This is a genomic window from Pseudochelatococcus sp. (assembly GCF_050946405.1).
Lineage (GTDB): Bacteria > Pseudomonadota > Alphaproteobacteria > Rhizobiales > Beijerinckiaceae > Pseudochelatococcus.
Window position 1 is genome coordinate 1 of sequence record NZ_JBMNUS010000005.1, and the last position, 115343, is coordinate 115343.

Below are 115343 nucleotides of genomic sequence, written 5' to 3' on the forward strand. Positions count from 1 at the left end.
TTGTCGTCATATGCGCCAGTGGCTGCGGTCACGTCGACGGATACCGTGTCTGTCGCGACGATCCCGTCGAGGCTGACCCCGATGGCGGCGAAGTCTGTGACGTCTGTGCCTCCGTCATAGACCTTGGCGGTGCTGCCGGTGAGGGATGCGGTTATCGTCTTCGGCCTGATGGTGCCGTCATAGGTGGTGTATGCGCCGCTGTCGGCGAGGATGTAATTGCCGACCGCGGTGTCGGTCAAATTCAGCTCGTATTTCCAGTTGACCTGTTTGTTGCCGGTTCCGGCATCCTTGTCCTCAAAGGTGGCTGTGCCGTATTCCAGCGTTACTTTACTCGCGTCTCCGGCAAGGATGTTTTGCGGCGTGGCATGGGTGGCGATCGTGGCGTCCGTCCCCCCATCGTAGTCCTTGGCCTGGACGGTACCGCCGGCGATGGTGATCGCTCTTTGGCCGATCACGACGTCCGCCGTGTAGATATAGCGGTAGCCGGCGCGCTGATAGGGTGCTTTGGAAGAATCGTCGTCGCCGTTGGCGCCCGCCAGTTCCACCGTGTAGGAGCCGGCGTTCAGGCCCGCGATGTCGATGCTGACGTCGTCTCCGAAGTCTGTATCATATCCGTTGTAGCTCGCGTCGCCGGAGATGTGTTTGTCTTTGCCGTAAGTCACGACGCCGGGAGCGACGCCGTTTTGCCAGCTTGCCGAAGTATCGCCGTAGATCGCGTCGGCCACATCGTCCGCATGGACGCGGATTACCTTGGCGAGCGCGTAAAGCTCCGGCGCGAAGCCGTCGCCGGGCGGGGCCCAGACCTCCTTGAAGTCCCATGCCGTCGCCATTTTCATGAAGGTGGCGGTGTTCCTGAACTCATCCATCGTCAGGCCGGTGCCGGCGGGTGAACTACTGTTCTGATCCTTGTTCCAGTAGCTTTGCGTGACGGTGCCGCCGCTTGATCCTACGAGGGCGCCTAAGTTATTGGCGGAGTTTCCTGTTACCTTGCCTGTGGCGTAGGAATAGAAAATCTTACCCTGGTTATTGCCCACGAGCCCGCCGACCCGGTAACCGATACTGCTGACGTTGCCGGTAGCATAGGTGTTTCTGATTGTGCCGTTGTTCCGGTTAAATCCCACGAGCCCGCCGACCTCATTGCCAGCGCTTGAGGAGACATTGCCAGTGGCATAGGCATTCTCGATTCTGGCGTTAGCGCCGTCGTTCTCGCCAACAAGTCCGCCTATGTTATTGCGCCCCGATACGGTCGCTGTGGAGTAGACATTCTCGATAATGCCCGTATTCTCGCCCGCAAGCCCGCCAGTGTAAAAACTATTCGACGTCGAAGATCCGTTTTGAATGACGCCCGTAACATAGGTATTTTTGATCTCGCCTGCGTTTTGGCCCGCGAGTCCGCCCATGTGGTTGACGCCTTGAGTAGCCGTGACAACGCGGACGTCAACGTTCGTGAGCCCGACGTTCCAGACCTTGCCGGTTGTGCCGATGGCGCCGAACAGGCCCCGTTCAGCGCTGTCGCTCCTGATTGTCAGCTTGTCGATGATGTTGCCCTGCCCGTCGAACGTGCCGGTGAACGGATTGGCGCTGCTTCCGATCGGCGCGAAGCCGTAGCTGGAGCCGGTGAATCTCGCTTCCGTCTTCCACATGGAGGCGTCATTGGCGAGGTCGGCGGCAAGGTCGATGTCGGCGGCGAGGGTGTAGCTCGCCGAAAGGTCCATCGCCATGAGCTGGAGCTGGTGGCTGTTGCGGATGGTGGGGGACCATTCCGAGCGCAGGAACGGGCGGGTCTCCCCGTCCAATATGTACCAGGTGGTGTCGAAGTTGAAGTTGCCGTACGTATTCTTCAGGAAGGCATTGGCGGCCGTGGTGATGCCGGTCAGGTTCGTCGTGGTCACGGTGCCGCTGGTGGTTCCGACCGCGCTCGTCGGCTGCGTCCCGGTCGTCCTGTCCCAATAGCTGTTCGTGAGGCTGCTCTGGCGGAGGTATCCCACGAGGCCGCCGACGCTGCCGCTGCCCGTCACCTCCCCGGTAACATAGGTGTTCGTGATGGTGATGGTGCCACCACCACCGGGGGAGGTGTTGTCAATCTCCGCCACGAGGCCGCCGACGTAGCTGCCGCTGCCCGACACCTTCCCGGTCGCGTAGGCGTTTGTGATGGAAATGGCACCGGTGGAGGTAGTCTGTGATCCCACGAGGCCGCCGACCCTGCTGCCCTCCGACACGTCGCCGGTGGCATAGACGTTCGTGACGGCGATGGTGCCTTGGGAGGCCCGATTAAACCCCACGAGGCCGCCGATGTAGGTTTTGTCGCCGCTTCCTGTCACCTTCCCGGTTGCATATGCGTTCGTGATGGAGATGCCGCCGCTGTCGGAAGTCTCATTACGCCCCACGAAGCCGCCGATGTAGTTGTTGCTGCCGGTGGTGGCGATGCCATTCTCTGTCACCTCCCCGGTTGCATATGCGTTCGTGATGGAGATGCTGCCCGTGGCGGTGGCCCGATTAAACCCTATGAGGCCGCCAACGTAGAGGCTGGTGCCGTTGGCGGAGCCGCTGGCGCTCCCCTCTACCTTCCCGGTTGCATATGCGTTCGTGATGGAGATGCCGCCCGTGGCGGTGTTATTATATCCCACGAGGCTGCCGATGTAGGAGGTGCCGCTGGAGGTGCGGCTCCCCTTCACCGATCCGCCCACCAACCCGATGTCGCGGATAACCGCGCCGCTATCCGTGGCGCCGAACAGGCCGACATAGTTGGATGTTGAGTCGATGGTGAGATTTGAGATGGTGTGACCGAGACCGGCGAAGGTGCCGGCGAAGGGGGAAGAGCCCGTGCCGACCAACGCCGCGCTATAGGTCGGACCCGCCGCGTCGAGGTCCACCGCCAGAGCGTAGCGGCTGGTGGCGTTGTCGGGAATGGCGTCCAGCGCCGACATGGAGCGGATCAGCGTGTAGTCGGCGCCGTTCACGGAGAAGGTGGAACTCGCGCCCGACAGGGTGACGGGGGCGTTGACGCTGTAGTCCTTGCCCGCGCCATGAACCAGCGCCAATCCGGCGCTGGCGCCCGTTGCCGTAATGGGCGCGTTGATCAGGATGTTGCCGGCGGCGTTGAGGGTGAGTTTGTTGTCGGACCAGCCGATGGCCGCCGCCACCGTGATGTTGCCGTCCTGGCTGCCGCCGGAGCCCGTGGAGACGATGACATCCGCGCCCGCCAGCAGGCCCGTCAGCGCATCGACATTCAGCACGCTGTCGGTACCGGCGGCCGTGGTGCCGGAGATGGTGCCGGCGGCGCTCGAGATGGTGAGGTTATACGGATCGAGCAGCAGGGTGCCCGCGCCCGTCTCGCCCAGCAGGTTGGCCGTGCCGGTGAAGCCGAGCACCGCCTTGCCCGACACCTCCGCGTCGCCGCCGCGCCCGAAGGTGCTCTGCGCGTTCACATGGCCGGCGAAATCCGTCCGTTCGTCCGACCACAGCACGATGCGCCCCGCATCCGCATGCCCGTCCGCGCGCACCTCGGCGCCCTCGGCTACCGTCAGCGTCTGCGCCGTCGCGACCTGTTCCGCCACGTAGTTGTTGGCTGCGTCCTTGCCGCCCTGATAATCGCCGCCCACCAGCGCCACGCCGCCGCGTGCGCCGGAAACGTCGATCAGCGCGCCGTTGTCGAGCGCGATCTCCCGCCCGCTGACGATCGCCGAGCCGCCGTCGCCGGCCTCGGCCAGCGCCGCCGGGCGCGCGGGCGGCAGCGGTATGTTTTTCAAGCCGCTCGCGTCCAGCGTTGCCGCCACCGTCACGCGCTTGCCGGAAACGCGGATCGCGCCGCCGCCATCGGCCTTGCGCGCCGTCACCTTCTGCCGCACTTCCACGTTGCCGCCATCGCCCGCCGTCAGGAACACCCGGCCGCCGCGCTTCGCCGTGCCCGTGGCCGAAATCGTGCCGTTGCGGTTGCCCGCCAGCGCATAGACGTTGCCGCCGTTGGCGCGCAATTCCACCTCGGCGGCCTTCATCACGCCGGTGTTCTTCGCCTCCGTATCCGCGCCGCCCACCTTCACCGTGAAGCGGCCGCCGGCGTGTGCGCGGTCCTGCACCAGCACCTCGCGCCCGGCGACGAGCGCCGCCGTGCCCTGCGGCGCCTCGATGGTGCCGCTGTTTTCCACCTTGCGCGCCACCAGCGCCACATCGCCGCCCAGCGAGCCGATGCGGCCCGCGTTCACCACCGTGGCATCGCTGTCGCCCTTCAGCGTATACGACTTGCCGCGCGCCGCCTTGTGGAACTCGTCATCCGCGATATCGAGCGTGGAGCCGACGAAGGAACCGCCGGTCTCGATGCGCCCCGTCGGCCCCACCGCGATGCCGGCCTTGTTGACCAGATAGACGGAGCCGGTGGCCGTGAGCGAGCCGTCGATGCGTGAGGGCACGTTGCCGCGCACCCTGTTGAGCGTCGCCCCGCCGCCGTTGTCGAAATGCACGCCCGCGTCGCGCCCGATGGAAAAATCCTGCCACGAGATGACCGCCGCGCCCGAGCCCTGCCGCACGGTGAGCCCGTTGCCGCCCGCCGTGATCGACGCCTGGCCGCTCAGAACCGCGCCGCCGGAAGGCAGCGCGCCTGCCGCCGGCGGATCGGCCCGGGCGACGCGCGTCCCGGACGCAAGCATCAGGGCGACGCCGGCAACGCCGGCCAGAAGCAGATGGGTGCGGCGAGTCACGATCATGGTGCGCAATTCCGTATCCTGAATGAACAATATGAAATGAACCGAATGCCAAAATATAAAATAATGCCATTCAATCATATTATGCGGGGTCAATGCGATAGATTTATGAAGCTCATTTGATTTGCGATAATATAATATTTACATAAGATTGTTTAATATTTTTGCATTAATTATTAATATATGCTTATATATTAAGCATATATTTCTTGATCGAGCGAAAAATATGCATGCGATATGTGGCTGGATGACCGGAATTCAGCGTCTTTTCCGTCGGCGTTTCGGCGCCGCCATGGGAAGGGGATGCAAAGGCGCGGGGTTTTGCGTATGGTGCGCCGGTCGTTTCAAACGGGCGACGTCCAGACCCTGTCCATGGTCACTGACAGCCTCTAGAGTCTCGTAGGAACTTCGCAAGACGGGAGAAAGCCGGATATGCTCCGCGCCATCGCTTCACGCTTCAGCGCCAGCGCCGCGGCCAGGGTTGCCGCGGGCGCCTCGCTCGCCCTCATCGCGTTCGCCGCCCCCGCGGCCGCGCAGCAGAAGACCGTGCATGTCTATAACTGGTCGGACTATGTCGACCCTGAGACCCTCGATGCCTTCACGAAGGAAACCGGCATCAAGGTCGTCTACGACACCTATGACAACAACGAGATCGTCGAGACCAAGCTGCTCACCGGCAAGTCCGGCTACGATATCGTCGTGCCATCCGGGCCGTTCCTGCAACGGCTCATCAAGGCCGGCGTGTTCCAGAAGATCGAGCCGGAAAAGATCCCCAACGCCAGGAACCTCTGGCCGGAAATCAGCGAGCGCCTCGCCGTCTTCGATCCCGGCAACGAGCATGCCATCAATTACATGTGGGGCACCACGGGAATCGGCGTGAACGTCGCCAAGGTGCGCGAGCGCCTGGGCGCGGATGCCGTGCTCAACACGTGGGATCTGGTGCTGAAGCCGGAAGTCGCCGAAAAGCTCAAGGACTGCGGCATCTACTTCCTCGATTCCCCCGAGGATCTGCTCCCCGGCGTGCTGAACTATCTGGGGCTCGATCCCGATTCCAAGGACTCGAAGGACCTTCAGAAGGCCGCCGACGCCCTCCTGGCGGTGCGGCCCTTCATCCAGAAGTTCCATTCGTCGGAATACATCAACGCTCTCGCCAACGGCGACATCTGCGTCGCTGTCGGCTATTCGGGCGATTTGTTGCAATCCGCAACCCGCGCGGCGGAAGCGGGCAACGGTGTCGAGATCGAATACAGGGTGCCGCGCGAGGGCGCGCTCATGTGGTTCGACAGCTTCGCCATTCCCGCCGACGCGCCGCACCCCGAGGAAGCGCGCGCCTTCATCGACTTCATGAACCGGCCGGAAATCGCGGCGAAGAACGCCGGTTTCGTTTCCTACGCCAGCGGCAATCTCGCCGCCCGCCCGCTGGTCGTCCCCGAAGTGCGCGACAATCCGGGCATCTATCCCGACGACCAGACGATGAAGCGCCTGTTCACCAACACCGCCTACGACGACCGCACCCAGCGCACCGTCACGCGGCTGTGGACGCGCATCAAGACGGGGCGGTAAGCGCATTCCGCGATACAAGTCTTCCGGCGGTTGAAATGCCGCCGGAAGCGGCCGATTGTTACAGCCTATGGAAAATACGAATTTATATTGCAATCGGCTCTTTGGAGCGGGAAAATGAGGTGGCGCTCATCTCGTATAGCGCCTAAAGTGCTTCCGTTTCGAACAGAGGCGCTTCAGCATTGGCATTTGGCTGAAAAAGTCTTGCTTTTCAACGCTCGATCGCCGCATGGGCTTGGGAGCTTTGCGCTTTTTGATTCCGTCAGAATGCGGCAAGCTCCTGCATGGAAGCCCTGTTCGCTTGCATCGGGTGTGAGCAGGGGACCGATGGGATAAGTGAATGCTTGGTCAGAGTTCGTCAGGGCGTTGGTATGTGGCTGCGACTCAGGTGGGGCGGGAAGACTCGGCCGAAAGCAATTTGCGACGACAGGGATTTCCCGTCTGGTTCCCGCGGCAGAAAAAAACCGTGAAGCACGCACGGCGCCGGATCGAGAAGATCATTTCGTTTTTCCCCGGCTATATGTTCGTGTTTCTGGATCTCGAGCGCGACCGCTGGCGCTCCGTGAACAGCACCATCGGCGTTCGCGCCCTCGTGATGCAGGGCGGTTTTCCCAGCCCTTGCCCGACCGGGCTGGTCGAGAACTTCCAGAAGCTGACCGATGCCGACGGCATCATGGATGTGGACGGTTTTCTGGTCGAGGGCAGCAGCGTGCGGATCACGTCCGGCCCCTTCGCCGATGTCGTCTGCACGCTGGTGTGTCTCGATCGCGCCGACCGGGCGCGCGTGCTGCTGAAGCTGCTTCACGGTGACGTCATCGTGACGATGAGCAAATCGCTTCTCGCGCCGGCGGCGGGCTGACGCCGGCTTCGCCGGCGCAATCATGGCCGGCGCAATCATGGCCGGTGCAACCATGGCCGGCGCAATCATGCCGTTCGGCAGGCGTCCGTCTGTTCGCGGCGGCTCGCCCATTCGCTCAAAATCAAAAAATTAAAGGCTCTCCGCGTTTTGTTGAAACGCGGAGAGCCTCCAGAAAAGGATGCTACTCCACCGTAACCGATTTCGCGAGGTTTCTCGGCTGGTCCACGTCCTTGCCCATCAAATGGGCGGTGTGGTAGGCGAGCAACTGGACGGGGAGAGAGTACAGCAGCGGCGCGATCGTCTGGTGCGTATCGGGCACGACGATCGCCGTCTCGCCGGAAAGGCCGCTTTCCGCCGCCGCCCGCGCATCGCCGATCAGGATGATGCGGCCGCCGCGCGCGGCGACTTCCTGCACGTTGGAGACCGTCTTCTCGAAAACCTTGTCGCGCGGCGCCAGCACGATCACGGGCATCGATTCATCGATCAGCGCGATCGGGCCGTGCTTCAGCTCTCCCGCGGCATAGCCCTCCGCATGGATGTAGGACAGTTCCTTGAGCTTCAACGCCCCCTCCAGCGCCAGCGGATAGGACAGGCCGCGCCCGAGATAGAGAACGTCGCGCGCCTTCACGAGGTCGCGCGCCACCCGTTCCGCCTGCGCCTCGTTCGCCAGCACCTGCGTCATCTGGGAGGGCACGCGGCTCAGCGCGTCGACCAGTTCCTGCTCCTGCGCCGCGGAGAGGACGCCGCGCGCGCGGCCGGCGTGGATCGCAAGCGCCAGCAGCACCGTCAACTGGCAGGTGAACGCCTTCGTCGAGGCGACGCCGATTTCGGGACCGGCCAGCGTCGGCGCCACCACGCCGCTCTCACGGGCGATGGTGGAGGTCGTCACGTTCACGACCGCGAGCGCCGGCCAGCCGCTTTCCTTCGCATAGCGCAGGGATGCGAGCGTGTCGGCCGTTTCGCCGGATTGCGAAATGAACAGCGCGAGCCCGCGCCCCGACAGCGGCGGTTCGCGATAGCGGAACTCGGACGCGACGTCGATCTCGACCGGCAGGCGGGCAAGCTGCTCGAACCAGTATTTCGCCACCAGCCCGGCATAATAGGCGGTGCCGCAGGCCGAGATCGCCAGCCGGTCAATGGACGTGAAATCCACGTTCACGCTTTCGGGAAGTTGCACGGTGCCCGAGGCGAGATCGACGTAATGGGCGAGGGTGCGGCCCACCACTTCCGGTTGCTCGTGAATTTCCTTCGCCATGAAATGGCTGTAATTGCCCCTGTCGGCCAGCAGCGTGCCCGGCGGGATGAGGCTGAAAGGGCGTTGCACTTCCCTGTCGCCGGCATCGCGGATGGACACCGTTTTGCGCGACAGCACCACCCGGTCGCCATCCTCCAGATAGATGATGCGGTCGGTGAAGGGCGACAGCGCCAGCGCATCGGAGCCGAGGAAGTTCTCGTCCCGGCCCAGCCCGACGGCAAGCGGCGCACCTTGCCGCGCGCCGATGAGCAGATCGTCCTCGCCCGTGAACAGAAAAGCCAGCGCGAACGCTCCCCTGAGGCGCGGCAGCGTCTCGCTCACCGCCTCGACCGGCGACAGACCGCGCGCCAGCGCCCGGTCCACGAGCAGCGCAACCACTTCCGTGTCCGTCTGCGTGCGGAAGGTGACGCCCTCCGCGGCCAGGGCGTCGCGCAGCTCGCGGAAATTCTCGATGATGCCGTTGTGCACCACCGCCACCCGCTCCGTCGCATGGGGATGGGCGTTATCCTCCGTCGGACGGCCATGCGTCGCCCAGCGCGTGTGGCCGATGCCCACGCGGCCCTGAAGGGGGTGATCGCTCAGCCGCGCCTCGAGATTGCGCAGCTTGCCTTCCGCGCGCACGCGAGTCAGCACGCCGTCCTCAAGGGTGGCGATGCCCGCGGAATCGTATCCCCTGTATTCCAGCCGCTTCAGCGCGTCGACGAGGTTTTCCGCCACCGCAGACTGTCCGAGAATGGCGATAATGCCGCACATGTGCACTTCCCATGGTTGCAGGTGAATAAGAATATGAATCGCTGGACATGTTTAGCCGAAATGGAACGCCCGGCCCAAATCACGTTAGATGACCGTTTATGACCGGTTCTTCGCCCTGGAGGCATGCAAGGCGCGCACCCGCGCCGCCCAGCCTTCCTTGTTCACCTGCTGCGCGCGCCCGAGCGCCAGCGCATCGTCCGGCACCTCCCGCGTCACCACGGAGCCGGAGCCGGTATAGGCGCGGTCGCCGATCGTCACCGGCGCAACCAGCGAGGAGTTGGAGCCGATGAACGCATCTTCGCCGATTCGGGTGAGGTGCTTGGCGAAGCCGTCGTAATTGCAGGTGATGGTGCCCGCGCCGATGTTGGTGCCCGCGCCGATCTCGGCATCGCCCAGATAGGAGAGATGGCCGGCTTTCACACCCGCGCCGAGTTTCGCGTTCTTGATCTCGACGAAATTGCCGACATGCGCGCCCGTGCCCACATCCGCGCCGGGCCGCAGCCGCACGAAGGGGCCGACATCGGCGCCAGCCCGCACGACGGCGCCCGCCAGATGCGAAAAGGCATGCACCACCGCGCCTTCCTCCACCGTGACGCCGGGGCCGAAAACCACATGCGGTTCCACGACCACATCGCGCCCCAGCACCGTGTCGAAGGAGAAGAATACCGTCTCCGGCGCGATCAGCGTGACGCCGGACCGCAGCGCCGCAAGGCGCAGGCGTTTCTGGATCACGGCTTCGGCCGCCGCAAGCTGCGCGCGGTCGTTGATGCCTTGCAGTTCTTCCTCGCCGGCGATCAGCGCCGTGGTGCGCAGGCCGGCCGCGCGGGCATGGGCCACCACGTCTGTGAGGTAATATTCGCCCTTGGCGTTGTCGTTGTCGACCCGCTCAAGCAGGGAAAGCGCGTGCGCGCCGGCAATCGCCATGATGCCGCCGTTGCACAGACGGATGGCGCGTTCGTCCTCGGTTGCGTCCTTGTGCTCGCGGATGGCCGCAAGCTCGCCATCCTCCAGCAGCAGGCGGCCGTATCCCGTCGGATCGTTCGCCTCGAAGCCCAGCACCGCTACCGCGGCCCCTTCCGCCAGCGCGGCCCGCAGGCGGTCGAACGTCTGCGGCTGCACCAGCGGCGTATCGCCGAACGCGATGATCACGTCGTCGGTCTCCGCCTCCAGCGCCGGGCGGGCGGCCAGCACGGCATGGGCCGTGCCCAGGCGCTCGGATTGCACGTGGACGGAGGCGCCGGGAGCGGCGCGGTGTACTTCGGCAGCCACGTCCTGGCGGTCCGGCCCGACAACGACGGCTATCGAATCGACCTCCGCCGCGCCGATGGCGTCGAGGACATGGGAGACGATCGCACGGCTGGCGATCTTATGCAGGATCTTGGGGAGCCGCGACAGCATGCGCGTGCCTTCGCCCGCCGCCAGCACCACGGCCAATGCGCGCCGGTGACCGGAAACGGACGGCGAAGCGCCGCCGGAGGAAGGAGAGTCGTATTGAGCTGACATTGACCAACCCGATGGTTCAGTATCCATTTGACGTGTCGGCGTGAATCGGCCTCGCGAGAAGCCCGCCGGACGGCTTTGATCATACCTGCTTCAGCTTCCGGCGCCGAGAGGCGGGTGCATCGTGAATGGCAGGGCAGCATTGAATCCCGCGTTACACCCCGATGCTGGTAGAGCATTTCCTCATCAGTTGCATCATTTTTCTCCGGATGCCGGCTTCTTGGGGATTTTTACAGATACAGAAATGAATTTTTCATTTTCAGCCATGAGCTGATTAAATAACTCTGGGCGCATTCCGTGGCAGTCTGATGAATGCGTCGGCGCCTTTCTCATTTCCCTCTTCCTCCCGCATGCCGCGGCTCCACGCCTTCCCTGTTGTCCGGCGGTGAAGGGGGGAGTGGAACGCTCCAAGGGGCGCTGTTCATCCAGTGATATCCATACTGTTCGTTTCGACGTCTACCCGTTCGATGATCGATTGACCTGCGATCGCGCTCCCGGCCCGGCCGACGAGGACCGGATGCATGGGGTGATTTCGCATCGATATCGGGTATCAAAAATGTCTCATCACACTGGAAATGAATCTGATTTTGAATTCGAATATCGTTCGTTTGATCATATTGTCACAATATAGGGTATAAGAAAATCAACGACTTGATTCCGTGGTTGAGATGATCGCGGGCTTATTTTATAAGCTTCCGCCTTGTCGTCCGTTCTTTATGTGGAACGGTTGCAGAGAGCCGCACCAGCGCGCTTCAGGGCTGCACCCTGGAGTGCGGTAGCGTTGGCTTGCTTCCCGATGACGCGGCGGGTGGCGGATGCCCCGGCCCAGGCTCTCCCAGAGTGAGTTCCCCATCTGCGCAGGTGGGCGGCGTGCACGGCTGATGCCGTGCTTGTAGCGCGATCCACTGTTCAAGAAACTGCAAGTGTCGAAAGGGCGTCCCATGTACAATCAGATCGGTTACCTAGGCGGTCTGGGTCGACCGCAAGCGCTGTCCCAGCTTCAGTTGCCCGGCGGCTTGCTGTTCGCGATCGGCATTCCGTTTCTGGTCCGCATCATGGTTGCGCCCGAGGTATTTTTCTCGATCAATCATCAGGTGACGGTTTCCGCCGGCATCATTGCGCATCTGGCGGGCTATTTCATTTACAGGCGCCTCGGCACCTTTCCGGGCGTGGCGGCGGCAGGCGTGATCCTGCCGACATTCCTGTTGACTTATGGCATTGTTTTTGTCGCTATTTTTCTGTTCCGTTGGGATTATAGCCGGTTTCAGGCAATGGGCTCGTTCCTGATGTCCGTGACCTGGTATTTCGGTTTGAACCTTTTGCGCGCCAGCAGAAGCAATGCCTACAGGCTTGCCATCATTCCCGGCGGGAACGTCGGGCAGCTTCGGCGCATCAAGGGGGTGAGCTGGCATATGCTGCCGTCGCCCGAAGCGGCGATCGGGCATGTCCACGGTGTCGTCGCGGATCTGCGCACGGAATTTACCGATGCGTGGGAGCGCTTTATCACCAATTGCGCGCTTTCCGGCACGCCGGTCTACCATGTCAAGCAGATCACGGAATCCTTGACCGGCCGCGTGGAGATCGAGCATCTTTCGGAAAATATGCTCGGGTCGCTGACGCCGAATACGACCTATACGCTGTTCAAGTTCATACTGGACTGGATCGTCGCCCTGATCGTCGCCATCGTCCTGCTGCCGTTCTTTTTGCTGGTTGCCGTCGCGATAAGGCTGGACTCACCCGGCCCGGCCCTGTTCCGGCAGAAACGCGTCGGGCATAGGGGAGAGGTGTTCACCGTTTACAAGTTTCGTACCATGCGCCCCGTGGAGCAAACGAAGGACGGCGGGAGCGCGCGCGAGCAGGCGATGACCCGCGACGGCGACAAGCGCATCACGAAGCTGGGGCATTTCCTGCGCAAGTCCCGCATCGACGAGCTGCCGCAGATCATCAACATTCTGCGCGGCGAAATGAGCTGGATCGGCCCCCGTCCCGAGGCGGAAGTGCTGTCGCGGTGGTATGAGAAGGAGTTGCCGTTCTATCTCTACAGGCACATCGTGCGGCCGGGGATCACGGGATGGGCGCAGATCAACCAGGGCCATGTGACGGCTGTCGAGGATGTCCATGAAAAGCTTCACTATGATTTTTACTATATCAAGCATTTTTCTCCCTGGCTGGACATCATGATCACCCTTGGCACGATCAAGACCATGTTGACGGGGTTCGGCGCGCGGTAGGTCATCCATCCGCCGGGCGGACTCATCGCAGCGATCAGAATTGGCTCAAAATCAGGGACTTGAAGGCTCTCCGATCAGATGGAACCATCTGATCGGAGAGCCTTCAGCGATATGGACGCATCGCAAGTGCCGAGGTGCTTCCCGTCAGGAACCGTCCTTGCCGCCATAGCCGTGAGGGTTCCGGCTCTGCCAGCGCCACGCATCGGCGCACATGGTATCGATGTCGCGCAAAGCCTTCCAGCCAAGCAACCGGTTGGCGTGTGACGGGTCGGCGTAACATGCGGCGATATCACCCGGCCGACGGGGGGCGAACCGGAGGGGAATGCGCCTGCCGCTCGCTCGTTCGAACGCCTGCACGATCTCAAGGACACTGAATCCGTTTCCGGTGCCGAGATTGGTCGTCACGAAACCGCCCTGCGCGGTCAGGTGAGTGAGCGCCGCGATGTGCCCTTCCGCCAGATCGACGACATGAATATAGTCGCGCACCCCTGTGCCGTCCGGGGTCGGATAGTCGTTGCCGAAGACGCTCAGTTCCTGCCTTCTGCCGACAGCCACCTGCGCCACGTAGGGCAACAGATTGCCGGGTATGCCGCTCGGATCCTCGCCGATCAGACCGCTTTCATGCGCGCCTATCGGGTTGAAGTATCGCAAAAGAGCAAAACGCCAGTCCGGGTCGGACCCGGCCAGATCCGCCAGAATGTCTTCCACGACCATTTTCGTGCGACCGTAAGGGTTCGTGGGCTGGCGCGGGAAATCCTCATGGATCGGTACCGTGGCCGGATCACCATAGACCGTTGCGGACGACGAGAAGACCAGCGTGCGCACGTTGCCCTGGCGCATGGCTGCGAGCAGGGTGAGAGTGCCGGTCACGTTGACATCGTAATAATGCAGCGGCTGTTCAACCGATTCACCGACCGCCTTCAGGCCGGCAAGATGGATGACCGCATCGAAAGACGTGTCCGTGAAGACCCTCTCAAGCTGATGTGCATCCCGGATGTCGGCATGGATGAAGGCGGGCCGGGAGCCCGTAAGCCGCTCGAGTCTGTCGAGCACCGCTGCGTTCGAGTTGCTGAGATTATCGTATATGACCGGTCGGAAGCCGGCGCGCACCAGAGCCTCACACGTATGGGCCCCGATGAAACCTGCGCCGCCCGTAACCAGGATGTTTGATGCGTCTGACATGTCCCAAGCTTCTCCTGATAAGGACACACCGCAAGATATCAAGCGGTTGTCAATCGTTACTGTTCATTTCTAACTCGTTGATAGAATCGTTCAGTGTATAAAACACCAGTATACGCTTCAGTCAAAGTGTTAACGTCATGGCTTCCGGTTAGCAAGTCATGCCTTCGATGAACCGATATGTATGCCTGCCTCCCGATTCGCGCGCCGCCCCTACGCGGGAATTGTGCCGCCCCCGGCTCCGTTTCCGGCGTTGGTCATCGTTATCTGCGCCGGCAGGTGGTGTTGCTTTCTCGCCGCCACAGGTGGCTGATTTACCACGACGATCGCCAAACAATCGGAGACAAATTACCGATTTTGTTAGTTTAATTGTAATGTCATGAAATCAAGTGTACTCAGGGGCAGATGGCGCATGTGTCTTGCTTTTAGTGATGCCGTATTCTAGATGGCGTGCTCCTGCACTTCCACCTCCCCGTGCGGCGGTTGTGGAATCGATCATGAAGCCGACTTCAGGCGTTCACCCTGGAGTGCGGTAGCTATGGGATGTATGCCATCGTTATTTGAAATAAGTTACGATATATTTTAAAATATAACCGAGTTATCTATTTTCGCTAAAGGGCGATATATCACGATGTTTCGGGTTCCGATTCTGCTCTCGATACCTTGCAAGGCAAAGCGTTGCACGCAGCAGCAAATGGGTTGGATTGGAACTTCGTATCCGGCGCGCTCAAAGGTGGTGCATGCCTCATTGTCGGGCCGAAAGCGGCCGCAGCGAGGTTGGCGGCTCTCGGTGGGTGAAATTTTTCCGGCCCGGCGGACTTCCGAAGCGCTTGTGAGTCCGGCGTATTCCGAAATTGCAGAAGCAATGGCGATAATGCCGTCGCTATCTGTCACAGAAACATGTAAAAATGCGGCACAGGAAGGCGTTGTAAGGCCATGCCAGCGAGCTTGATTTCGACAAAGAAAGCGGACGTTGCCGGCACGTCGCTGTGGAAAGTGCTTGTCGGACTTTATCGGCAGCTCTCGCCGGCTATGCGGCGCTCTTTCCCCGTCCTTCTGGCGGTGATGCTGCTTGGTGCGGTTGCCGAGGTTGTGACGATCGGCGCGTTGCTGCCCTTCCTCGCCGCGATCGCCGATTCCGAGAACTCCCCGGTGCTTTCCTTCATCGCGCCGGCGCTGACGTTTCTGGGCGCGGACGATCAGGCGAAAGCGATTTATGTCCTGACCGCGCTGTTCGCTTTGGCGGCAATTGTCGCCGCAGCGCTGCGGCTGTTGCTCCTTTGGATGAGCCAGAACTTCCTGAACGGCATTTCTTACGAACTTTCCATTCGCCTGTACACCAACGCCCTTTACGAGTCCTACGCCTATCACATTCGGCGAAACTCAAGCGATACAATCGCAGCGATCAACAAGGTCGAAATCGTTACCGGCTACGTTATCGGCCCATTGATGCAGGCCACGATCGCCTTTGTCCTGGCCAGTTTCATCATCGTCGGTCTGGTTGCCATCGATGCGACCGTCGCGTTGGTTGCCGGAGTCGGCTTCTCGGCCATCTATCTTCTGGCCACGGCCTTGACCCGCTCTCGTCTCAAGCGCAACAGCGCCGTCGTTTCCCGCGCTCATGATCGGCGTGTAAAAACCATGCAGGAAGGTCTGGGCGGGATCCGCGACGTCCTGCTGGATCAATCTCAACCTGTGTTTCTCGAGACTTATGAGCGTGTCGAAGCAGGTTATCGTACCGCCAGGGCCAGGACGAGCTTTCTGGGGGGCGCTCCCCGCTTCATCGTCGAGGCGGTCGGCATGATCGTGATCGCACTCGTCGCCGTGACGATCAGCCAGCGCCCCGGCGGGCTCATGGGGGCGATACCTGTCCTGGGCGCTCTGGCGTTGGGCGCGCAGAGACTGTTGCCGCTCATTCAACAAATATATAGCGGCTGGGCGCAGGTGATGGGTCATCAGCAGGTTCTGTTCGACGTCGCGGCGATGTTGAGCCGACCGGCGCCCGAGAGAATCATCGCCGACATGTCGCTGCCTTTCGAAAATCAAATCCGCCTCAATAACGTTGGTTTTGCATATTCCGAAGGCCGCACGCCGGCTTTGAATGGTGTCAGTCTCGAAATTCCCAGGGGCGCGCGGGTGGGGATCGTCGGCAAGACCGGCAGCGGCAAGTCGACATTGATGGATCTGGTTATCGGCCTTCTCGAGCCGACCCAGGGAGATATCTTTATCGACGGGGTAAAGCTGACGTCCGACAATCGCGCCGCATGGCAAAAAAACATCGCCCACGTACCTCAGGCGATCTACCTTTCGGATGCCAGCATTGCGGAAAATATCGCATTCGGCGTCCGGCCGGACGAAATCGATCGCGAGCGGGTGCGCCGTGCCGCCGAGCAGGCGGAACTGGGACAGGTGATCGCGGCGCTGCCGCAGGGATACGACACTTACGTGGGCGAGCGCGGCATCCAGCTTTCGGGTGGCCAACGCCAGCGTATCGGCATCGCGCGGGCCCTCTACAAGCAGGCGAGCGTGTTGGTCTTCGATGAGGCAACCAGCGCTCTGGATAATGAAACTGAAAGCGCGGTCATGGCTGCCGTCGAGCGGCTGGACAGAAATCTCACCATCCTCCTGATCGCTCACCGGATATCGACACTGGATGGCTGCGATATGATCGTGCGACTGGAAGGCGGGCGGATGGTTCATGCGTCATCGCCGCTTGAAGCAACAACCTCATCCTGACCAGAATAGCGGGCCCGAGTAGAGTATTTCCCATTATCGCGGCTAAGGGCTTGTCCTGTCAGGTGTAGACTGGATTTTATCCAAGTTAGGTATTGGAGTTTTCTCGGTTTGGTTGAAGCGAAAAGCTGAAAACTCCTGATCCTGCGCGGCATTTGAGTGTATATTCAGGATTATGTAATACGATATGGGAATGCGTTGTTTATTTAAATAATTTCAAACATAAAATATATTATAGGCCGAATATACTCAATGACAGCGGAGAAGTAAAATGTCTCTTAAGTTAAATGCCAGTGATGCAAATCTGAAACATCCTCGTATATATGTTGTTTCTCTACGGCGAGCGGTGGAGCGTCGAAAAGAAATAGCGCGGCAGCTTGAAGCGTATGATCGTTGTTTTGAGTTCGTTGATGCTGTTGATGCAAAGGAAGTAGGCTTGGAGACACTTCAAGCACAGGTTGATGAAGTTGCGGTGTTGCGCAACATGGGCAGGATGTTGAGTGGACCTGAAATAGGATGCGCGCTGTCACACAGAAAAGTCTATCAGGCAATTGTTGATGAGGGGCTTGTGGGAGGCATTATACTTGAGGATGATGCAATTATTCAGCCAATATTCGCAGATTTGCTTTCATATTTCCATGAAAAAGGTCGGCATCTAAGTGAAGTGCCGGGTATCTACAACCTATACGCCATGTCGGCGTCCTATATGCGTGATGTGCCCTTGAGAAAACGGTTTCCGATATGGGCAACTGAAACCTTGTGTTTTTATGAGAGGGTAAATCTTTTTTCGTCGGAAGTTTGTGGGACTGTCGGTTACTATATTACGTATGCGGCTGCAAAAAGTTTGCTGGCTGTTCCCCGTATAGAAGCCGCAGCTGATGGGTGGTCGGCTTGGCTTCGGAGATCGGATGGAAAAATATACGTTTCCTCTCCCGCAGTTATCATTCATCCGCCTGACGAGACTGAAAGCTATATCCAGGAAACGAGAGAAATAATGGCGGCTCGGCTGCCTTCCGGAAGTGGGACAGAACGTAAAAAATGGCTTGCAAAAGCCATCAGGCTATCCAGAAAACATATAAGAAGAAGAATTATATTTCCGATAATTGAAATGGTGTAGAGAATTTATGATAATTTTTAATTGCTTAAATCAATAAGGAGTGATTAAATGTCCACTGATGTGACTGGGAATCGTTCTTCTTTGATTGACGTTTGTTCTAATGAGGGGGTGGGGAGAAAAATAAAAGTTGCGATAGTCGTATCTCACCCCATTCAGCATTTTGTTCACTTCTATCGTGCGTTGGCTGCTCGAAATGAGCTGAGCATAAAGGTGTTTTTCTGCTCGCGTATTGGCGTAGATGAATATTTTGACAAGAACATGGGCGTTGTCATTCGCTGGGCGGGCGACATGACGGGCGGTTTCGATCACGAGTTTCTGCCGGAGGCGAGCGGGATTAAAAATACCCGTTTCCGTTCAATCAATAATCCTAGTATCGGGGCCGCGCTGCGCGCTTTCGAGCCTGATGTTGTCATGATCTATGGCTTTGCCCAGGCTACTCCTCTGCGTGCCCTCGCGTGGTGTCGTGTCAACGGAATTCCCGTTCTCATGACGACTGATAGCAATTTCGTGACAAAGCGCCCTTTTCACAAACGTTTGCTGCGACAAACGATGTTGCGGCTTCTTTTGAGCCAGGTTTCCGGCTTTTTGACGGTTGGCGACCAGAATGAGGATGCGTTGGAGGAACTTGGTGTCCCTCGTACAAAAATGTACCGCACTCCTTTTACGATCGATGAGCAGCGTTACCGCAGGGCTAGAGCGGAAAGGGCCGAACTCCGCGTACAGATCAGAGAGCGATATGGAATTGCGAGAGAGGCGTTTCTAGGAATTGCGGTCGGCAAGCTCATCCCGCGCAAGCGAACGCAGGATGCTGTTATGGCGTTCGCGGAAGTTGCAAAAACGGACGGCGACGTGAATGCCCATCTCCTGGTTTGTGGCAACGGCCCTGATGCCGAACAGATTGAAGCGCATGTCAAGACGGGAGCTCCGGTCACGATGGCGGGATTCGTAAATATCGATGAATTGCCAAACCATTTTGCCGCGGCTGATGTCCTTGTGCATCCTTCCGGCCAGGATCCCCATCCATTGATCTGCTCCGAGGCGGCATGCATCGGGCTTCCCATGATCTTGAGCGATCGTGTCGGGACGATAGGTCCAACGGACATTTCACGCAGGGATGAGAATGCGCTCGTATATCCGTGCGGGGATGTAAAAATTCTTGCTGACCGAATTTTCGACTTGGCTGTCGATCGGCATGCGCTGGAGGAAATGTCAGCGGCATCGCTACGCATTTATGAGGAATGCAGCCTCGCGGTGAGCGTGGATGGATTTCTGCGTGCCGTAAACGGCGTTGCATCGAAAGTTGCATGTCAATGAAACGGGCCCCGGTCATGGTCTTTGCTGGCGAGTTCTGGGCGGGTTCATCCGGCTGCGGGCTCGCCGAAGGCTTCCGTCAGGCCGGATGGGCCGTGCGTGAAGTAGATCTCAAGCACTACAGAATACCCCCCGTTGGAGGGCGGGCGCTGAGCATCGTGTCGCGTCTGGCCCACAGGATGACGCGCGAAGCCTATCTGCGCAAGGTGTTGGAGGAATGTCGCACGCTGAAGCCCGACATTTTTCTGACTATAAAGGGCATGGGCATGACGGCTGAGCTTTTGCGCCGGATCAAGGAGACGGGTGCCCGCACTGTCATGTATTATCCAGATTATCATTTTGATTATGCTGGTGTTTCCATTGATAGTTTCGGCGAGTACGATTTGTTCGTGACGACGAAGACATTCCAGCGCCAATATCTCGAGGGCCTGATCGGCGGCGAGAGAGTGGCGTATGTGCCGCACGGTTATGTCCCTGCCGTTCATCGCCCCATCTTTGATGAAGTCGCGGAAGACGGGTTTCGCGTCGATGTGCTCTATCCCGGCAACCATTCGGCTTATAAGCAGAAATGGCTGGAAAGCACGCTGGCCGGTATGCAGGATTTGTCGGTGGAGATTGTGGGCAACAGGTGGCGGGAAAACGTGTCATCCGGGCCTCTCGCGCATTGTATTATGACGGGTGAGCGCATCGGCGTAGGCTATGTGGCGGCGATCCAGACGGCACGTATCAACGTCGCCATCCATCACGGTCCAGCAGCGTCGGGGTGGGAGGATCTTGTCTCAACCCGCACTTTCGAGATACCCGCCTGCAAGGGCTTCATGCTGCATATCGATAACAGCGAAGTTCGTGAATTATATACTCCAGGTGTCGAAATCGATGTGTTTTCGGATCCCGAGGAGCTGGCGGATAAAATGCGCTTTTACTTGGCGCGTCCGGAGTTGCGAGCCGAAATGATCAACCGTGCTTATAAGCGCTCCGTTCCCGCTTACAGTTACAGTTCGCGTGTCGCAGCGATCGATAGTCTCATCGCCGAACGTGTGTTGATCAATAGCAGACGTGCAGCGTCGATATAAGTCCATAAGAATTATAAATTAAGCATATTTATAAATATATATAATAATATCACAAGCATGCAGCAATCCATTATGAAGTTTTATCTTCGTAATGTGAATATAGAAAAGTAAATTGACATGAACGAAAAGCTAATCATTGATGATCGTATCCCGCCCACGCTGCCGCTGGGAGCATCGTCATTGCATGTCAAGGCGACACAGCAGGATGCTGTAGCTAAACGTGATTCATTCAACGGATTTATGTTGATCTCCGTCTTGATATCTCTTGTCGGATATTTGCTTTTTATGTCATTTGAGGTCAGAGTATTATTTTATATCGGATGTGCGTTATTATGTATTTCCTGCGGTCAGTATGCTATCAAAAGCCTTTTCAGGAGAAAATTGAATACAGGCGCTCTCATCACGTCACAGACGATGCTCTGGTATGCGCTACCCTTTAGTTATATTGGCTTTTTTGGATATGAATATTATATATGGAATGCATTGGAAATAGACAATGCGGAAACCGTTGCAATTATTATTTTGGTGTCTTATATATTGTATTTTATATTCGATCGTTATGGAAAAGAAATAACGATACCTGACGTTGAAATTCGCTTCAATAGTTGTGCTCTTCTGCTTTTGCCAATTTTACTTTCCCAGTTATATATGGTTATTGCGGGTCAGCGTGGTTATGCCAATGTTGTAGGCGTAGGGCAGACGCAAGAAGAAGCGTCGCAGCTTTACCAGTTTACCGTAGCGCTGTCGACGTCGGTCATGCCTCTGTGTGCCGTTATGCTTGCAAAGATACTGATTGATTCTGAAAATAGGCAAAAACTTGCTCGCTTGATGTTCTGTATAAGTGCCTTACTGGTGCAGTTTTTATGGTGGACTACCGCCGGAAGGCGAGCTATGACGATATTGGCTATTATATCCGTTGTCTCTTTCTTTTCGATATATTATAAAAGAAAATTGACTGAGCGTAAAATATTTATGATAATTGCTTTCTCCATCGTGTTTGTGCCTGCGGTTTGGTATTTGTGGGAGTCCTATTATCTGCTGCGGTTGGCCACTACTGCATCACGCGGTGCTGAAAACTTGTCTATCATGGATCTGGGGCGCGCTCAGGAGTTGACTGGTGGTTTGGACATGGATAGCGCATTTACTAATAATGTGATAAAACGCCCATTCTCCTTGCCGACTAGCGTAACCGTTGTTCGTGAGACCGCCAGCGGGTTTCTTTATGGATGGAATACGCTTTCCCAGCTTCTGCTATCAATTCCGTCGGCCTTTTTTCCAGGGAAGTTCGATTTCATCGGCCCTGTCGGCGAGCTGCTTTGGTTCGAAGCGTTGGGTGTGCCTCTCACTGACTGGTCTAATACGCTATTTATTGAATCTTATATTGATTTCGGTGTTTTTGGGCTCTTTATATATATCATTATTATTAGCGCTTTGATGAGATTAACCCTCTGGATCGCGCGCGGAATTGGTTGGGATGTGGTTATCTGGTTTACATATTTTAATTTAGCGTTCTTCATGTTAAGCATAGAAGCGTCCGCGAATACCATATTTGTCGGTTTCAGATCGGCATTTATTGCGCTTTTCATTGCCTTTGTCGTTCGCATAATCGCGAACGCCGGCGGGGTGAAGTTGCGTCGCGGTCCCCGGTTAAATCATCGCTCCGTTCAATAGGTTGAGGATTTATGCGCAATGCTTCGGGTCACCCATTTCATGCGGCGCCCTGGTCCCAACGCTTTCAGCATGGAGCGGCTTTATGAAGATGTACGGCAGGCTCTCCCGGCCGATTGCCGTGTCAAAGTTTGGATCTGCCGTCATTTTTCCCGCGGCTTCTGGCCTCGCGTCAAGGATGTGTGGCTTGCGCGTGCTCAGCAGGGTGACGTCAATCACGTTACCGGAGATGTGCATTACCTGACTTTCCTTCTCGATTCGAGGCGAACCGTTCTTACTGTTCATGATCTCGTCATGCTTGAGCGGTTGCGTGGTGTCCGGCGGTTCGCGCTATGGCTTTTGTGGTATTGGCTGCCAGTTCAGCGCAGTCGTGCCATTGTGGTTATCTCCGAGACGACACGCTCCCGGTTGCTCGACAGCGTGCGGTGCGATCCGGGCAAGGTTGTCGTGATCCATAATAATGTATCTGACGAATTCAGGCCCGTTCCACGCACATTCGCCGACACCTGCCCGCGCATTCTCCAGATCGGAACCAAAACGAACAAGAACCTTGAGCGTGTTGCCGAAGCGCTCTCGGGCATGACGTGCAGGCTGGTGATCGTCGGCCCGTTGTCGGAAGCGCAGCAATCGATGCTGCATCGATATGGTATCGACTACGAGAGTCACGTCGGGCTGTCCCGCGAGGCGCTCGTCGCCCAGTATGTCGCGGCTGATATGCTATTGTTTGCATCGACTTACGAAGGCTTCGGTCTACCTATCGTCGAGGCGCAGGCTGTCGGTCGACCGGTTGTGACAAGCAATCTTTCCGCAATGCCCGAAGTGGCCGGAGAGGCGGCTTGTTTGGTCAATCCATTCGACGTCACGAGCATTCGGGCGGGCGTACAGCGCCTTGTCAATGATGCGGCCTACAGAAACGACCTGATAGCAAGGGGGCTTGAGAACGCCAAACGTTTCAGAGCGTCTCAGGTGGCGGCGCGATATGCAGCACTTTATCGTGGGGTGGCTGAAGGTGCGGGCCAAGGTATTTCGAGGGAATATGAATCTGATCCAGGTCGTGCCCAGCATTGAGGAGGAGGCTAGCGGGCCTTCTTACTCCGTCGTGGCTCTCAATCGTGCGATCAACCGTGCCGGCGTAAGCAGCAGGCTTATCGCGACAGGCAGGGAGACCGCGGACACCAACAGCGGAATTCGAACTTTCACACGCTCCGGCTTTCCTTTTCGCCTCGGTCGCTCGCCCGACATGTACAGGTGGCTGCGCCGCGAGGTGGGGGCGGGGCGTGTTGATGTTATTCATAATAACAGCATCTGGATGATGCCCAACGTGTATCCCGGCTGGGTAACGCGCGGAAAGAATGTTCCTCTTGTCGTTTCGCCGCGTGGAACATTCTCCGGTTGGGCCATGGCGCGATCCCGCGCAATCAAAATTCTATTTTGGAGCAGCCTGCAAAAAAGCGCAATTTCGCATGCGAAGCTTTTTCATGCGACGGCCGAGAATGAGTATTCGGACATCCGCCGGCTCGGTTTTCGTCAGCCGGTTGCGGTCATTCCGAATGGAATAGACATTCCTGAAGTTTCTCGCCCCGCTCATCGGGGTAACGACAGAATCCTGCTGTTTCTCGGCCGGTTGCATCCGGTGAAGGGCGTGGATTTGCTGCTTGAGGCATGGGCTCGCCTGCAAGGTTCTCATCCGCGTTGGCGGTTGCGGATCGTCGGGCCAGGCGACGCGGATTATCTGCGCAAGCTCAAGGAGCAAGCAGACGCATTGGGATTGGAGCGGGTGACATTCGCAGGTCCGCTCTATGGCGAAGAGAAGGGTGAAGCCTATCGATCGGCCGATTTATTCGTGTTGCCCACTCATTCCGAAAACTTCGGCGTGGCGGTTGCAGAGGCGTTGGCTGCGGGCGTGCCGGTCGTCACGACCAAGGGAGCGCCCTGGTCCGGCCTTGTCGAGCATCGTGCGGGATGGTGGGTCGATATCGATGCTGAATACTTGCGGCGCGCCCTGGATGAGGCAATGTCAAAAGATCCGCATGCGCTTGCGGAAATGGGTGAACGCGGCCGCGGTTGGATGGAGCGCGATTTCTCATGGGATCGGATCGCGGCACAAATGATAGAATCCTATCGCTGGATCCGCGAGGGCGGAACCCGGCCAGCATGGATACAAAATGACTAGCGACAATACCGCTTTGGCGCGAACGGAAAGCGTCGCGCCCGGCCGCCCTGTCTGGGAACGGGGAACGGCGCCGATTGCAGTCGTCATGATCAGCCTGAACGAGGCGCATAACATGGCGGATGTGCTGGAGAACCTGAAAGGGTTTGCCCAGGAGGTGTTTCTCGTCGACAGCTACAGCAGCGACGAGACGGTTGGCATCGCGCTCGCTCAGGGCGTTCATGTTGTGCAGCGCAAGTTCCGCGGTTTCGGGGACCAGTGGAATTTCGCCATGCGGGAGTTGCCGATCACCGCGCCCTGGACGATGAAGCTCGACCCCGACGAACGCCTGACCGACGAACTGAAGCAAAGCATCGCGGAGACGGTCGCGGGGGGAGGCGGCGACGCCTTCACACTCGCGCGGCGTCTCTGGTTCATGGGAAAGCCGTTGCCCATCGTACAGGTCATTCTGCGCGGCTGGAAGACGGGGACCTGCAAGTTCAGCGATGTTGTCGTCAACGAGCATCCCCTCGTGGAAGGGGCCATCGTCAAAGCACAAGGCTATCTGGAGCATTACGACAGCCCCGATCTGCATCATTGGGTAGATAAGCAAAATCGTTATACGTCCTTTGAAGCGATCTCCCTGCTGCGCGGGGATGAACTGGCGGCAACTCCAAACCTGTTCGGCACTTCGTTGGAACGCAGAATGTGGTTCAAGAAGAATTTTGTCCGCATTCCCGCACGCTACAGCCTCACCATGCTCCTCAATCTCATTCAGGTGCGCGCATGGAGAACGGGGCGTGTCGGCTTCGCCTGGGCGCGGCTGAGAACCTGGGCGCGGCGGCTGAAAGAAGACAAGATGCGTGAAATGACGATCACGGGCCGCCAGATCGGGATTCCATCGGCGCGTGTCGGAAAGGCCGATCCGCGTGTCAGAAATTACGACAGTGTTGTCGAGGACTGAACGGTATGCTTTTTATCGGCGACGTCGCGGTGGACGGAAGCGATGTATTCACACATGTCGGTTTCCCGTCGGTTTTTTCAGCAAAGCCAATCTGCCTCAATTTCGAGGGGCCTGTCATCAAAGCGGGAAGTACGCCGGCGTGGGGCGTGTTCAATTCTGAAAATTGGCATGCGTCCTTCAGCGAGATGAAACCCCGTGTCGCATTCCTTGGCAACAACCACATCGCGGATATGCCGGATGGGGTAATGGCGACGCGGCGCGCGCTTCTGGCGTCCGGTATCGGGGTTTTCGGCGCCGGCGCCGATCTTGCGGAAGCTTCCGCGCCAGTCGATTGCGTTTCGGGTTCCGAAACCTTCCGTCTGCTCGGGGCCGGCTGGCCGGTAATCGGCTGCGGGTCAGCCGGTTTGCGAACGCCTGGGGTCAACCCATTTGACGCGCGGCGATTGGTTGAGGGCGTTCGCATTCTGCTGACGGAAGCGCCATCTTCGCGTGTCGTGGTCGTCCTGCACTGGAACTACGAATTCGAGCGGTATCCGCAACCTGCGCATCGGAAACTGGCCATTGATCTTGTCGATGCAGGCGCATATGCCGTCATCGGCCATCATCCGCACATTGTCGGCCCCGTTGAACGTTACAAGGGGCGTACAATCGCATACAGTCTCGGAAATTGGGCATTTTCCTATGGCCGTTATTTCGGAGGCAAGTTGCGTTTCCCGCCTTCCAGCTTTCATCAGATTGCTGTCGAGCTGGAGGACGGAGCGGATGTCGTGCATCATGTCCAGTTCTCACCGCCGCTAACGCTCGACTATAAGTTCCGCGAAGCCATACATGAGCGAAATTTTTCTCTCAAACCTGAGTTCGAGGGTTTTTCACGCGATGAATATGTAAAATGGTTTCGCGAACATCGACTGAAAAGCAAGTTATTGCCCATATACACGGACCCGGAATATTCGTTGACGAATACGCTGCGGGATCGCTGGGTCGATTTGCGGCAGATACTTATAGACGCTGCTGCAAGGGCCGGTATCAAGAAATTGAGACGCTAATAGAGTTAATAAAGTTGTAAATTCGAGATGTGATAAATAGCGGTATGTTTTGTGGGCTGTCTATTTTGCATTATGTGTTATGCAGCATCATCGCTTCTCGATCAGATGGAATCAGTTCATTGGTCGTGCCGTCGTATTGTCGTGCAGGCGGCTTTGAGCGTAGGCCGGGAGCCATCGCTTCCCGTGTCGAGAACGGGAACGCCGCATCTGCTGGCGGAGCATCGGGATTGATCATGTCTGTTCGCCGATTCCTCAAGAATATCGTGGAGGATGTGCCGTATCCACTCGGGAAGATCGTGGCTGCCGTGCCTTTCCGGTGGCGGCTCGGTTCCGTTTACAAGTCTATGTCGGCCGAAGTGAGCAGGTTGGACCGCGCGCCGGCCGGCATGGTCAAGGAATGGGCGTTTCCGAAGCTGAAGGCGATCGTCGAGCACGCCTATGGCCGCAACCTTTGCTATCGGACGATCTGCGAGCGTCACGGCTTCCGGCCCGAGCATTTCAGGACGTTCGAGCATTTTCAGGATGCGCCGATCATTACCAAGAGCGATCTGCGTGCGTTCGAATTGGCCGACAGGTCCGTTCCGTCGCCGGGCGGGATGCTGATCAACACAGGCGGCACCAGCGGCGAGCCGCTTGCGTTCCATATCGACAACCAGGCATTCGCGCGCGAATGGGCCCATATGCATTTCATCTGGGCGCGGGCGGGCTATCGTTATCGCGATGTCAAGCTCACGATGCGCGGCCGGAATCTGGGTGAGCGCCTGCTCAAGTATAATCCGGTCCATAACGAGTGGATCGTGAACACCTATGCCGATCGCACGGCCGTCCTTGCCGCTCTTTCCACCCTGATGGAGCGGGAGACGGTGTGCTGGATCCACGGTTATCCGAGCATCGTGTCGGAAATGGTTTCCGACATGGCGGCGAGGGACGGCCGGGCGACGGAAAAACTGCGCCGCAGCATCAAGGGCGTCCTTCTGGGGTCGGAATTTCCCGCGAGCCAGTATGTCGAGCCCATCAGGCGCATTCTCGGCGTGGAGCCCACCGCGTGGTACGGCCACAGCGAGATGTGCGTGCTTGCCTATGACGAGGGCGACAACCGCTACATTCCGATGCATACCTACGGGCTTGTCGAAGGGGTTGCGGATGGCGGCGGCGACAGCCGGCTCCTGGGCACCTCGTACTGGAACACGGCGTCTCCCTTCATCCGCTACGACACGGGCGACCGGATACAGGCGGATACCGAACAGGGCGTCGTCCGCTCGTTCGCCATTGCTGCGGGCCGTTTCGGCGATTTCATTCTCGACCGGGACGGCACGCGCATCGCGCTGACCGCGCTCATCTTCGGCCGTCACCATGCCGCTTTCGACAAGGTGCGCCATGTGCAGGTCCGCCAGCCGGCGCCCGGCAGGATCGAGCTGCTGGTCGTGCCCGGCGAGGAACGGCTGACGCCGGAAGAATTAATGAAGGGCTTTGATTTTTCGAACGTGGCGCTCGATGTCACGCCGCATCTTCTCGACAAGCCGGTGCGCACGGATAGCGGCAAGCTCCGCCTTCTGGTGCCCTGAGTCTTTCCCACCATTACGGGCGGTCCAGAATGAGACAGATCCTCCAATCCCTGAAAACGGGCGCGACCGAGGTCGCCGACGTGCCTTGTCCTGCACCGGGGCGCGGGCAACTGCTGATCCGTTCCGCCCGCACGCTGGTTTCGGCCGGCACCGAGCGCATGCTGGTCGATTTCGGCAAGGCCGGGCTCATCGGCAAGGCGCGTCAGCAGCCCGACAAGGTGCGGCAGGTGCTCGACAAGATCAGGACGGACGGGCTGGCCCCGACGCTCGAGGCCGTCTTCAACAAGCTGGATCAGCCGCTGCCGCTCGGCTATTGCAACGTCGGCACCGTGCTGGAGGCCGGCGCGGGCGTGGCGGGCTTCGCGGAGGGCGAGCGGGTCGTTTCCAACGGCAAGCATGCCGAGGCGGTCGCCGTGCCGGTCAATCTGTGCGCGAAGGTGCCTGATGCGGTGTCGGACGACGAGGCGGCCTTCACCGTGCTCGGGGCCATCGCCTTGCAAGGCATCCGGCTCGTGCAGCCGACGCTGGGCGAGGCGGTGGTGGTGACGGGGCTCGGGCTCGTCGGTCTCATGACCGTGCAGTTGCTGCGCGCCCACGGTTGCCGGGTGCTCGGCATCGATTTCGATCCGCACAAGCTCAAGCTGGCGCAATCCTTCGGCGCGGAAACCGTCGATCTCTCCGCGGGCGCCGATCCCGTGGTCGCGGCGGAAAGCTTTTCGCGCGGCCGCGGCGTGGATGCCGTCATCATCACCGCGTCCACCAGAAGCAGTGAGCCGGTCCATCAGGCCGCCCTCATGAGCCGCAAGCGCGGCCGCATCGTGCTCGTCGGCGTCACCGGGCTCGAACTCTCCCGCGCCGATTTCTACGAGAAGGAACTGACCTTTCAGGTCTCGTGCTCCTACGGCCCCGGCCGCTACGATCCCGATTATGAGGAAAAGGGGCAGGACTATCCCTTCGGCTTCGTGCGCTGGACGGAGCAGCGCAACTTCGAGGCCGTGCTCGATATGATCGCCGATGGCCGTCTCGATGTGAAGCCGTTGATTTCGCACCGCTTCGCGCTCGCCGACGCGGCCGGCGCCTATGAGCTTGTCACCGGCGGCGCGCCGTCTCTCGGCATCCTGCTCGATTATCCGGCGGCGGAAGCCGCGCCGGCCGCGACATTGCGCCGGCGCACGGTGCCGCTCGCACCGACGGCGGCCGCACCTGCGGCGGCCGGCAAGGCGGTGGTCGGCTTCATCGGTTCGGGCAATTATGCCACCGCCGTGCTGATCCCGGCCTTCAAGGCCGCCGGGGCGCGGCTGGTGAGCGTGGCCTCCAACGCCGGCGTCAGCGGCGTGCATGCCGGGCGCAAGTTCGGTTTCGAAACCGCGACCACCGACATTGACGCGCTGCTGGGCGATCCCGCCATCAACGCCGTCGTCGTCGCCACGCGCCACAACAGCCATGCGGATCTCGTCTGCCGGGCGCTTGCGGCAGGCAAGCATGTGTTCGTCGAAAAGCCGCTGGCGTTGACGCACGATGAACTGTCGCGCATCGTCGCGGCGAGGGAAGCCGCCGCGGCAGCGGGCGCGGCGCCGCTGGTGGCGGTGGGGTTCAATCGCCGCTTCGCGCCGCAGGTGCAGAAGATCAGCAGCTTGCTCGCAGGCGCGTCGGGCGCCAGGGCCTTCGTGATGACGGTCAATGCCGGCGCGATCCCGGCCGAGCACTGGACGCAGGACCCACAGGCCGGCGGCGGGCGGATCGTGGGCGAGGCGTGCCATTTCGTCGACCTGCTGCGCTTTCTCGCCGGCACGCCGATCGTGTCCCATCAGGTGCTGGCGGCGGCGGGCGGCAGCGGCGATACGGTCACGATCACGCTATCGTTCACGGACGGCTCCATCGGCACCATGCATTATTTCGCCAACGGCAACCGGGCGTTCCCGAAGGAGCGGCTGGAGGTGTTCGTGGACGGGCGCGTGCTCCAGCTCGACAACTTCCGCCGGCTGAAGGGGTTCGGCTGGCCGGGCTTCAACACCATGAACCTGTGGCGGCAGGACAAGGGGCAGAAGAACTGCGCCGCGGCGTTCCTGAAAGCCGTCGAAACAGGTGGGCCGGCGCCCATCGCCTTCGATGAGCTGATCGAGGTCGGCGGCATCGTGATTGACCTTGCCGAAGCCACCCGTTAAAGCGTTTTCAAGCAAAGAAGAGGCTGCTTTGCTTGAAAACGTGTAAAATCGAAAAAATTACAGCTTATCGGCGTTTCAGTGAAGGGCCGATAAGCTGTAGCCGGCGGCAGGGTAGGGGCAACAGCCTCCGCGTCGTCAACCCCACCATCCGTGCAGCCTGAGCGAAGTGCATCCGGCATGAACCGAGACCTTGCCCCGGCCGGCTGTTTCCGAGTCGCCTTCATCCGGGAAACCTCGTCCGCTTCCCGGCGAGATGCGGCGGGCCGCGCGTGATGCTCATTGCAGGAAAATCCTCGTGCCGGTGAATCCGTCATTGGCGAAGTTGCGTCTGTACTGGGAGACCGTGCGCCATCTCCGCGCCGTGCAGATATATAGCCGGCTTTTGTTTCGCCTCTCCCGTCCCGTGCCGGATACGCGGCCGCCGCCGCCGCTGCGCTCGCTCGCCGAGAGGTGGGCGCATCCGGCCGCGCGGCGGCAGAGTCTGTTCGGAGAGGATGCGTTTCGTTTTCTGAACGAAACGCATGAGCTGTCCCGATGCGGATGGGACGATGCGTCCATCTCGAAACTGTGGCTCTACAATCTCCATTATTTCGACGATCTGAACGCATCCGGGGCGGGCGGGCGGACGGCGCTTCATCGCACGCTCATCGCGCGCTGGATCGCCGAGAATCCGCCGGGCAGGGGCACCGGCTGGGAGCCCTATCCGGTTTCGCTGCGCATCGTGAACTGGATCAAGTGGGCTCTGGCCGGCAACGCGCTGCCGCCGGATGCGGTCCACAGTCTCGCGGTGCAGGCCCGCTGGCTGACGCGGCGGCTCGAATATCATCTTCTGGGCAACCACCTTTTCGCCAACGCCAAGGCGCTGGTGTTCGCCGGCTGCTTCTTTCAGGGAGACGAGGCGGAGGCCTGGCGCAAGCGGGGGCTCGACATCATCGAACGCGAATTGCCGGTGCAGGTGCTGCCGGACGGCGGGCATTTCGAACTCAGCACGATGTATCACGCGCTGGCGCTGGAGGACATGCTCGATCTCATCAACGTCGCGCGCTGTTTCGGCAACGGGCTGGTGGATCGCGCCGCCGAGCGCGCCGCGCGTGTCGCCGCGATGCGGGAATGGCTGGCGGCGATGTGCCACCCCGACGGCGAGATTGCTTTCTTCAACGATGCGGCGATCGGAATCGCTCCCACGCCGGCCGAGCTGGAGGGCTACGCCACGCGGCTGGGCTTTCCCGAGCGATCCGCCGGGGAAAACCGGCTGCGCCGGCTGCGGGACAGCGGTTATATCCGCATCGATGACGGGTGTGCGGCGGCGATGCTCGATGTCGCGCCGATCGGCCCGGATTATCTTCCCGGCCATGCCCACGCCGACACGCTGTCGTTCGAGCTGTCGGTGGGCGGCCACCGCGTCCTGGTCAACTCCGGGACGTCGGTCTACGGCACCGGCGCGGAACGGCTGCGCCAGCGCGGAACCGCGGCGCACAACACCGTTGTCGTGGACGGACAGGATTCCTCGGAAGTCTGGTCGGGCTTTCGCGTGGCGCGGCGGGCGCACCCGCTCGATCTCGTCGTGCTGGACAACGACGGCGTGAGCGTCACCTGCGCGCACGATGGCTACGAGAGGCTGCCGGGCGCGCCGCGCCACCGGCGGAACTGGCTGATGCGCGACGGGACGTTGACGGTGGCGGACGAGATATCCGGTCCGCCCGGCCAGGCGGCGGCCTGTTTCCATTTCCACCCCGATGTCACGCCCTCCATCGGCGCCGACGGCCGCGCGGGCGCCGTCAGCCGGGGCGCGGACGGGGTGTTGCTTTGGCATGTCGACAAGGGGCAGGCGAGGCTTGAGGCGTCGACATGGCATCCCGAGTTCGGGATGAGCATCCCGACACACTGTCTTGTCGTCGATCTCGCGGAAGGCGAAAGCCGGATCGCGTTTTCATGGAACGGTGCTTCTTTGAACAATGCTTCTTGGAACGATGTTTTTCTGGGACGATGACTGATGCACATCCTCTTTCTCACCGATAACTTCCCGCCGGAAGTCAACGCGCCGGCCAGCCGCACCTTCGAGCATTGTCGCGAGTGGGTGAACGCGGGCCATCGCGTCACGGTGATCACCTGCGCGCCCAACTTTCCGCAGGGCAAGGTCTTCAGCGGTTATCGCAACAGCTTCTGGCAGCGCGAGACGATGGACGGCATCGAGGTTTGCCGGGTATGGACATATATCACGGCCAATGAAGGCTTCGTTCGCCGCACGCTCGACTATGTGAGCTACATGGCCATGGCGGTGCCGGCGAGCCTGCGCATCGCGAAGCCGGATGTCGTCATCGCCACCTCGCCCCAGTTCTTCACCGCCTGCGCGGGCTATCTCGTCGGCGGGCTGCGGCGGGTGCCGTTCATCTTCGAACTGCGCGACCTGTGGCCGGAGTCCATCCGCGCCGTGGGGGCTATGAAGCAGTCGCGCGTGCTCGACTGGCTGGAGAAGGTCGAGCTGTTTCTCTACCGTCAGGCCACGGCGGTCGTTTCCGTGACCCATTCCTTCAAGCAGAACCTGGACCGCAGGGGCATCGATCCCGCCAAGATCTTCGTCGTGACGAACGGCGCCGACCTGTCCCGCTTCGCGCCCCGGCCGAAAGATGCCGAACTCGAAGAAGCGCTGGGTCTCAAAGGCAAGTTTGTTGCCGGCTATATAGGGACGCACGGCCTGGCGCACGCGCTGGAAACGCTGCTCGATGCGGCGCGGCTGCTGCGCGAGGCGGGCCGTGACGACATCCACCTGCTGTTTCTGGGGGACGGCGCATCCAAGGCGGCGCTTCGCGAGCGAGCGCAGGAACTTGAACTTACGAATGTAACTTTCCTTGATTCGGTTTCCAAGGCAGACGTTGTGCGATACTGGTCTTTGCTGGATGTTTCGGTGATTCACTTGCGTAACACCGATCTTTTCAGGACAGTGATTCCGTCGAAACTGTTCGAGTGCATGGCCATGGGGATTCCCGTTCTGCACGGTGTGCGCGGGGAATCGGCGGACATCGTGAACAAGGAGCGGGTGGGGCTGACTTTCGAGCCCGAAAATGCCGAGGAACTGCGCGACAAGCTTGTCGAACTGTCGGGCAATCCCGATTTGCGCCGTCAGCTTGCCGCCAATTGCGTCGAAGCGGCGCACAAGTTCGATCGCGCCCATCTTGCGCAACGCATGCTCCAGATCGTTTCGGATCATGTGCCGGGCGCAAACGCGGGGCAGAACATCAACTGACGGGTACCCAAAACGGGGGCGAGATTGTGAGTGAACGGAGCAAATCAGAGTCGCAGACGGCCCGGTTGATCGAGAGCCGCGAAGCCGTGGCGGGCATCATCGGGCTTGGCTATGTCGGGCTGCCGCTGGCTGCCGCCGTGGCGCGCGGGGGCTTCCGCGTGCTGGGCTTCGACATCGACGAAAGCAAGGTCGAGCTCATCAACGCCGGCACTTCCTACATCGAGGCCGTGCCCACGGAAGACCTCGCCGCGCACGTCACGGCGGGGAAGCTGCGCGCGACCGGCGATTTCAGCGAGCTGGCGCAATGCGACGTGATCGTCATCTGCGTGCCGACCCCGCTTTCGAAGCAGCGCGAGCCGGATCTGCGCTTCGTCGTGAACACGGCGCAGATCATCGCGCGGCATCTGCGCGAGGGACAGCTCGTCGTGCTCGAATCGACCACCTATCCCGGCACGACGGAGGAAGTGGTGAAGCCGGTTCTTGAGGAAGGCGGCCTCAGAAGCGGGCAGGATTTCTTCCTCGCCTTCTCGCCGGAGCGCGAGGACCCCGGCAATGCGAAGTTCCGCACCACGACCATTCCGAAGGTCGTGGCGGGCGAGGGGCCTTCGGCATCGGCGCTGGTGGAGGCGTTCTACGGCGCCGTCGTGGAGCGTGTCGTCGTCGTTTCCTCGCCGTCGACGGCCGAGGCGGTGAAGATCACGGAAAACGTCTTTCGCGCCGTCAACATCGCGCTGGTCAACGAGCTCAAGGTCATCTACCAGGCGATGGGCATCGACGTGTGGGAGGTCATCGGGGCGGCGGCCACGAAGCCCTTCGGCTTCATGCCCTTCTATCCCGGTCCGGGGCTCGGCGGGCACTGCATTCCGATCGATCCGTTCTATCTGACGTGGAAGTCGCGCGAGTTCGGCCTGCCGACCCGCTTCATCGAGCTGGCCGGCGAGATCAACGTGTCGATGCCGCGTTATGTGATCGGCAATCTGGAGCGCGCCATCGACGCACGGCATGGCAAGTCGCTCGGCTCGTCGAAAATTCTGATCATCGGCCTCGCCTACAAGAAGAACGTGCCGGATATTCGCGAGAGCCCCGCATTCGTGTTGATCGAACTGCTCGAACAGCGCGGAACGAAGGTGGATTATTTCGATCCCTACGTGCCCGAGGTGCCCGTGACGCGCGAGCACGCCGCGCTGGCCGGCCGCCGGTCGGTTGAACTCACCGCCGAGACGATCGCCGGCTATGACGCCATTCTGATCGCGACCGATCACGACAATATCGATTACGGGCTCATCGATACGCATGCCTCGCTGATCGTCGATACGCGCAACGTTCTCGACAACCGGGGCTATCGTTCCGACAAGATCGTCAAGACCTGAGCCGCTTTCGGATCGCTTGACGGCGTTTTCCGGACAGGAAGACGTAAGACAAGAGAGGGGCGCCCGGAAACTCATCCTCCCGGGCGCCATGCAGCAGGCGCCGGCGTCGCGGGCTTGCAAATGGCCCGGCCGCGCCGGCCATTCGGAACCATTGCCGCCGCCAGTATCCGCGCGGCGCAACAACGCGGGGGCTTCCGGCATGAGCTTGCCACTCATCGATATCATCGCGGGCGCGCGACCCAATTTCATGAAGATCGCGCCCATCATCCATGCGCTCGAGGCCCACAAGGCTGACGGCGGTTCCTTGCGTTATCGGCTCGTCCATACCGGCCAGCATTACGATGCGCGTATGTCGGGCGATTTCTTCGAGCAACTCGGCATACCCGCGCCGGACGTCAATCTGGAAGCGGGATCCGGCACGCAAGCCGAGCAGACGGCCGCCATCATGGTGCGCTACGAGCGGTTGATCATCGAAGCGCCGTCACGGCTGTGTCTCGTCGTCGGCGATGTGACGTCGACAATGGCGACCGCGATCGCCGCCCAGAAATTGCGCATTCCCGTGGCGCACGTGGAAGCCGGCATCCGCTCCGGCGACTGGGCCATGCCGGAGGAAATCAACCGCATGGTGACGGACGCCATCAGCAACTGGTTCTTCACGACCAGCGAGGTGGCGAACGAGAACCTGCGGCGCGCCGGCGTGGACGAAAGCCGCATTTTCTTCGTCGGCAACACGATGATCGATACGCTGCTCGCCAATATCGAGCGGCTGCGGCCGCCCTCCTTCTGGGACGAGTTCGGCCTGACGCCGCAAGGTTATTTCGTGCTTACGCTGCATCGGCCCGCCAATGTCGACGGACAGTCCGCATTCGCTCGCCTGCTGCATACGATCGGCGAGCGAACGCGTGGCCTCCCGGTCATCTTTCCCGTGCATCCCCGCACGCGAAAGACGCTCGATGGCCTGGAATCCTTGCCCGGCAACATCCTGTTCGTGGAACCGCAACCGTATCTCGAATTCAATCATCTGGTGCGCCACTCGAAGGCTGTCGTGACCGATTCGGGCGGCATCACCGAGGAGACGACGGTTCTGGGCGTGCCGTGCATGAGCTTGCGCGATACGACCGAACGGCCTGAAACCGTCACGATCGGTACCAACGAACTGCTCGGCGCCGACCCGGAAAAACTCGCCGAAGCGCTGGAACGGCTGTTCGCGGGAGAGTGGAAGAAAGGCGGCATTCCCGAGAAATGGGATGGGCGGACCGGCAGGCGCATCGTCGAGGCGCTGGGCGGGCTTCTCGCATCCTGATCGCATCGCCCGCCGGCCGGGCGCACGGGACCGTTCGATTAATCGGAATCCGATTAAGGAAAGAATCGGGAAGCCTTTTTCGATCGACTGCGATCAGAAAGGCTTTCTTCCCGTTGTTTTCGGCGAGCGCCCCGAGCGCCCGACACCGACTCACTCTGACGCCGACTCACCTTGCCGCCTCAATGATGAAGCTTGCTGCCGACTTGCGCATCGGAGTGCGATTATGAGCAGTAGTAAGGGGCGAGAGCCAATAATTCACCGTCAAATTCGCCAGACCGTTGGATTGTCGGTGGAGTATGGCGGCCGGGATGCGTGAGGAAATGTTTTTTGCCGGATATGAGCGCACGCGGCGGCCCTAAAAAATACCTGACATCGATATGCTTTGAAGGCCGTGCTGCGCATGCCCGCGGAATGCACATTCGGGCAAGTATGCTGCCTGAAGAGACGCCAGGATAAGGGCCGCGATCGGACGAAGACCCCTAAACCGTTGCACCGATTGCCGGATTTGTGGCTACAGCCTTTCCTGATGCCCCGGCGTTACCTGCCCGAAGCCGGCTTGATGAATCGATTTCAAGAGTAGGATAATCGGAGAAAAGTCATTCAAAACAATCATCTTGTCAATACAGATAAAAATGTCACAGACGAGACGTGGACTGTTATCAAATTTGCTGGTGCTTGATTATGATGCGGTGCGGCGGTATAAGAAACTGGATTGATGCTGTGGCCACTTGAATTGTCGATGGGGCCTACTGATAGAGGATTGAGCGATGCAAAATTTTGCTCGTATTCTAGTGGTTTCCGCAGCGGCTGCTGTGCTCGGAAGCAGCGGTGCGTTTGCTCAGCAGTTGTCGAGGGAAGAAGTGGCGGCGCTCGGCTGCGAGTGCTTCACGAACGTGCGCGGCAGTCAGGATCGCCCTGTCGGCAGCGTTCGCTCGTCCGTGGGCAGCGTCGATATCTTCGATCGTTCTTCCACTTCGCGGCCGGGCGTTCCGGGGGAAGCGCTCGTGGCGAACGAGCGCGTCGTCACGGGTGAGCAGAGCGAGGCGGTTGTGCAGATCGGCACTTGCCGTCAGTCTCTCGGCCCGCTGAAGGAGTTGCTGGTGCAGGGTCAGCGGGGCGGCATCTGCCTGCTGGTCAGCGATGCGTCGGCTCCCGTTTCTCCGGGCATCTCTCCGCTGGTTCCCGCCATCGGCGGTCTCGCGGTTCTCGGCACGGGTATCGCGCTGGCTGCTGACGGGGGCGGCGATGACCCGGTGTGGTTCGATCTCGGCGACGGCTCTCCGATCAGCCGGTAATCGTTTCCCGTTTGTGTCGCGGGGTGCCTGAAGCGGTTTGGTGGCAGGGTAGCGAATATGATCGATCTCCATTGCCACTTGCTGCCCGGTATCGATGATGGTGCGAACGACGTTGGTATTTCTGTCGAAATGGCCCGCATGGCGTCGGCGGACGGCGTGCGGACGATTGCGTGCACGCCTCATATTGTGCCGGGACTTTATAACAACGAGGCCGAAGGGATCACGCGCGAGGTGGAAGCTTTGCGGCGCGCCCTCGATGAAGCCGGTGTGGCGCTGGAGCTTGTGGTCGGCGCCGACGTTCATGTCGACCCGGAGCTTGTCGTCCGTCTGAAGGCGGGCGTGGTTCCGACTATCGGCGGTTCGCGTTATTTCCTGCTTGAGCCGCCTCATCACGTTCTTCCCCCCAATTTCATCCAGTTTTGCCGGCGCCTTATCGAAGCCGGTTACATTCCCGTCCTGACGCACCCGGAGCGGCTGACGTGGGTCGAGGCCCACTACGACGTCATCGAGGCGGTGAATGCCGAGGGTGTTCTTCTCCAGATTACGGCCGGTTCGCTGATGGGTTCGTTCGGCCGTTCCGCGCAATACTATGCCGAAAGGCTGCTGTCCGAAGAACGCGTCGATCTGATCGCCAGCGATGCGCATAACGTGAGCAGCCGGCCGCCCACGCTTTCCGTGGCTTATGCGGAGGTCGAGCGTCGTTGCGGCGCTGCCGAGGCCGAAAGGCTATTTACCGTTGTTCCCTCGCAGATACTGAAGAACGAGGTTCTTGCGCCGCGGGCGAATACGGCGGTCCGGCGTGAGAAGCAGCCGCAACGCGATGCCGGTTTCTCCGCTTCGCTTTTTTCTCATTGGGGGTCGAAGAAGTCGTCCCGTCGAGCGCGCAGAGTTGAGCTGACATGAACGGGTTGCACTTGCATTTTTGTCGTTGTCTCGTCCTGACTCTGGGATTGGTGCCGCTCGTGGCCTGCACTGCGATGGGCGACGTGGATCCGGGTGCCGAGGTTGCCGGATCGGCGGAGGCTCCCCAGGTCGTCTCTTCGCCTGCGGCTGTTTCTTCGGGGGCGGTCTCTCCGGCGGCCCAGGCGCCCGCGGAGGCCGCGCCTGCCGGCGACCTGCGCCTGGTCCCGGATCTGCCCGCGCCGGCAGCCACTTACGGGGGGACCGAGCAGCCGATTGCGCCTTCCGATGTGCTCGATGTGTTCGTTTTTCAGGTTCCCGATCTGACCCGCTCCGTTCAGGTCGATTCGAGCGGGCGCATAACGCTGCCGCTGATCGGGACCGTCAGCGTGGCGGGCAAGAGCGTCGGCGAAGTCGGAAACATGCTCACGAGAGCCTATGCGGCTGATTATCTTCAGAATCCGCAAGTCTCGGTGATGATCAAGAGCTCAGCCTCGATGCGCGTGACCGTCGACGGCGAAGTCGTCAGGGCGGGCGTATATCCGCTGCCGCCGACGGCGACGCTGGTCGATGCGATCGCGCTTGCCGGCGGTCTCAGCAGGATCGCCGATACCAGTAAGCTTTTCGTGTTCCGCAATATCAGCGGTCAGACGCTGGTCGCAAACTACGATGTCGGCCAGATCCGGCAAGGCGCAGCTCAGAATCCTCGCATTTATGGCGGCGATGTTGTCGTGGCGTTCAGCTCCGCCAGCAAGGTGGCCATGCAAAATCTCCGGGAAGCCCTGGGAATGGCGGTGCCGGTTGCCAGATTGGCAATTCCATGACCGTCCGCGTTCCCGCAAACGACGAAATCCAGGTAGATGTCTGAACAGAACATACCCATCTCCGCGCCGGGCGGTCTGGCTCCAGGACTGCGCGGTCAGACTGTGGGCTTCGCAGGGCGCCCGCAGTTTTCCGACTTCGAAGCGGTCAACGATGAGGAAAGCTTCGACCCGTTGAGGTTGTTCTACTTTGTACTCCAGTATCGGTGGATGATCGGCATTCTGCTGGTTATCGGTCTGGCGGCTGGTTTCGTTTTTACGAAGGCGCAGACGCCGCAATATCAGGCGTCGTCCCGTCTCGAGATACTGGTGCCGTCGGCCAGGGTGTTTCAGGACATCGAGGTCGTCTCCGAGTCGAAGGACATGCGCGCCTTTCTGACCGCGCGGGAACGTCTCACCAGCCGCACGCTGGCGCAACATGTCGTGCTGAGTCTCGGCCTTGCCGACAATCGGGCTTTTCTGTTTCCGCCGCCGAGCTTCAGTCTGGACAACATTCTGCGCCGCGCCTTCCATCTGGAATCGTCGACCCGGTTGGAGGACTTCACGCCGGAAGAACGGATGTCTATCGCCGTAGACCGGGTGCGCCGCAATATGTCGGTTAACCTGATCAACAGCACGAGTATTCTGGGCATTACGTTCAAGGATCCGAATCCGCGTATCGCGCGGATGATCGCGGACCAGATCGCACAAAGTTATATAGATCAGCGCGTTGACCAGATTGGCGCGACGTCCGAACTCGCGCGGCAGTTCATTGAGGATCAGGTTGCCCAAGTAAAGGCTAAACTGCAAACATCGGAGCAGGCGCTCGTCGATTATGCCAAGCAGGCGGGGATCGCCGTGACGGGAACCGACCAGTCACTCATCGATTCCAGTATCCAGGCGATTAATGGCGCGCTCTCGGAGGCGATAAAGGACCGGCTTAAATACGAGGCTCAGGCGAAGCAGATCAGCAATGGCCGGGGAGGCAGTCTCGAAGAAGCTTTGCGAAGCGAGGGGTTGCAGAGGTTGAGAAGCGATATCGCTTCTCTCAATGCAGAATATCAGCAGAAGCTGCGTGTTTACAAACCCGGATTCCCGGAAATGCAGCAGTTGCAGGCCCAGATAACCGAGATGCGGCGGCAATATGAAGACGGCATTGCGCTGATTGTCGATGGCATCCAGTTGCGTCTGGAGGAGGCGAGCGTTCGGGAAGCCGATTTGCGTGCTCAGTTGGTGAACTTGCAGGCGGAGCAGGTCGCCTTTCAGGACAAGAACATACAATACTCTATCCTGAAAAGAGAGTTGGACTCGAACAGAATCCAATATGAATCTCTCATAGGAAAAATGAATGAAGTTGGTGTTGCGTCGGAATTGCGCACCAAGAACGCGACGATCGTGGATAATGCCGTTCTCCCGGGGGCGCCCGTGTCGCCGAGAATGCCGATCAACCTTGCGCTCGGCGCCATTCTGTCCTTGTTCACTTCTGCCGTGGTCATTTATGTTCGTGAGAAGCTGAGCAACACGTTCGTCAGCCCGGATCAAGTCGAGAAAACCCTTTCGCTTCCCGTACTGGGTCTGCTGCCTTATGTCGACGAGCAGCAACGGGCGGAAATCGCGGATAATCCGAAATCCGAACTTTCGGAAGCTTATCGAAGCTTGAGGACATCGATTCAGTTTGCCTCCGGTGAAGGTCCCCTCGGTACGTTTCTGATAACCTCGTCGGTGCCATTCGAGGGCAAATCGACTACGGTGTTTAAGCTTGCGCAGGATTTTGCGCAGTTGAACAAAAAGGTTGTGGTTATCGATGGCGACTTGCGCAAACCCAAGGTTCACAGGCTCTTCGGTCTCGATAATACTCTGGGTTTGAGTGATATTCTGCTGCATGGCGATGGCAACGAGAACGTTACGCGGCTCATTCGCCAGACGGGGATGGAGGGCGTCTGGACGATCACGTCAGGCACGATTCCGTCGAATCCTGCCGATCTGCTCGCGTCACAGCGCATGGCGGCATTGATCGATAGCCTCCTGCAACGTTTCGATGTCGTGTTGATCGATGCGCCTCCGGTGTTGGGCCTGGCAGATGCGCCAATCCTTGCGCGTCTCGCGCGCAACACCTTGTTGATCGTCTCCACTAATCAGGTGACGCGCAACACTGCGATCGGGGCGCTCAAGCGGTTGCGCGCTGCGGGCGCGAATGTGATCGGGGCGGCGATGTCGAAGTTCACGGCGAGCAAGTTCGACTACAGCTACTCTTATCGCTATATGAGCCAAGTCTACTATAGTTACGGTAACGACGCGTTGCAGCTGGAGGGACGCGATGAAGGAAAGAAGCCCCGAAAGCAGTCGTCGAACTGGCTTTCCCTTCGGGCTCTTGGCCTTGGTCGGAATTCTGCTGCCGGCGGTGATCGCAACCGAAGCCGCTAGGCTTGTGGAAACGAGCTCTCCAGCGCTCGCCGTCCGCCTGAATCCGTTCAATACGAATGCGCGTCTGCAACAGGTCACGGACAGGCTGAACGGCGAGACCACGGAAGATTTCGGTGATCTCAAGGCAGAGGTGCAGCGCGGCATCTCGTTCGATCCTGCGGACGCGCGGCTTCGCTCGGCGCTTGGCGAGATCGCGCTGAGAGAAGGGAACGCCGATGAGGCGAAATCTCTTTTCCTTCAGGCGCACAGGCTGTCGCAGACCGAGCGTCAGGCCATTCGTTCGTTGATCCGGCGCGGCATTGAAGATCGCAATTATTCCGAAGTTCTGCGTCTCATCGACATATCGTTGCGGCGGGCGCCGCGCGATTATGAACAATTCGAGTCCATCCTGCTTGGCCTGCTGGTCACGCCGGCAGCCTATGACAATGTGATTGCCATGCTGCGCCATCCTTCTCCGTGGCGCAGCAGTTTGCTCCGATCTATAGCGCGGAACGATGGTGAAAGTTTCCTGACGCTTCGTGTCATGCAGGAGCTGATGGAAGGAGAAACACCGCCTCCGCAAGCCGATGTCGCCGCCGTGGTTCAGCAACTCGTCCGCCGGAAGCTGTATCGGGACGCATACCGCGTGTTTCTTGCCTCGATGTCGGACGAAGACTGGATGCGCGCCGGGTTCATCTACAATAGCGGCTTCACCACCCCGCTGGGTGTTCAACCGTTTGACTGGACCTATGCCTCCACGGCCCGCGTCGAAATATCGCTTGGCGGTCAGGCCGGCTCCGTGCCGGGCGCGACCGTGCGATTTCTCAATACCCCCGTGCGCGAGCTGCAATTACAACAAACCCTATTGCTCGGACCCGGAAAATACAGGATGACATCCGTGGCGTCAGCACGCGGATTGGTCATTCCACGCGGATTATTCTGGAACATACGTTGCATATTGCCCCATCAGCCGATCGCTACACTCGATATACAGCCAGGTACATACATCCACGCTGATGCGACCGTTGATTTCGAAGTCAATGAATGTGCCGTGCAGATGCTGGAATTGCGTTCGGGGCTGAAAGTCGATAGCGGGCGTTACGCTTACGCAGGGAGCATATCGTTCCATAACGTATCGATAGAGAGAGCGCATCGTGACTGAATCTGTCGGGAAGGGAGAAATTTACCTGTTCGGCGCCGGCACGGTTGCCGCCCTGATGATCGGAGGCGGGACGATGCCGGGCTTGTGGACGGATTCGGTGCTGCAAGTCGCGTTCCTCGTTTCCGCGATCCCCATAATATTGGCTTTCCATCATCGAAAGATCGACTTGTCTGTCGTCCTGTTTCTCACTTTTCTGGTCTTGATCGCATTCGTGCAGCTCCTTCCGCTGCCGCGTTCCCTTGTCGAACTTGTCCGGCCTGCGATTTTCGAGCTGCCGGCGGGTATGGAAAACCAGTACCTGTTCGCGTCGCTCAGCCTCGGGCGCACGATCGACAGCGCGATCTACATAGCCGTCCTTGTCGTCGTATCCGTCTGCATGTTCCTTTTGCCGAGGCAGCATCTGTACTTTCTGGGGTATTTTCTGGCGGCAGGTTTCGCGTTCAACGTGATCCTGTCTTTGATCCAGTATTCCGCTTCCTTTTCCGTCAAGCTGTCTCCCGATGAAGCATACGACATGGCTGCGGGTGCGTTCGCCAATCGGAACCATCTGGCGGCATTGATTTACATGTCAATTCCGTTTTTCGTCTATTTTTACATTGATGACAAGTATCGTGTGTGGTCCGGTTTGGCGCTTGCGATATCTCTGCTGGTTCTTCTCGCGACAGGGTCGCGGGCGGGCGCCATTCTGGCGGTGATCGCCGTTCTCGCATCGTATATCGTGCTGTCCTCGCGACGTCATAACACTTTCCGGGCCGTTGCCGGTATGGCGGGAATTCTGTTTTTTCTGGGCATGGGGCTATGGGGGTTGCAGGATTCCTCCTATGGATTGCTGCAAGATCGGATGCGCCCGGAAATCGCGGCTACCACATTGTCCGCCATTGAAGAAAACTGGGCGCTCGGTACAGGCTACGGCACCTTTCCGACTGTTTATCAGGCTTATGAATCCGCTTCGTCGATCGGAGTCCAGTACATTAACCGCGCTCACAACGATTACCTGGAGGTGGCCCTTGAGGGAGGCATCCTCGGGGCGATGGCCATTGCCGTCTACATCATCGTTATCGGTGCGAAGCTCATCCGCGGAAATCTCAACAGCAAGCAGAAGGCGGCTGCGTTGGGCATATCGTTTATTCTACTTCATTCTCTTGTCGATTATCCGCTGCGCACGATGGCGATCGGGGTCGTATTCATCTATTTCAACGCCATGCTTTTTCACCGACGGGGCCGTGCGCGGGCATAAGATAGCGCCGATCAAATGAGGCCGTTTGATTGATTTTATTGAAGATAGATGTGCTTCATTCCATCGAAGATAAGTTTTAAGTGCTCAAGATATCGCGGATAAAAGTCACGATGATTCGGAAAATTTGACATACCATAAATATTTCAGACTGTTCTGGCACGGAAAGCCTGACAAATCCGACGCAACCGGTTGTTCACGAAAACCCGATCCCGGAACGCAACCCCTGTTGCATGCGTGTAAGACGCTGTAATAAAATAAGAATCTTATATATTGGACCAAATGCGAAAAATTCCCATACAAGATCGTCGTTGACAGACGTTGCTTTGCTTGATACCCCTAAACAAGTTCAATTAATGAGCATCTTGTATCTTTCTGCATATGTTATACAGTATAGATGGCATATGCGGGGTTGTCGGTGATGCATGTATGTCGAGGCTGAACCGGGAAGTCGCCCTGTCGCGTGCTTCTGGCGGTGAGCCTTGTTGTGGTTTTTTACGGGGTCTTTCAACGTGGGGTTGTGGGCGGCGAACGGTTCAATCGATGTCATCTGAACGATGAGTGTTGCCGTTGTCCGTCGTTACGGGCGCGGCTCCGCCGGCTTCATGCGGGGGCTTCCGGGGTGCCAGCAGTCCGACAGGGCGGCTGGTAAACATGGATGACGATATACGAGAAGGGGCTTCGAAGATGACCGATTTTGTAACCAACGCCACGTTTACCACGGGTTTCGCGACCAACCGCTGGGATGACATCGTTACCGTGTCGCTCGCTGGAAAGCGGACGATCGGCAACAACCGCAACATCCTGCAGGATTCTGGAGATCATATCCTGCGGGGCGATCGGCACGCGACCAACAAGAATGATGCCATTCTCTACGACCTGCGGTTCAACAACGGCGTCAATCTCGACGGCACGACCCAGCGCTTCGTGAACACCTTTACGCGCTTCGAGCTCGGTGCGGGCGATGACGTGCTTGATCTCACGGTGAATCCCGGTCGCGGCGTTCCTGACTATACCAATTCCGTGACGGCTATCGGCGGCATCGGGTATGACTCGCTCTGGACCGGCTACGGGAATGACACGGTTTATGGTGACGATGCGACCGGTTCGTTGATCGACATCGATATTGGCCTGGGTGGCGAGGGCTTTAGTGACACCATCCATGGCGGTGACGGCCACGACAGAATCTATGGCGACTTTGGCGATCTCAGCCTGCTGAATGTGAGTGTCACGCTCGGCAATGCCCAGCTTGGGGCTGACTTGCTTTACGGCGGTAATGGCGACGATATCATTTATGGCGATCTGGGCCAGTTTTCGCTGCTTTCCGTCTCGATCTCCGCTCTGGGCGGCGGCGATGACACCATCGACGGCGGTGCCGGTAACGACACGATTTACGGCGACGTCGGTCCGGGTGGCGTGCTGAACATCGGCGTTTCCGCGCTGACTTTCGGCCACGACAGCATCAACGGTGGCGATGGCGCCGACTACATCGTCGGTGACAGTGCCGCCGGCGTGCTCCAGAACCTGAGCCTGCTCGGTGTCGGTAACGACCGCCTGTACGGCGATGCCGGCAACGACACGATCATCGGTGACTTTACCGGTACTCTCAACGGTCTGGTCGGCGGTCTCAATTTCGGCAACGACACCATCGATGGCGGCGACGGGAACGATCTCCTGATCGGTGATTTCACGTCCACGCTTCCGCTTACCTTGACGTCGCTGTCGTTCGGTCACGACAACATCAAGGGTGGCTCCGGCAACGATACGATCTGGGGCGACACGAACAACGGTGTTGTGCTCGGTATCACCGGTGGTAACGACACCATCGAAGGCGGTGGCGGTAACGACGAACTCTGGGGCGATTTCCCCGCTCTTCTCAATCTGCGGGGCGGATTCGACGTCTTTGTCTTCGGTCCCGGCAGCGGGCAGGATACGATCAAGGACTTCGAGCTGGGCGGCCTGCTCGAGACCTATCACGACCGTATCGATGTCAGCGCCTACGGCATCACGCAATTCAGCCAGATCAACTTCAGCGTCCCGTTCCTGGGGGGCGATGTCACTATCAACTTCGGCGGCGGCAATCGGGTTGTGGTCGAAGGCGCGGCGCTTCTCGGCGTGAATCAGCTGGGTGCTGAGGACTTCATTTTCGCGTAATCCGGCGCGGCGATCGGGGCATTTGCCGGTTTCGTGAAATCGGGAAATGCCCGGCGATCTTTCTTTCGAGTGAACGCTGATCGATCGGCCGACGCTCCGAAGATCCATCTCTCGATACAGATATAATGGAGTGAACCGTGATCAGGCGTGAAGACGAGAACAAGATGAATCTCGCAGTGGAACCCGTGGGAAATTCCGTTGAGCAGCCGGAGCGCCGCGAAGTGGTGGGCCGGATGCTGAAGCTCGCTGCGGCGGCCCCGATGGCCGCTCTGCTGTTCGATCCGAGGAGCGCCCGCGCCGACTCGACCGGCGGCGGTATCGAAGAGCCGTAAGGTCGAACGGCGTCGGTTCAATGTCTTCCATTGCGTCGCGTCGGTTTGCTTTTGACGGCGGTCTGGTGCTGCGCGATGGCGAAAGCGGCCGGGTCTGGTTGCTTCAGGATGCTGCGGCTGAGGCGTGTCGCGGTCTCGATAATGTCGAGGCTGTGGCCGCCTTGTCGTCGCTTCATCAGACTTCGGATGATTCGGCTTCCCTGATCGGGCGCCTCTGGTCGCCGCCGGAAGAAAGCGCCGAACTGGATCTTGTGCTGCGCGACGGCGGTCCCGTCGTGCGTGTCCGGGTGTGGGACAGGCGGCTTGCCGTTCCGCTCGCTTCCATGCTCACCTCGCTCGCGGCGGTCGGTGAGCCGTCCGTCGTGCTCGACCTGTTCGTGGCCGGAGACAGGACGGCCGTCGCGCGCGACGGGCTCGTGGTGCAGGATGGTCCCGGAATAGGTTGGTGGTTTCTGGTGCGCTGGCTTTCCCGGTCGCTGCATGCGGGCCGTTCGTGGCTCGGGGTGCTGCATGCCGCGACGGTCGTGCCGCCGGGCGGCGATGCCGTGGCGATTGCCGGTGTCTCGGGTGCGGGCAAGACGACGCTTGCCGGTGCTATGATCGCAGCCGGCGCACGCCTGTTGTCGGATGACGCGACGCCGATCGAAGCCGGCAGCCGGCTGGCTTGGCCCTGTCCGCTCGCGATGGGCGTGAAAAAGGGGAGCTGGCCGCTTTTCACGGCGATGTTCGATGATTTCGCCGACGTGACGCCGGTGCATTTCGGCACGCTCGCCATCCGTTATTTCCCCGCGCCCCGCATGGTGAGGGGAGAGGGCCGTCCCGTCGCGGCGATCGTGTTTCCCGCATGGAAATCCGGCGCGGCCTTGACGCCCGAGCGGCTGCGTCCGAGAGACGCGCTGTGTTTGCTGGCGCAAAGCGGCACCGAGCCGTCCGTGCAGGAAGAGCATCTGGCCGACATGCTGCAATGGCTGGAGACGGTTCCCGCCTGGCGTCTGGGCTATGGCGATCTCGGCGAGGCGGTGTCTTTCGTGCGCGGATTGGCGAGCGGCGGGCAAGACGAAGCCACATGAGTCCATTTGCCCAGCTTTGCCTGCTCGTTCGCTGCGCGCTCGGCAATGAGGCCGATCCGGCCGGCGCGATGGCGGCGGCGAGGCTCGATAGCGACGAACTCATCCGTCTCTCTCTCGTTCATCGGGTTGCCGCGTTTCTGCATATCGTGGCGGCCGATCCATGTCTGGGGCCGATCCTGCCGGGCGAGCTGCGCGACGCCCTGCCGGTGGTGCATGAGGCCAATGCGGCGCGTAACGTGCAGTTGCGCCGGCAGCTCGGCGGTCTGATCGGGCTGCTGAACGATGCGGATATCGAGCCTGTTCTGCTCAAGGGCGCCGCGCGGCTTGTCGACGGCGCTTACGCCGATCCCGCCGGCCGCTTCATGGGCGATCTGGATCTGCTGGTGCCGGAGGCGCAGCTTGCGACGGCGGATCGATGTCTCAGGGCGGCCGGCTATTACTCCGACGACGCTCATCGCAACCCGGACGAGCACCATCATCTGCCGATGCTGCGGCATGACGATGCTGTTGTGGGCGTCGAGCTGCACCGCGCCATGGCGCGGCCGTGGCATGCCGCGTTGCTGCCGCCCGCCGATGTCGTCGCCCGCTCGACGCCGACGTTCGTGGAAGGGCATCGCGCGCGCTTGCCGGCTCCGCGCGACAGCGTTGTCCATCTGATCGCGCATAGCCAGCTACAGAGCCATCGCTTCGTCACCGGCGGCATTCTCCTGTCGGATATAGTGGAATGCGTGCTGCTCGCGCGCGCTGCCGGTCCGGAACCGCTGCGCGCGGCGCTCGAGGCGGGTCGTCATGCGGGTGTGGGGCTGTCTTTTGAGACCTTTCTCGATATCTGCGCGCTGGTCTCGGGCGAGCGGATCGCGTTGGCCGGGGCGTCGACTCCCGCAAGCCGGCTGCTCGCGCGGCGCGGCATGTGGCAGCAGGATCATCGCGCTGCGCAGGTGGCCAGCGTGATTGTCGAGCACCTGATCCGCACGATGCTGGTGTTGCCGCGTTATCCCTCCGTGCGGCGGCGCTTTCCGCGGCGGCTGGCGCAGGCCGATTTTTACAGCAGCCGCTGGCGCGAATTCCGGCGCCTTTTTCGTGGCTGAACGGCCCGCATCGGACGCCCACGCGGCGCTGGCGAGATCCGTTTGAGCGTGTGGCGGAGGGATATTGCTTTCCCGGAAAAGATATGGCAGCCTGTCTAAGTTATTCGTGGCAGGGGGCTTTTCGCATTTCATTGTGATGCGGGAAGCCGCTGTGTTTTTGAGATTGAGTGATTTCTTGTCGATTAAAACAAGAAATGTAGGATATCTCCTGTTTTAACTTAAACAGGAGATATTCCAGGGTCTGTGACCTTATTTTCAAAGGATATTGATGACATGACGGATTTCGTATCGTGGGGAACGTCGCTCGTTTCTCATCCGGTTTTTCATCGCGCGGAACTTCAAAGCACGGAACATGGCTTGCCGTCCGCGCGCGCTATATTCGGAAAAGCCGTTTCGGCGCATGACGATCAGGATCGCGCGGTCAGCGTTCACGAGAGCGGGATCTTCTCGTTCAGGGATTCTCTCAAGTACTGGTTCAGGAAGATCGTCGACAGCTTCGGCGCCACCGGTGCGATCATTGGCAGAATCGGGGGAAGCGTCGCCGGTAGCGCGCTCGGCATGCGCGTTGCCGTGCTGATGTCCGTCAATCCTGTCGAGGGCGGCCTGCTGGGTGCGCGCTATGGTGCGGAAGCGGGGGAATGGGTCGGCCGTGCGGCCGGCCTTCTGGTCGGGGTCATTGTGGGCGCGGTCGTCGCACCCGCAGCGGCGGCGGGCAGCATGGCGTTCGAGACATTCCACGCAAGCGCCTTTCCCGCGGCATGAAGCGAGCGGTGCCGGACGACCTTTCCGGCACCGTGCCGCCCTGCGCGGGTGAAACCTATCCCGAAACCGCCTTGCCGCCGTCGACGCCGGGCGTTTCGTGGGTAAGGATCGCATAGATGGCGGCGGCGTCGCGCGCCGAGCGCAGCCGGTCGAGATTGCCGGGCTCGCGCAACAGGCGCGCCACGCGCGCCAGCGCCTTCAGGTGGTCGGCTCCCGCCGCCTCGGGCGCCAGCAGCAGAAAGACGATGTCGACCGGTTGACCGTCGATCGCCTCGAAGTCGATGGGCTTTTCCAGCCGGGCGAACAGGCCGAACAGACGATCGATCCGCGCCGGCTTGCCGTGCGGAATGGCGATGCCGTCGCCGATGCCGGTCGAACCGAGGCGCTCGCGCTGTAACAGCGTCTCGTAGATTTCACGCTCGTCAAGGCCGGTGAGATCGGCGGCTCTGGCCGCTATCTCCTGTAACGCCTGCTTCTTGCCGCTCGCTTTCAGCGACGGCAGGATTGCGTCGGGTGTAAGGATGTCGGTCAGGGGCATATCTCGAACGCGCGCAGCCGCGGGTCGCTCCTTCAGTGCAGATCGGCGCACGCGTCGTCTGCGCGGCCGGCCATGCAATCTACCACGGATATGAGCATCAGGCGTCCGCGAGGGGCATGCCCGATGCTCGCTCAACATCGCACGGTGTCATCCGCAAACGATCAGCCCTGGCCTTGCGAGCCGGCGGGCGGATCGATCCAGCCGATCGTGCCATCGTGACGGCGGTATACGATATTTACCCGGCCACTACCAGCATGTCTGAACACAACTACGGGAGCCCCCGTCAGGTCAAGCTCAACCACGGCCTCGCTCACGGAAAAGCGGTGGAGAGCGGCGATATTTTCCGCGACGATGACGGGATGGAAGGCTTCATCGACATCCGCCTCTTCCTGGAGCGGCTCGATGACGTAGGAGCGAAGCTCCTCCGCGCCGGCCGCGTCCGCGACGGGCAGATGGGCGAGATCGGCGGAGCCGGGCTGGGCGCGTTCCTTCAGGCGGCGGCTGTGGCGGCGCAGGCGGCGTTCGAAGCGGTCCGCCGTCTGGTCGAAGGCCGCGTAGGCGTCCGGCGCGAAGCCCGTCGCCTCCAGCGTGATGCCGGTGTTCAGGTGCAGCACGCCGACGGCGCGAAACCCGTTGCCCTCCTTCTCCACAACGACATGACCCGAATAGCCGGTATCGAAATACTTGGCGATGGCCGTCGAAACGCGCGCCTCGATCTGGCCGCGCAGCGCATCGCCGATATCGATGTTCTTGCCGGTAATCCGTAACGCCATCATATCCTCCTTCCCTGATACGCGCTTCGTGCCGGGTGGGCCGGGGCGCGCATAGTCAGCTTATGATCATGGCCGTGCGGCGGCCAGCACTATTTCTCCGTCTCAGGGGACTTTGGCGGCGAGCGCCCTGCGGCGCTCCACCGATGAGGGGATGCGCAGCGATTCCCGGTATTTGGCGACGGTGCGGCGCGCCACTTCTATGCCTTCCTCGCGCAGCTTGCCGACGAGCGCGTCGTCGGAGAGCACGTCGCGCGCCGCCGTCTCCGCGCCGATGAGCTGCCGGATGCGGAAGCGCACGGCTTCCGCCGCATGGGTATCCCCGCCGTCGGTGGCCGCGACTGCGGCGGAGAAGAAATATTTCATCGGGAACACGCCCCTGTCCGTGCCGATGGCCTTGTTCGCCGTCACGCGCGAAATGGTCGATTCGTGCATGTCGATGGCTTCGGCGATCGTCTTCAGGTTGAGAGGGCGCAGATGCGCCGCGCCGTGCAGGAAAAATCCCTCCTGCCGGCGCGCGATCTCGCTCGCCACCTTCAGGATGGTGCGGGCGCGCTGGTCGAGGCTGCGGGCCAGCCAGTCGCCGCTTTGCAGGCATTCGGAGAGGAATGCGCGGTCGGCGTCGGAGCGCGCATTCCGCATCAGCGTCACATGATAGGCCCTGTTGACCAGCACGCGGGGGAGGGTGGCGTCGTTGAGTTCGACGACGAGGCTGCCGTCGCCCTTGCGGCGCACGAAGGCGTCGGGCACGAGGGTCTGCGCCGGCTCGTGGCCGAAGCCTCGTCCGGGCTTGGGGTCGAGCCGGCGCAGCTCCGCCAGCATGTCGTTGAGATCTTCCTGATCCACGCCGCACAGCTTGCGCAACGCCGCGTGGTCGTGGCGGGCGACGAGCGCGAGGTTGGCGACGAGCGCCTGCATGGCGGGATCGTAGCGGTCCTTCTCACGCAATTGCAGCGCCAGGCATTCCGCGAGATCGCGCGCGCCCACGCCCGTGGGCTCGAAGCTTTGCACCAGCGCCAGCACTTCCGCGACGCGCGCCTCGTCGACGCCGAGCCGTTCGGCGATCTCCGCCGTGGGCTCGCGGAGGTAGCCGGCGGAATCGATGGCGTCGATGATATGCCGGCCGATGAGCCGCGCCGCCGGATCCGCTGTCGCCAGATCGAGCTGGGCCGACAGATGATCCGACAGGCTGATGCCTGCCGCGAGCGTCGCCTCGATGTCGGGCGCGGTATCGTCGGGATCGCGGTTGCCGCCCGCATGGGGCGGCGCCGACGACACCATCAGCCCTTCGTCGGCGGCGAGGGATTCGGTGCGGGGCGGGCCGCCGTCGTCCTGAAAAACGTTGTCGAACGAGGTGCCGAAATCGTCCTCGATCGAATCGCGCTGCAACCGGGGTTCGTCGGGCGACCAGTCGCGCTCGTTCTCCGTTTCCGGCGCCGCGTCGTATGTCGCGTCGTGTGCCGTATCCTGCGGGGTATCCTGCGCTGTCTGGGGAAATGGCGTTTCCGGCCCGGCCGGGTCGGGCGGCGACTCAGGGCGTGCGCCGTCGTCGGGCGCCGGGGAGTCGTCCGTGCGTTCGAGCAGCGGATTGCGCTCCAGCTCGGTTTCGATGTGGGCGGCGAGTTCGACATGCGACAGTTGCAACAGACGTATCGCCTGCAACAATTGCGGCGTCAGCGCGAGCGACTGGCTCTGACGCAGTTCCAGCCTGTGGGAAAGTCCCATCGACGCAATCCCCGGTTCCCTGCGGCCTTTCGCCCGCGGGAGGGAGGCGGGCGACGGCACGCTTCTTGCTTGGCGTTGCGGTTGACTTTAGCGCCTTTGCAGGGTCACGTCAAAGTTGAAAGTCCTCGCCGAGATAAAGCCGCCGCACTTCGGGGCTGGCGATGATGTCGGCGGGCGGTCCCTCCATCAGCACGCGGCCGGAGTGGATGATGTAGGCGCGGTCGATGAGGCCCAGCGTCTCGCGCACGTTGTGGTCGGTGATCAGCACGCCGATGCCCCGGCGGGTGAGGTGGCGCACGAGATTCTGGATATCGCCGACGGCGATGGGGTCGATGCCGGCGAAAGGTTCGTCGAGCAGCATGAAGGCCGGATCGCCGGCGAGCGCGCGCGCGATTTCGCAGCGCCGGCGCTCGCCGCCGGAAAGCGCGATGGACGGCGACTTGCGCAGCCGCGCGATGTCGAATTCCTCCAGCAGGGCGTCGAGCTTTCTCTCGCGCGTCTTGCGGTCCCGCTCCACCACCTCCAGCACGGCGCGCAGGTTGTCTTCCACGCTCAGGCCGCGGAAGATCGAGGCTTCCTGCGGCAGATAGCCGATGCCGAGCCGCGCGCGCCGGTACATCGGCAGCCGCGTGATATCGTGCCCTTCCAGCGTGATGGTGCCGAGATCGGCGGCCACGAGGCCGGTGATCATGTAGAAGATGGTCGTCTTGCCCGCGCCGTTGGGGCCGAGCAGGCCCACGGCTTCGCCCTTGCGCACGTGGAGCGAGGCGCTGTGCACCACGGTGCGGCCGCGATAGCTCTTGCGCAGTCCGTCGATCGCCAGCACGCCCTCATGCGTCAGCGGAACGGCGCGGAAGCCGTCGTATTCCGCCTGCGCGGGCGGACGGGGCGAGGAGAAATCTGGCGGAATGTCGGAGGAACTGTCGGCAACGGGCGAAAGCGTCACGAAAATATCCCGGTTCGAGGTCGTCGCGAGGAATGAGGGGCCGGGGCGCTGAAACCCCGTGCCCGGTCGCCGCCATTGGATCGGTGTTTGCTCCGGCGGCCGCCCGTCATTTGGGCGCGTTGCCGCTGCCGGGCACGAACACGCCCTGCACCCGGCCGCCCGGCCTCGCGACGCAATTGGCGATGCTGGTGTCGAGATTGTAGACGATCCGGTCGCACTGCTGCACGTTCTTGCCCTGGCTCAGCGCGACCTTGCCCGTCAGGACGACGGTGTTCGCGTCGCGGTCGAAGACCGCATGCTGGCCGGTGGCCGTCTGGTCCTTGGAAACGACCGTCACCGGTCCCTGGCAATCGAGCTTGCGGATGTTGTTGTTGCCGTCAGCCGGGCTCGCCGCCGGGCCGCCGGCGTTGCCCGTCGCGCTCTGCTCGTAGAACACGTTCAGCGCCGAGCAGCGCATGGTGGTGTCGCCCTGCACGGCCACGACATTGCCCGTGAAGGTGGCGCGCTTCTCGCTGTCGAAGATGTCGAGCCGGTCGGCGTCGATCTTGATCGGGTCCTTGCCGGAGCCGAGCCCGCCGAGGGGCTGGCTGCCGGGCGCCCCGCGTCCCGCGTTCGCGCCCTGCGCCAGCGCGCCGCCCGTCGCGGCCAGGATCATCGCCGGCACGATGACGGCCAGCAGCGGCCATCCGCCGCGGGCGATCCGCCTGCCTGTTCCGCCCCGCATGTCCGTGTCCCGCAAGCTCATCGTCGTTTCATCCTGTCGTGTCGCGCCGGTCGGCGGCTCGTCGTCGTCACCCGTTTCCAGATCGAACGGCGTCCGGCCTGAACGGGAATCCTGCTCTCCTGCCGGCCGGTTACTTCCGGCCATCCAGAACCGCCTGTACATTCCCCTCGAAAACGATGCGCTTGCCGTTGTCGGAGATGTCGAGCCGGTCGGCGGCGATGGTTCCTTCCGAGATCGTGACGGTGACGGGCTCGTCGGAGACGACACGCCCGCCCTTGAAATCGACGGCGGCGGAGGAGAGCCGCGCGTCGTAGCCGTTGTCCGTGCGCACACGCACGTCGCCCTTCAGGTCGAGGGATTCCGCCTGCGAATCGTAGACGCCCGTCGCGGCGTCGATCTGCGCCTTGCCGCCGCCGTCGAGCTGGACGTGGCCGGTGATCTGCTGCAACTCGACGACGGACGGGTTCTTGACGTCCTGCGTCGCGGAGGCCGCCGTCATCTCATAGGGCTGGGTGCCGTCGCGAAAGCCGGAGAGCCGCGGCGCGTCCATGGTGATCTTGGAGCCCGACAGCGAAACCGGCCCCACGCTGAGCCCGCCGATGCTGCGCAGCGGGTCCAGCAGGCTGATTCCCACCACGGCCGCCACGCCCGCCAGCGCGGCGAGGGGGATGAGCCGCTTCATGGCGCGCACGCGCGCCGAATGCCGCAGCGCCGCCTTGTAGGCGGCGGGCGTGATCCCCGCGGGGGGAGGATCGGCCGGAGGCTGGCCGGCGTGCCGGTGCGGGGCGTCTGTCAAAAGGCTTCCGTGCTCCATGGGCGCCGCGCGACAGGAGGCCGGGCGGCCGGGATGCCCGCCGGCGGAAAACCGCGGTCAGGATATCCGCAATATAGACGGCGGCGGCCTCCGTTCCAAGTATCCGTTCCAAGTAGCGGTTATTCCGGATGGCGATTGCCGGGGAGCTGAGGGAGCGCCGCCTCTTACATATGCGCGAAAATGTCCGCCTCCGGCCAGCCCGCGAGATCGAGCCGCGCGCGCGTGGGCAGGAAGTCGAAGCATGCGCGCGCGAAATCGGAACGTCCCTCGCGGGCGAGCATGCCGTCGAGCTTCTGCCGCAGGGCGTGGAGGTGCAGAACGTCGGAAGCGGCATAGGCGAGCTGCGCGTCGCTCAGCGTATCGGCCGCCCAGTCCGAAGACTGCTGCTGCTTGGATATCTCGATGCCGAGCAATTCGCGCAGATTGTCCTTCAGGCCGTGGCGGTCCGTGTAGGTGCGCGCGAGCTTCGAGGCGATCTTGGTGCAGTAGACGGGCTGCGGCATCACGCCGAACGCGTGGAACAGCACCGCCAGATCGAACCGGGCGAAATGAAAGATCTTGAGCACGCGCTCGTCGCCCAGCAGCCGGATCAGGTTTTCGGGGCGGGGGCCGTCGCGGCGAATCTGCACCACTTCGGCCGATCCGTCGCCGCCGGAGAGCTGCACCACGCAAAGCCGGTCGCGATGCGGGTTGAGGCCCAGCGTTTCCGTGTCGATGGCGACCGAATCACCGAAATCGACGTCGGCGGGCAAGTCGCCGGAATGGAGCGTGATCGCCATGGGGATATCCCGTCTGGATGACATGCGGCGAGAGGCCGCGAGTTCGGATAAGGCGCGGGCGGCGCGTTCGTCGCGCTTTAGCATCCGCTTGCATCCCCGACAAGAGCAAGGCGGGCGGATCGCGCGCGGGAATATTGATGGCGCAAGCGCATGTCGAGCCTTCTTGCCGGAGACGTCTTGCGGAAGCCGATTGAACAGGTTGTGAGGCGATGCTGTTCACCAACACTTAAATATAAAAAAATATAACGCGCACCGGGAGTTTTTCATGAACATGCGGAACGGATTTGCAAGACGATAACAGTTGTCGGACCGCGCGTATTTCGGCAGATTGCGGGTGCGGCGCTATCCTGACGCATGTGGAATGCCGTTTGCCCGTCCATCGGATCGACCCGGCGGTCGGGGCGCTGCCTTATCGATAGCGTTTGTGGGGAACATGTCGGATCAACCGTCCATCGACCAATTGCTTGCCCGCATTCGCGAGGAGGCGAAGCGCTTCGCCCTTCCCCCGCAGGGCATGCCTCCGCGGCGCGCGCCGCTGGCGTTGGCTACGGCGCCTGTCGATCTTGCCGGCGTCGACGCCCGGCTGGAGGCGGTGGAGCGCCGCCTCGAGGCGGATACGGCGGCTCTGGAGGCGCTGAGGGAGCGCGTGCGCGCGCAGGCGTCGGCGGCCGATCTGCAACGGCAGCGTCTGGCGGCCGTCGACAGGGCGGAGGGCGAAATCCGCATCCTGCGCGAGCGGCTGCGGGTTCTCGGCCTCGCATCCCCGGAAGGCGGCCGGCGCGCCCCCGCCGATCGCGCCCCCGCCGACCGTCCTCGCGCGCTGTCGCCGGCGGTGGAAGGCTTGGTGGAAGGCTTGCAGGAATCGGGCCTGTGGGCGGAGGGGCGCTCGTCGCTCGCGCCGCGCGACAGGCTGGAGCTGTGGCCGCAACTGCTGCTGGAGGACGGCGACGTCTTCCTCAACAACGCCTACCGGGTGCTGCTCGATCGGGACATCGATCCGCCGGGGCTGGAGGGCTACCGGCACAAGCTCGTCGAGGGGCGCGGGCGTCTCGAAATCCTGTGCGACATTTCCTCCTCGCCGGAGTTCGCCAGACGCGGCAAGGACGACGAAACGCTGCGCCGCCAGCGGCGCATCTATCGCTGGGCGCGGCGGATCGAGCGCACGCCGCTGCGTTTCCTCTCCCGGCCGCTTTACCGTTTCCTGCGCAGCAACGAAAACGGCATGCTGGCCGTGGGGGCGGCGCGCGTCGCGCTCGCGGCCCGCGCCGCCGCCACGTCGCTGCGCGACAGGCTGGACCGCGACGACGCCCTCGCGGCCGATCCGCGTCTCGACGCCTTCCATCTCGTGCTGGCGGAAGCCGTGCGCGGGCCGCAGGAGGCGATCCGGGCGCGCAGGAGCCGTTATCTCGACAGTCTGGCGGCGGTGAAGGCGGTTTGCGACGGCCCCATCCTCGATATCGGCGCCGGACGCGGCGAATGGCTCGCGCTGCTGCGCGACTGCGGCCACGCGGCGCGCGGCGTGGACCCGAGCCCCGCGATGGTCGGCGTCTGCCACGACAAGGGCCTCGACGTCACCCGCGACGACGCGCTGTCGGCGCTGGGCGCGATGCCGGACGAAACCCTGTCGGTGATCAGCGGCTTCGACATCGCGGAGCGTCTGCCGTTTCCCGAGCTGTTCGCGCTGTTCGGGGAGGCGTTCCGGGTGCTGCAACCGGGCGGGCTGCTTCTCGTCGAGACGCCCGATCCCGAAAACGTGCTTGCGGGCGGTTACGCCTTTCATCACGATCCGGCGCGCCGCCGCCCGCTGACGGCGGTCATGCTGGATTGCCTCGCCCGCTATCACGGCTTCGGGGAGGTCGCCTTCTCCCGCTTCGATCCCGACGATCCGTCGGCCGCGGTGCAGGCGGAGGGAGCGCTGGCGGAACGCTTCAACGCGCTGTTCTACGGCCCGCGGGAGCATGCGCTGTTCGCCCGCAAGCCGCGTGCGGATGAGACGATCGCGGAGCGCCCGTCCGCATGAGGCTGATCGTCACCGTCAACGCCACGCCGTTCCTGACGGGCGGCGCGACCTATCATTTCGAGGGACTGGTGGAAGCGCTGCGCGCGCGCGGCCACGAGGTCGAGACGCTGCGCTTTCCCTTCACCTTCCACCCGGAAGCCAGCATCGAGCGGCTGATGGACTGGTGCGAGACGCTCGACCTCGCCGCCCCCAACGGCCAGCATGTCGACAGGGTGATCAGCCTGCAATTTCCCGGCTACGGCGTGAATCACCCGCATCACACCGTCTGGGTGATGCACCAGCATCGCGCGGTGTACGATCTCTATCCCGGCGATGAAGCTTCGCCCGAGGTGCGGCGGCTGCGCGGTCTCGTCCATGCCTACGACAACCGCGTGCTGGCGCGTGCCGAGCGGCTGTTCGCCAATTCCCGCAACGTCAGCGCCCGCCTGTTCCGCTTCAACGGCATCGCGGCGGAGGCGCTCTATCATCCGCCGCCGCTGGCGGCGCATTTCCGCTGCGACGAGGCGCGCGACTATGTGTTCCTGCCGAGCCGCATGGAGGCGCTGAAGCGGCAGGGGCTGGTGCTGGAGGCGGCGAAGCTGTGGCGCGCGCCGGTGATATGCGTGCTGGCGGGGCGAGGGGGGCTGCTGGAGCAGAACAGGCGTTTCGTGGCGGAAAACGATCTCGGCGAGCGGGCCGTCATTCTGGAAGACTGCCCGGACGCCGAAAAGCTCGCCCTCTACGCCGGTTGCCTCGGCGTGATCTATCCGCCGCGCGACGAGGATTACGGCTATGTCACGCTGGAGGCGCAGCTTGCGGCGAAGCCCGTCGTCACCTGCACCGATTCGGGCGGCCCGCTGGAGTTCGTCGAGGACGGGGCCGAGGGGTTCGTGGTGGAGCCCACGGCGCAGGGCATCGCCGATGCGGTCGACCGGCTGTGGAACGACCGCGCGCGGGCGCGGGAGATGGGCCGGCTGGGGCTTGCCCGCTATCTGGAGCGGAACATTTCCTGGGACAATGTCGTCGCTCGCCTGACCGAATGAACGCGCAACCTGTGACGGGTCCAAGATGAAACGGGTCCAAGATGAAACGGGTCTGAGATGAAGATCGCGGTGATTGCCCCAAGCCCGGTGCCGTTCGCCTTCGGCGGCGCCGAGCGCGTCTGGCTCGGCCTGACGCATTATTACGCCAACGAGACGAAGCACGTCTGCGAGCTCGTCAAGGTGCCGGCGCGGGAGCGGAATTTTCGTGAGATCGTCAACGGCTACCGGCAGTTCTCGTGGCTCGACCTCACCCATTTCGATCTGGTGATCTCCGGCAAGTATCCGGCGTGGATGGTTCCGCACCACAACCATGTCGTCTACATGCTGCACCGGCTGCGCGGCCTTTACGACACCTGGCCCGCCGATCTCGACACCGCGCTGCCCGGCGATGCGTTGCTCGCGCCGCTGCGGCGGCTCCTCGAAAATCCCTCGACCTGCCGCAGCCAGCTTTCGGAGGTTTTCGGCGAGATCGACAGGCTGCTGGCCGCCGATCCGCCCGAGCACTGGCTGGGGCTGCCGGCGCCGTTGATTCGCGCCGTCGTGCGCAAGCTCGATTCCATCGGCCTGTCCACGGACAGCATCCGCAGGCACGTCGCCATCTCGCACAATGTCCGCCGGCGCGCCGATTATTTTCCGCCCGATGCCGATGTCGCGGTGGCCTATGTGCCCTCCGACCTCGCCCTTGCCGTCCTGAAGGAAGGCGAGGCCGCGCCCTCCGACGCGATCGCCGGCCCGGACGGCGCCGCGCCCACGTTCTTCACGGCGAGCCGTCTCGACCACGCCAAGCGCATCGCGCTCATCATCGACGCCTTCCGCCGCGTGGATGCGCCCGCGCGCCTCGTCATCGCCGGCGACGGTCCGCAATTGCCGGAACTGACGCGGCAGGCCGCGGGCGACGGGCGCATCGTCTTCACCGGCCGCCTGTCCGAGCGGGAACTGGCGCGCCATTACGCGACGGCGCTCGCGGTGCCCTTCGTGCCCTATGACGAGGATTACGGCCTCATCACGCTGGAGGCGCTGGCGGCGGGGCGTCCCGTCGTCACCGTCCGCGATGCCGGCGGGGTGCTGGAATTCGTCGAGGACGGGGTGACCGGGCTCGTCGCCGAGCCCGATCCGGGGCCGCTCGCCCGCGCCTTCGAGACGCTGCTGCGCGATCCCGCGGCGGCCCTGCGCATGGGGGCGGCGGGGCGCGAGCGGGTGCGGCCGATCACCTGGCGCAGCCTCGCGTCCGAGCTTGTCATTCCCGCCCGCCCGCATCCGCGCCGGCGCGTCGTCATCGCCAATTCCTATCTGCTGTGGCCCGTCGACACCGGCGGCAAGCGGCGGCTGTGGTCGCTCGCGCGGGAGTTCGCGCGCACGGCGGACGTCACGCTGGTCACGCTCGGCCGCGACGACACGCCGGCGGAGACGATCACGTTCTCGCCGCATTGTCGCGAAGTCCGCATTCCGATCTCGCAGGCGCATATCGCGGCGGAATGGGCGCTGACGAAACTGCTCGACGAGACGTCCGTGTCGGATATCTCCGCGAGCCTCTACGGCCATCTCACGCCCGCCCTCGCGGCCGAACTGCGCGACCGTCTCGCCGGCGCCGATCTCGCCATCGCCTGCCATCCCTATCTCTACCGCTTCATCCGCGAGGCTTGGGACGGGCCGGTCTGGTACGACGCGCACAATGTCGAGACGCTGCTCAAGGACGCCATGCTGCCCAGAACGCCCGCCGGCCGGGCGGCGCTCGCGGAGGTGGCGGCGCTGGAGCGCGACTGCGTGCGCGGGGCGGAGCGCATCCTCGCCGTCAGCGAGGAGGAGCGGGCGGTTTTTCACGACATGTTCGGCAAGCCGCAGGAGCGCATCGTGCTGGTGCCCAACGGCACCGACCTGCCCGACGATCCCCATCTCGATGCCCCGCGCCGCGTCGCGCTCAAGGAGCGGCTCGGCGTGCGCGGCCTGCTCGCGGTCTACGCCGGAAGCTGGCATGCGCCCAACGTGGAAGGCGCGGTCGCGCTGGTCGATATCGCGCGGCGAAGCCCGGAATGGACGTTCTGGTTCATCGGCAAGATGTGCGTCGCCGACGAATTGCGCGCCCTCGCGCTGCCGCCCAACGTCTCGCTGCTCGGCGTCGTCGACGACGCCATGCTGCGCACGGTCTTTTCGGCCGCCGATGTCGGCGTCAATCCGGTGACGGCGGGAGCGGGCACCAATTTCAAGGTCATCGACTACGCCGCCCACGGCGCGCTGGTGCTCACCACGCCCGTCGGCATCCGCGGGCTCGGCATGGTCGACGGCGAGCATGTCGTCGTCGCGGAGCGCGCGCATATGCCGGCGGCGCTCGCCGCCATCGCCGCGCGCGGCATCGATGCCCATGCCGATATCGTCGCCAACGCCTTCGCCCATGTGCGCGACCGTTTCACCTGGGCGAAGATCCTGCGCGACGTGGTTTCCTGAACGGCGATTGGGGAAAACGCGCCGCCCTCTTGCTTTGGCCGGCGGTTTCCCCGATATAGGGAGCGGGAGGTTGGCGTCGGACGTTCCACTCGCCAACCGGGTCAGGTCCGGAAGGAAGCAGCCCTAACGAGACCGGGCGGGTCTTCGTCCAGCCTCCCACCGCAGCTTCCGCCGGCTGTCGGCTGCGGTGCACGGTGCGCGGTTGGGTCGTGCGACCATGCTGCCGCATCGCTTGCCCGGCGTCTCTCGCCCGGATGGTGCCGTGACCGCTTCGCCCAACGCCGCTTACCGCGTTCTCGCGCGAAAATACCGCCCCCGCAGCTTCGGCGACCTCATCGGGCAGGATGCCATGGTGCGCACGCTCTCCAACGCCTTCGAGGCGGGGCGCATCCCGCAGGCGTGGATGCTGACCGGCGTGCGCGGCGTCGGCAAGACCACCACGGCCCGCATCCTCGCGCGCGCGCTCAATTTCATCCGCGCCGACGGCAGCGGCGGGCCGACCGTCCATCTCGACGAGACCGGCGTGCATTGCGACGCGATCATGGAATCGCGCCATGTCGACGTGATGGAGATGGACGCCGCCTCCCACACCGGCATCGACGACGTGCGCCAGATCATCGACGGCATCCGTTATGCCCCGGTCAGCGCGCGCTACAAGGTCTACATCATCGACGAGGTTCACATGCTTTCGGAGAAGGCGTTCAACGCCTTCCTGAAGACGCTGGAGGAACCGCCGCCGCATGCCAAGTTCGTCTTCGCGACGACCGAAATCCGCAAGGTGCCCGTCACCATCCTGTCGCGCTGCCAGCGGTTCGATCTGCGCCGCGTCGAGGCGGGCGCGCTGCGGGCGCATCTGGCGGCCATCTGCGCGGCCGAGAGCGTTGCGGCGGATGCCGAGGCGCTGGCGCTGATCGCGCGCGCGGCGGAGGGTTCGGTGCGCGATTCGCTCTCGCTGCTCGATCAGGCCATCGCCCACGGCGCGGGCAAGGTCGCGCCCGAGGAGGTGAAGGCCATGCTGGGCCTCGCCGACCGCGCGCGCGTGATCGATCTGTTCGAGGCGCTGATGCGCGGCGATATCGCCGCCGCGCTCGCGGAGCTTGCCGGCCAGTACGACGCGGGCGCCGATCCGGCGGTGGTGCTCGCCGATCTCGCCGCGGTCACTCATCTGGTAACGCGCTTCAAGCTGGTGCCCGAGGCCGCGAACGACGCCGCGCTGACCGATGTCGAGCGTGCGCGGGGCGCGGAACTTGCCGGCCGGCTGTCGGTGCGGGCGCTGTCGCGGACGTGGCAGATCCTGGTCAAGGGGCTGCCCGAGGTGCAGGCCGCGCCGCAGGCGCTGGCGGCGGCCGAAATGGTGCTGGTGCGGCTCGCCTACGCCGCCGATCTGCCCTCGCCCGAGGAGGCGTTGCGCCTGCTGCGCGAGAACGGCGCGGGCGAGCGCCCGTCCGGCGCGCCCGCCGGCGGCGGCTCGCCGTCTTCGGGCGGCGGGGCGCGGCTGGCGCTTGCGGCCGGGGGAGGGATGTCCGATCCGATCGGCGCGCGCGCGGTCGCGCAACCCGTTGCGCGGGCGGAAATCCGGCGGGAGGAAATCCAGCTCGCCCGCTTCGAGGACGTGGTGGCGCTCGCCGGCGAGCGTCGCGACATCGGGCTCAAGGCGGCGCTGGAGCGCGATGTGCGGCTGGTGCGATACGAGCAGGGCGTGATCGAACTCGCGCTCGTGCCGGGCGCGAATCCGGCCGTGGTCGCCGATCTCGGCAACCGGCTGCTGGACTGGACCGGGCGGCGCTGGGTCGTGGCGCTGTCGTCGGCGGAAGGCGCGCCCACCATCGCGGAAATGAAGCGCGCCCGCGAACAGGAGCGGCAGGAGGATGCGCGCGCGCATCCGCTGGTGCAGGCCGTGATGGCGCGATTTCCGGGCGCCATCATCGTCGACGTGCGCGATGCCGCGCCGGACGATGCCGCGGCTGACGGCGACGCCGATTCCGCTCTCGCAACGGAGGCGCATCCGCCCTATATCGATGACTGACCCCTCATCTACGCAGAGCGTCGAAAACACCGGGAGCGGAATACATGCGTGACATCATGGGATTGATGAAGCAGGCGCAGGGCCTGCAACAGAAGATGGCCGACGTGCAGGCCGAGTTCGACGCGATCGAGGTCGAGGGCACCGCCGGCGGCGGGTCGGTCAAGGTCGTCGCCAACGTCAAGGGGCTGGTGAAGTCGGTGGCCATCGATCCCGCGATTCTCAATCCCGACGACAGGGAGATCGTCGAGGATCTGGTCGCCGCCGCCGTCAACGACGCGCGCGCCAAGGGCGAGCGGGTGGTGCAGGACCGCATGGCCGATCTGACGAAGGGCCTGCCGATCCCGCCCGGTCTGAAGCTTTTCTGAGGCACGCCGTTCCGTCGACCCGAATCGCTGAAGGGTGTCACCGATGGCCTTGCCCGCCGGTCCCGAGATCGAGCGGCTGATCAAGTTGCTGGCGCGCCTGCCGGGGCTTGGGCCGCGTTCCGCGCGCCGCGCCGCGCTGCAACTGGTCAAGCGGCGCGAATCGCTGCTCGCGCCGCTGGCGGAGGCCATGCAGCAGGTCAGCGAGCGGGTGAGGGTGTGCTCGACCTGCGGCAACGTGGATACGTCCGATCCCTGCGCCATCTGCCGCGATGAGACGCGCGACGCCTCGGTGCTGGTGGTGGTCGCGGACGTGTCGGATCTTTGGGCGCTGGAGCGCTCGGGCGCGATCCGCGCGCGCTATCACGTGCTGGGCGGCGTGATCTCGGCGCTCGACGGCGTGCGCCCGGACGATCTCAATCTCGCCACGCTCCACGCGCGGGCGTCCGATTCCGCCGTGCGGGAGGTCATTCTGGCGCTGAACGCGACCGTCGACGGCCAGACGACCGCGCATTACATCACCTCGGTCCTCGCCGGCCTTCCTGTGCGCATCACCCGCCTCGCGCATGGCGTGCCGATCGGCGGGGAGCTCGACTATCTCGACGACGGCACGCTTGCCGCCGCCATCCGGCAGCGCGGGACGTTCTGACGCGCCCTCAGGGCTTCCTCTGACACGCCCTCAGGGCTTCCGCGGCGGTATCGAGTAGGTGCCGGTCGCCTGCGCCACGACGGGTCCGCCGTCTCCCGCCGTCATGGCGATATCGAACACCATCAGGCTCTTGCCGAGCTTGAGGATGCGGCAATGCCCGTCGATGGGGCCGGCTTCGGCCCTGCGCATGAAATTGATGTTGAGATTGGTCGTCACCGACAGCGCGTCCGGCCCCGCATGCGTCAGGACGCAGACATAGCCGCCGATGTCGGCCAGCGTGAACAGCGACGGGCCGGAGACGGTGTTGCCCGGCCGCAAGTGTCGGTCGCCCGCATTGAGCCGCACCGTGCAGCCGCCCGGAAAGACGTCGGTGGCGAGATAATCCGAAGAATCGTTGTTGAGCTGCGGAAATGCCCGGCCAAGGAAAATGTTGACATCCTCGGCCGTCATCTTCGGCGTGAGCGCATGCATCGTTCTTCCGTCCTCCCTTTTTTATATTCTTGTTTATATTCTTGCAGGCGTTGAAAGGCGCGACCGCGCGAGCGGGAGCGGCCTGCACGGTCGCCCCCGCTCCGGCGGTCATTCGCCGTCGTGCCAGAACGGCGGCGTTTCCACAAACGTTTCGTAGGTCTTGATGGCGCGGGCGAGGAGTTCGCTCTCGTGGGCGGCGTGCTCGTCGCGCAGTTCCCGCTCGGCCTCGGACACGGTGTCGCGCTCGCGGCCCATGGCGATGTCGTTGAGTTCGCCGAGCAGGTCCTGCAACTTCGACATGGCGGATACCGCCGCCTTGTAGCGCTTGCGCGTTTCCGGCTCGTGGAAGAGCCCGGCGAAGAACTCGCTGGCGTAGCGCAGCTTCTTGAGCGCGATGCGCACCTCGTGCCGCTCGGGCGGGGTGAGGGCGGCGAGATCGGCCGCCGCGGCGATGATCTTCCGGCGGCGTCGGTCGAGCTGGCGGGCGGCGAATCGTTCGATGGGCTGGTTGCGGCGCTTGCGCGCCTGCTTGCCGGTGTCGCGGGTCCACGGTCCCGCCTCAGCCCAGGCGAGCGTGGCGATCACGGCGCGGGTGAAGCGGCGCGAGGCGATGGTGCGCTGGGCGCCGTCATAGGCGTGCTCGCGCTTTTCATCGTAGCTTGCGAGCAGTTCCGCGAATGCGGCGTCGTCTCCGTGTTCCGCCTTCGCGGGGGTGAGCACGTTCTCGATATACACGTCGAGGTCGCGCGCAGCGCCGAGCCGATTCGCCATCCAGCGCAGTTCGCCGCTGATGAAGATGCGCCGGTCGTCGTCCACGACCTTGCGGAACACGGAAATGGCCGCCCTGAGCCGCCGCAGCGACACGCGCGCCTGATGAACCGCGCCGGACGCGCGCGCGCGCCGCAAGACCTCCTCGTTGGCGAGAAGCTGCTTCAGGCAGGAGCGGGCGATGATGCGGAACGCATCCCCTGTCGGCGTGCCGGGCGCGATATCGAGCGGCGGGGCCTTGGTCACGGCGGGCTCGCGCCCCGTGACGAGGTCGTAGCCGCGGTCGGATTTCGTCAGGCTGCCGGGCCGCACGGAGACGATGGCGGCGATCTCCTGCGCCAGCGCATAGAGGCTGGCGGCGTCGCCGCGCTTGAGTTCGAGCTCGACCTCGGCGAAGCGGCGCGCGCGCCGCCCCACGGAGACCCGGCCGTGATCCAGCGCCACCTCGATCAGCGCTTCGTGATAGTCCAGCAGCACCACTTCCCGGTCGACGTTGACGATGAACATGGGCCGGATGGCGGCGCGGCGTTTTTCGTCGGCGATCAGCGGCGCCAGCGCGGTGCCTTCCGCGCGGCCGAAATCCGGCACGGTGCCCGTGACCGGATATTCCCATTCGTCGCGTTCCATGACGAGACGGCCCCGATCGCGCGCGTTCTTGATCGTCTGGATCGGCTGTTCGCCGTCGGTGCGGATGCGCAGCGACACGCCCGCATGGCGCAGATCGTGCTCCGGCGTGTCGAAATAGACCGACCGCAGGCGCTTGCGCGCGCCCCGCCCCGCCTGCAACCGCAGGAACGCCGGATGGGTGGAGAGCCGCAGCAATGCCGCCGGGTTCAGCGCCAGCTTGAGTTCAATTTCCTCGGGCATCGTTCTCATGTCCCCTTGCGTCGGTTGCCGGCTTCATCGCGTCTCCGGCTCCATTCTGTTGCCGGCCCCCCGCCGGGTCAACTGCCCGATAGAGCGCCCCGTCTGGACGATCCCGCGCGAACATGAGTCGAATACAACGGTTCGAACGTTCTGCGCGGCGATCATCCTGAGCAATTACCACGACAGTTTGGTGATCGCACCGCCGAGTGCGATTGTGGCGAAAATGGCGCTTGACAAGCGACACAATTGACGCGAATAGTCTGATCATGGCAGAGGCATTAGATGTGACGGCAATATGACATCTGGTTGGTCGTTGTGACTTCTCTTGCGCCTTTTGGCATTTCTGTGTGTGAGACAGGTATGGATGGCGGTGTTTTCAAGTACAGGGCTTGCCGGGCGGCGTCTCGGAAATGCGGTGCTTGTCGCTGACAACGGCAGAAAACGGGCGGGATACGGTTCAGGGAACATCCACCACGGCATCATTCGGGGGTGTACTGTGACTGCTGAATGCAGCGTTGATGACGATATAAATGTCATACCGGACGACAGGGTAGCGGCGCTTTCGCCGGATGCGTTGCGCGCCATCGCCGATGCCGCGATCGATATCGCGGATGCGCGAGGCACGAGCCGCTCGACGATCGGCTGGAACCGACAACGTGCGCTGGCGGAGCGGGTTCTCTCCCGCATCTATCTGGCCGGGCGGGATGATGCGCTGCGCTCTTCGTGAACATGGGCGCGTTTGTGATCGATGCGTGAGAAGCCGTGCGGTCGCGCGGCCCTTTTCGCGGGGAGGGGCGGCCGGGTGACGGCGGTGCCTTTCGGTAAATTCTGAAACTGAAGTTCAGTTCCGATGTCGTCGAGAGGATCGACGCGCATCTTCTAACGGAGTGTTTAACATGATTGGGGTGGAACGTGTCGATCCGAGCATAGCGGAGATTACCCGCTCGGTCGTCAAGTCCTATGTTTCATTCAACAAGTTGTCTGCCGACGATCTGATCGACGTCGTGCAGGCCGTTCATACGACGCTGGACAGGCTGAGCCAAGGCAGCCCGGAACCGGAACCCCGGCCCGAACCTGCGGTGCCCGTCGAAGCGTCCATCACCGACGATTATCTTATCTGCCTCGAAGACGGAAAGAAATACAAATCGTTGAAGCGCCATCTGGCGGCGCACTACAAGATGACACCCCAGCAATATCGTGACAAGTGGGGCCTTCCGGCCAACTATCCGATGGTCGCCCCGAACTACTCCGCGACCCGGGCCATGCTTGCTCGCCGCGCCAGCGGCGTGGCGGATTGATCCAGCCTGCCGCCGTGCCGTGACGGAAGAAAAAAGCCCATTCCCGATGTTCGCGATCGGGAATGGGCTTTCTCAATTTCGAATGCCGCCCAATTTCGAACGCCGCCGGAGCGGCATGCGGAAAAGCGCGGCGCGTCTGAAGGATCTGGAGGGTTTTCCGATTTCATGAAACCGGAAACGCTCCCGGAGGCGAGAAACACTCTTAGGGGCGGAAAATACCCTTGGGCGAAGGCAACCGCCCCGTCCCCGATGTCCCGACCGTATCGGAGCGGCTCCGCCGACGTCCGACAGGGCCGGGGAGAAAGCCCGGCCAGCCGATGATGTCAGCGGGAGACGCGCCGTCGAATCACGCCTCGACGCGCGGCTTCAGGATCTGGCGACCGCGATAGATGCCGGTCTTCAGGTCGACGTGGTGCGGGCGACGCAGCTCGCCCGAGTCCTTGTCCTCGACGTAGGTCGGGTTAGCCAGCGCATCGGCGGAACGGCGGTGGCCGCGCTTTGCCGGCGAGGTTTTTCTTTTTGGAACGGCCATAACTCAACTCCGATCAATGGCGGCAGTCCGGCGCATCCGAACGCAGCCCATGCAATCCAGATTTCAATGGGATGGGGGCTTTTACAAGATTTTACCATGCTTGGCCAGCGTTTTTTTGCCGGCCGGCGGCTTACAGGCACCCCGTATACTCGTTGGGCATGCGGATGACGATGGCGTTGGCGGCGCGGGCGTGGAAGCGGGCGGGTTTGGCGGGGTTGCGCTGGAGCGGGTTGGGCAGGGCGGCGGCCAGCAGGGCGGCCTCGCGCCGGGTGAGGCTTCCCGCGCTCTTGCCGAAGTAGCGCCGCGCCGCCGCTTCGGCGCCGAAGAGCCCGTCTCCCCATTCGGCGATGTTGAGATAATTTTCCATCATCCGCCGTTTCGACCAGATCATGTCGGCGAAGAGGGAGAGCGGCACCTCCAGCCCCTTGCGCACGTAGGAGCGCCCCGGCCACAGCACCAGATTCTTGACGGTCTGCATGGGAATGGTGGATGCGCCGCGCGCCGGGCCGTCCTCGCCCATCTCGTCGATGACCTGCCGCAGCGCGCTCCAGTCCACGCCGCCGTGCCGGCAGAAGCGCGAATCCTCGGAGGCGATGACCGCGCGCGGCAGTTCCGGCGATATGTCGGACAGGGCCACCCATTGTCGTTCCACCGGTTGCAGCGTCAGCCAGCGCCCCAGCATCAGCGTGGAAACGGGCGGGACGAAGCCGTACAGCAGCAGCAACGCCAGCGGCGCCGCGGCGATCGCCAACAGCACGAAAACGATCCGGCGCAGCATTCGCCGCAGGTTCCCCGTTTCCGGGCGCGCTTTCCGCCGCTGTATGGCCATGCGTCTCCCCAACAATCAATTCCCGGACAGGTTTGCAGGCCGCTGCGCCGTTCCGAATACCGCCGTCCTCGGAAAGTGGACAGGGACGGCTGAAGCTGAGACAAGGGAACATGAAGCGGCTTCCGGCCCGATGGAATCATCCGGTCTGGAGAAGCCGCTCCGGCGGATAGCACGAGATCTTCGCCGGCCCGGACGGCGACGGTTTCGGGCGACGGCGGCCCGTCGCTGGTGGGCCGATGATACCGCGAGCGGGTTAATATTGTGAAGAGATGTGGAGATCGGGCGATGGAACATGAAGCGACGCGGGTGACGGGCACCGATCTCGACCCTGAAACGGTTTTCCAGCGCCGCCTGGCGGCGGTTGCGCAGTCCGTCGAGGACAGGATAGCCGCCCTGCTGGACGATGCGCCGCGTCGGGGCGAGATCGCGCGGCCCGCGCGCCTGCTCGCCGCGATGCGGCACGCCATGCTGGGCGGCGGCAAGCGCCTGCGGCCGTTTCTGGTGATCGAGACGGCGGCGCTTTTCGGCGTGCCCTTCGCGCATGCGCTCAACGGCGCGTGCGCGCTCGAACTGGTGCACGGTTATTCGCTGGTGCACGACGATCTGCCGTGCATGGACGACGACGATTTGCGGCGCGGCCGCCCCACGGTGCACAAGGCGTTCGACGAGGCGACGGCCGTCCTTGCCGGCGATGCGCTGCTGACGCTCGCCTTCGATGTCGCGGCCGACGAGAGCAGCCATGCGGACCCCGCCGTGCGCGCCGCTTTCGTACAGGGGCTGGCGCGCGCGGCCGGTCTCGGCGGCATGGTCGGCGGCCAGATGATCGACCTGACCGCGGAAGGACGCTATGGCGACGTGCTGATCGACGAGGCGCGCGTGCGGCGCTTGCAGGCCATGAAGACCGGGGCGCTGCTCGCCTTCGCCGTGGAAGCCGGGGCGTTGCTGGGACGCGCGCCGCTCGGCGACCGGCAGGCGCTCGGCGCCTACGGCCGGGCGGTGGGAGCGGCCTTCCAGGTTGCCGACGATATTCTCGACCGCGAATCGGATGCCGCGACGCTGGGCAAACGCACGGACAAGGACGCGGAGAAGGGCAAGGCCACGCTCGTCGGCGTGCTCGGGCTGGAACGCGCCCGGCAGGAGCGCGACACGCTGGTGGAGACGGCGATCGCCGCGCTGGCTTCCTTCGGGGCGCGGGGCGATATCCTGCGTGCGGCGGCCCGCTTCACGGCCTCGCGCACGTCATGACGGGCCGGCGTTACCGGCGCATGGCGGTGATATAGGTGGGGGCGCGGCCTTCCCGCAGCGCCTTTTGCTCGTAGCGCGTGCTCAACCAGCCGGCCCATGGCGTGCGCCAGTCGTCGGCGCGTTCCGCCTGCCATGCGAAATCCGGCGAGCGGTCGAGGCGGGCGAGCGTCCATGCGGCGTAATCGTCGATGTCGGTCGCGAAACGCAGCAGGCCGCCCGGCCGGATCACGCGGCCGAGCAGGGCCAGCGTTTCGTCCGAGACGATGCGCCGCTTGCGATGCCGGCGTTTCGGCCACGGGTCGGGGTAGAGGATGAACGCCTGCCCGATGCTGGCCGCCGGCAGGCGGGCCAGCAGGGGGATCGCATCGGCGTCGTGCAGGCGAACGTTGTCGAGTGCCGCGTCGGCGACGCGCCCCAGCAGTTTCGCCATGCCGTTGACGAACGGTTCGCAGCCGACGATGCCCACATCCCGATGCGCCGCGGCCTGCGCGACGAGATGCTCGCCGCCGCCGAAGCCGATCTCGATCCACACGTCGCCAACCGGGCGCCCGAAGAGGTCGCCGGGCGCGAGCGGCCCGGCTTCGGGAACGCGCAGCCGGGGCAGCATCCGGGCCAGCAGGTCGGCCTGTCCGTCGCGCAGGCGCTTGCCCTTGCGTCGCCCGAAGAAGGCGCCGCGCGTCTCGCTCGCGCCGCCGCGATCCGCCGTCGCCGGCGGCACGTCATCGTCCGTCATCGCCCGCCGTCAGCCGATGGCGGAGCGCAGGGCGTCCACGAGGTCGGTCCGCTCCCAGGAGAAGCCGCCGTCCGCTTCCGGCGCGCGGCCGAAATGACCGTAGGCCGAAGTGCGCGCGTAGATGGGACGGTTGAGCGACAGATGCTGGCGGATGCCGCGCGGCGACAGGTCTACAACGTCGAGCAGCGCCTTTTCGAGTTTCGCCTCGTCCACCCGGCCCGTGCCGTGCAGGTCGACATAAAGCGCCAGCGGCCGCGCGACGCCGATGGCGTAGGCGATCTGGATGGTGGCGCGATCCGCGAGATCCGCCGCGACGACGTTCTTCGCCAGATAGCGGGCCGCGTAGGCCGCCGAACGGTCGACCTTGGTCGGGTCCTTGCCCGAGAAGGCGCCGCCGCCGTGCGGAGCCGCGCCGCCGTAGGTGTCGACGATGATCTTGCGGCCGGTGAGACCCGCGTCGCCGTCCGGTCCGCCGATGACGAACTTGCCCGTGGGGTTGACGTGCCAGACGGTTTGCGCGTCGATCCAGCCTTCGGGCAGCGCCTCGCGCACGTAGGGCTCCACGATGCCCCGCACGTCGTGCGACGAGAGATTCTCGTCGAGATGCTGGGTGGAAACGACGATCTGCGTCGCGCCGACCGGCCGGCCGTTTTCATAACGCACCGTCACCTGGCTCTTCGCGTCCGGGCCGAGCACGCGGGATTCGCCGGAATGGCGGGCCTGCGACAGACGCTTGAGGATGCGATGGGCGTAATAGATGGGGGCGGGCATCAGCTCCGGGGTTTCCCGGCAGGCATAGCCGAACATGATGCCCTGGTCGCCCGCGCCCTCGTCCTTGTTGCCGGAGGCGTCGACACCCTGCGCGATGTCGCTCGACTGGGCATGCAGCAGCACCTCGATGTCCGCGTCGGCCCAGTGGAAACCGTCCTGCTCGTAGCCGATGTCCCTGATCGCCAGGCGGGCGAGGTGGGCGATGTAATCCGGCGTGATCGTTGAGGGGCCGCGCACCTCGCCCGCGATCACCACGCGGTTGGTCGTCGCCAGTGTCTCGCAAGCCACCCGCGCCTCGGGCTCCGCCGCGAGGTAGGCGTCTACGACGGTGTCGGAAATGCGGTCGCATACCTTGTCGGGATGCCCCTCGGAGACAGACTCGCTGGTGAAAAGATAATTCAGACGCGACACGATCCGGTTCCCTGCTGTCGGAGTTGGATGGACACGGGCTACCGGCAGGCCGAAAAACGGCGTGTTTGCTCACCAGCCCCGAATTCTCCTCAAAAGACTTCGACATCTCGCAGGATATGACGGTCCGGTCAAGCCGGGATATCGAACCCGTTCTCCAAAAAGAACGGATACACACGAATTTCCGGCATGTCGGGCGCACTCCGGCGCTCGCCGGAAAGCGCATCGGATTTTTCGGCGGACGATCCCCGCTCCGACCGATGCGTTCGCCGCGACGGCGAGCGAGGCGGCCTTGCCGGGGGGGCGTCAGCGCGTCTGGCTCGACAGGTTGGCGATGGACTCGATGAATTCGACGATTCGCCGCCGCATCGTCGGATCCTGAATGCGCATGAAGGCGCGAATCAGTTGCAGCCCCTCATCCGTCGAAACGACATCGGCCGCGTAGGGAACAGCCGGTGTTTCCGCGAAACCGGACATCTCGGCCGTCAATTCCTGCAATCCTTCGAAAAAGAAGGCGGCCGGCACGCCGAGGACAGAGCCGATCTGTTGCAGACGGCTGGCGCTGATGCGATTGGTGCCTTTTTCATACTTCTGTATCTGCTGGAAAGTGACTCCCAGCGCGTTGCCCAGCTTTTCCTGGCTCACGCCAAGCTCCTGCCTGCGCGCCTTCACCCGGCTGCCGACATATTTATCGATCTTGTTTGCGATATTGGTCACAGATGCCTCTCGAAAGGATGCGCGGCGGCGCCGATCGGCCTCACGGGGCCAGATCCGATTTAATTGCCTGTCAATGACATTCCGCTGGCCAACGCCTTTCGGGAGGCGGCATCCGGCCGCGAATACGCGGCAGGCGCCCGCCAGTCTCCCGATGTCGTACTCGACATGAACTGCCATATTTGTCGTCAATTGCCACGATCGCATCGGGCATGAAACACGGAACCTCCATTTTGGTTCCCGGTTTCTTTATAAAAACGTACATTATGTTGATATTCTGTCAGGCCCTGCTCAACGCAAGCGGCCTCGCGCCTGCCCTCTTGTGAGCGAAAGGCCGCCGATAGCAAAGCATATTATAGTGAGCCAATAAAGAGCCGGCCCCGCTTGCGCATACAATATCCCATAGATGGTAGGGCGCAACGGTTTCGGAAGGCCCGAGTCGATGACGCCCGCCACGCCCAGCGGCAGGCGCGCGATTTCCCTCCCGTAGGGGTCCATGACGGCGGATATACCGGTATTGGCCGCGCGCACCATCGGCAGGCCCTGCTCGATCGCGCGCAGGCGCGACTGGGCGAAATGCTGGTAGGGACCGGGCGTTGCGCCGAACCAGGCGTCGTTCGTCACATTGAGCAGAAGGCCGGCGGGTTCGCTCGCCTCGTTTGCCTCGCCCAGCAGGGCCTCGCCCGGAAAGATCGCCTCGTAGCAGATCAGCGGGGAAACGGGCGGCAGTCCCGGCACGTGCAGCGCGCGGCGTTCACCGCCCGCCTCGAAGCCGCCCGGCACATGCACGAACTGCCGCAGGCCGAGGCGGTTCAGCCAGTCGTCGAATGGAAGATATTCGCCAAACGGAACGAGATGCGCCTTGTCATAAGTGGCGAGCGATGCGCCGTTACTGTCGAAGACGCGGACGGAGTTGAAATAACGGTAGCGTTGCTCTCCCGGCAGCGGCTCGTCGGCGCGCGCCGCGCCCGTGATCAGCACGGTTCCCGCCGGCAGCATGCGGGCGATGTCGTCGAGAGCTTCGGGCGTGTGGTCGATCAGGAACGGAAAGGCCGATTCCGGCCATATCAGATGCGTGACGCCGGCGAGCCCGCCGCCGTCCGCGCCCTGCTGCCCGCTGATCGCCGCGTAGCGGGTGATCGCCGCGGCGCGAAAGGCCGGTTGCGCGCGCTCCGCCTCGTCCACGTTCGGCTGCATGATGCGCAGGCGCACGCCGGTCTGCATCGGCACGGCCTCCGCCGGGATGCGCCACCAGCCGAAGGCCGCGAGCCCGGCCAGCACGAGGGTGGCGGCAGCGGGCATGGCGAGGCGCCGCGCGCGCGCGCCTCCGTCGGCGAGGGTCGCGGGCGCGGCGTGGATGAAGATCACGAGCAGCGTCAGCCAATGCAGCCCGCCGAGCGAGGCGGCCTGCGCCAGCACCTCGCCCTGGCCGAAGGCCATGCCCCACGCATTCCACGGAAAACCCGTCAGGACGGTGGCGCGCAACCATTCCGACAGGGAGAGCGCCGCCGTGAAGATCAGGATGCGCCGCGCGCCGTCGCGCCAGAGCGCTCCCGCCAGGCCGAAGCCGAAGGCCGTGAAAAGCGCCAGTCCCGCCGGCAGGCCGATGACGCCGAGCGGCAGCGCCCACAGGAATTCATCGGCATCCACCAGAAAGGCGGCGCCGAGCCACCAGAGCCCGGCCAGAAAGAAGCCGAAGCCGAACCACCAGCCGAGCACCGCCGCAGCGCGCGCGCCGCCGCGCCGCACGGCGCCGTCGATGAGCCACACGGCGGCCGGAAAAGAGATGAACAGCACCGGCCAGAGGCCGAACGGCGGCATGGCGAGCGCGCCGAGCGCCCCGCCGGTGAAGGCGGCGGCGGCGCGCCATCGCGGGGAGGCGCGGCGCAGGCGCTCAGCCGGCCCCGTGCGCCGCGGCGGGGGCGGCAAGGACGCTTCGACGGCGACCAAGATCAGGCATCCGGCGGCAGGTCGTTTCCTGCATGCCTCGGCCGCGCGACGGCGGCTTCGGGCGGCACCGCCGGCGGCAGCTTGCCTTCGTGCCGGTCGTTGCGGGTCAGGTCGAAGACGGCCGCCGGATCATGCTCCCGCCGCGCCGCATCCGCCGGCCCGCCCGCCGCCGCCCTGCCTTCGAGGGAGAGGCGCAGGCGCTTGAGGCGGCGGGAATCCGCGTCCAGAATATCGAACACGAGGCCATAGGGGCCGGGAATGCGTTCGCCGATGTCCGGCACGCGCCCGGCCAGGGTGACGATCAGGCCGCCGATGGTGTCGACTTCCTCCGCCACCTCGATGGCGTCGAGATCGAGGCCGATGGCCTGCGACACCTCTTCCAGCATCGCGCGCGCGTCGATGACAAAAACGCCGGGGCCGGCCTCGGTGATCTCGGGCGCCTCCTCCTCGTCGTGCTCGTCCTCGATGTCGCCGACGATCATCTCCATGATGTCTTCCATGGACACCAGGCCGTCCGTGCCGCCGTATTCGTCGATGACGAGCGCCATGTGGGTGCGCGTCGCCTGCATCTTCACCATCAGGTCCATGAGCGGCATGGAGGGCGGCACGTAAAGCACCGGCCGCAGGATGGCGGCGGTGGAGAGCGGCGCGGTGAGATCGACCACCAGCCTGTCCGGGGCGTCGCCGCCGCCGCCGGTCGCCGCGATGCCGATTTCGGCGATATGATCGAGGAAATCGCGGATATGCACCATGCCGCGGGGATCGTCGAGCGATTCACCGTAGACCGGCAGGCGGGAATGACCGGCGTCGCGGAAGGCGCGGATGACTTCGGCGAGCGAGATATCGGCCTGGATGGCGATGACGTCCGCGCGCGGCACCATCGCGTCGACCACGCGCAGCTCGCTGACCTCCAGAACGTTTTGCAGCAGGGAGCGTTCCTGCGCGGTGAAGTCGCTGGCCGACGAGCCTTCCTCCAGCGCTTCCTCCAGCGTCTCGCGCACGGAAGTGTCGTTGCGCAGTCCGAGGCCGGTGAGCAGCCGGTCGATCCAACTGTCGCCCTCGCGGCTGTTTCCCGGCTCCTCGGATCGTGCGGGCGAACTTCGGTCGTCGCTCATGGTCTTCTCAGGTCTCCGGTTTCGGAGCGGATGACGATCCGCTCACAACAAATCAAGGTCGGCGTAAGGATCGGCGATACCGAGGTCGGCAAGCGCCGCGATCTCCAGCGCTTCCATCTCCTCCGCCTCCGCGTCGGTTTCGTGGTCGAAGCCGACGAGGTGCAGCGTGCCGTGAACGACGAGATGGGCGGTGTGGTCGGCGAGCGTCTTGCCGTCGTCCTCCGCCTCGCGCGCCACCGTCTCGAAGGCGAGCACGATATCGCCGATATGGGGAGCCGCGGCCAGTTCGTCAGGCTCCACGGAGGGAAAGGACAGCACGTTCGTCGGCTTGTCGAAGCCGCGCCACCGGCCGTTGAGCTGGCGCACCGTCTCGTCGTCGGCAAGCGCGACGCCGAGTTCCGCGCCCTCGCGCAGGGAAACGCCGGCCCGCGCCAGCGCCGCGCCCACGGCGCGCTGCAGCAGCGCCGCCACGCGCTCCTTCGTCGGCGCCAGCGCCGACCAGGCTTTCGATTGCACGACCACATCGATCGACAGGGCGCCTGTCGTTGCATTCACCATGCCGAGGTTTCCCCTCGCTTGTCCGGCCGCGCTCCGGCGACACGCGTCCCTTCGACATCATACGCCTGGACGATGCGTCTGACCAGCGGATGACGCACCACATCCGCATCCCGGAAACGGATGTGGCCGATGCCTTCCACGCCGTCGAGCACGCGCACCGCCTCCACGAGGCCGGATTTCTGCCCCGGCGGCAGGTCGATCTGCGACGGATCGCCGGTGACGATCATGCGGGAGCCTTCGCCGAGGCGGGTCAAAAACATCTTCATCTGCATGGATGTGGTGTTCTGCGCCTCGTCCAGCAGCACGGCGGCGTTGGTGAGGGTGCGCCCGCGCATGAAGGCGAGCGGCGCGATCTCGATGACGCCCGTGGCGAGGCCGCGCTCCACATGACGCGCCTCCATGAAGTCGTAAAGCGCGTCGTAGACCGGCCGCAGGTAGGGATCGACCTTCTCCTTCATGTCGCCGGGCAGGAAGCCGAGCCGCTCGCCCGCCTCCACCGCCGGGCGCGAGAGCACCAGCCGCTCCACCACGCCCTGTTCCATGAGCTGCACGGCGTGGCCGACGGCGAGCCAGGTCTTGCCGGTGCCCGCCGGCCCTTCCGCGAACACGAGTTCGTAGCGGCGCAGGGCGCGCAGGTAGGCATCCTGCGTCACGTTGCGCGCCTTGACCGAGCCGCGCTTGCGGGTCGCGATCTGCTCGAACGTGGCGCGGCCGGAAGGCGCCCGCTCGGCCGGGCGGGGCGGCTGGATCTCGTCGCTCTCGCTGAACAGCGAGCCTTGCAGCGTGCTTTCCTCGATGGCACCGTCCACCTCGCCGGTGGTGATGCCGCCGCCCTCCCGTACCTGCTCGTAGAGACTTTCGAGCACGTGGCGCGCCTGCTCGGAAACCGCGGGCGGCCCCTTGATCACGACATGGTTGCCGTTCGCGGTGATCTGCAACCCGAGCTTGCGCTCGATATGGGCGAGGTTCTGGTCGTAGAGGCCGAAGACGAGGCTCGCCAGCCTGTTGTCGTCGAAGGTCAGGGAAATGTCGGTGTCGGGCGTCTGTTCTGCGGTCATCAGCGATCGTCGTGTCTTTTCGGAAAGGGGAGGCGGGAGAGTATGGCGTCCTTTAGGCGGGCGTTGCTGCTGAAGTCCATTGGCTCTCACGCGCATGTCTCCCCGTGTGGTCAGGCCGGATCGCTCATGATGAAACGCTCATCTCGTCACGCACACTCATCTCGTCACGCCGCGTCGGCGGCTTCGGCCGCTCCCGCGCGCTTGCCGAACAGGCTGTTCGGGCCCGTGCCGGTGATCTCGACGGAAACGATATCGCCGATCGCGACCGTATCGTCGTCGAACTGCACCGCCTGAAGCCAGGGCGACTTGCCCGCCATCTGGCCGGCATGGCGGCCCTTGCGCTCGACGAGCACGTCGAACGTCCGGCCGACAGTGGCGCGGTTGAAGCGCTGGCGGTCCGTCTCCAGCGCCTCCTGCAAGGTGGCGAGGCGGGCGCTTTTCACATCCTCCGGCACCTGATCCGCCATCTCGGCGGCCGGGGTGCCGGGGCGGGGGCTGTACTTGAAGGAGAACGCGCTCGCGAAGCCCGTTTCGCGGATGAGCCTCAGCGTGTCCTCGAAATCGGCGTCCGTCTCGCCGGGAAAGCCGACGATGAAATCGGAGGAAAGCGCGATATCGGGCCGCGCCGCGCGCGTGCGCTCGATGATGCGCCGGTAGTCGTCGCCCGTGTGCCGGCGGTTCATGGCCGCGAGTATGCGGTCGGAACCCGACTGCACCGGCAGATGCAGGTAGGGCATCAGCGCCGGCAGGTCGCGATGGGCGGCGATCAGCTCGTCGTCCATGTCGCGCGGGTGGCTCGTGGTGTAGCGCAGCCGCGCGATCCCCGGCACCTCGGCGAGCCGGCGCAGCAGCGCGCCGAAGGACCATGCGCGCCCGTCCGGTCCCTCGCCGTGCCAGGCGTTGACGTTCTGCCCGATGACCGTGAATTCGCGCACGCCCGCCTGGGCCAGACGTTCCGCCTCCACGAGGATCTTCGCCACGGGGCGCGAGACTTCGGCCCCGCGCGTGTAGGGCACGACGCAGAAGGTGCAGAACTTGTCGCATCCTTCCTGGATGGTGAGGAAGGCCGAGACGCCGCGCGCGCGGATCTTGTCGCGCGAGGGCGCGGGCAGATGGTCGAACTTGTCCTCGACCGGAAACTCCGTGTCCACGACGCGCTCGCGCCGCGCCTTCGCCAGCAGGCCGGGCAGGTTGTGGTAGCTCTGCGGGCCGACGACGAGATCGACGGCGGGCGCGCGGCGCAGGATCTCGCCGCCCTCCGCCTGCGCCACGCAGCCGGCGACGACGATGGTGGGCGCGTTCCCGCCGGCGGCGCGTTCGTCCTTCATCACGCGCAGGCGGCCAAGCTCCGAATACACCTTTTCGGCGGCCTTCTCGCGGATGTGGCAGGTGTTCAGGACGATGAGATCGGCCTCGTCGGCGCAGTCGGTCTCGATGAACCCTTCAGGCGCCAGCACGTCCGCCATGCGTTCGGCGTCGTAGGCGTTCATCTGGCAGCCGTAGGATTTGACGTATACTTTTTTCTTCACGTTCCAGCTTTGCAATGCGTTTCGCGGATGACCGGGCAGGCCGCACTGTACACGATGTTGTGTCCCAGATTAAGCATTCGTTTGTTCAATCTGCATGACGGCAAGAGGCCGGGGCCGGGCGCGGGGAGGCTTTGCACAACGTTTTTCGCGCCCGCCTACACCGTGACCTGCGTGCCGACCTCGACGACGCGGCCCGTGGGAATCTGGAAGAAGTCCGTGGCGTCGGAGGCGTTGCGCGCCAGCGAGATGAACAGGTGATCCTGCCATTTCGGCATGCCGGACTTCGCCGCCGGCCGGATGGAGCGGCGCGACAGGAAGAACGACGTCGACATGATGTCGAACTTGAAGCCCAGCTTGCGCAGGATGGAAAGGCCCTTCGGCACGTTCGGCGATTCCATGTAGCCGAAGCGCATGCCGACCTGCCAGAAGTTGTCGGCGATGGGCTCCAGCGTCACCCGCTCGTTGTCGGAGACGCGCGGCGTGTCGTCGGTGGTGATGGTCAGGATGACGTTTTTCTCGTGCAGCACCTTGTTGTGCTTGAGATTGTGCAGCAGCGCCGAGGGCGATGTCTGCGGATCGCTCGTCAGGAACACCGCCATGCCCGGCACCCGGTGCGGCGGGCTCGTCTTCAGCATGCCGATGAGGTCGGTGAGCGGCACGTCCGTCTTGCGCGTCTTGGCGAAGAGGATTTCGGTGCCCTTGCGCCACGTCGACATCACGACGACGAGGAAGACCGCCAGCACCACGGGCACCCAGCCGCCCGAGACGAGCTTGCCCATGTTCGCGCCGAGGAAGGCCATGTCGATGACGACGAAGGGCGCGAGCAGCGCCAGCGCCCCCGCGAGCCCCCATCTCCAGCCCTTCCATATCACGAGGATGGCCAGCAGGCCGTCCATCAGCATGGCGCCGAACACCGAGATGCCGTAGGCGTGCGACAGCGCGCTCGAGGTCTGGAACGCGACCACCAGCACCAGCACGCCCATCAGCAGCAGCCGGTTGACCTTCGGCATGTAGATCTGCCCCGCGTGTTCCGCCGAGGTGAAGCGGATTTCCATGCGCGGCAGCAGGCCGAGCTGGATCGCCTGGCGGGTGAGCGAGAAGGCGCCCGTGATGCCCGCCTGCGAGGCGACGATGGTGGCGAGCGTCGCCAGCCCGATCATGGGCACCAGCGCCCATTCCGGCACCAGCCGGTAGAAGGGATTGTCGATGGCCTCCGGGTGGGCCAGCAGCATCGCGCCCTGCCCGAGATAATTGAGCGCCAGCGCCGGAAACACGAACCACAGCCACGCCACGCTGATCGGCTTGCGGCCGAAATGGCCGAGGTCGGCATAAAGCGCCTCCGCGCCCGTCGCGGCGAGGCAGACGCCGCCCAGCACCGCCGTGGCGATGCCCGGATGCTGGTAAAGGAAGCGGATGCCGAAATACGGGTTGAAGGCCGCGAAAACCGCCGGATCGTCGAAGAGATGCGTCAGCCCGGCGAGGCCGATGGTCGCGAACCACACGATCATTACCGGGCCGAACAGCGCCGCCACCCTTGCCGTGCCGAAGCGCTGCGACATGAAAAGCCCGATCAGGATCACGATGGTGATGGGCACCACGTAATCGTCGAGCGCGGGCGTGGCCAGCCGCACGCCTTCCACCGCCGACAGCACGGACATGGCGGGCGAGATGATGGCGTCGCCGTAGAACAGCGCCGCTCCCAGCATGCCGAGCAGCACGATGCCGCCGCGCTTCTTGCCGAGCACGCGCTGCGCCAGCGCCACCAGCGTCAGCGTGCCGCCCTCGCCGTTGTTGTCGGCGCGCAGCAGGATCAGCACGTATTTGCATGTCACGACGAGGATGAGCGTCCACAGGACCAGCGACAGCACGCCGATCACCGAGGCGCGCAGCAACGGCCCGCCGTCCGAAGCCGCGAGCACGGATTCGCGCAGCGCGTAGAGCGGGCTCGTGCCGATATCGCCGAACACGACGCCGATGGCGCCCATCACCAGCAGGTGCAACCGGCGCGGCGCGGCCGGGCTGCTTTCCGGGCCATCGGCTTCGGCGCCGTCCCGATCGCGCGGCGAGGCGGGCGGAGGCGCGTCCTTGAGACCGGTCATGAAGTCCTTTCCGAAACGAACCCTGACAAAACGAACGCCGGAGCCTGCCTGATGGCGGCGTCGCGCCATCGGGCCCTGCCCGCCGACCGGCGCCGCGCGCTCATAGCATAGCGGCATCTTCATGCCAAACATGTGTCTGAAAAAAGCTTTTGACGGCGGCGGAACAGGCCCGGCGGGCGCGACGCGCTTGCAAGCCGGCGGCCCTGCCGACAAAGATGCGATAAATCGTGCCGCGATCGATGTTCGGATAGAACAGTATACTTCATGGCGATAGCACATCTTTTGGAGCCGCTGCAATCTGCAGGCCGGTGAGCATGCATTGCGAATACTGCCGTGAAGGAGTACAGCATGCGGGCCGGCGGGATGGTTGCCGCTGAAACCGGCCGGCTTTGTCCGTTTGAACGCAAGGATTTCCGCATGACAGCCCGTATTCCGGCGCCAGCAGCATCGTCTCCCGCTTCGGTGCGCGCGCGATACGACGCTCTGGCCGCATCGGGCGCGATCGAGCGGGATGCCGCCCAGGAGCGGCTGATCGAGCGGCTGGACGGGCTGATAGTGGCCCTCGTCGCCGCGCCCGCGCCCGCGAAGACCGGCCGCCTCGCCCGCCTGTTCGGCGGCGGGCGCGAGAACAGACAGCCGGTGCGCGGCCTCTACGTCTGGGGATCGGTCGGGCGCGGCAAGACCATGCTGATGGATCTGTTCATGGAGGCGGCGCCCGTCTCCCGCAAGCGCCGCGCCCATTTTCACGACTTCCTCGCCGATGTGCACGAGCGCATCTTCCGCTTCCGCCAGCGGATCAGGGAGGGCAGGGAGAAGGATACCGATCCGATCCCCCATGTCGCGGCGGAGCTGGCCGCGGAGGCGACGCTGCTGTGCTTCGACGAGTTCACCGTCACCGACATCGCGGATGCGATGATTCTCGGCCGCCTGTTCGCCGGCCTGTTCGAGAACGGCGTCACCATCGTCGCCACCTCGAACGTGGTGCCGGACAGGCTCTACGAGGGCGGTCTCAACCGGGCGCTGTTCCTGCCGTTCATCGCGCTGTTGCAGGAGCGCATGGACGTGATGGAGCTTTCCTCGCGCACGGACTACCGGCTGGAGAAGCTCGCCGGCGCGGATGTCTACCATACGCCCAACGACGCGCGCGCGCGCGCCGCGCTCGACGACGCCTTCCGCCGCCTCGCCGGCACGGCGACGGCGGAGCCGCTCGCGTTGTCCGTCAAGGGCCACGCGCTGCCGGTGCCGCTCGCCGCGGGCGGGGTGGCGCGCTTTTCCTTCACCGATCTGTGCGCCAGGGCGCTCGGAGCGTCGGACTACCTTTATCTGGCCCGGCACTTCCATTCCATCGTGCTGGACGACATTCCGGTGATGAACATGGAGCGGCGCAACGAGGCCAAGCGCTTCATCACGCTGATCGACGCGCTCTACGACCGCCATGTCAAACTCGTCGCGTCGGCGGAGGCGCCGGCCGACAGGCTTTATCTCGCGGAGACGGGGCGCGAGGCGTTCGAGTTCGACCGCACGGTGTCGCGCCTCATCGAGATGCGCTCGGAGGAATATCTGGCCCTGCCGCACGGGCGCGGCGATTCGCTGGCCACGGGCGACAGCACGGGCCTGGCCGAGACATGAGTCCACTGCGCCGGATACAGGAGCCGGTGCCCGAGCGGGTGGACGTGCGCCTTGTCGCCATCGCCGCCGAGCATATCCGGCAGGTGGGCGCGCGCCGCGTGACGGTGGTGGGCATCGCGGAGGAGGCGGGCATGACGCATGCCAACGTCTACCGCTATTTCCCCTCCAAAGAGGCGCTGATGGATGCCGTGGTGGCCGATGCGCTGAAGCCGGTCGAGCTGATGATGGCCGATATCGCCGGCGCGCCGGACCCCGCCGATGACAAACTCGAACGTTTGACACTGGCGCTCGCGCACGCCTACCGCGACCTGGCGGAGAACGACCGGGCGATCTTCGAGCTTTACGCCGATATCGCCGGCGCGAACCGCTCCGTCGCCCGCCGCCATCGCGGCCGGGTGTTCATGTTCGTCGAGCGCGTGGTGGACGAAGGGGCGGCGATCGGAGTCTTCCGCCTGCGGGACCGCGACACGGCGATGTCGTTCCTGACGGACATGCTGTTTCGCTTCTCTCATCCCTCCGCCATTCTTCTCGACGCGGGGCGGCCGAAGGAGACGATGGAAAGGCGTTTTTCGGTGCTGATCGGCGTGGCGCTGCGCGCGCTGGTCGGCGGCTTCGTGTGAGCGCGGGCTTCATGTTGCGCGAGGGTTACAGAACCTGATATTTGAAACACGATGGTTTTCTGCGAAACGGAATGTGACGCGATCGTCATGATCTGCCTCAACGCCTTGAGGACCAAAGAAGATTATCTCCGCTCTCGCGGCCGGAGCGCGCCTTCGGGCTTGTGCCGGCCGTTCCACCACCCCGGCAGGCCGCTTGAAGGCTTGCACGCTTTGAGTCAAGTAGACGGCGCTAACGGGGTTTTTCATCCCTCCAGTTCAAGGATTGGTTTTCATGGCCCGCAAGAAGATCGCTCTGATCGGCTCCGGACAGATCGGCGGCACGCTCGCCCATCTTGCCGGTTTGAAGGAACTTGGTGACGTCGTCCTGTTCGACATCGCCGAAGGCATCCCGCAGGGCAAGGCCCTCGACATCGCCGAGTCGGCGCCGGTCGACGGTTTCGACGCGGCCCTCACGGGCGCCAATTCCTACACCGACATCGCGGGTGCGGACGTCATCATCGTCACCGCCGGCGTGCCGCGCAAGCCCGGCATGAGCCGCGACGACCTGCTCGGCATCAACCTCAAGGTGATGGAGTCGGTCGGCCAGGGCATCCGCGACAACGCCCCCGACGCCTTCGTCATCTGCATCACCAACCCGCTGGACGCCGCCGTCTGGGCCTTGCAGAAGGCCTCCGGCCTTCCGGCCAACAAGATCGTCGGCATGGCCGGCGTGCTCGACTCCGCGCGTTTCCGCCACTTCCTCGCCGACGAGTTCAAGGTTTCGGTGAAGGACGTGACCGCTTTCGTGCTCGGCGGCCATGGCGACGACATGGTGCCGCTGACGCGTTATTCGACGGTTGCCGGCATTCCGCTGCCCGATCTCGTCAAGCTCGGCTGGACGACGCAGGAGAAGCTTGACGCCATCGTCGAGCGCACCCGCAAGGGCGGCGGCGAGATCGTCAACCTGCTCAAGACGGGCTCCGCCTTCTACGCGCCCGCCGCCTCCGCCATCGCCATGGCCGAAAGCTACCTGAAGGACCAGAAGCGCGTGCTGCCCGCCGCCGCCTACCTGTCCGGCCAGTACGGCGAGGACGGCCTCTTCGTGGGCGTGCCGGTCGTGATCGGCGAGAACGGCGTCGAGCGCATCATCGAGATCGCGCTCGCCGACGACGAGAAGGCCGCGTTCGACAAGTCGGTCGCTTCCGTCAAGGGGCTCATCGAGGCGTCGAAGACCATCAACCCGGCGCTCGCCGGCTGACCACCCATCGGGCGGCGGCTCGGGGAGGGCCGCCGTTTCGCCATCCCGGCCTCTACGGATCGCGCGGTCGGCGTCACCCGCCGACATCCGCCGGTCAGTAAGACGTCTGAGTCATCAGCAATCCGAGCCACCTGGATACGAGCCACCTGGGACGACGATATGAACATTCATGAATATCAGGCCAAGGCCGTCTTGAAGGAATTTGGCGTGCCTGTCTCGCGCGGAAAAGCGATCTTTTCCGCCGACGAGGCTGTTGCTGCCGCGAACGAACTCGGCGGGCCGCTGTGGGTCGTCAAGTCCCAGATTCACGCGGGCGGCCGCGGCAAGGGCAAGTTCAAGGAGGCCGAAGCCGGCGAGAAGGGCGGCGTGCGTCTCGCGCGCTCCGTCGAGGAGGTGGAGGAGTTCGCCCGCCAGATTCTCGGCCGCACGCTGGTGACGGAGCAGACCGGCCCGGCCGGCAAGCAGGTGAACCGCCTCTACATCGAGGACGGCTCCGACATCGCCAAGGAATTCTACCTCTCCGCGCTGGTCGACCGCGCGACGAGCCGCATCGCGTTCGTCGTTTCGACCGAAGGCGGCGTCAATATCGAGGAAGTGGCGCACAACACGCCGGAGAAGATCGTCACCTTCTCGATCGATCCCGCCACCGGCGTGCAGCCGTTCCATGGCCGCAAGGTCGCGAAGGCGCTCGGTCTGTCGGGCGATCTGGCGAAGCAGGCGGGCAAGCTCGTGGAAAGCCTCTACGACGCTTTCATCGCCAAGGACATCAGCCTGCTGGAGATCAACCCGCTGATCGTCACGAAGGACGAGCGGCTCGTCGCGCTCGACGCGAAGGTGTCGTTCGATTCGAACGCGCTTTACCGGCGCCCCGAGATCCTCGAGCTGCGCGACACGACGGAAGAGGACGCGAAGGAGATCGAGGCGTCGAAGTACGACCTCGCCTACATCGCGCTCGACGGCAACATCGGTTGCATGGTCAACGGCGCCGGTCTTGCGATGGCGACCCTCGACATCATCAAGCTCTACGGTGAAGAGCCGGCGAACTTCCTTGATGTGGGCGGCGGCGCGTCGAAGGAAAAGGTGACGGCGGCGTTCAAGATCATCACCTCGGACCCGAACGTGAAGGGCATCCTGGTCAACATCTTCGGCGGCATCATGAAGTGCGACGTCATCGCGGAGGGCGTCATCGCCGCCGTGAAGGAAGTCGGTCTGACCGTGCCGCTGGTCGTGCGTCTTGAAGGCACCAACGTCGAACTCGGCAAGAAGATCATCAGCGAATCCGGCCTCAACGTCGTCCCCGCCGACGATCTTGACGACGCGGCCCAGAAAATCGTCAATGCCGTCAAGGGAGCAGCCTGATGTCCGTTCTGATCGACAAGTCGACGAAAATCATCACCCAGGGTTTCACGGGCAAGAACGGCACGTTCCACTCCGAGCAGGCGCTGGCCTACGGCGCGCAGGTCGTCGGCGGCACCTCGCCGGGCAAGGGCGGCTCGAAGCACCTCGGTCTGCCCGTGTTCGACACGGTGGCCGAGGCGCGCGAGGCGACGGGCGCGGACGCTTCCGTGATCTACGTGCCGCCGGCGGGTGCGGCTGACGCCATTCTCGAGGCGATCGACGCCGAGGTTCCGCTGATCGTGGCCATCACCGAAGGCATTCCGGTGCTCGACATGGTGAAGGTGAAGCGCGCGCTGGACGGTTCGAAGTCGCGCCTCATCGGCCCCAACTGCCCCGGCGTGGTGACGGCGGGCGAATCGAAGATCGGCATCATGCCGGCGAACATCTTCTCGGTGGGCTCGGTCGGCATCGTGTCGCGTTCCGGCACGCTGACCTACGAGGCGGTTTTCCAGACCTCGCAGGAGGGCCTCGGCCAGACGACGGCTGTCGGCATCGGCGGCGATCCGGTCAAGGGCACCGAGTTCATCGACGTGCTGGAGCTGTTCCTCGCCGACGACAAGACCGAGTCGATCATCATGATCGGCGAGATCGGCGGTTCGGCGGAAGAGGATGCGGCCCAGTTCCTCAAGGACGAGGCGAAGCGCGGCCGCAAGAAGCCGATGGTCGGCTTCATCGCCGGCCGCACGGCCCCTCCGGGGCGGCGCATGGGCCATGCGGGCGCCATCATTTCCGGCGGCAAGGGCGGCGCGGAAGACAAGATCGCGGCGCTGGAGGAGGCGGGCATTCGCGTGTCGCCTTCGCCCGCGCGTCTCGGCAAGACTCTGGTCGAGGTGCTGAAGGGCTGATGCGGAAGCGGCAGGCCGCTCCCGGTGAGGGCGGCCGCCGCCATTCCGCCACCTTTGCGCTGCAACTGGATGGCAACGGATAACCACCCCGTCACCTCTTCCGGGGGGGTGATGGGTATCGGGCCGGATGGCCCGCTTGCCCCGGACGGTTTCCGGGTTCCGGCAGGATGATAAGGGTCATGGCACGGCAGGATGTGAACGACGCATTTGCTCAAACCTCGTTCCTTTACGGCGGCAACGGGGCCTATCTCGATGAGCTCTACGCCCGTTACGAGCAGGATCCGCAGTCGGTCGATGCCGAGTGGCAGGCGTTCTTCGCCGCTCTCGGCGAGGACAAGGCCCTTGTCCGGAAGAACGCGCAGGGCGCCTCCTGGCAGCGGCCTCACTGGCCGGTGCCCGCCAACGGCGATCTCGTCTCCGTGCTCGACAGCGACTGGTCGCGTGTCGAGAAGGCGGCCGCCGGGAAGATCGGAGAGAAGGCCAGGAAGGGCGGCGTCGAGCTGTCGCCCGAGGCGGTGCAGCAGGCCGCGCGCGACAGCGTGCGCGCCATCATGATGATTCGCGCCTACCGCATGCGCGGCCACCTGCATGCCGATCTCGATCCGCTGCATCTTTCCCCGCCGCGCGACCACGAGGAACTCAATCCCTCGAACTACGGTTTCGGGCCCGGCGATCTCGACCGCAAGATCTTCATCGACCGCGTGCTCGGCCTTGAATTCGCCACCGTCAACGAGATGCTGGCGATCCTCAGGCGCACCTACTGCCAGACGCTCGGCGTCGAGTTCATGCACATTTCCGATCCTGCGGAAAAGGCGTGGATCCAGGAGCGTATCGAGGGGCCGCAGAAGGAGATCGCCTTCACGCCCGAGGGCAAGCGCGCCATCCTCAACAAGCTGATCGAATCCGAAGGCTTCGAGAAGTTTCTCGATCTGAAGTACACGGGCACGAAGCGCTTCGGTCTTGACGGCGGCGAATCGCTCATTCCGGCGCTGGAGCAGATTATCAAGCGCGGCGGCAACCTCGGCGTGCAGGAGATCGTGCTCGGCATGGCCCACCGCGGCCGCCTCAACGTGCTGACGCAGGTGATGGCCAAGCCTCACCGGGCGCTGTTCCACGAGTTCAAGGGCGGTTCCTTCGCCCCCGACGACGTTGAAGGCTCCGGCGACGTCAAGTATCACCTCGGCGCCTCTTCCGACCGCGAGTTCGACGGCAACCGGGTGCACCTGTCCCTCGTCGCCAACCCGTCGCACCTCGAGATCGTCGATCCGGTGGTGCTCGGCAAGGCGCGCGCGAAGCAGGACCAGCTCGGCGACCGCGAGACGCGCGGCACCGTCATTCCGCTGCTGCTGCACGGCGACGCCGCCTTCGCGGGGCAGGGCGTGGTGGCCGAGTGCCTCGGCCTGTCGGGCCTGAAGGGCCATCGCACCGGCGGTTCGGTGCATTTCATCATCAACAACCAGATCGGCTTCACCACCGACCCGCGCAACTCGCGCTCCTCGCCCTATCCGTCGGATGTGGCGAAGATGGTCGAGGCGCCGGTGTTCCACGTCAACGGCGACGATCCCGAGGCCGTGGTGTTCGCGGCCAAGATCGCGACGGAGTTCCGGCAGCAGTTCCGCAAGCCCGTGGTCGTGGACATGTTCTGCTACCGTCGCTTCGGCCACAACGAGGGCGACGAGCCCGCGTTCACGCAGCCGCTGATGTATCAGGCGATCCGCAACCATCCGACCGTGCTCGAAATCTACGCGAAGAAGCTCGTCGCGGAAGGCGTGGTGACGCAGGCCGAGGTGGAGGAACGCAAGGCGGCATGGCGCACGCATCTTGAGGCGGAGCTGGAGGCCGGCCAGACCTACAAGCCCAACAAGGCCGACTGGCTCGACGGCAAGTGGTCCGGTCTCAAGGCGGTGCGTGAGGACGCCGACGATCCCCGCCGCGGCGCGACGGGGCTGCCCGAGGCGGAGCTGAGGCTGCTCGGCGAGAAGCTCACCACGGTGCCGGCCGATTTCAACGTCCACCGCACGATCCAGCGCTTCCTCGACAACCGCCGCAAGGCGATCGAGGTCGGCGAGGGCATCGACTGGGCCACGGGCGAGGCGCTGGCCTTCGCCTCGCTGCTGAAGGAAGGCAAGCCCGTGCGCCTGTCCGGCCAGGACGTCGAGCGCGGCACCTTCTCGCAGCGCCATTCGGTGCTGGTCGACCAGAAGGACGAGCGCCGCTATATCCCGCTCAACAACGTCTCGGACGATCAGGCGAAGTACGAGGTCATCAACTCGATGCTGTCGGAAGAGGCGGTGCTCGGTTTCGAGTACGGCTATTCGCTGACGGAGCCGAACACGCTCACGCTGTGGGAGGCGCAGTTCGGCGACTTCGCCAACGGCGCGCAGGTGGTGTTCGACCAGTTCATCTCGTCGGCGGAACGCAAGTGGTTGCGCATGTCCGGGCTCGTGGTGCTGCTGCCGCACGGCTACGAGGGGCAGGGGCCGGAGCATTCGTCCGCGCGTCTGGAGCGCTACCTCCAGATGTGCGCCGAGGACAACATGCAGGTGGCCAACGTCACCACGCCGGCCAACTACTTCCATATCCTGCGCCGCCAGTTGAAGCGCGATTTCCGCAAGCCGCTGATCCTGATGACGCCGAAGTCCCTGCTGCGCCACAAGCGCGCCGTGTCGACGCTCGACGAGTTCATGGAGGGCCGTTCCTTCCACCGCCTCATCCGCGACGACGCGGAGCGGCTGGCGAAGGAGAAGATCAAGCTGGTCAAGGACGACAAGATCCGTCGCGTCGTGCTCTCCACCGGCAAGGTCTACTACGATCTCTACGAGGAGCGCGAGAAGCGCGGCATCGACGACGTCTATCTGCTGCGCGTCGAGCAGCTTTATCCGTTCCCGGTGAAGTCGCTGATCAACGAGCTGTCGCGCTTCCGCAACGCCGATCTCGTCTGGTGCCAGGAAGAGCCCAAGAACATGGGTTCGTGGACCTTCGTGGAGCCTTATCTGGAGTGGGCGCTGGGGCATTCGGGCATCAAGGCGAAGCGTCCGCGCTACGTGGGGCGCGCCGCCTCCGCCGCCACGGCGACCGGCCTGATGTCGAAGCATCTCGCGCAGTTGCAGGCGTTCCTCGACGACGCTTTTTCCGTCTGATTGACGATCCGGCCGGCGACACCGCCGGCCGGGCCTTCATCCTGTCAAGTAACCGGCCGCAGGCCACAATGGATACATGATCATGGCGACCGAAATCCGCGTGCCCACGCTGGGCGAATCCGTCACCGAGGCCACCGTCGGCCAATGGTTCAAGAAGGTGGGGGAGGCGGTCAAGGCCGACGAACCCCTGGTGGAACTCGAAACCGACAAGGTGACGCTGGAAGTCAATGCGCCCGCGGACGGCGTGCTGGCGGAAATCGCCGTCAAGGAAGGCGAGACCGTGGGCGTCGGCGCCCTGCTCGGCACGTTCAATGAAGGCGCTGCCGCCGCGCCTGCCGCCCAACCCGCACCCGCCCCCGCGGCTGCGCCTGCCGCACCGGCTCCCGCACCCGCCGCCGGGCTCGAGAACGGTCCGGCCGTGCAGCGCATCGCCACGGAAACGGGTGTGAGCCCGGCCGGCATTCCCGGCACCGGCAAGGACGGCCGCGTGACGAAGGGCGATATTCTCGCCGCCGTCGCCGCCCCGCCGGCTGCGGCCCCCGCGCCTGTCGCCGCGCCGCGCGCTCCCTCGGCGCCTTCCGACGAGGCGCGCGAGGAGCGCGTGCGTCTGACCAAGCTGCGCCAGACGATCGCGCGCCGCCTGAAGGAAGCGCAGTCGAACGCCGCGATGCTGACCACGTTCAACGACGTGGACATGACCAACCTTCTGGAGCTTCGCACCCAGTACAAGGATGCGTTCGAGAAGAAGCACGGCGTGAAGCTCGGCTTCATGGGCTTCTTCGTCAAGGCGGCGGTGCAGGCGCTCAAGGAACTGCCGGCCGTCAACGCCGAACTTGACGGCACCGACCTGATCTACAAGAATTATTATCATATCGGCGTGGCTGTCGGCACCGACAAGGGGCTCGTGGTGCCGGTGGTGCGCGACGCAGACCAGTTGTCGGTGGCGGGCATCGAGAAAAAGATCGGCGATTTCGGCCGCCGCGCCCGCGACGGGCAGCTCAAGATCGAGGAAATGCAGGGCGGCACCTTCACGATCTCCAACGGCGGCGTCTATGGTTCGCTGCTGTCGACCCCGATCCTGAACGCGCCCCAGTCCGCCATCCTCGGCATGCACCGCATCGAGCAGCGGCCGGTCGTGTACAAGGGGCAGATCGTGGCGCGGCCGATGATGTATCTCGCGGTGTCCTACGATCACCGCGTCATCGACGGCAAGGAGGCGGTCACCTTCCTCGTCCGCATCAAGGAGAACCTCGAGGATCCGGCGCGTCTCGTGCTCGACCTCTGATTGCGAGGCGCCTTTCGGCCGTTGCCGGAGGGCGCTTTTCCCCGTTATGATTTGTGACGGCCGGACGCACCCGGCGGACCGGTCCAAGGCGCGCAGGAAAGCGGCAGGCAGGAAATCCCATGTCCTATGATCTCGTGGTAATCGGCACCGGCCCCGGCGGTTACGTGGCGGCCATTCGCGCGGCGCAACTCGGGCTGAAGACGGCCGTGGTCGAAAAGCGCAAGACGCACGGCGGCACCTGCCTGAACGTCGGCTGCATTCCTTCCAAGGCGCTGCTGTTCGCTTCCGAAAAGTTCGAGGAAGCCGGCCATGCCTTCGATGGTCTGGGCATCAAGGTGAGCCAGCCCGAGATCGACATCGAGAAGCTGCAGGCCTTCAAGCAGGACGGCATCGACGGCAACGTCAAGGGCATCGATTTCCTGTTCAAGAAGAACAAGATCGACGCGTTTCACGGCGCCGGCCGCATTGCGGCGGCGGGCAAGGTGGAGGTTACGGCGGAAGACGGTTCCGTGCAGGTCGTCGAGGCCAGGAACATCCTGATCGCGACGGGTTCGGACGTGGCGCGGTTGCCGGGCGTCGAGATCGACGAGAAGGTCGTCGTGTCATCGACCGGCGCGCTGTCGCTCGACAAGGTGCCGGGCCAGCTCGTCGTCGTGGGCGCGGGCGTCATCGGGCTCGAGCTCGGTTCCGTCTGGCGTCGGCTGGGTGCGGAAGTGACGGTCGTGGAGTTCCTCGACCGCATCATTCCCGGCAACGACGGCGAGGTCGCGAAGCAGTTCCAGCGCATCCTGACCAAGCAGGGCTTTGCCTTCAGGCTGGGCACCAAGGTGACGGGCGTCGAGAACACCGGCGCGGGCGCGAAGGTGACGGTGGAGCCGGTCGCGGGCGGCGCGGCGGAGGTGATCGAGGCCGACATCGTGCTGGTGGCGACGGGCCGCGTGCCCTACACGGCCGGCCTGGGGCTCGACGCCGTGGGCGTCGCGCTCGACCCGCGCGGCCGCGTGGTGGTCGACGACCACTACCGCACCAACGTGCCGGGCATTCTGGCCATCGGCGACGTCATCGCCGGGCCGATGCTCGCGCACAAGGCCGAGGAGGAGGGCGTCGCCGCCGTCGAACTGCTCGCCGGCAAGGCGGGGCACGTCAATTACGACGTCATTCCGGCGGTGATCTACACCACGCCGGAGGTCGCCTCCGTCGGCCGGACGGAAGAGGAGCTGAAGGACGCCGGCATCGCCTACAATGTCGGCAAATTCCCCTTCACCGCCAATTCCCGCGCCAAGGTCAACCGCCAGTCGGAAGGCTTCGTGAAGGTGCTGGCGGACGCCGCGACCGACCGTGTGCTCGGCGTCCACATCATCGGGCCCGAGGCGGGCGAACTGATCCACGAGGCGACAGTGCTGATGGAGTTCGGCGGCTCCAGCGAGGATCTCGCCCGCACCACCCACGCCCACCCGACCCGCTCCGAGGCGGTGAAGGAAGCGGCGCTGGCCGTGGACAAGCGCGCCATTCATATCTGATCCGCCGGGACTTTCCGAACGATATCGAGGTGCCGGGCCGATATGAGGCCCGGCGCTTTTTTGTCAGTTACGGTGCAGCGCGGCGATGGCGTCGGCGAGCGCCAGCACCTGCCGCGCCATCGTCACATGCAGGTCTTCGATCATGCGGCCGCGGAACGTCACCGCGCCCTTGCCGGCGTTTTCAGGCGCGGCAAAGGCGGCGATCAGCGCGTGCGCCTCTTCGATTTCCGCCGGAGAGGGGCCGAAAGCCGCGTTGGCGGCGTCGATTTGCGCCGGATGGATCAGCGACTTGCCGTCGAAGCCCAGATCGCGGCCTTGTTCGCATTCTTGTGTGAAGCCCGTCGCGTCGTTGAAATCGTTGTAGACGGAATCGATGACGGCAAGGCCGCCGGCGCGCGCGGCGAGCAGCGTCTGTTGCAGCCATGGCAGCAGCGCGGCCCGGCCCGGCCGCACGCGGGCGCCGGTCTCGCGGGCGAGGTCGTTCGCGCCGATGACGAAAAGGGTGAGGCGGCTCGCCGGCTCCCGCGCCGTGCGGGCGATGGCGTCGGCGTCGAGCACGCCGCGCGCCGTCTCGATCATCGCCCAGACATGCACATGCGCCGGGGCGCCGAGCGCATCGAGGCGCCGGCCGATGTCGCGGACGGTCTCCGCCGAAGACACCTTGGGGATCAGCACGGCGTCGGGCGCGGCCCGCGCCGCCAGCGCCAGATCGTCCGCATGCCACGGCGTATCGGGGCCGTTGATGCGCAACGCCACTTCGCGGCCGCCGAAGCCCTTCGCCAGCGCGGCGCGCGCATCCTCGCGCGCGGTCGTCTTGACGGCAGGGGCGACTGCGTCTTCGAGATCGACGATAACCGCATCGCAGGCGAGACCGCGCGCTTTTTCAAGCGCGCGGCCGTTCGAGGCGGGAGCGAACAGCAGGCTCCGGCGCGGCCGCGCGACAGGTGTCACTGAGCCGTCCAGCCGCCGTCGACGGGGATGATCGCGCCCGTGATGGAGCGGGCGGCGTCGGAAGCGAGGAACACGGCCAGCGCCGCCACTTCGTCCACCGTCACGAATTCCTTCGTGGGCTGGGCGGCGAGCAGGACGTCGCGCTTCACCTGCTCTTCGGTGAGGCCGCGCGCCTTGGCGGTGTCGGGAATCTGCTTCTCGACCAGCGGCGTCCAGACATAGCCGGGGCAAATCGCGTTCGCGGTGATGCCGAAGGTTGCCGTTTCCAGCGCCACCGTCTTGGTGAAGCCGGCGATGCCGTGCTTGGCCGAGACATAGGCGGACTTGAAGGGCGAGGCGATCAGCGCATGGGCGGAGGCCGTGTTGATGACGCGGCCGAACTTGCGCTCCTTCATGCCGGGAATGGCGGCGCGCGTGGTGTGGAAGGCGGCGGAGAGGTTGAGGGCGATGATCAGATCCCACTTCTCGACCGGAAATTCCTCCACCGGCGAGACGAACTGGATGCCGGCGTTGTTGACGAGGATATCGACCGATCCGAAGGTCTTTTCAGCCTCGACCACGAGATTGAAAGCCTCATCGGCCTTGGAGAGATCCGCGCCGGAATAGAAGGCCTTGACGCCGAATTCGTCCTCGATGCCAAGACGCTCCTTTTCGATGGCCGCCGCATCGCCGAAGCCGTTGATGACGACGTTGGCGCCCTCGCGCGCATAGGCGCGGGCGATGGCGAGGCCGATTCCGCTCGTGGAGCCGGTAACGACAGCAGTACGCGATTTCAGAGACATGGGCATAAGCCTCCCTGGCTTCCCGTGGAGAGATCAACATGCGCAAAGGCATCGAACAGCGGCAAACCGCAACGAACATGCATATCATAGGCGCACTTGTCATGTCATAATATGACGCACGGCGGCATGCGGCGGTCTTTCGGGGCGCGGGATGCGGCGCTGGAAAAAAATGGTATAGTGCGCTGCGGCGGCAGCCGGATGTGGAAAATCGGGAAGCGAGGAGAACGGCGTGAACGCTCGTCCTGTCAACGGCGGCTCGGCGGACCATTTTCATGGGCACCCGCATGAGGAAAGGCCCCACGAGGGGCAGCCGCACATCCACGCGGGGGGAGGGGGCTGCGATCACGCCACGCACCGGGCGGCGCTCGCGCCGCAGGCGCTGCAACGCGCGGCCGATCTGTGCCGGACGCGCGGCGTGCGCATGACACCCATTCGCCACGACGTATTGTCCGCGCTCTACACCACGCATCGGCCGCTCGGCGCCTACGACATCGCGGAGATCATGGGGCGGGAAGCGCAAAAACGCGTCGCCCCGATCACCATTTACCGCGCGCTGGAGTTTCTGCTCGAACAGGGCTTCATCCACAAGCTGGAAACGCGCAACGCCTTCATCGCCTGCCCGCACGCGCATGCGCCGGGCGAACTCGTCGTGTTCCTGATCTGCGAGCAGTGCGGCGGAGTGGATGAGGCGATCTCGCCGGCGTTCAGCGGCGCGCTGGCGAAGGTGCTGGGCGAGGCGGGTTTCAAGCCGCGTGCCGGGGTAGTGGAAATCGCGGGCACCTGCGCGCATTGCGTGGCGCCTTCGCCGTCGGCCGGCGGGCAGGATTCGGTTGCCCAACCCGCCTGATGAACGATATAAGCATGGTGCCGAGGTTGCCGATTTCCTGGATACCATCCTGATGAATCTTGTTTCCGCGTCCCTGTCCGCCGAGGCTCGCCCGGCCGCCCGCCATCGCACCGTCGCCGTCGATGTCGGGGGCGTCGTGGTCGGAGGCGGCGCGCCGGTCGTCGTCCAGTCGATGACCAATACCGACACGGCCGATGTCGCCGCCACCGTGCAGCAGGTCGCGGCGTTGGCGCGCACCGGTTCGGAACTGGTGCGCATCACCGTGGATCGTGACGAGGCCGCGCGCGCGGTGCCCTATATCCGCGATGCGCTGATGGTGCGGGGCGTGGAAGTGCCGCTCGTCGGCGATTTCCACTATATCGGCCACAAGTTGCTGACGGATCATCCCGCTTGTGCCGAGGCGCTGGCGAAATACCGCATCAACCCCGGCAATGTCGGCTTTCGCGACAAGCGCGACAAGCAGTTCTCGACCATCGTCGAAATCGCCGCCCGCAACGGCAAGCCGGTGCGTATCGGGGCGAACTGGGGTTCGCTCGACCAGGAATTGCTGACGCGCCTGATGGACGTGAACGCGAAGAGCGAAACGCCGCTCGACACGCGCGCCGTCACGCGCGAGGCGCTGGTGCAGTCGGCGTTGCTGTCGGCGGCGCGGGCGGAAGAAATCGGCCTGCCGCGCGATCGCATCATTTTGTCGGCGAAGGTGTCGGCGGTGCAGGATCTGATCGCGGTCTATCGCGATCTCGCCCGCCGGTCCGATTATGCGTTGCATCTCGGGCTGACCGAGGCGGGCATGGGCTCCAAGGGCATCGTCGCGTCATCGGCGGCGCTCGGCATCCTGTTGCAGGAAGGCGTCGGCGACACCATCCGCTATTCGCTCACGCCCGAGCCCGGCGGCGACCGCTCGCTGGAGGTGCGGGCCGCGCAGGAACTGTTGCAGACGATGGGGTTCCGCACCTTCGTGCCGCTCGTCGCCGCCTGCCCCGGCTGCGGGCGCACCACCTCGACGGTGTTTCAGGAACTGGCGCGCGATATCCAGAGCTGGATCACGACATCCATGCCGGAGTGGAAGACGCGCTATCCCGGCGTCGAGAACCTCAATGTCGCGGTCATGGGCTGCATCGTTAACGGGCCGGGAGAGTCGAAACATGCCGATATCGGCATCTCGCTTCCCGGCACCGGCGAAACGCCTTCCGCCCCCGTGTTCATCGACGGCGAGAAGGCGATGACCCTCAAGGGCGCCGGTATCGCCGACGAGTTCAAGACCCTCGTCAACGACTATATCGAGCGCCGTTTCGGCTGACCGCCCGGCCTACTGACAGAGATGCCGCCGGCCGTCGTAGCCGAGATAGGTGCCGCTGGCGGGATCGAACGAGCGATATTTGTTGGCGCAATAGCTGAGCCATGCGGCATCGGGGCGCGGCGGCGGCGGATTGTTCTGCGAGGCGATCGCCGCGCCGGCTGCAATGCCCAGCAAGCCCGCCGCAACCGCTGCGGCGGCCGCGTCGCCGCGGTCGCTGCGGTAGTAATAGGGCGGCGGAGGCGGGCGACGCCAGTACGGCGGCGGGGGTGGCGGACGCCGCGGATGCCGGTAATGGCCGCGCCAGTGCGGGGGCGGTCCATAATAACGCGGCGGCGGCGGGCCGTAACGTCGTCCGTAATAAGGCGGCGGCGGCGGTCCGTGACGATACTGAACGTCGACGACGGGCAATTCCCCGACGTTGTCCTGGTCCGTGTTGACGAGCGTCACCGCGGCGGCCGGTGGCGTGGCGACCGCGATCGTGGACAGAACGGCGAGCGCGGCGAGCAACGCCGCTGCAAAACGCCTCGCGGGCACGGGCCACCGCAGGATCTGTCGAAGATCAGCCTTGAGCATGACCGGATACTCCCTGCACGCGCGTCGCCGGATCGACGAATACGCGCCTGTTACTCTGCTGCCGCGCGCCCCGGATGTTTGGCCTTGCGCGGGCTTGGCAACATCTGAACAATTCCGTGTGTCTGTATTATGGCTGAATTCTGTCCGCGTGTTTACGATTCTTCGGCGGATTTCCATTGCCGGATGGCGGCCAGCACGGGGGCCTTCGCCTCGCGGAAATAGGTCTCGATCCCTGCGCGCGCGCGCTGGCCGAGCGCTTCGCGTTCAGCCGGGTCGTCATGCAGGCGGCGCAGGTGCGCGGCCGCCTGCGCGATGTCGGGTTCGGCCCAATGGAGATCGGGCGCCACGTAGAGCTCGCTCGGATCGCTGACGGGGATCATCTTCGCCGGCACCAGACAGGCGGTGTCGTCGGACATGAAGTCGAGATTGCCCGACCAGCCGGTCGCGATCACGGGCCGGCCGGCGAGCATCGCCTGCGCCGGAACGAGCCCGAACCCCTCCGCGCGGTGCAGGGAGACGATGGCGTCCGAGGAGGCGAGAAGCGTCCACATGTCGTCGTCGTCGAGCGTATCGAGGAGGAGGCGAATGCGCGGATCGTCGCCGATGTGGGCGCGCACCTTCGCCAGCGCTTCCGCCTCCAGATGCGAGTCGCCGAGTTTCAGGATGAGCAGCGCATTCTCCTGCCGCGGAAAGGCGAGCCGGAACGCGTCGATCGCCGCAAGCGGGTTTTTCCGCGCAAGGCTTGAGCGCAGGCTGGCCACCACCGTTGCGACGAAGGCATCCTCCGGCCAGCCGAAGCGCGCCCGGTCGGCGGCGAGGCCGGCGGGTGCCTGCATGATGTGAGGCACGATGCGAATCGGCAGCGTCACGCCGGCATTCTCGAAGGCGCGGCGCACGAAATGCGTCGGCACCCAGATTTCGTCGACGAGTGACAGAGGAGCCAGCCAGTTCTCGGGAATTTGCTCCAGTTCCCAGACACAGTAACCGATGATGTACTTGTCGCGCAGGATGTCGGCGGGCAAGAATTGCAGCGCGTAGCCGAACTGGCCCGGATTGAAGGTGAAGAGGACCGTGGCCGGGCCTGTCGCATCGGGAAGCGCGGCGTCCCTTTCGCCGGTGGCGAAGGCGTGGCCGATGTCGAAGTCGCGGATCGGCATTCCGGCCTCTTCCACGAGGCCGCGGGTGAGGCGCGCGCTCCAGCCCAATCCGAGCGGGCTGGAAAGGAAGCCGCACATCAATACCGGCGCCTGCGGCGCGGCGAGCCTGCGGCCGGCGCGCTTCGGCAGGGGGATGATACGCGCGACGATGCGCCGACGCAGCGGGCGCGGAACGAGCCGCCAGAGGCGAACCAGGCCGAACTTGAACCACAGTTGCGGAATCAGGCTCAAAGCCTTGTTTGCCATCGGACGACCATTTGAATTGCGAGAATCGGGATATCCGCGCCGGCGGCCCGTCTCCCGCAGGCATCCCGGCGGGATGGGGCGGGCTATCGGAAAAGCGGACCGGCGACCGGAGCGAGAGGTTGCGCGACCTTATCGCATAAAAGCGCCGAGACGATAGCGCAAAATGCATCGGACAGGCATCGGGGCATTCTCCCTCACAGCCTGCCTTTGCGCTTCAAGCGGTGTGCATTCGATGATACCCGGCATGGCGCTTTCCGGGCGCCGGACGTTCTGATGAAATCAGAACCGGCGCTTCAAATTCCGTGTTTTACCGCAACTTGCGTTCAAATCGTTAGACCGGCTTGAGTGCAGATTGCTCTAACTTTTTGATTTTACGCATCTTCGTCGGCGAAAACGGGCATCCGCTTTTCTGCGCGATGCTCCAAATGTCCGGTCTTCAGGTGTTCAGTCTTCCGCCGTACTCAGGCGCGCGCCGCCGCAGGGGGCTTCCGCGGCGAGGGGTTGCTGTGCGCCGCCGTGGCTTGCATCGCCTTTATCCGCACCGGTTGCACGGTGCTTGCCGGCGCCCTTGCGGAGCGTGCGATTCCCGCTGTCTGAAGCCTCGCCGATCGAGGGCGGCAGGGGCGACAGACGCTCGCGCGCAAGTTCCAGCTCCATCGTCTTCTTGCCGAGCAGACGTTGCAGCTCGCGCACCTGCTCGCGCAATTGCCGGTTTTCCGCCGCGAGCACACCCTCGCTCGCCGTGTCGGCTTCCGTCGGGGATGCGTTGCCGAACAGGATGGAAAAGGTGACGGGATCGTAATAGCGCAGGATTTCGCGAACGAAGTCCGCAAGCGAGAGGCCGATGGCGTTGGCCCACGCCTCATAGCGGTCCGGTGGAATGCGCCCGTGTCCCGTCTCGATCTGTGAAATGAATGTATAGTATTCAACGCCCAGGATATCCGCCAGTTGCCGCTGGGACAGGCCGGCGCTTTCGCGGCGCTCCTTGAGCCACCGCCCACCGACGCGGCGCAGTTCCTTTGTGTCCGGCGTTTGACGTTGGTTCGTATACATCCGCGCCTCACAAACAACTGAAAATTATAAAACGATGTCCCTGATTCCAGGGGGTAAAAGAATTTCTCTATCAGCTTCTGGAATGGATCATTTCACTTAATCATTCTTTCACTGTAAGCGCGTGAATTTTCCGGCGCGGCAGGTTCGTGGCGTTCATGTGCTTTATTTTCAACGTATTACTTCATTTTTGAGATCGGTACAAGTCTCCTGAACCGTCCTGTGCGCGGGAGGCAAGCCGGAAGGCGCTACGGGTGCGGAGAGGAAAGCGCCGCAGGCGACATGCGCGTGAGGCGTGGCAGCGCTTCGGCGATCAGCGCCGGCAATTCGGCCGTATACAGCGCGCTGTCGAGTGCCGGCGAAACGGCCGTGAATGTCTTGTCGATCCGGGCGACATGCAGGATCAGGGCGCCGGTGCGCGCGTCGCAAAGGGCGAACCACGCATCGCCTTCGTCGGAAACGCCCCAGCCGGCGTCGACGTCGAATCCGGCGCTTCCCAATGTGTCGGCGGCATCGCGCAGGATGGCCAGTTCGGCGCCGCTCCAGCCCGACCAGTGGCAGAACGGATGAGGAAGAAGGACATCGCTGCTCATGGCGCGCCACTCATATCGTGTGCATTGATGATATATAACACATTAGTCATTTTATATCAGTATAAAAAAATCATATACAAATTTATGAAAAATATATCAAAATTTGTATTTTTCATATTAGAAATTAATAGTCTAAATATTTATTGATATAGACATTTATTTGTTATCAAAAATATGACATATGTCATGAAATGCTCATCGATTCGATGCGTGTATAAATCGTCTTTGCAAGGATATTTGCTTGCGGGAAAATTTTGATATTTGTTAGTGAGAAAAGTGCCGGCAATTTCATATGCATTAAATGATTTTCTATTTAATAGTGACGTTTTTGTTAATGCGTGGGGCGTACATGCGCAACGTTATTTTGGTTGCAATGTCTGCGCCCGATTGCGGCTATTGCGCTGATGGCGTGTTTTCCCGTATGTAAGAGGCATCGTGCAGCGCGCGTCAGGCGGGCGGCGTCGTCCTTGCGCGGGCGGCGGCGATGCAGGGTGCGCGGTCGCGGGTTTCCGATGCGCGGTCGGGAGCCGGAGGTCTGGACAGCAGGAACCGTTCCAATATGGCAGTCGATATCGCGAAATTCCGGGATCAGGTCGGGCGCTGGACCGCAGGCGTCGGCGATGCCGTGGCGTCACTCTTTTCCCGCGCCTCGGGGCAGGAGGGGGCCGGCAACGGAGCGGTCGTCGCCGGTGCGGGGCGTTCCGCGCTGCGTCCGGGAGAAAACGCTCTCGACCTTGCCTTCCGCGCGGCGCGCCCGGCCATTCTCACGGCGGTGTTCTTCAGCCTGTTCATCAACGTGCTGGCGCTCGTCGGCCCGCTCTACATGATGCAGGTCTACGACCGCGTCCTGTCGAGCCGCAACGTCACCACGCTGCTGCTGCTGACGCTGATCGTCGCGCTCCTTTACATGACGGCGTCCGTGCTGGAGACGGTGAGAACGCGGCTTCTGGTGCGCGCCGGCCTCGCGTTCGACGCCGAGGTGCAGACCGAAGCGTTCGACGCCGTCCAGCGCGCCACGGTCCAGCAGCCCTCCCAGGGGCATACGCAGGTGCTGCGCGACGTCGATACGGTGCGCGAATTCTTCACCGGCGCCGGCATCATCGCCGGGTGCGACCTGCCGTGGGTGCCGGTCTACGTGATCGTCGCCTTCCTGATGCATCCCTGGTATGGCGTGTTCGCCATCGTCACCTGCATCATTTCCGCGATCCTCGCCATCGCCAACGACCGCGCGACGCGGCCGGTGCTCGACAAGGCCACCAAGGCGTCGATCGCCGCTTCCGGCAAGGCGGCGGCCACTTTTCGCAATGCCGAGGTGCTTCAGGCCATGGGCATGGTGTCCCGCCTGCGCCACCGTTGGGAGGAAAGCCGCCATGCCGCGCTCGGCTGGCAGGCCCAGGCTTCCGACCGCGCCGGCTACCTGATGTCGGCCAGCCGCTTCAACCGCATGTTTTCCCAGAGCCTCATTCTGGGCATCGGCGCCTATCTCGCCATCAATCGCGAGATCTCGCCCGGCATGATGATCGCCGCCTCGATCATCGTCGGGCGCTGCACGCAGCCGATCGAACTCGCGATCGGCAACTGGAAGGGGTTCGTGGGTATGCGCGGCGCTCTCAAGCGGGTGCGCATGCTGTTGACGGCGGTTCCGGCCGGCCCGGCCCGCATGCGGCTGCCCGACGCCAAGGGCCAGCTCGTGGTGGAAAACCTGGTGGTGCGCGCTCCCGGCCGGGATCTGCCGGTGCTCAAGGGCGTCTCGTTCGGCGTGCGCGAAGGCACCGTTCTCGGCATCATCGGCCCGAGCGCGGCCGGCAAGTCGAGCCTGGCGCGCGCCATCGTGGGCGTCTGGCCGGCCATTGCCGGCGCCGTGCGCCTCGACGGCTCGGATCTCAAGCACTGGGATCCCGAGCAACTCGGCCAGTCGCTCGGCTATCTTCCGCAGGATGTCGAGCTGTTCGGCGGCACCATCGCCGAGAACATCGCCCGCTTCGATTCTCCCGATGAGGAGAAGGTTGTCAGGGCGGCGCAGATGGCGGGCGTTCACGAGATGATCCAGCATCTGCCGCAGGGTTACAACACCCAGATCGGCGACGGCGGCCATGCGCTGTCGGGCGGGCAGCGCCAGCGCGTCGGGCTTGCGCGGGCCATCTACGGGTTGCCGGCGCTCATCGTGCTGGACGAGCCCAACGCCAATCTCGACGCCGCCGGCGAACAGGCGCTGATGAACACCATTCGGGCGTTGAAACAGGCGCGCAGGACGGTTGTGCTCGTCACCCACAAGACCAATATACTGACGTTGTGCGACGCGATCCTCATGGTCTCCGACGGGGCTGTGCAGGCGTTCGGCGAGCGCGATGAGGTGCTGGCCCGCGTCATGGGGCCGCGCGTCGTGGCGCAGCCGTCGGTCGGCACCCAGCAGCCGGGCGGCGGGCAGGGCAAGCCCCCGGCGGTGCCCGGCGCCGGGCAGGCGGTGGCCAAGGGTTGACGCGGCCGGTGATGGAGACGGCCTCGCACGGATTGCGGGCGGACGGTGTCCGGTGGAGAAGGTATCAGGATCGTGAGTGAAAAAGCGCCCCATATTTCCAGCGACTACCGGCCGGTGGCCCGCTTTGGCTACACCGTGATCATCCTCACCTTCGGACTGCTGGGCGGCTGGGCGGCGTTGGCGAACATCGACAGCGCCGTGGTCGCTACGGGCGTCGTCTCGGTGGAGGGCAAGCGCAAGGCCGTCCAGCATCTCGAAGGCGGCATCGTGCGTGAGATCAACGTGAGCAGCGGCAGCCGCGTGGAGCAGGGGCAGGTGCTGTTCCGGCTCGACGCGACCAGTTCCGACGCCAATTACGCGGCGACCCGGCGTCAGCTCGATGCGATGCTGGCGCTTGAGGCGCGGCTTTTGGCGGAGCGCGACTTGCAGAACGCCATCACTTTTCCGGCGGAATTGACCGCCCGCGGCGACGATTCCGAGGTTGCCCGCGCCATCGCCGATCAGGAAGCCCAGTTTCGGGAACGCCGCGCCTCGCTCGATGGTCAGATCGACGTGATGAAGACCCGCGTCATCCAGTACAAGTCCGAGATCGAGGGGCTCGACCGCGAACGTCAGTCCGCGATGCAGCAACTTTTCTTCATCGATGACGAACTCGTCGGCGTGAAGGCGCTGGCCAAGAAGGGGCTGGTGTCGAAGACGCGCGAATCCGCGCTGGAGCGCGAGAAGGCGCGTCTCGACGGCATCGTCGGTCGCAATCAGGCCGACAGCGCCAAGGCGGCCAACGCCATCAGCGAGATGGAAATCCAGATCCGCCAGGTCCAGCAGGAGTTTCAGGAGCAGGTCAGCCAGAATCTCGCCGACACCCGGCTGAAGCTCGGCGACCTTCAGGAGCGCATCCGCGTCGCCAGGGACGTTCTCCGCCGCATCGACGTCACCGCGCCGCGCTCCGGCGTCGTCCATAACCTGAAAGTATTCACCCTGGGCGGCGTCATCCGTCCCGGCGACACGCTGCTGGAAATCGTGCCCGAAGACGACGACCTCGTGGTGGAAGTGCATATCGACGTGACCGACGTCGACCGGGTGTTCACCGGGCTGGGCGCCGAGGTGCGTTTTCCCGCGTTCCATTCCCGCACGACGCCGCTGATCATGGGTACGCTGGAGGATATTTCCCGCGACCGCCTGATCGACGAGAACACGCGCATGCCCTACTTTCTGGCGCAGGTCGCGGTTCGCAATACCGATGTGCCCGAGGATCTCAAGGCGCGTCTGCGGCCCGGCATGCCGGCCGAAGTCATCTTCCCCACCGGCGAGCGCACGGTCCTCGATTATCTGACCCGTCCACTGACGGAAGCGATCACCACGTCATTCCGCGAGAGGTAAGGCATCAATGTCACAATTCATCGCCATGAACCGCTTCAAGGTGGAGAAAGGGTCGGAAGCCGCCTTCGAGGAAGTCTGGCTGTCCCGCGATGTCCATCTGCATGAGGTGCCGGGTTTCGTCGAGTTCCACCTGCTGCGCGGCCCCGAGGCGGACGACCACACGCTCTACTCGTCGCATACGGTGTGGCGGTCGAAGGCGGATTTCGAGGCATGGACGCGCTCCGAGGCGTTCCGGGCCGCCCACCGCAGCGCCGGCGATCGCAAGCCGCTCTATCTCGGGCATCCGCAGTTCGAAGGTTTCGAAGTCATTCAGACGGTGACCGGCGACGACACGGTGGCCAAGCCTGCCGGCTGATCGCCGATCACGCGGATGGTGAACACGCGCCCGCCTTCGGCGGGCGTATCCTTTTCCAGCTTGTGTCCCGTCTCATGCACGAGGTGGGGAATGTCGATTCCCGCCAGCGGATCGGTGCATGAGACGACGAGCAGCGTGCCGGGCGCCGCGCGCGCCAAAGCCTTGCGCGTGCGCAACACGGGCAGCGGGCATTTCAGCCCGCGCAGGTCGAGATGCACCTGCGCGTCGTGCGTTTCCTGCAATGGACGCGCCGGATTCATGCCGACTACTGCCCCCGTCCGGCGCTGGCGGCGAAGCGCACGGCTTCCTCCGCCGCGCGGAACTGCGCGCGCGCCTTGTTGATGCATTCCTGCAATTCGCTCTCGGGATCGGAATCGTGCACGATGCCCGCGCCGGCCTGCACGGACATGCGTCCGTTTCTGATGATGGCGGTGCGCAATACGATGCAGGTATCCATGTCGCCCCCGGCGCTGAAATAGCCGATGCAGCCGGCATAGGGGCCGCGCTTGTGCTTTTCCAGCTCGTCGATGATCTCCATCGCCCGCACCTTGGGCGCGCCGGAAACGGTGCCGGCCGGGAAACCTGCCGCCAGCGCGTCGATCACGTCATGCTTCGGATCGAGACGTCCGACGACGTTGGAGACGATGTGCATCACCTGACTGTAATATTCGAGATAGAAGCTGTCCGTCACCCGCACGGTGCCCGTCGCCGAGACGCGTCCGACATCGTTGCGGCCGAGGTCGAGCAGCATCAGATGTTCCGCCCGCTCCTTGGGGTCGGCGAGAAGCTCCGCCGCCAGCGCCGCGTCGGCCGATGGCGTCTCGCCCCGGCGGCGGGTGCCGGCGATGGGGCGCACCGTGACTTCGCCGTCCGCCACCTTCACCAGAATTTCGGGGCTGGAGCACACCACCTGAAAATCGTTGAAGTCCAGAAAGGCGAGGTAGGGAGAGGGGTTGGAGCGCCGCAGCGCCCGATAGAGCGACAGCGGCGGCAGGGAGAACGGCGCGTCGAAGCGCTGCGACAGCACCACCTGAAAGATGTCGCCGGCCTTGATGTATTCCTTGGCGCGCGCCACCATCCGGCGGAAGTCGTCGGGCGCGGTGTTGGAAACGGGTTCCGGGACCGCCAGCGCCGCGGCGTCGACGGGCTGGTCGTGCGGCAGCGGCGCGTCCAGCGCCGCGATGGCTTCCTCGATCCGCGCCACGGCCGCCTCGTGGGCCTGCCGCGCGCTCACGCCGGGAAGCGGACGCACGGGCGTTACCAGCGACAGCGCGTCGGTGACGGAATCGAACACCGCGATGAGCGTGGGGCGCACCATCACCGCATCCGGCACGCCGAGCACGTCCGGCGGCGGGGCGGGCAGGCGCTCCATCAGCCGCACCATGTCATAGCCGAGATAGCCGAACACGCCCGCCGCCATGGCCGGCAGGCCGCGCGGCAGGTCGAGGCGGCTCTCCGCGAGCAGGGCGCGCAGGCTTTCGAGCGGCGGCCGCGGATCGGCCTGCGGCGCGCCGTCCGTTCGCTCGACGGCGACCGCGCCGTCACGGCAGCGCCAGACGATATCCGGGTTGAGCCCGATGATGGAATAGCGCCCGCGCGCCGCGCCGCCCTCCACCGATTCCAGCAACAGGGAGGGGCCGCGCGCGATGGCCCGCAACTTGAGGAAAGCGGCGACGGGCGTTTCGAGATCCGCGACCAGCGTCGTACTGACGACGCCGGGCGCGCCCGCATCGTAGGCGGCCCTGAAGGCGTCGGAAAAAAGCATGTCGGACATGTCGTCATCCTGAACAGCATGGGCACCGGACCGGAAACGGAGATTGCTTCGTCAACAGATCCGATGCAGGACAAACGTCTGAAGCTGCATCCGGCTTTAGCTTCTCTCCCGTTTTAATCGAAACGGGAGAGAAGCCGGATTTCTTTGTTTTGAGCGAATTCCCGTCGGTCAAATGATTCCATCTGATCGGAAAGCGCTCCGGGTCGAACGCCGCCCGGGATCAGAGCCCGGCGGCGCCCGCGCCGGTGGCGGCCCGCAACGCCTGCTCGTTGAATGTCGGCTTCAGTTCCGCCTGCCGCCATGCGACGTATTCGGCCAGCAGATCGTCGGCGAGCGCCGTGCCCAGTTGCCGGGCCAGTGCCGCCGCCTGCGGCGCATCCGCCGCGAAGGGCAGCGTGGCCGCCTCCGTCACCAGGAACACGATGCGCCCGCCGGGCAGGGCGGCGGAACCGGCCTTGCCCTTGTGCGTGGCGAAGATCTGCTGCACGGCGGCGGGCGGCAGGCCGCCGGTCTGGCTGTTGCGGGCAATGTCGGCGACGGCCGCGATCGGCGCGGCAAGCGCGCCTTCCGGCAGCGTCGCCACGATGTCCTCGAACGCCTCACCCTTGTCGAGACGCGCCACGATGTCGCCAGCCACCGTGGCGAGCCGGTCGGCGACAGCTTCGGTGCGCCAGCGTTTCACCGCGTCCTCGCGCGCCTCGGCGAAGGTGCGGTCGCGCGCGGGGGTGACTTCCGTCACGTCGAACCAGACATAGCCGGCGCCGGTGCTGGTCTGCCGGCGCAGCGGGGCGTTGTCCGCGCCGATGTCAGAGGCGAAGGCCGCGCCGAGCAGATCGGCCCCCGTCGCCAGATCCGGCACGGGGTTACCGGCAGCGTCCCGTCCGCTGCCGTCGACCGCGGGGATCGTCTGGAGCGGGAGCCCGTTCTCCTTCGCGATTTCCGCCAGCGGGCGGGCGGAGGCGCGGGCATCCTCGATAGCATCGTGCAGGGCGTTCACGGCGGCGCGCGCCTCCTCGATGGCGATGGCGAGGCGCACCGACTGCTCGACCTCGCCGAAGGACTGCACGGACGGCGGCGTGATCGACACCACGCGCGCGATCACGCTGCCGAAGCGCCCCTGCACAGGCGCGGTGACGCCCGGTGCGTCGAGCGCGAAAGCGGCCTGCGCCACGGCCGGATCGAATACTTCCTCGCGCGTGACGAGGCCGAGATCGTAATCGGCCTCCGCCACGCCGCGCCCGGCGGCGACAGCCTCGAACGTCTCGCCCGCATTCAGGCGCTCGTGGGCCGCCGCGGCTTCGCCCGCATCCTTGAACACGATCTGTTGCAGGTGGCGCGTCTCCGGTGTCCCGTAGCGGCTTTCCTTGTCGGCCTCGTAGCGGGCCAACGCCGCCTCGCGTGAGACGTTTTCAGGTTTCGCCAGCGTTTCGGGCTCGATGGAAAGAACCGAGAGCGCGCGAAATTCCGGCAGCCGGAACACGCTCTTGCGTTCGTTGAACCAGCTTTCCAGCGTGGCGTCGTCGGGGTCTGCGATCGGGCCCGCCGCCTGCGCGGTCAGCGTGGCATAGCGCGCCGCGCGCCGTTCCGCCGCGAAGCGGTGGAAGGCTTCCTGCATCGGCCGGATGGCGGCCACGTCGCCGGCGACGCTTTCGGCGAACTGGCGGCGCGGCAGCACGGCGCGCTGCTCGTCGACGAAGGTCTGTTCGGAGATTCCGGCGTTCCGCAGGGCGGCGTCGAAGGCGGCGCGGTTGAAGTTGCCGGCGGAATCGCGGAATTGCGGCTCGCGCGTGACGATATCGACGATGGTGGCGTCGGGCACGGCGAGCCGGAACGCGTCGGCTTCGGAATCGAGCACCGCCTGGCCGACGAGCTGGCCCAGCACCTGCCGGTCGAGCCCCAGCGCCCGCGCCTGCTCCGGCGTGACGGGCGTGCGGAGCTGGCGTTGCAGCGCCTGCAACTGGTTGAGATACGCCTCCCGCATCTGCTCGGTGGAGATGGTGCGCGCGCCGACGGTGGCGACGGTGTTGCCGCCCGGATTCGTAACCCAGTCCGCCACGCCCCAGATGGCGAAAGAGAGAATGAGCAGCCCGAACAGGACTGTCGTGAGGGCTTTGCCGAACCAGTTGCGGCCGGCGTTGCGGAAGAGCTGGAGCATGGGTCTTGCGGTCGTCCCGAACAGGGTTGGCGTGAAGCGATGAGCGAATCCCGATCGACCGGATGAGCCCATCCGATCGGAAAGTGCTCTAGCGATAAAGCGGAAACGCCGAAGCCGCAATGCCGAAGCCGCAATACCCCTTGTGCCGTCCCTCACCCGGCCGGCTGCTCCTTGCGGCAGACGACCCAGATATCGAGCTGGCCGCACCGCGCCCTGTGGGGCACATAAGCACGGATCTCCTCGTCGCTGAACTTTTCGCGCACGAACACATAAGCCGCCGTGTCGGGGTCGGATGCGGCGATCTCCGCCGCCGTCGCATCGCAATCGGCGCTGTAGCGGGCGATGGAGCCGGTGGTTATATTGTAGCCCCCGCCGGCGGCGATGACCTGCAACGGCAGGATTTCCCGCGACCAGGCGTTGCACAGGAATTTCGGAAAGACGTGCATGGTCTTCACCCCGTCGAGCGCCGCGCGCCAGGCGACCGGGTCGGCGGGCGTGAACGGCGGGCGCCGCAGGGCCTCGCGAACCCCGGCGAAATCGGGATTCAGCACCGCCGCTTGCAGCGCGACGACCACGGCGAAACCGAGCAGGGTGCGCGCCTGCACGGCCGCCGTCGTCCGCGCCACGGCGAAAAAGACCAGCGCATACGACACGATCCAGAACATGCGGCCGGACGAGCGGAAAGTGCCGAAGATCGGCACGAGGAATGCGGGTTGCGGCCAACTCGCCACTTTCAGCGTGCCCGCGTAAATCTTGTTGGACAGCGCGTAGAGGAAACAGGCCAGCAGCGCCAGAATCAGATACCGCCCGAAAAGAGGGCGGCTCTCCGACGCCGCGGGGCGCGAGAAGAGCGCCACGGCGATGAGCGCGATCAGGCCGGGCCCGAGGTAATTGTAGCCCTCATATTGCCCCGTCGTGCCGAGCCAGTCGGTCGGCAGGTTGATGAGCGGCGCCAGCAGGTTCATCGAGTAATAGCCGAAGCCGTCGTTCTGCACGGCGTTGCCGAGCGATGTACCGAGCATCGGCGGGAAGGTAAGCAGGAGAACGGCTATCGGAATCGCGTGCGCCGCCAGCGTCGCGCCGCGCCGGGTGCGCCGGAAGAGGTCGAGTGCGCAGGCGAGCAGCACCGCCGCGACCATCGCCGCGAGATAGAGATGGATGTAGAAGGACGCCGCCAGCAGCAGCGACCAGCCGACGATGAGCGCACGCTCCCGCCGCATGCTTCTGAAGTAGAGACCCAGCGCGAAGATGAGCAGGAAATGCGCTTGCAGCGCCAGATGCCCCATGCGCGCGGCAAGCGAAGGCATCAGCACGCAGAAGAACACCGCAAGCCCCAGCGCCGCCCAGTTGCCGGGGCGGATCTGCGATATGGCGAACCACGCGGCAACCCCTTGCATCATATAGCAGAAAAGCAGCCAGTAGCCGAACGGGTTCTCCGGCACGGGCACGACGAGCGCGGCCGCCTTCAGCGTCAGCGCCATGACCGGAATGGCGTCCACGAAGGTGACGACCGTGCCGTGCGGCCAGTCGAGCGACGGAATGGACAGCAGCGGCCAACCCCACGGCGCATGCAGATAGGCGGTGAAACCTGATTGATACTGGGCGATATCCTCGATCTGGTTCTGCCAGTAACCCGCCGTGCCCGCGATGTAGCCCTCGGGCGTCAGATAAAAGGCGAACGCGAAGCCGAACAGCGCCGACAGGACCAGCCCGGCCGGGCCGGAGGCGCCGCCGGTCGGTATCATCTTGGAAAACATGGCTATTTTCGACTCCCGCGAACCAAGACGATACGCGCCCCGCTAGATGAGGCCGTGATCGGCGAAATCCTGCCGGTGGCCGATGGTGGATATCATGTATTCCCCGTCGATCGACCAGCTATGAGCATGGAAAACATCCTCCGGCTCATCTATGGCGGTCGTATCGACAAATATAATCGTCTTGTTTATTTGTATCATTTCGATGGATGACGATTTTTCAAGAAAATAGTATACGAATTTCTTGGCCGCGTCGTCGTAAGTATCCAGCCACGGCGGCAGGAAGGGCTTGCCCGCTTGTCCTGCGGTATCGGCGCCCGCGCCGGTCGATGCGCCATCGTCCGTCTCGCCGGGCTCCGGTTCGCCCGTCCGCGCATCACCCGTCTCCGGTTCGCCGGTCTCGGAGTCGGCATCGACGGGGAGGGTGGCGTCGGCATCCGAATCGGCGGGAACCGTCGGCACGGGCGCATCCTGCGGCTTGCCCGGGGCGCCGGTTTCCGCTTCCCCGGCGGTCTTCTCCGGCGCTCCTTCATCCGCATCCGCATCCGTATCGCCCGGACGCGCCGGCAAGGAACCGGCTTCATCCTCGACGGCGGGGAGAGCATCCGCGTCGAGGGGCGAATCGCCGGCGGTCGTCAGCGGCTTGCCGGCCGCCGGCGACACGTCCTTGTCGTCCGTCGCAACCCCGGAAGCGGTCTTGTCTGCCGCCGTACCCGTCTTGCCGCCATCGCCGGCTGTCGCATCCGTCATCGTGTCGTCGAGCGCGCTGGCCAGCACGATTCCGGTCGCGCGGCTGTCGAGTTTCGAAACGTCGAAAGTCGCGGAAACCTCGACGCCGCCGAGCTTGTAACCGTTGACGTCGCCCAGGTGTCGCGCCGCTTGCGCGACGAGGGACTGAACATCCGACAGCGCGGCCAACTGAAGCTGAGTGATGGCGCCTGTGGCAAAGGAACCCGCGGCGATCGGCGTCGCGGGCGCTTCCGTTGTCGGTTTCATCGGGATATCGGCCGGGGAGGGTGTTTGCGCGGCCGAGGAAAGCACTTTGGGCGCGGTTTCGGTCGACGCCTTCGATGCCGTGTCCGCCGCCGTTTCCACCGGCTCGCGCGTCGCCTTGGCCATGCTCTCGGCGGGTGCGGTCTGCACGGCCGTCACGACGGTTTCGGTGGCGGCAGCCTTTTTCGGAGCCTCCACCGGGGCGGGCTTCGCCGGTTCTTCCGTGCCGGCGGCCGGGCTTGTCTCCGTCGCCGGCACGGATGCCGCCGCCTCGCCGGTGAAAGCTTCCGCCGGCGACGTCGCCCATGCGGCGGCGATGAGGGCGCCGGCAAGATCCGCCGCCGGCAATTTGAAGAGCTGCGCGGGCAGAAGCGCGCCGGGCACGCAGACGTTGCCGGCCTCCGCCGCGCCTCCGCCGATGTCGGGGCCGGGCCGGGCCGGGCGGGTGAACGATGCTTCCGCCTCTCCCGAGGCGGCGGAGCCGGAGGAGGCGGGCGCGTCGTCCCGATCGGCGGGGGGCGCTTCGACGCGATGGCGCGCCTCGGCGTCGTCCCGCACCAGGGCGGGAGCCATGTCCGGCTTGATGTGGGCCGTCCCGGCGCCAACCTTGGCGAGCGGCAGGGAGGAGGGGCTGTAAAGGCCGTAGGTGACGGCGATGGCGGTGAGGCTCGCGGCGAGGCCGGCCGCGCCGGCGGCGCCGTAATGGCCGAACAGCCGTTCGTCGGCGCCGGCGATTCGCGCGGCGGGGCGTGCCGGCCCCTTCAGGCCCGCGGCCGCCGCCAGATCGGCCGCATCCTTGCCGATATCCCCTCCGCCGGCGTCTTCCGCATTGGGGAAAGCGGGGAAAGCGCCCGATTCCGCCGCGTCGGCCTCCGCGGCTCCCGCCTCCACGGCCTTTATGACGGCGGCCTGCGCGGCGCCGTCCGAATCCGTGGCGAGATAGAGCGACCAGATCAGCGCCGCCAGCATCACCGCCGGATGCATGCGCGCCGCCATGTCGCGCTGGCCCGGCCGCAGTTGCACGACATTGCCGGCCGGCGCGCGCGCCGCCACCACCTGCGCGAATCGGTCGATGATGTCGGGAAAGCTGTCGCCCTCGATGGCCGTATCGAGGCCGGGGCTGTCGAGCACATAGCGGCCGTCGATGCGCGCGAGATGCACGAAGACGTCGTGAGGCCCGCGGCAGAAGGCGAACCACGGATCGCCCTCGTCGGTCAGCCCGCGGTCGGTCTCGATGCGGACGTTCGCCTGCACGAACAGCGCCTCGACGCGGTAGAGGCCGGCCAGTTCCTGATTGGTCCAGTCGCCCGCCGACGGTGCGTCCGCGCGCTTCTCGCCGGCCGGCGAAGGGGACCGGAAGGGCAGAATGTGAGCCATCGGCTTTTGTTTCCGGCTTCAGGAGGGCTGGCTTCAGGAGGCGGCGGGCTTCTCGTCGTCGAAAAGGATGGCGTAGGATACCGGATCGTAGAACATCAGCAAGGTCTTGACGAAGCTTTTCTCGTCCACGCCCAGCGCCGCCGCATAGTCCCTGTAGCGGCTTGGCGGAATACGCCCGCGTCCGTTCTCGAGCTGGGATATGAACGTATAGTACTCGAACTTGAGAATGCGCGCCAGTTCCCGCTGGGAAAGGCCCGCCGCCTCCCGTTGCCTCTTGAGCCACTGTCCGACAGCCTGACGAAGCTCGACCGTCTCGCTGTTATGTATGACATTTCTTGTGTTCAGCACGATCAATTCCTTCGATGCTTGAGACCGCCACCCGCAGACTTGTCTATCCCGTAAAACGAAAATCAATTATTTGTATTCAAATGAATATGCTTGATATGAAAAAAGGAATTACAAGTAATTTTTCAAATATATTGATAGTGTCCGCGCCTCTCCCGCACATGTGTATACGTTTGTTAACATCGTCACGTCAATGGGATAAGAGTATGAAAACCGCTTAATGGCCTATTGCCAATCGGTTTGTCTTTCTGTATGCATCGTTTTGCTCCGAGAGGCGCGCTGGTTCGGATATCCTGTCTTTCGACAGAGGCGGGTCTCCGCTCCCCGTTCCTTTAAGCGCGGGTCTGCTTCCGGCCGGGTTCGTTCCCGGCAGGGGGCGGGTCTGCGGGTGGAAGGCTGTTCAGAATTCGGGCGCGAAGACGCCTGCCAGATTCAATGTCGCTGGATTTATGAGGATTTCAGCAATGGCAACGACCAAAGAACTGATTACCCAGCTTTATATCGGTTACTTCAACCGCGCTCCCGATCCCGAGGGTCTGGCCTACTGGATCGAGGACGTGGATGTCCGCGGCCAGTCGATTGAAGCGGTTTCGGGCCTCTTCACCACCTCGCCCGAGGCGATCGCCCTCTACCCCTATCTGGCGTTCCCCACGCTCACCTCGCCGGATGCGTTCCTGACGGCGCTGTATCAGAACCTCTTCAACCGCGCCATCGATCCCGACGGCCTCGCCTACTACAAGGCCAAGCTGGAAGCCGGCGTCGCCACCGGCGACGTGCTGGCCGACATCCTCGCCAACGCCCGCACGAACGAAGGTTCGGAAGACCAGGCGCTCCTCGCCAACAAGACCGAGGTCGGCGTGTACTGGGCGGAGCAGGCCGCTTCCACCCCCGGCTTCTCTTATAACGACGCCGCGCAGAGCTCGGCCAGGAACTCCCTGACGAACGTCACCACCGACGAGGCTTCCGTCGAGGCCGCCAAGGCGCAGTCCGACTCCTTCTTCGAGACGATCGATTCCAACGCGGGCCAGACCTTCACGCTCACGACCGGCATCGACGCCGGTGCGGCGTTCACCGGCGGCGCCGGCAACGACACCTTCTTCGGAACCGAAAACACGCTGACCTCGGGCGATGCGCTCGACGGCGGCGACGGTGTCGACACGCTGCGCTATGCTTCTTCCGGCACCGTTGCCGTCAACGAGGCCGGCTTCACGGCCAAGAGCATCGAGAAGGTCGAGATCACGGCCGATGCCGTCGGCGGCACCAACTTCGACGTGTCCGGCGTGACGGACGTCGAGACCATCACCAACGTCAACAGCTCGGGCGCCCTGAACATCGTCGGCGCGAAGGCCATCGTCGATCTCACGCTCGACGCCGTGTCCGGCGGCGACACGACCATCGCCTACCAGGCAAACGCCGTGTCCGGCGCTGCCGACGTCCAGAACCTGACCCTGCGCGGCGTTCACGACTTCAACAACGGCGCTGCCTCGTCCGTCACCATCAACAACGGCATCGAGACGCTCAACGTCACGACCGCGGACGATCTGTCGCGTCTGGTGGCGATCAACACCAACGCCTCGACGATCAACATCGCCGGCGACCAGAACCTCTCCGTCGCCAATCTGCTGGCGGGCGCCCGCACGATCAATGCCGCCGACTTCACCGGCGATCTGACGATCGCTACCGATTCGGGTAATCTGGCCGTGGCCGTCACCGGCGGCGCCGGCGACGACTTCGTCGATTTCTCGGCCGGCTTCAACGCCGGTGACAGCTTCGACGGCGGCGAGGGCACGGATACCATCGGCCTCACCCAGCAGGTGGCGTCCGGCAACCTCGGCGGCACGCTGGCCAATGTCGAGCAGTTGCAGGTCACGGACCTCGGCAACGGCGCGATCGATCTGGCCAAGTTCGGCGGCATCACCAAGGTCACTTACGCTGCCGGCCTCAACGGCGCGGCCACGCTCAACAACGCGGTCTCCGGCCTCACGGTCGACGTGGCCGAAACCGCCGGCAACGATCTCAGGATCGATCTCGCGACCGACGGCGCCGATGACGAACTCAGCGTCAACTTCAAGATCTCGAACGGCGCCGGCCAGGACGTCGGCACGCTGGACGCCGATGACGCCGAGACGCTCAACGTCGCCGTCACCGACAGCACCGCCAACAAGACCGGCAAGCTGACCATCAACAACCTGCAGGCGCAGGACGCCACGAAGATCGTTCTTTCCGGCGACTCCGCCGTGACGATCGTCGGCACGAACGATCCGGCGACCCCCGTTCTCGCCGCTTTCGACGCCAGCAACCTGACCAAGGGTGTCTCGCTGTCCAACACGGACTTCGCCGCCAGCGGCGCGACGATCACGCTCGGCGCCGGCAATGACGTCTACAACGTCGCGAACGCCAGCGGCGCGGACACCATCACGCTCGGCGAAGGCAAGGACACGGTCGTTTACAGCGACGTGGCCCAGTCCAGCGGCGCCAAGGTCGACACCATCACCGACTTCAAGTCCGGCGAGGACAAGCTCGACCTCTCCGCGCTCACCCTCGGCGGCGGCATCACCAGCGCCAGCCAGTTCGTCGGCAGCTACGCCAACTTCGGCGCGGCGCAGGGCGCCCTGGTCGGCAACAACACCACCAGCGCCACCTTCGACAACAGCACGAACACGCTGTGGGTCGACGTGGATGGCAACGGCACGCTTGACTCGAACGATCTCCAGATCGTCCTCACGGGTGTCACCAACCTGACGGGCGCCGATCTCAGCCTGACCAGCGGCGTGACCTTCACCGCCAACAAGGCCGCCTTCGACACCTCCGTCGCTGCGGACAGCGTGGAGAACAAGGCCGTCACCGTCTTCGC

General features: G+C 63.9%; 89 protein-coding genes, 1 other RNA gene and 2 pseudogenes (1 of these 92 running past the window's edge). 54 read left to right on the forward strand and 38 right to left on the reverse strand.

All coding sequences use genetic code 11. The features are described 5' to 3' along the window. Positions 1-4700, reverse strand: a 4700-nt coding sequence (locus ACOYJQ_RS09195) for a beta strand repeat-containing protein (protein ID WP_433457862.1), incomplete at its 3' end; no start/stop codon positions are given. A gap of 429 nt (positions 4701-5129) precedes the next feature. Here ACOYJQ_RS09195 and ACOYJQ_RS09200 point away from each other — a divergent pair. Continuing rightward, positions 5130-6260 carry a polyamine ABC transporter substrate-binding protein gene (locus ACOYJQ_RS09200; RefSeq protein ID WP_433457864.1) on the forward strand — a complete coding sequence of 377 codons (1131 nt, stop codon included), beginning with the start codon at positions 5130-5132 and terminating at the stop codon, positions 6258-6260. 337 nt (positions 6261-6597) lie between these two features. After that, on the forward strand, positions 6598-7116 hold the full coding sequence (gene nusG, locus ACOYJQ_RS09205) for a transcription termination/antitermination protein NusG (RefSeq protein WP_433457865.1): 519 nt from the start codon (positions 6598-6600) through the stop codon (positions 7114-7116). A 181-nt stretch (positions 7117-7297) separates the two neighbouring features. On the opposite strand, the gene glmS is transcribed toward nusG, so the two are convergent. Further along, on the reverse strand, positions 7298-9124 hold the full coding sequence (glmS, locus tag ACOYJQ_RS09210) for a glutamine--fructose-6-phosphate transaminase (isomerizing) (protein ID WP_433457867.1): 1827 nt from the start codon (positions 9122-9124) through the stop codon (positions 7298-7300). A 96-nt stretch (positions 9125-9220) separates the two neighbouring features. After that, positions 9221-10627, reverse strand: a complete 1407-nt coding sequence (gene glmU / locus ACOYJQ_RS09215) for a bifunctional UDP-N-acetylglucosamine diphosphorylase/glucosamine-1-phosphate N-acetyltransferase GlmU (RefSeq protein ID WP_433457868.1) — start codon at positions 10625-10627, stop codon at positions 9221-9223. Between the two features lie 121 nt (positions 10628-10748). Between glmU and ACOYJQ_RS09220 the strand changes: the two genes are divergently transcribed. Both ACOYJQ_RS09220 and ACOYJQ_RS09225 read left to right on the forward strand, forming a co-directional pair. Next, positions 10749-10898 carry a hypothetical protein gene (locus ACOYJQ_RS09220; protein WP_433457869.1) on the forward strand — a complete coding sequence of 50 codons (150 nt, stop codon included), beginning with the start codon at positions 10749-10751 and terminating at the stop codon, positions 10896-10898. Positions 10899-11565: 667 nt separating this feature from the next. Beyond that, positions 11566-12855: a sugar transferase gene (locus tag ACOYJQ_RS09225; protein WP_433457871.1), complete on the forward strand. Its 1290-nt coding sequence runs from the start codon at positions 11566-11568 to the stop codon at positions 12853-12855. A gap of 144 nt (positions 12856-12999) precedes the next feature. Here ACOYJQ_RS09225 and galE read toward each other — a convergent pair whose 3' ends face one another. After that, a complete protein-coding gene (gene galE, locus ACOYJQ_RS09230; RefSeq protein ID WP_433457873.1) occupies positions 13000-14037 on the reverse strand; it encodes a UDP-glucose 4-epimerase GalE in 1038 nt (345 codons plus the stop codon). Positions 14038-14970: 933 nt separating this feature from the next. Here galE and ACOYJQ_RS09235 point away from each other — a divergent pair. From ACOYJQ_RS09235 to ACOYJQ_RS09275, 9 genes are all read left to right on the forward strand, one after another. Next, entirely contained in the window at positions 14971-16770 is a 1800-nt protein-coding gene (locus ACOYJQ_RS09235) for an ABC transporter ATP-binding protein (protein ID WP_433457874.1), read from the forward strand. A gap of 268 nt (positions 16771-17038) precedes the next feature. Further along, on the forward strand, positions 17039-17884 hold the full coding sequence (locus ACOYJQ_RS09240) for a glycosyltransferase family 25 protein (RefSeq protein WP_433457875.1): 846 nt from the start codon (positions 17039-17041) through the stop codon (positions 17882-17884). A gap of 48 nt (positions 17885-17932) precedes the next feature. Next, positions 17933-19198: a glycosyltransferase family 4 protein gene (locus ACOYJQ_RS09245; protein WP_433457877.1), complete on the forward strand. Its 1266-nt coding sequence runs from the start codon at positions 17933-17935 to the stop codon at positions 19196-19198. Then, positions 19189-20268, forward strand: a complete 1080-nt coding sequence (locus ACOYJQ_RS09250; RefSeq protein ID WP_433457878.1) for a CgeB family protein — start codon at positions 19189-19191, stop codon at positions 20266-20268. The genes ACOYJQ_RS09245 and ACOYJQ_RS09250 overlap by 10 nt, the downstream gene beginning before the upstream one ends. A gap of 117 nt (positions 20269-20385) precedes the next feature. Next, complete coding sequence (locus ACOYJQ_RS09255; RefSeq protein ID WP_433457879.1) at positions 20386-21939, forward strand: hypothetical protein; 1554 nt, start codon at positions 20386-20388, stop codon at positions 21937-21939. Positions 21940-21957: 18 nt separating this feature from the next. Further along, positions 21958-23004: a glycosyltransferase family 4 protein gene (locus ACOYJQ_RS09260; RefSeq protein WP_433457881.1), complete on the forward strand. Its 1047-nt coding sequence runs from the start codon at positions 21958-21960 to the stop codon at positions 23002-23004. After that, on the forward strand, positions 22973-24109 hold the full coding sequence (locus tag ACOYJQ_RS09265; RefSeq protein WP_433457882.1) for a glycosyltransferase: 1137 nt from the start codon (positions 22973-22975) through the stop codon (positions 24107-24109). Before ACOYJQ_RS09260 ends, ACOYJQ_RS09265 begins: the two co-directional genes overlap by 32 nt. Next, a complete protein-coding gene (locus ACOYJQ_RS09270; protein WP_433457883.1) occupies positions 24102-25049 on the forward strand; it encodes a glycosyltransferase family 2 protein in 948 nt (315 codons plus the stop codon). Before ACOYJQ_RS09265 ends, ACOYJQ_RS09270 begins: the two co-directional genes overlap by 8 nt. Before the next feature lie 5 nt (positions 25050-25054). After that, positions 25055-26095 carry a CapA family protein gene (locus ACOYJQ_RS09275; RefSeq protein ID WP_433457884.1) on the forward strand — a complete coding sequence of 347 codons (1041 nt, stop codon included), beginning with the start codon at positions 25055-25057 and terminating at the stop codon, positions 26093-26095. Positions 26096-26165: 70 nt separating this feature from the next. Here ACOYJQ_RS09275 and ACOYJQ_RS09280 read toward each other — a convergent pair whose 3' ends face one another. Beyond that, complete coding sequence (locus ACOYJQ_RS09280; RefSeq protein ID WP_433457886.1) at positions 26166-26330, reverse strand: hypothetical protein; 165 nt, start codon at positions 26328-26330, stop codon at positions 26166-26168. Here ACOYJQ_RS09280 and ACOYJQ_RS09285 point away from each other — a divergent pair. From ACOYJQ_RS09285 to ACOYJQ_RS09365, 17 genes are all read left to right on the forward strand, one after another. After that, positions 26329-27660, forward strand: a complete 1332-nt coding sequence (locus ACOYJQ_RS09285; RefSeq protein ID WP_433457888.1) for a hypothetical protein — start codon at positions 26329-26331, stop codon at positions 27658-27660. The two genes, ACOYJQ_RS09280 and ACOYJQ_RS09285, sit on opposite strands and share 2 nt — an antisense overlap. 29 nt (positions 27661-27689) lie before the next feature. Continuing rightward, positions 27690-29825, forward strand: coding sequence for a bi-domain-containing oxidoreductase (locus ACOYJQ_RS09290; RefSeq protein ID WP_433457890.1), 2136 nt, complete (start codon positions 27690-27692; stop codon positions 29823-29825). A gap of 313 nt (positions 29826-30138) precedes the next feature. Further along, positions 30139-31815: a heparinase II/III family protein gene (locus ACOYJQ_RS09295; protein ID WP_433457892.1), complete on the forward strand. Its 1677-nt coding sequence runs from the start codon at positions 30139-30141 to the stop codon at positions 31813-31815. Between the two features lie 3 nt (positions 31816-31818). Then, on the forward strand, positions 31819-33069 hold the full coding sequence (locus tag ACOYJQ_RS09300; RefSeq protein WP_433457894.1) for a glycosyltransferase family 4 protein: 1251 nt from the start codon (positions 31819-31821) through the stop codon (positions 33067-33069). A 65-nt stretch (positions 33070-33134) separates the two neighbouring features. Next, the gene (locus tag ACOYJQ_RS09305; protein WP_433457896.1) at positions 33135-34439 is read left to right on the forward strand and encodes a nucleotide sugar dehydrogenase; all 1305 of its coding nucleotides are present in this window, start codon (positions 33135-33137) and stop codon (positions 34437-34439) included. Positions 34440-34638: 199 nt separating this feature from the next. Further along, positions 34639-35742 carry a non-hydrolyzing UDP-N-acetylglucosamine 2-epimerase gene (gene wecB, locus ACOYJQ_RS09310; protein WP_433457897.1) on the forward strand — a complete coding sequence of 368 codons (1104 nt, stop codon included), beginning with the start codon at positions 34639-34641 and terminating at the stop codon, positions 35740-35742. A gap of 845 nt (positions 35743-36587) precedes the next feature. Then, entirely contained in the window at positions 36588-37037 is a 450-nt protein-coding gene (locus tag ACOYJQ_RS09315; RefSeq protein ID WP_433457899.1) for a hypothetical protein, read from the forward strand. 57 nt (positions 37038-37094) lie between these two features. Then, positions 37095-37940: a tyrosine-protein phosphatase gene (locus tag ACOYJQ_RS09320; RefSeq protein ID WP_433457900.1), complete on the forward strand. Its 846-nt coding sequence runs from the start codon at positions 37095-37097 to the stop codon at positions 37938-37940. Then, positions 37937-38761 (forward strand): polysaccharide biosynthesis/export family protein, encoded by an 825-nt coding sequence (locus ACOYJQ_RS09325; RefSeq protein ID WP_433457901.1) that lies wholly within the window; start codon positions 37937-37939, stop codon positions 38759-38761. Before ACOYJQ_RS09320 ends, ACOYJQ_RS09325 begins: the two co-directional genes overlap by 4 nt. Positions 38762-38797: 36 nt before the next feature. Continuing rightward, positions 38798-41161, forward strand: coding sequence for a GumC family protein (locus ACOYJQ_RS09330; protein WP_433457903.1), 2364 nt, complete (start codon positions 38798-38800; stop codon positions 41159-41161). Further along, positions 41115-42302, forward strand: a complete 1188-nt coding sequence (locus tag ACOYJQ_RS09335; RefSeq protein WP_433457905.1) for a hypothetical protein — start codon at positions 41115-41117, stop codon at positions 42300-42302. The genes ACOYJQ_RS09330 and ACOYJQ_RS09335 overlap by 47 nt, the downstream gene beginning before the upstream one ends. Then, positions 42295-43539: an O-antigen ligase family protein gene (locus ACOYJQ_RS09340; protein ID WP_433457907.1), complete on the forward strand. Its 1245-nt coding sequence runs from the start codon at positions 42295-42297 to the stop codon at positions 43537-43539. The genes ACOYJQ_RS09335 and ACOYJQ_RS09340 overlap by 8 nt, the downstream gene beginning before the upstream one ends. A 684-nt stretch (positions 43540-44223) precedes the next feature. Beyond that, a complete protein-coding gene (locus tag ACOYJQ_RS09345) occupies positions 44224-45690 on the forward strand; it encodes a calcium-binding protein (protein ID WP_433457908.1) in 1467 nt (488 codons plus the stop codon). A gap of 137 nt (positions 45691-45827) precedes the next feature. Continuing rightward, on the forward strand, positions 45828-46022 hold the full coding sequence (locus ACOYJQ_RS09350) for a hypothetical protein (RefSeq protein ID WP_433457910.1): 195 nt from the start codon (positions 45828-45830) through the stop codon (positions 46020-46022). Between the two features lie 20 nt (positions 46023-46042). Next, positions 46043-47092 (forward strand): hypothetical protein, encoded by a 1050-nt coding sequence (locus tag ACOYJQ_RS09355; protein WP_433457911.1) that lies wholly within the window; start codon positions 46043-46045, stop codon positions 47090-47092. Continuing rightward, the gene (locus ACOYJQ_RS09360; RefSeq protein ID WP_433457912.1) at positions 47089-48180 is read left to right on the forward strand and encodes a nucleotidyltransferase family protein; all 1092 of its coding nucleotides are present in this window, start codon (positions 47089-47091) and stop codon (positions 48178-48180) included. The genes ACOYJQ_RS09355 and ACOYJQ_RS09360 overlap by 4 nt, the downstream gene beginning before the upstream one ends. A gap of 273 nt (positions 48181-48453) precedes the next feature. Continuing rightward, the gene (locus tag ACOYJQ_RS09365; protein WP_433457914.1) at positions 48454-48942 is read left to right on the forward strand and encodes a hypothetical protein; all 489 of its coding nucleotides are present in this window, start codon (positions 48454-48456) and stop codon (positions 48940-48942) included. A gap of 55 nt (positions 48943-48997) precedes the next feature. Here ACOYJQ_RS09365 and ptsN read toward each other — a convergent pair whose 3' ends face one another. The 7 genes from ptsN to ACOYJQ_RS09400 all read right to left on the reverse strand — a co-directional run bounded on the left by ptsN (position 48998) and on the right by ACOYJQ_RS09400 (position 55238). Beyond that, the gene (gene ptsN / locus ACOYJQ_RS09370; RefSeq protein WP_433457915.1) at positions 48998-49480 is read right to left on the reverse strand and encodes a PTS IIA-like nitrogen regulatory protein PtsN; all 483 of its coding nucleotides are present in this window, start codon (positions 49478-49480) and stop codon (positions 48998-49000) included. A 161-nt stretch (positions 49481-49641) separates the two neighbouring features. Then, positions 49642-50253, reverse strand: coding sequence for a ribosome hibernation-promoting factor, HPF/YfiA family (gene hpf / locus ACOYJQ_RS09375; RefSeq protein WP_433457917.1), 612 nt, complete (start codon positions 50251-50253; stop codon positions 49642-49644). A 102-nt stretch (positions 50254-50355) separates the two neighbouring features. Then, positions 50356-51975, reverse strand: a complete 1620-nt coding sequence (gene rpoN / locus ACOYJQ_RS09380) for an RNA polymerase factor sigma-54 (protein WP_433457919.1) — start codon at positions 51973-51975, stop codon at positions 50356-50358. Between the two features lie 109 nt (positions 51976-52084). After that, the gene (gene lptB / locus ACOYJQ_RS09385; RefSeq protein ID WP_433457921.1) at positions 52085-52921 is read right to left on the reverse strand and encodes an LPS export ABC transporter ATP-binding protein; all 837 of its coding nucleotides are present in this window, start codon (positions 52919-52921) and stop codon (positions 52085-52087) included. Between the two features lie 106 nt (positions 52922-53027). Further along, a complete protein-coding gene (locus tag ACOYJQ_RS09390) occupies positions 53028-53789 on the reverse strand; it encodes an LptA/OstA family protein (protein WP_433457923.1) in 762 nt (253 codons plus the stop codon). Beyond that, positions 53776-54441 carry an LPS export ABC transporter periplasmic protein LptC gene (lptC, locus tag ACOYJQ_RS09395; RefSeq protein ID WP_433457924.1) on the reverse strand — a complete coding sequence of 222 codons (666 nt, stop codon included), beginning with the start codon at positions 54439-54441 and terminating at the stop codon, positions 53776-53778. The genes ACOYJQ_RS09390 and lptC overlap by 14 nt, the downstream gene beginning before the upstream one ends. 182 nt (positions 54442-54623) lie before the next feature. After that, complete coding sequence (locus tag ACOYJQ_RS09400) at positions 54624-55238, reverse strand: ribonuclease D (protein ID WP_433457926.1); 615 nt, start codon at positions 55236-55238, stop codon at positions 54624-54626. Between the two features lie 433 nt (positions 55239-55671). On the opposite strand from ACOYJQ_RS09400, the gene ACOYJQ_RS09405 reads away from it, so the two are divergent. The 7 genes from ACOYJQ_RS09405 to recR all read left to right on the forward strand — a co-directional run bounded on the left by ACOYJQ_RS09405 (position 55672) and on the right by recR (position 63759). Continuing rightward, complete coding sequence (locus ACOYJQ_RS09405) at positions 55672-57258, forward strand: methyltransferase domain-containing protein (protein ID WP_433457927.1); 1587 nt, start codon at positions 55672-55674, stop codon at positions 57256-57258. Further along, a complete protein-coding gene (locus ACOYJQ_RS09410; RefSeq protein ID WP_433457928.1) occupies positions 57255-58280 on the forward strand; it encodes a glycosyltransferase family 4 protein in 1026 nt (341 codons plus the stop codon). The genes ACOYJQ_RS09405 and ACOYJQ_RS09410 overlap by 4 nt, the downstream gene beginning before the upstream one ends. 69 nt (positions 58281-58349) lie before the next feature. After that, complete coding sequence (locus ACOYJQ_RS09415; RefSeq protein WP_433457929.1) at positions 58350-60722, forward strand: glycosyltransferase family 4 protein; 2373 nt, start codon at positions 58350-58352, stop codon at positions 60720-60722. 64 nt (positions 60723-60786) lie between these two features. Continuing rightward, an RNA gene (gene ffs / locus ACOYJQ_RS09420) (signal recognition particle sRNA small type) lies at positions 60787-60883 on the forward strand. A gap of 56 nt (positions 60884-60939) precedes the next feature. Beyond that, a complete protein-coding gene (locus ACOYJQ_RS09425; protein ID WP_433458189.1) occupies positions 60940-62748 on the forward strand; it encodes a DNA polymerase III subunit gamma/tau in 1809 nt (602 codons plus the stop codon). A 44-nt stretch (positions 62749-62792) separates the two neighbouring features. Then, positions 62793-63113 carry a YbaB/EbfC family nucleoid-associated protein gene (locus tag ACOYJQ_RS09430; RefSeq protein WP_433457930.1) on the forward strand — a complete coding sequence of 107 codons (321 nt, stop codon included), beginning with the start codon at positions 62793-62795 and terminating at the stop codon, positions 63111-63113. 43 nt (positions 63114-63156) lie between these two features. Beyond that, positions 63157-63759 carry a recombination mediator RecR gene (recR, locus tag ACOYJQ_RS09435; RefSeq protein ID WP_433457931.1) on the forward strand — a complete coding sequence of 201 codons (603 nt, stop codon included), beginning with the start codon at positions 63157-63159 and terminating at the stop codon, positions 63757-63759. Positions 63760-63789: 30 nt separating this feature from the next. Here the strand turns inward: recR and ACOYJQ_RS09440 are convergent, their stop codons facing one another. Beyond that, positions 63790-64230, reverse strand: a complete 441-nt coding sequence (locus tag ACOYJQ_RS09440) for a PaaI family thioesterase (protein WP_433457932.1) — start codon at positions 64228-64230, stop codon at positions 63790-63792. 108 nt (positions 64231-64338) lie between these two features. Continuing rightward, entirely contained in the window at positions 64339-65865 is a 1527-nt protein-coding gene (locus ACOYJQ_RS09445) for a CHAD domain-containing protein (protein ID WP_433457933.1), read from the reverse strand. 364 nt (positions 65866-66229) lie between these two features. On the opposite strand from ACOYJQ_RS09445, the gene ACOYJQ_RS09450 reads away from it, so the two are divergent. Both ACOYJQ_RS09450 and ACOYJQ_RS09455 read left to right on the forward strand, forming a co-directional pair. Then, positions 66230-66592: a hypothetical protein gene (locus ACOYJQ_RS09450; RefSeq protein ID WP_433457935.1), complete on the forward strand. Its 363-nt coding sequence runs from the start codon at positions 66230-66232 to the stop codon at positions 66590-66592. Positions 66593-66761: 169 nt separating this feature from the next. Further along, entirely contained in the window at positions 66762-67163 is a 402-nt protein-coding gene (locus ACOYJQ_RS09455) for a MucR family transcriptional regulator (protein WP_433457937.1), read from the forward strand. Between the two features lie 346 nt (positions 67164-67509). Here ACOYJQ_RS09455 and rpmF read toward each other — a convergent pair whose 3' ends face one another. Then, a complete protein-coding gene (gene rpmF, locus ACOYJQ_RS09460) occupies positions 67510-67695 on the reverse strand; it encodes a 50S ribosomal protein L32 (protein WP_166949116.1) in 186 nt (61 codons plus the stop codon). A 130-nt stretch (positions 67696-67825) separates the two neighbouring features. Next, positions 67826-68473, reverse strand: coding sequence for a monofunctional biosynthetic peptidoglycan transglycosylase (mtgA, locus tag ACOYJQ_RS09465; protein WP_433457939.1), 648 nt, complete (start codon positions 68471-68473; stop codon positions 67826-67828). A 336-nt stretch (positions 68474-68809) separates the two neighbouring features. On the opposite strand from mtgA, the gene ACOYJQ_RS09470 reads away from it, so the two are divergent. Further along, on the forward strand, positions 68810-69769 hold the full coding sequence (locus ACOYJQ_RS09470; protein ID WP_433457940.1) for a polyprenyl synthetase family protein: 960 nt from the start codon (positions 68810-68812) through the stop codon (positions 69767-69769). Between the two features lie 10 nt (positions 69770-69779). Here the strand turns inward: ACOYJQ_RS09470 and trmB are convergent, their stop codons facing one another. The 9 genes from trmB to ACOYJQ_RS09515 form a co-directional block, all read right to left on the reverse strand. Continuing rightward, entirely contained in the window at positions 69780-70502 is a 723-nt protein-coding gene (gene trmB, locus ACOYJQ_RS09475; protein WP_433457942.1) for a tRNA (guanine(46)-N(7))-methyltransferase TrmB, read from the reverse strand. Between the two features lie 9 nt (positions 70503-70511). Further along, positions 70512-71684, reverse strand: a complete 1173-nt coding sequence (gene metK, locus ACOYJQ_RS09480; protein ID WP_433457944.1) for a methionine adenosyltransferase — start codon at positions 71682-71684, stop codon at positions 70512-70514. A gap of 303 nt (positions 71685-71987) precedes the next feature. Further along, positions 71988-72575, reverse strand: coding sequence for a helix-turn-helix domain-containing protein (locus ACOYJQ_RS09485; RefSeq protein WP_433457945.1), 588 nt, complete (start codon positions 72573-72575; stop codon positions 71988-71990). 111 nt (positions 72576-72686) lie between these two features. Continuing rightward, positions 72687-74345, reverse strand: a complete 1659-nt coding sequence (gene lnt / locus ACOYJQ_RS09490; protein WP_433457947.1) for an apolipoprotein N-acyltransferase — start codon at positions 74343-74345, stop codon at positions 72687-72689. A gap of 2 nt (positions 74346-74347) precedes the next feature. Next, entirely contained in the window at positions 74348-75460 is a 1113-nt protein-coding gene (locus ACOYJQ_RS09495) for a hemolysin family protein (RefSeq protein ID WP_433457949.1), read from the reverse strand. 42 nt (positions 75461-75502) lie between these two features. Further along, a complete protein-coding gene (gene ybeY / locus ACOYJQ_RS09500) occupies positions 75503-76018 on the reverse strand; it encodes an rRNA maturation RNase YbeY (protein ID WP_433457951.1) in 516 nt (171 codons plus the stop codon). Next, complete coding sequence (locus ACOYJQ_RS09505) at positions 76012-77076, reverse strand: PhoH family protein (RefSeq protein ID WP_433457953.1); 1065 nt, start codon at positions 77074-77076, stop codon at positions 76012-76014. The genes ybeY and ACOYJQ_RS09505 overlap by 7 nt, the downstream gene beginning before the upstream one ends. 164 nt (positions 77077-77240) lie before the next feature. Further along, complete coding sequence (gene miaB, locus ACOYJQ_RS09510) at positions 77241-78605, reverse strand: tRNA (N6-isopentenyl adenosine(37)-C2)-methylthiotransferase MiaB (RefSeq protein WP_433457955.1); 1365 nt, start codon at positions 78603-78605, stop codon at positions 77241-77243. A gap of 155 nt (positions 78606-78760) precedes the next feature. Continuing rightward, complete coding sequence (locus ACOYJQ_RS09515; protein ID WP_433458191.1) at positions 78761-80590, reverse strand: potassium transporter Kup; 1830 nt, start codon at positions 80588-80590, stop codon at positions 78761-78763. Positions 80591-81121: 531 nt separating this feature from the next. On the opposite strand from ACOYJQ_RS09515, the gene zapE reads away from it, so the two are divergent. The 8 genes from zapE to lpdA all read left to right on the forward strand — a co-directional run bounded on the left by zapE (position 81122) and on the right by lpdA (position 92378). Then, the gene (zapE, locus tag ACOYJQ_RS09520) at positions 81122-82333 is read left to right on the forward strand and encodes a cell division protein ZapE (protein WP_433457957.1); all 1212 of its coding nucleotides are present in this window, start codon (positions 81122-81124) and stop codon (positions 82331-82333) included. Beyond that, the gene (locus ACOYJQ_RS09525; protein ID WP_433457959.1) at positions 82330-82953 is read left to right on the forward strand and encodes a TetR/AcrR family transcriptional regulator; all 624 of its coding nucleotides are present in this window, start codon (positions 82330-82332) and stop codon (positions 82951-82953) included. The genes zapE and ACOYJQ_RS09525 overlap by 4 nt, the downstream gene beginning before the upstream one ends. 271 nt (positions 82954-83224) lie before the next feature. After that, positions 83225-84190: a malate dehydrogenase gene (mdh, locus tag ACOYJQ_RS09530; protein WP_433457961.1), complete on the forward strand. Its 966-nt coding sequence runs from the start codon at positions 83225-83227 to the stop codon at positions 84188-84190. 159 nt (positions 84191-84349) lie between these two features. Further along, entirely contained in the window at positions 84350-85549 is a 1200-nt protein-coding gene (gene sucC, locus ACOYJQ_RS09535; RefSeq protein ID WP_433457962.1) for an ADP-forming succinate--CoA ligase subunit beta, read from the forward strand. Next, positions 85549-86433, forward strand: coding sequence for a succinate--CoA ligase subunit alpha (sucD, locus tag ACOYJQ_RS09540; RefSeq protein WP_433457964.1), 885 nt, complete (start codon positions 85549-85551; stop codon positions 86431-86433). Before sucC ends, sucD begins: the two co-directional genes overlap by 1 nt. A 179-nt stretch (positions 86434-86612) precedes the next feature. After that, complete coding sequence (locus ACOYJQ_RS09545) at positions 86613-89573, forward strand: 2-oxoglutarate dehydrogenase E1 component (RefSeq protein WP_433457966.1); 2961 nt, start codon at positions 86613-86615, stop codon at positions 89571-89573. 82 nt (positions 89574-89655) lie between these two features. Next, positions 89656-90858, forward strand: a complete 1203-nt coding sequence (gene odhB, locus ACOYJQ_RS09550) for a 2-oxoglutarate dehydrogenase complex dihydrolipoyllysine-residue succinyltransferase (protein WP_433457967.1) — start codon at positions 89656-89658, stop codon at positions 90856-90858. Between the two features lie 119 nt (positions 90859-90977). Beyond that, positions 90978-92378 (forward strand): dihydrolipoyl dehydrogenase, encoded by a 1401-nt coding sequence (lpdA, locus tag ACOYJQ_RS09555; protein ID WP_433457968.1) that lies wholly within the window; start codon positions 90978-90980, stop codon positions 92376-92378. A gap of 63 nt (positions 92379-92441) precedes the next feature. Here lpdA and ACOYJQ_RS09560 read toward each other — a convergent pair whose 3' ends face one another. Together ACOYJQ_RS09560 and ACOYJQ_RS09565 are read right to left on the reverse strand one after the other, a co-directional pair. Beyond that, positions 92442-93329, reverse strand: coding sequence for an HpcH/HpaI aldolase/citrate lyase family protein (locus ACOYJQ_RS09560; protein WP_433457970.1), 888 nt, complete (start codon positions 93327-93329; stop codon positions 92442-92444). Then, complete coding sequence (locus tag ACOYJQ_RS09565) at positions 93326-94111, reverse strand: 3-hydroxybutyrate dehydrogenase (RefSeq protein WP_433457971.1); 786 nt, start codon at positions 94109-94111, stop codon at positions 93326-93328. The genes ACOYJQ_RS09560 and ACOYJQ_RS09565 overlap by 4 nt, the downstream gene beginning before the upstream one ends. Before the next feature lie 229 nt (positions 94112-94340). On the opposite strand from ACOYJQ_RS09565, the gene ACOYJQ_RS09570 reads away from it, so the two are divergent. Together ACOYJQ_RS09570 and ispG are read left to right on the forward strand one after the other, a co-directional pair. Then, positions 94341-94958, forward strand: coding sequence for a Fur family transcriptional regulator (locus ACOYJQ_RS09570; protein WP_433457973.1), 618 nt, complete (start codon positions 94341-94343; stop codon positions 94956-94958). A 52-nt stretch (positions 94959-95010) separates the two neighbouring features. After that, positions 95011-96258, forward strand: a complete 1248-nt coding sequence (gene ispG / locus ACOYJQ_RS09575; RefSeq protein WP_433457975.1) for a flavodoxin-dependent (E)-4-hydroxy-3-methylbut-2-enyl-diphosphate synthase — start codon at positions 95011-95013, stop codon at positions 96256-96258. Between the two features lie 9 nt (positions 96259-96267). Here ispG and ACOYJQ_RS09580 read toward each other — a convergent pair whose 3' ends face one another. From ACOYJQ_RS09580 to ACOYJQ_RS09600, 5 genes and pseudogenes are all read right to left on the reverse strand, one after another. After that, complete coding sequence (locus ACOYJQ_RS09580) at positions 96268-96831, reverse strand: BA14K family protein (protein WP_433457976.1); 564 nt, start codon at positions 96829-96831, stop codon at positions 96268-96270. Positions 96832-96983: 152 nt separating this feature from the next. Next, positions 96984-98234 (reverse strand): glycosyltransferase family 4 protein, encoded by a 1251-nt coding sequence (locus ACOYJQ_RS09585; protein WP_433457977.1) that lies wholly within the window; start codon positions 98232-98234, stop codon positions 96984-96986. Between the two features lie 627 nt (positions 98235-98861). Further along, positions 98862-98984, reverse strand: a pseudogene (locus ACOYJQ_RS09590) (IS3 family transposase); the annotation flags it as partial. A gap of 84 nt (positions 98985-99068) precedes the next feature. Next, positions 99069-99287 (reverse strand): annotated as a pseudogene (locus tag ACOYJQ_RS09595) (helix-turn-helix domain-containing protein); the annotation flags it as partial. Positions 99288-99532: 245 nt separating this feature from the next. Beyond that, positions 99533-99877: a hypothetical protein gene (locus ACOYJQ_RS09600; protein ID WP_433457979.1), complete on the reverse strand. Its 345-nt coding sequence runs from the start codon at positions 99875-99877 to the stop codon at positions 99533-99535. Positions 99878-100436: 559 nt separating this feature from the next. Here ACOYJQ_RS09600 and ACOYJQ_RS09605 point away from each other — a divergent pair. The 3 genes from ACOYJQ_RS09605 (at position 100437) to ACOYJQ_RS09615 (ending at position 104091) form a co-directional block, all read left to right on the forward strand. After that, positions 100437-102356: a type I secretion system permease/ATPase gene (locus tag ACOYJQ_RS09605; RefSeq protein ID WP_433457980.1), complete on the forward strand. Its 1920-nt coding sequence runs from the start codon at positions 100437-100439 to the stop codon at positions 102354-102356. Positions 102357-102428: 72 nt separating this feature from the next. Beyond that, positions 102429-103736, forward strand: a complete 1308-nt coding sequence (locus ACOYJQ_RS09610) for an HlyD family type I secretion periplasmic adaptor subunit (RefSeq protein WP_433457981.1) — start codon at positions 102429-102431, stop codon at positions 103734-103736. 7 nt (positions 103737-103743) lie between these two features. Continuing rightward, positions 103744-104091 (forward strand): antibiotic biosynthesis monooxygenase family protein, encoded by a 348-nt coding sequence (locus ACOYJQ_RS09615; protein ID WP_433457983.1) that lies wholly within the window; start codon positions 103744-103746, stop codon positions 104089-104091. Here ACOYJQ_RS09615 and ACOYJQ_RS09620 read toward each other — a convergent pair. The 6 genes from ACOYJQ_RS09620 to ACOYJQ_RS09645 form a co-directional block, all read right to left on the reverse strand. After that, positions 104046-104351, reverse strand: coding sequence for a sulfurtransferase TusA family protein (locus ACOYJQ_RS09620; RefSeq protein ID WP_433457985.1), 306 nt, complete (start codon positions 104349-104351; stop codon positions 104046-104048). The two genes, ACOYJQ_RS09615 and ACOYJQ_RS09620, sit on opposite strands and share 46 nt — an antisense overlap. A gap of 5 nt (positions 104352-104356) precedes the next feature. Beyond that, positions 104357-105865 carry an anthranilate synthase component I gene (gene trpE / locus ACOYJQ_RS09625; RefSeq protein WP_433457987.1) on the reverse strand — a complete coding sequence of 503 codons (1509 nt, stop codon included), beginning with the start codon at positions 105863-105865 and terminating at the stop codon, positions 104357-104359. A gap of 220 nt (positions 105866-106085) precedes the next feature. Then, positions 106086-108020: a SurA N-terminal domain-containing protein gene (locus ACOYJQ_RS09630; protein ID WP_433457988.1), complete on the reverse strand. Its 1935-nt coding sequence runs from the start codon at positions 108018-108020 to the stop codon at positions 106086-106088. A 152-nt stretch (positions 108021-108172) separates the two neighbouring features. Further along, entirely contained in the window at positions 108173-109777 is a 1605-nt protein-coding gene (locus ACOYJQ_RS09635) for a DUF6311 domain-containing protein (RefSeq protein WP_433457989.1), read from the reverse strand. A gap of 42 nt (positions 109778-109819) precedes the next feature. Further along, positions 109820-112144 carry a hypothetical protein gene (locus ACOYJQ_RS09640; RefSeq protein ID WP_433457991.1) on the reverse strand — a complete coding sequence of 775 codons (2325 nt, stop codon included), beginning with the start codon at positions 112142-112144 and terminating at the stop codon, positions 109820-109822. A 33-nt stretch (positions 112145-112177) separates the two neighbouring features. Then, a complete protein-coding gene (locus tag ACOYJQ_RS09645; protein ID WP_433457993.1) occupies positions 112178-112492 on the reverse strand; it encodes a helix-turn-helix domain-containing protein in 315 nt (104 codons plus the stop codon). Between the two features lie 461 nt (positions 112493-112953). Between ACOYJQ_RS09645 and ACOYJQ_RS09650 the strand changes: the two genes are divergently transcribed. Continuing rightward, positions 112954-115343, forward strand: partial view of a DUF4214 domain-containing protein gene (locus tag ACOYJQ_RS09650; protein ID WP_433457994.1) — the beginning only. The gene runs 2818 nt beyond the window's last position; only the first 2390 of its 5208 coding nucleotides appear in the window; the start codon lies at positions 112954-112956; the stop codon falls past the right edge of the window.

What these genes read in the sequence shown, in the direction of transcription:
- hpf (WP_433457917.1), bottom strand. Translation starts at nt 50,253, where the DNA reads ATGGCGTTACGGATTACCGGCAAGAACATCGATATCGGCGATGCGCTG.
- ACOYJQ_RS09400 (WP_433457926.1), bottom strand. Translation starts at nt 55,238, where the DNA reads ATGGCGATCACGCTCCATTCCGGCGACTTGCCCGCCGACGTCGATTTC.
- ACOYJQ_RS09330 (WP_433457903.1), top strand. Translation starts at nt 38,798, where the DNA reads ATGTCTGAACAGAACATACCCATCTCCGCGCCGGGCGGTCTGGCTCCA.
- recR (WP_433457931.1), top strand. Translation starts at nt 63,157, where the DNA reads ATGGCCTTGCCCGCCGGTCCCGAGATCGAGCGGCTGATCAAGTTGCTG.
- ACOYJQ_RS09525 (WP_433457959.1), top strand. Translation starts at nt 82,330, where the DNA reads ATGAGTCCACTGCGCCGGATACAGGAGCCGGTGCCCGAGCGGGTGGAC.
- ACOYJQ_RS09495 (WP_433457949.1), bottom strand. Translation starts at nt 75,460, where the DNA reads ATGAGCGACGACCGAAGTTCGCCCGCACGATCCGAGGAGCCGGGAAAC.
- ACOYJQ_RS09240 (WP_433457875.1), top strand. Translation starts at nt 17,039, where the DNA reads ATGTCTCTTAAGTTAAATGCCAGTGATGCAAATCTGAAACATCCTCGT.
- nusG (WP_433457865.1), top strand. Translation starts at nt 6,598, where the DNA reads ATGCTTGGTCAGAGTTCGTCAGGGCGTTGGTATGTGGCTGCGACTCAG.
- ACOYJQ_RS09565 (WP_433457971.1), bottom strand. Translation starts at nt 94,111, where the DNA reads ATGTCTCTGAAATCGCGTACTGCTGTCGTTACCGGCTCCACGAGCGGA.
- ACOYJQ_RS09360 (WP_433457912.1), top strand. Translation starts at nt 47,089, where the DNA reads ATGAGTCCATTTGCCCAGCTTTGCCTGCTCGTTCGCTGCGCGCTCGGC.
- ACOYJQ_RS09200 (WP_433457864.1), top strand. Translation starts at nt 5,130, where the DNA reads ATGCTCCGCGCCATCGCTTCACGCTTCAGCGCCAGCGCCGCGGCCAGG.
- ACOYJQ_RS09355 (WP_433457911.1), top strand. Translation starts at nt 46,043, where the DNA reads ATGTCTTCCATTGCGTCGCGTCGGTTTGCTTTTGACGGCGGTCTGGTG.
- ACOYJQ_RS09235 (WP_433457874.1), top strand. Translation starts at nt 14,971, where the DNA reads ATGCCAGCGAGCTTGATTTCGACAAAGAAAGCGGACGTTGCCGGCACG.
- ACOYJQ_RS09450 (WP_433457935.1), top strand. Translation starts at nt 66,230, where the DNA reads ATGGCGGTGTTTTCAAGTACAGGGCTTGCCGGGCGGCGTCTCGGAAAT.
- sucC (WP_433457962.1), top strand. Translation starts at nt 84,350, where the DNA reads ATGAACATTCATGAATATCAGGCCAAGGCCGTCTTGAAGGAATTTGGC.
- ACOYJQ_RS09515 (WP_433458191.1), bottom strand. Translation starts at nt 80,590, where the DNA reads ATGGGCGCCATCGGCGTCGTGTTCGGCGATATCGGCACGAGCCCGCTC.
- ACOYJQ_RS09275 (WP_433457884.1), top strand. Translation starts at nt 25,055, where the DNA reads ATGCTTTTTATCGGCGACGTCGCGGTGGACGGAAGCGATGTATTCACA.
- odhB (WP_433457967.1), top strand. Translation starts at nt 89,656, where the DNA reads ATGGCGACCGAAATCCGCGTGCCCACGCTGGGCGAATCCGTCACCGAG.
- ybeY (WP_433457951.1), bottom strand. Translation starts at nt 76,018, where the DNA reads ATGGTGAATGCAACGACAGGCGCCCTGTCGATCGATGTGGTCGTGCAA.
- ACOYJQ_RS09285 (WP_433457888.1), top strand. Translation starts at nt 26,329, where the DNA reads ATGTCTGTTCGCCGATTCCTCAAGAATATCGTGGAGGATGTGCCGTAT.
- ACOYJQ_RS09390 (WP_433457923.1), bottom strand. Translation starts at nt 53,789, where the DNA reads ATGGCCGGAAGTAACCGGCCGGCAGGAGAGCAGGATTCCCGTTCAGGC.
- ACOYJQ_RS09225 (WP_433457871.1), top strand. Translation starts at nt 11,566, where the DNA reads ATGTACAATCAGATCGGTTACCTAGGCGGTCTGGGTCGACCGCAAGCG.
- ACOYJQ_RS09600 (WP_433457979.1), bottom strand. Translation starts at nt 99,877, where the DNA reads ATGAGCAGCGATGTCCTTCTTCCTCATCCGTTCTGCCACTGGTCGGGC.
- rpoN (WP_433457919.1), bottom strand. Translation starts at nt 51,975, where the DNA reads ATGGGACTTTCCCACAGGCTGGAACTGCGTCAGAGCCAGTCGCTCGCG.
- mtgA (WP_433457939.1), bottom strand. Translation starts at nt 68,473, where the DNA reads ATGCTGCGCCGGATCGTTTTCGTGCTGTTGGCGATCGCCGCGGCGCCG.
- ACOYJQ_RS09280 (WP_433457886.1), bottom strand. Translation starts at nt 26,330, where the DNA reads ATGATCAATCCCGATGCTCCGCCAGCAGATGCGGCGTTCCCGTTCTCG.
- ispG (WP_433457975.1), top strand. Translation starts at nt 95,011, where the DNA reads ATGAATCTTGTTTCCGCGTCCCTGTCCGCCGAGGCTCGCCCGGCCGCC.
- lpdA (WP_433457968.1), top strand. Translation starts at nt 90,978, where the DNA reads ATGTCCTATGATCTCGTGGTAATCGGCACCGGCCCCGGCGGTTACGTG.
- ACOYJQ_RS09455 (WP_433457937.1), top strand. Translation starts at nt 66,762, where the DNA reads ATGATTGGGGTGGAACGTGTCGATCCGAGCATAGCGGAGATTACCCGC.
- wecB (WP_433457897.1), top strand. Translation starts at nt 34,639, where the DNA reads ATGAGCTTGCCACTCATCGATATCATCGCGGGCGCGCGACCCAATTTC.
- ACOYJQ_RS09545 (WP_433457966.1), top strand. Translation starts at nt 86,613, where the DNA reads ATGGCACGGCAGGATGTGAACGACGCATTTGCTCAAACCTCGTTCCTT.
- zapE (WP_433457957.1), top strand. Translation starts at nt 81,122, where the DNA reads ATGACAGCCCGTATTCCGGCGCCAGCAGCATCGTCTCCCGCTTCGGTG.
- ACOYJQ_RS09635 (WP_433457989.1), bottom strand. Translation starts at nt 109,777, where the DNA reads ATGTTTTCCAAGATGATACCGACCGGCGGCGCCTCCGGCCCGGCCGGG.
- ACOYJQ_RS09290 (WP_433457890.1), top strand. Translation starts at nt 27,690, where the DNA reads ATGAGACAGATCCTCCAATCCCTGAAAACGGGCGCGACCGAGGTCGCC.
- trmB (WP_433457942.1), bottom strand. Translation starts at nt 70,502, where the DNA reads ATGACGGACGATGACGTGCCGCCGGCGACGGCGGATCGCGGCGGCGCG.
- ACOYJQ_RS09270 (WP_433457883.1), top strand. Translation starts at nt 24,102, where the DNA reads ATGACTAGCGACAATACCGCTTTGGCGCGAACGGAAAGCGTCGCGCCC.
- ACOYJQ_RS09615 (WP_433457983.1), top strand. Translation starts at nt 103,744, where the DNA reads ATGTCACAATTCATCGCCATGAACCGCTTCAAGGTGGAGAAAGGGTCG.
- ACOYJQ_RS09640 (WP_433457991.1), bottom strand. Translation starts at nt 112,144, where the DNA reads ATGGCTCACATTCTGCCCTTCCGGTCCCCTTCGCCGGCCGGCGAGAAG.
- ACOYJQ_RS09255 (WP_433457879.1), top strand. Translation starts at nt 20,386, where the DNA reads ATGAACGAAAAGCTAATCATTGATGATCGTATCCCGCCCACGCTGCCG.
- ACOYJQ_RS09605 (WP_433457980.1), top strand. Translation starts at nt 100,437, where the DNA reads ATGGCAGTCGATATCGCGAAATTCCGGGATCAGGTCGGGCGCTGGACC.
- ACOYJQ_RS09345 (WP_433457908.1), top strand. Translation starts at nt 44,224, where the DNA reads ATGACCGATTTTGTAACCAACGCCACGTTTACCACGGGTTTCGCGACC.
- ACOYJQ_RS09410 (WP_433457928.1), top strand. Translation starts at nt 57,255, where the DNA reads ATGAGGCTGATCGTCACCGTCAACGCCACGCCGTTCCTGACGGGCGGC.
- ACOYJQ_RS09630 (WP_433457988.1), bottom strand. Translation starts at nt 108,020, where the DNA reads ATGCTCCAGCTCTTCCGCAACGCCGGCCGCAACTGGTTCGGCAAAGCC.
- ACOYJQ_RS09620 (WP_433457985.1), bottom strand. Translation starts at nt 104,351, where the DNA reads ATGAATCCGGCGCGTCCATTGCAGGAAACGCACGACGCGCAGGTGCAT.
- ACOYJQ_RS09485 (WP_433457945.1), bottom strand. Translation starts at nt 72,575, where the DNA reads ATGGCAGTTCATGTCGAGTACGACATCGGGAGACTGGCGGGCGCCTGC.
- ACOYJQ_RS09320 (WP_433457900.1), top strand. Translation starts at nt 37,095, where the DNA reads ATGATCGATCTCCATTGCCACTTGCTGCCCGGTATCGATGATGGTGCG.
- ACOYJQ_RS09505 (WP_433457953.1), bottom strand. Translation starts at nt 77,076, where the DNA reads ATGACCGCAGAACAGACGCCCGACACCGACATTTCCCTGACCTTCGAC.
- glmS (WP_433457867.1), bottom strand. Translation starts at nt 9,124, where the DNA reads ATGTGCGGCATTATCGCCATTCTCGGACAGTCTGCGGTGGCGGAAAAC.
- ACOYJQ_RS09440 (WP_433457932.1), bottom strand. Translation starts at nt 64,230, where the DNA reads ATGCATGCGCTCACGCCGAAGATGACGGCCGAGGATGTCAACATTTTC.
- ACOYJQ_RS09445 (WP_433457933.1), bottom strand. Translation starts at nt 65,865, where the DNA reads ATGCCCGAGGAAATTGAACTCAAGCTGGCGCTGAACCCGGCGGCATTG.
- ACOYJQ_RS09265 (WP_433457882.1), top strand. Translation starts at nt 22,973, where the DNA reads ATGAATCTGATCCAGGTCGTGCCCAGCATTGAGGAGGAGGCTAGCGGG.
- glmU (WP_433457868.1), bottom strand. Translation starts at nt 10,627, where the DNA reads ATGTCAGCTCAATACGACTCTCCTTCCTCCGGCGGCGCTTCGCCGTCC.
- ACOYJQ_RS09245 (WP_433457877.1), top strand. Translation starts at nt 17,933, where the DNA reads ATGTCCACTGATGTGACTGGGAATCGTTCTTCTTTGATTGACGTTTGT.
- rpmF (WP_166949116.1), bottom strand. Translation starts at nt 67,695, where the DNA reads ATGGCCGTTCCAAAAAGAAAAACCTCGCCGGCAAAGCGCGGCCACCGC.
- ACOYJQ_RS09300 (WP_433457894.1), top strand. Translation starts at nt 31,819, where the DNA reads ATGCACATCCTCTTTCTCACCGATAACTTCCCGCCGGAAGTCAACGCG.
- ACOYJQ_RS09405 (WP_433457927.1), top strand. Translation starts at nt 55,672, where the DNA reads ATGTCGGATCAACCGTCCATCGACCAATTGCTTGCCCGCATTCGCGAG.
- ACOYJQ_RS09325 (WP_433457901.1), top strand. Translation starts at nt 37,937, where the DNA reads ATGAACGGGTTGCACTTGCATTTTTGTCGTTGTCTCGTCCTGACTCTG.
- mdh (WP_433457961.1), top strand. Translation starts at nt 83,225, where the DNA reads ATGGCCCGCAAGAAGATCGCTCTGATCGGCTCCGGACAGATCGGCGGC.
- ACOYJQ_RS09250 (WP_433457878.1), top strand. Translation starts at nt 19,189, where the DNA reads ATGTCAATGAAACGGGCCCCGGTCATGGTCTTTGCTGGCGAGTTCTGG.
- galE (WP_433457873.1), bottom strand. Translation starts at nt 14,037, where the DNA reads ATGTCAGACGCATCAAACATCCTGGTTACGGGCGGCGCAGGTTTCATC.
- ACOYJQ_RS09425 (WP_433458189.1), top strand. Translation starts at nt 60,940, where the DNA reads ATGCTGCCGCATCGCTTGCCCGGCGTCTCTCGCCCGGATGGTGCCGTG.
- trpE (WP_433457987.1), bottom strand. Translation starts at nt 105,865, where the DNA reads ATGTCCGACATGCTTTTTTCCGACGCCTTCAGGGCCGCCTACGATGCG.
- ACOYJQ_RS09430 (WP_433457930.1), top strand. Translation starts at nt 62,793, where the DNA reads ATGCGTGACATCATGGGATTGATGAAGCAGGCGCAGGGCCTGCAACAG.
- ACOYJQ_RS09260 (WP_433457881.1), top strand. Translation starts at nt 21,958, where the DNA reads ATGCTTCGGGTCACCCATTTCATGCGGCGCCCTGGTCCCAACGCTTTC.
- ACOYJQ_RS09365 (WP_433457914.1), top strand. Translation starts at nt 48,454, where the DNA reads ATGACGGATTTCGTATCGTGGGGAACGTCGCTCGTTTCTCATCCGGTT.
- sucD (WP_433457964.1), top strand. Translation starts at nt 85,549, where the DNA reads ATGTCCGTTCTGATCGACAAGTCGACGAAAATCATCACCCAGGGTTTC.
- ACOYJQ_RS09580 (WP_433457976.1), bottom strand. Translation starts at nt 96,831, where the DNA reads ATGCTCAAGGCTGATCTTCGACAGATCCTGCGGTGGCCCGTGCCCGCG.
- ptsN (WP_433457915.1), bottom strand. Translation starts at nt 49,480, where the DNA reads ATGCCCCTGACCGACATCCTTACACCCGACGCAATCCTGCCGTCGCTG.
- ACOYJQ_RS09585 (WP_433457977.1), bottom strand. Translation starts at nt 98,234, where the DNA reads ATGGCAAACAAGGCTTTGAGCCTGATTCCGCAACTGTGGTTCAAGTTC.
- ACOYJQ_RS09470 (WP_433457940.1), top strand. Translation starts at nt 68,810, where the DNA reads ATGGAACATGAAGCGACGCGGGTGACGGGCACCGATCTCGACCCTGAA.